Below are 111,313 nucleotides of genomic sequence, written 5' to 3'. Positions count from 1 at the left end.
GCAGTGGGCCTTCTGCAATCAAGACGACATGTTCGCCGAGTGGCCTCCCGCGCAGCGTCCTCGGTCAGGCTTGCGCCACGGCTGGTTCATGGTGCCGGGTGCCGGGTTGCTTTTGCTGCTCGTGTTGCTCACGCGATTGTTGATTGCCGACGCTGAGGCACAGGACACGCCAACGGCGGTGGTAGCGCCCGTCGGGCAAGCGTCCCAGCCCCAGGAGCAAGCCCGGACGCGGCTGGCGCAACTGCTGCGCGAATGGCGCCTGGAGGACACCTTGAGCGTGACCGACCAGGGGCACACCCTGGTGCTGCGCGGAGCGCTGCGCGAGCGCCAGCTCCAGGACTACCAGAACCTGCAGCGACAGTACCGCGAGGCATTCGGCGACCACCCTTCATTGCGCTTGGTCGACGAGGGCAGGGCTCCTGCGCCCTCGAAACTCGATTTCCCTGTTCGAGGCGTCTCGCTGGGGCGGTTGCCCTACGTGACGCTGAGCGACAACCGCCGTTACCCAGTGGGGGCACTGATGCCCTCCGGCATTCGCATCCTGGCGATCGATCGGCAGGCGATCACGCTGAGCAAGGGCGGCCGGAACTACCTGATCAACCTGAAGGAGAGACCGGCAGATGATGGATGAACTCATGCGGGAGGTGCGTGATCCACGTAAGCAGGCGCGAATGTTCTCGGTGCTGGAGCACGCACGGCAGGCTTGTGCCAGGCAGTTGTCGGAGCCGCTGCCACCTTCCGAGTTCCAGGTATTGCACCAACAACTGGCGGCCCTTGTAGCAGCCTTGAAAATACTCGAGAAACTGGAGGAACACTGAAATGACGAACATCAGCAGCGGCTTCTACGACGGCACCAGCAACACCATGGACATGGTCCACGAGGGCATGGTCAAGCAGGCGCAACAAGCCAACAAGGCGGTGCTTGACGCCCTGCAGAAGCTCAACGAGAAAAGTGACGACCCCGCATTGCTGGCCGACATGCGCCACCGTTCGAACATCTGGTCGAACGTGTTCCAGGTCGACGCGACCCTTGGCCAGACCTTCAAGAACACCATCAGCAGCATTTTGCAGAAGTTCTGAGCATGAACCATTCCGTGAACAATCTGCTGGCCCGCCTGGGCCTGCTGGGTGTCGAGCATCGTCATCATGAAGAGGCGCTGGCCATTGCGCACTGGCTTGCCCGGGAAGCGGCGACGATGGAGGCCGCTTGTGCGATACGCATTGCCAGCCTGATGGGGCAGGGGCGGTGCGAGGAGGCGTTGGCGGAGGGCAACCAGGCGCCCTGGCCGTCCCTGGGGCCATGGCTGGCGCTGTGCGAGCGTCAGTTGGGCTTCATGGCCGCGCTGGAACGGCGGCTCGACCGTATGACACAGAGCCAGGACCCCGATCTGGTCAGGTTCGCCGAGGGCGTGCGCGCCCAGGTGGTGGCATGAGTCCGCTGACCTCGGTGCTGGTGTCTGCCATGCAAGATGCACTGACCCCGTTGCCCGCCCACGTCGACCAACACGCCGCCCAATTCCAGGCAAGCCTGGTTGAACATCAGCACCGCGAGCAGGCGTCCTTGGCACTGACGCAACAAATGAACCTGCAGGTACTCGCCATGGCGATGGACCTGCTGAATGACTCCTTCACGGTAGAGGGCGAAGCATGAGTGGCATTGCCGAGGTATCCCTGATGGTCACCGATCTGCAATCCCTGTCGGCACCGGCTGTCGATGCCCGGCAGGTGGCCGAGTTCGAGCAGGCGTTGTCCGGTGCTGCCGATAGCCCGGAGGACGGACTGTTGCATCAGGTCGGGTTGCTCAGACAGCAGCATGCCGAGGCCAGGCAGGGCGCGCACGCCAACCTGGTCTCAGGCACGGGCGATCCTGTGGCGTTGATGGATGCTCATTGGGCGCTGATCCGCAGCAACCTGCAGGTGGAGTTGATCGCCAAGGGTGTGGGGCGCACCACGCAGAACATCGAAACCCTCATGAAAGCCCAGTAGGTGCCCTGTGAAAAGATCATGGCAGTGCATGCTGCTTCTTTCAGTGCTGGCGCTGGGCGGGTGCAGGGTCGAGCTTTACCTCGGTCTCGGCCAGCGCGAAGCCAACGAGATGCTCGCGGTGCTGGACACCGAGGGCATCGCTGCGGTGAAGGCCCAGGACAAGGACGGCAAGGTGAAGATCCTGATCGACGAGGCCGATATCGGCCATGCGGTGGCGGCGCTCAAGCGCCAGGGCTACCCGCGGGAGATGTTCTCCACGGTCAATGACGTGTTCCCCCGGGACAGCCTGATCTCCTCGCCGTTGGAGGAACAGGCGCGGCTGACCTATGTGAAGTCCCAGGAGCTGTCGCGGACCCTGTCGGAGATCGATGGCGTGCTGGTGGCGCGGGTGCATGTGGTGTTGCCGGAGCCCCGTGACGGCCTGCGTCCGCAAGCCGGCGCGGCGTCGGCGTCGATCTTTATCAAGCACGCGGCGGATGCGGCGCTAGACCTTTACATCGGGCAGATGAAGCAGCTGTTGAGCAACAGTATCGAAGGCCTGGACTACGAGCGGATCAGTGTGGTGCTGGTGCCGTCGAACCAGGCGCGTCAACCGCTGGCGGGCCTGCGCCATGTCACGCTGTTGTCGATCCAGGTTTTGGAGGGCTCGCGCTGGCGCCTTGTGACGCTGCTGGGCGTGCTGCTCGGGGTGCTGCTGCTGAGCAACCTGGCGCAGTACCTGTGGTGGCGTCAGAGAGCATGACCGAGTTCCAGTTTCGCTATTGCCCGGCGCATTACCTGCACTCGACCCATTGTCCCGAAGTGCTGGATCAGATGGTTCAGGCCCTACCGTACTGGCGGGAGAGTCGCGAGGTCAACGGCTGGCTGATGTCGGTGCTGGAGCTGTGCGAGCCGTTCGACCTGCCAGAACGAATCGGTAGGCTGGCCCTGTTTTCACAGCCGGCGTTGGAGCGGGTATTGGCCAGTTTGGGTGGCCTGCTGCATGGCCAGGCCATTCGACAAGTACTCGACCGATCAGGTCAGGCGCGGTTGCAAGTGGCACTCGACCCACAGGGCCTGCGCTATTGCCTGGAAAAGTGGCGTCTCGTCATCGGCCCTTGGCCTGTGGGCTGGCAACAGGCGCTGCCAGCCGGTGACCTGGACGCGTACCTGCCCGGATGTGGCCTGGCGTTCTGGCTGCAGGCATGCGGCGAGGTCGATTCGGGGTTCGCTCGGCGTCTGAACCTGCGCCTGCCCGGCGTGATCTTAGTGCCGACTTGGCCGATGGACGATGAACTACGCGACCTGGCCCGCACCCTTTGCCTGAAGGTAGCCCGAGACAGGAGCCCGGAATGTTGCCATTTATTGAATTGAATGAGGCCCGGCCCATGATCGACCCGAGCCTGAACGTAGTGCGCAGCGCTGACTATCAGCAGTACCTCGATGCCAGCGTACTGACCGAGAACGCCCGTCAGCGTGCCCGGGACATCGATGCCCGGGCCGATGCGGTGCTCGAGGAGCATCAGCGGCTAGGGCGGGAGATCGGGTTGGAAATGGTCGCCGTCGAACAGGCGGCGTTGCTGCATGGAGCACGCGTGCGCTGCGACGCCTTCTATCGCCAGGTCGACCGGCAGATGAGCGAGGTGGTGCGCCAGGCCGTGTGCAAGGTGCTGGGGGAATATCCTGATATCGAGCTGACATTGGCCGCGACCCGTCAGGCGCTGGCGCAGGTCCAGCCACGGGAAGCGTTGTTGCTGCACGTAGGGCCCGATCAGTTGCCTGAGGTTCGCCAGCGTTTGCATGAAGTGCTCGCACTGTATCCCGAGGTCGGGCCTGTCGAGGTATGCGCCGATGCCAGGCTGGCGCGAGGCGGCTGTCGCCTGGAGACCGCAGGCTGTGTGATCGATGCCAGTATCGAAGGCCAGTTGGCCGCGTTGCAGCGGGCGCTAGCGCAACGGCACCTTGATGATGAGGCTGATACGCCATGAACGAAGCCGTGTTGGCCGCAGCCAAGCGAGCAATCCGTGATGATCAGGAGCGCGATGCGTTGCTCCAGGTGTTCTGGACACAGCTTCGCCAGCCTGCAGGAAATCCGGCGAGAGATGGCGCAGATACCTTACTTGTGCGCCGACCATTGCCGCAGCGGGGAATTCTGGTCTAGCGATCCCCAATAGTGATTCAAAAAGAACGCGTGGGAGCGGGTGATATTGCAACGCATGCTCCATGCGCGACAGCGCAGCCCTGGGGGCTTGGCAATCTCTTGTAGACCTATGCCATCTCCTCCTGCGCCTGCAACCAGCGAATCACCTCGGCGACGGGCTGAATCAAGTCGCCTGGAATGTACTGCTCCACCAAGCTATCCGCGAACAGCGCCCGGGCCAGGGGAATACGTTCGAGCACCGGTATCCCTTCTTCCTCGGCGATTCGCCGGACCAGCAGGGCCTGCTCGTCGGTGTACTTGAGGGTAACCAGCGGCAGCGGCGTTTCCCCGGCTCTGTAGCGCAGCCCTACGGCGATATGGGTCGGGTTGGCGACAATGACCGAGGAGCGCCTGACATCCGCACGCAGTGTGCCACTCTGCATTTCGCGATGGCGCTTGCGGCGCTCGCGCTTGAGCTCGGGGGCGCCCTCCATCTCCTTGTGTTCACGCTTGACCTCTTCCTTGCTCATGCGCAATTGCTTGAGATGCTGCCAGCGCTCCAGGCCATAGTCGGCCGCCGAGATCGCCAGGAAGCCCACGGCGCAGACCCCGATCAGCTGGCCCATCAGGTTGCCCAGCAACGGCAGGACGCATTCGATGCCACACGACGACACCTGCAGCAGCGTGCGCAGGTGCTCGCTGAGCAGGCCGAGCACCAGCGCGCCGAGCAGCAGCACCTTGAGCGACGACTTGAGGAAATCGAGCAGGTTCCTGACCGAGAGGATCCGCTTCGCGCCCTCCAGTGGGCTGACTTTCTTAAGGTCCGGTGCCAACGACTGGCCGCTGAACACGAAGCCGGTCTGCAGCAGGTTGCCGGCGATGGCGGCGAGTACCGCTGTCAGCAGGAACGGCAGGGTGAGCCATAGCAACTCATGCAGCAGTTGCTCCAGCATCAGCTCCAGCGCCTGGCGAAAAGGCAGGTGGAGCAAGGGCGCGGGCAGCAGCATCAGCTCACCAAGATGCCCGAGAAAGTAGTCGGGAAAAGCCATGGGCAAAGCAACCAGGCTCAGGATCAGCACCGTGGAGACCAGTTCCTTGCTCCTGGCCACCTGACCGTTGTGGCGTGCATCGCGCAGTTTCGCTCGTGTGGGCTGTTCGGTTTTTTCGCTGCTCATGGATGCTCCAGCAACGGGCCGAGCAGACGTACCTTGGCCAGCGCGATGAACACCTGATCCTCGGCCAATGTCATCAGCAGCAACAGGTACGGTACCAACAGCGCGCTGCAGACCAGGCTCTTGATCGGCATGGAGAGTATGAACACGTTCAGCGACGGCGCGAAGCGGCTGACCAGGGCCAGGCCGAATTCGGCGAGGAACATGGCGATCAGCAACGGTGCGGCGAACAGCACGCACAGGGCCAGCAGGTAGTCGAGCTGGGCGAGGAAGAAGGTGTTCCATTGGCTGCCGATGTGTGGGTAAAAGCTTGCCAGCGGCCAGCTGGCATAACTCCCCAGCAGCGCCCCCAGCAGTCCCAGGAAGGCGCCGCCGGTAAAGAACAGGGTAACGAGTGTCTGCGCCAACAAGGCACCAGTGGGGCTGGTCTGGCTGCCCAGCAGCGGGTTGAGGGTGGAGGCCAGGGTGGCGCCGCGCTGGTTGTCGATGAGAAAACCGCAGGCTTCCAGGGCCCAGAACGGGATGACCACCACGAAGCCGAGCAGCACGCCGAGCAGCACTTCCTTGCCGACCAGCAGGCCCAACTGCAACCCGTCCAGTTCGGCGGGCAGGGTGCCGGCCACGCAGGGGTAGATGAACAGCGCTAGCGAACAGGCCACGCCATTGCGCACCAGCGCGCCGCCCAGCACCTGCTTGCCGAGGATCGGCAGCATAAGGAAGCAGCCAAACAGCCGGGGCAGGATCAGGCTGAAGCCCAGCAGCATCTGTTCAAGCGTCTGGACCGTCATCGCACCGAGGGAATCCGGTTGAGCACCAGATCGGTGTAGCGGTACAACTCGCCGCCCATCCAGTCGGCGGTGACGAACAGGGTGACGACCACCGCCACCAGCTTGGCAACGAAACCCAGGGTCTGCTCCTGCACCTGGGTCAACGCCTGCACCAGGGAAACCAGGGTACCCACCAGCGCGGCCATCAGCACCGTCGGCAGCGACAGGACCAGCACCAGCCACAGCGACTGGCTGGCGAAGTGCAGGACTTCGATACTGCCCATGTCAGCCTCCGTAGCTCAGCACCAGGCCATGAGAGAGCCGCCCCCAGCCGTCGAGCAGGACGAACAGCAGCAGTTTGAAGGGCAGCGAGATGGTCACGGGCGAGACCATCATCATGCCCATGGCCAGGAGGATGTTGGAGATGATCAGGTCGATGGCGATGAAGGGCAGGTAGATCAAGAAGCCGATCTCGAAGGCCCGGCTCAGCTCGCTGATGGTGAACGCCGGCAGCAGCACCAGCAGGCTGTTGCCATCGACCCGTTCGGCGTACTGGCTGGGCCATAGCTGGCGGGCGCTATCGAGGAAGAAGGCGCGCTCGCGCTCGTTGACCTGGCCATCTAGGAAGCTGCGAAACGGCGTCATGCCTTCGTCGAGGAAGCGTTCGACCGAGCGGGCGTCGCCGAGGGTGGTCTGATGGGCGCTCAGGTAGTCGTGGGTGGCCATGCCCACCGGGGCCATGACGTAGATACTGAGGATGATCGCCAGGCCATACAGGGCCATGTTCGGCGGGATCTGCTGGACGCCCAGGGCATTGCGCAGCAACGAGAAGACCACGGCCATCTTCAGGAACGAGGTGGCCATGACCGCGATGAAGGGCACCAGCGACAGCAGCGCCAGGCCGAGGATCAGGCTCAGTTCGTCCGGCAGCTGGATCATGTCGGTTGCTGTTCCAGCAGGCGGTCGACCCGTACCCCGAGGCGGCCGTCGATCTGCACCAACAGCCCGGTGCCGACACAGCGCTGGTTGGCGAGGATGCGCACCTGGGCATCCAGCGGGCTGTGCAGTTCGATCAGCGCTCCAGGTTGCAGGGTCGACAGCGTGTGCAGGTCGAGGGTCTGGCGGCCGACTTCGAAGCTGACCGGGATGGGCAGTTGCTCCAGCGCGTCCAGCGGGGTGTCGGTCACAGGGGGGGTATCGTGCATGCGGACTAGCTCCAGATGTGTGGCGTCGAGTTGCAGTTCGGCCCAGGGCTGGCCATCGAGTACGCCCAGCAGTCGCGGGGAGCTTGGCGTACCGGCAGGCAGCAGCAGGATGTCGCCCGTGCCCAGGTCGCGCAGGCCGTGCAACGTCAGTTCGAGGGGGCGCCACTGCAGCGAGAGGTTGAGCTGGATGTTCAGGCGTTCGCGCAGTGGACGCCTTGGCAAGGCCGCCAGTAGGTGCTCGCTGTCGCCTTGTACCCAGCAGGGCAGCAGGCCTTGCGCGCTTCTCAGCGTCACCTGCAGACCGGCTGAGCGCTCGATGGCGCCTGCCGGCTCGATGCCCAGGCATTGCAGGCTGGGTAGGCGAGGGGTATCCCGTTGCAGCACCGCCAGCTGCAGCGCGCAGGGGAGACTGGCGAAGTCGGCTGCCTGCAACTGTGGTGCGAGCCATTGTGCCAGCTGCTGCTGACGACACAGCAGGCGAGCCGGCACGCCGTGCCAATCGATCAGCACGGCCAGATCCAGGTCATCGCTTGGCACGGTGACGCCCAGCAAGACCTGCCCTTCATCGTCGGCATAGTGACATTGGCGATGGCTCAGCAAACGCTGCAGGCTCAGCTCGCAGGGATGAGCCATAGGGAAATCAGGTGAACTCATGGTTCGGCCCACCATTCGTCCTCTACATGGCGCCTGTTGCGCGAGCCTTGCTGGCTATCGCCATTTGCGCCGAAGCCGAGGCTGACCGGCTGCGCGGGATCGAGTCGTTGCAGGCGTTCATGCAGGTCCGTACCGGCCACCTGCAATTGCCGCAGGGTGGCCGGCGCAGCCTGGATCTCTACCTGCAGACCAGCGCTCGCAGGGTTCATGCGTACTTCGACATGGCCCAGCTGAGGTAACTGCACCTGCAACAGGGTCTGTTCGCGGGTGCCAGTCCTGCGGGCGAACAGTTGCAATTGCAGGCGCTCCACAAGCGTCTGCAGATCCTGGGCGGGGGCACCGACAGTTGATGGCAGGACCCTGTCGATCACGGGGCGCTCGCTCGATGGGGCGAGGGGCGCAAGGATTGGGTCGATATCACTGGGTAGCAGGCGATCCGGCACGTTGTCGGTACTGTCGCGGACGGTTTGAGGGCCCGCCTCGGCACGACTTGCCTCGGTCATTGAGATTGGCTCGACTACATCAGGTATCGCTGGCATGGGCTCTGGAAGGGGGCGTTCGATGACATCCTCGATCAGCGCAGGTCGTTCTGCTGCGCAGGCGGGCGGGCACTTTGCGATCAAGGCAGCCATGTTCAGGACTACCGGGGTGATAGGGCGTTCAGGCCTGGCTTCGTCCCGGGCGGGTCGATGGCCAGTATCCTGTGGTGCCCTGCGCTTGAGCCGTGGAACTTCCAGCAGGTGTTCGAACAACAGTCGCTGCTCGTTGCAAGGCCCAAGTCCAGGCGTTTCAGGCAATGGGTTGTCCGGCAACGCAGGGACAGGCTGGGGGTTCAGCATGGAGAACCTCCCTGGCCATGGCGTTCCTCCACTTCGAGCTCCTGGCTGTGCTCTGTGCGCCGAGCGTTTTGCCGGGAAGCTTGCTCGTGCAACTGCTTGACACTGTCCAACTGTTGGCTGGCCTTGGCGAGCTTCGCTTGCGCCTGCTGGCGTGCCGAGTGCTGGCGCATCAGCGCGTCCTCGCAGGCCACCACCTGGCCACGCAGGCTCGCTTCGCGCTCACCGAGCAGACCGACCTGCCGACGCCAGTGTTCCAGGCCATGCAGGTTGGTCAGGCGGCCCACCTGCGCATCGAACAGGCGCTGCTCTTCCTCGAGGGCCCACCGCCGATACGCCAGGTGCGCCTCGACCGATTGCGCCTTGTCCGCCTGTGCCGCCTGCAAGCGTGCCTGCTGAGTGCGCGCTTCGCGCTCGGCCCGTTGCAGCCGGCGTTGCTTGATGGATAACAGGGCGGTCAAGGGCACCGGGCGATCTCCAGCAGTTGTTCGAGGCTCTGTTGCAGCGAACTGTGTTCGTGCGGTGCTTGGCACAGCCATGAGCGAATGGCATCGCGCTTGTCGATGGCCAGGTCCACGGTCGGGTCCTGGCCTCGGGTGTACTCGCCGACCCGCAGCAGCAGCTCGACGTCTTCATAGCGCGCCATCCACTGGCGCAACTGGCTGGCGGCGGCGCGATGGGCAGGGCTGACCACCTGGTGCATGACCCGGCTGACCGAGCGCAGCACGTCGATGGCCGGGTAGTGGTTGGCCGCTCCCAGCGCCTGTGACAGCACGATATGGCCATCGAGGATCGAGCGGGTTTCCTCGGCGATCGGCTCGTTCAGGTCGTCGCCTTCCACCAGCACGGTATAGAGCGCGGTGATCGAGCCCTTGTCCGAGTGCCCGGCGCGTTCGAGCAGGCGCGGCAACTGGGCGAACACCGACGGCGGAAAACCACGCCGGGTCGGCGGCTCGCCGGCGGCCAGGCCGATCTCGCGCTGGGCACGGGCGAAGCGGGTCAGCGAGTCCATCAGCAACAGGACCTTGCGGCCCTGGTCGCGGAAATACTCGGCCAAGGTAGTGGCGACGAAGCCCGCCCGGGCCCGCTCCATCGCCGGACGGTCTGACGTCGCGACCACCAGCACCGCACGGCGCAGGCCTTGTTCGCCGAGTTCATGGTGAATGAACTCGCGCACCTCGCGGCCGCGCTCACCGATCAGGGCGAGGACGATCACGTCGGCCTGCGCGTTGCGCAGCAGCGAGGCCAGCAGCGTGCTCTTGCCGCCACCGGCAGGCGCGAAGATGCCGACGCGTTGCCCTTCGGCGCAGGTGAGCAGGCCATCGATGCAACGGATGCCCAGGCTCAAGGGTGTGTCGACCAGCTTGCGGCTCAAGGGCGCCGGCGCATCCCGGTGTACCGGGTACCAGGCTTGCGGTGTGGCCGGCATGCTGCCGTCGAGCGGGTTGCCGAGGCCGTCGAGCACTGTTCCCAGTAAATGATCCCCCACGCCCACGCGATGCATGCTCCCGGTAGGGCAGACCTCGGTGCGCGTGCAAAGGCCCTGCATGTCGCCCAGAGGGGCGAGCAACGCCTGGTCCTGTTGCAGGCCGATGACCTCGGCCAGCAGCGTCTGCTCATGGTTGGGCCTGCGCAGTTGGCACAGTTCGCCCACCTGCACGCCGGGCGCCAGCGCACGGATCAGGGTACCGGTGACTTGGGAGACCTTGCCGTTGACCTGGACCAGGGTGGAGCCGTTCACGGCAGACTTCAGGGTCTGGGGAATCTGGAGCAGCGATGGCGACATGGGAACGATGTGGGTGCGTGAATGATGGGGAGCATTCTAGGGAGCCTGCCCAGGGACGGATTTCACTGTGAGTCGCATGTTTTTAGTTGCCGGTCGCTACGTGTTGCGCGTGTCGGCAGGCTAAAAAGAAGCGCCTGACGCTGACAGTACGGCTGCTGGCTTGCCTCTAGCATGCCGCTCATTCATTTATTTCGATGTGAGGTGGGGATGAGCGAAGTCATCGGCTTTGCCCGGGTTGACCCGAGGGTGGCCATGGAGGGCGGCTGGGAGACGCAGGCAACCCTTCAGGCGCGGCAAGTGACCCCGATGGGGCAGCAGGCCGAGATGGCGGAGGAGGTGTCGATGGCCTTCTCGTCGTTGGCCAATGCCCGGCTCAGTACCCGCAGCCGCGTCACCGATGCGCGCCAGCATGGGCTGCAGACGGGCCAGGCGGCCGAGGAGATGCTGGCCAAGGTGCCGGATGTCCAGCGCCGCGCCCTGGAGGCGCTGGTGGCCTGGTTGCGTCAGCATCCCAGCCTGACGTCGGGCGAGCTGGAAGCACGCCTGGATGGTTTTTCCGGCGAGGCCTGCCATCGCTACCTGGCCTTGGCCTATGCCCGCGACGCATTGGGCAAGACGGCTGATGGCAGTGGGGCGCTCGACACGTTGGACCAGGTCATGGCAAGCATGGCGCAAACGCAGGGCCAGGCGATCGCGCTGGGGATCGAGATCGGTCCGCTGGCCCAGGCGACCCAGGAGCAGGGTGTCGCCGAGGTGGCCGCGCTGCGCGAGGTTTATCGCGACTTCCTGTGCGGTTATCGCGGGCTCAGGCACGCTTGGGATGACCTGCGGACACGCTTCGGCGATGCGGCCATCGGCGATATCGCCCAGTTCATGCTCAACGGCCTGGCCAGTCATATCAGTGGGCCGTCCTCGTACCTGGACAGCAACCAGCTGCAGCAGGTCATCAGTGACATGAAGCTGGTGCAGGCCCTCAAGAAACTGGAAGGCGATACGGTCGCGCTGTTCCGCCAGCTTGCCGGAGAGCCCAGTGGCGTACGGGCCTTCTGACCTGGTCAGCGACCTGCTGGCGCTGATCGACAAGCGCTGGGTCAGCGAGCAGGACATCCTGCGCCTGCTCGCCGCGCTGCCGCTCGCTCCTGGCGTTCAACGTGTTCACTGCCTGCGGGAACTGCAGCGCATCTTTCGGCTGCTGCCCCTGCAGGTCTTCAGTGATGAGACCCAGCGCGAGCACCTGCTGACAGTCTGTCAGTTGACCATGGACCGCCTCATCGACGATGAGGAAGCGTCGCTGCGTGGCGGGCAGGAGGAGTGAGCATGGACCCTTGTTCCGAGGCCATCGCCCGGTTCTGCCGCGATCAGGGCGTGCTGCTGGCACATCTGCCGGAAACGTTGCTACACCTGGAGTTCCCGGACATCGGTGTTTTGCAGTTCGAGCGACTGGCGGGCCAGTTGACGCTGTGGCTGAGTTTTACCGTGCAGGGAGCATTGTTCGAGCACGCCATGTCGAGTGCGCTCAGGCATGTCCATGACCAGCAGGCACCTGGTCAGTTGCTGCGTTGCGGCATGCTGCCTGACGACCATCTGGTGTTTCTGGTCAGCTTCGATGAATGCCGGGTGACCGAACAGCGACTGCATGAGGCCTATCGGCTGTTGTTGCGAGTGCGCGCCGAAGTGCTCGCGGCATGAGCGTGATCGAGCGAGCCGGGCAGCCCCATGACCTGTGGTTGTCATCATTGGCAGCCGACACAGCACGCCCTCGCTCGGCGGGCGAACCGCTGTCGATGCCGGGACAACCCGTGCAGGCTCATCTGCGGGAACTGTACCCGCAGCAGCAGATGGCACGCCTGCGCCTGTCGTACGCCAGTCCCGAGCATGAGCTGCGCGCCCTGTACGACCCGCAGCGCTTCGCCACGACACTGGATTCCCTGGCGAAGCAGCTTCTCGACACCCAGGCCTGCGAGGAGCGCCAGGCAGCGGTGCTGCTGCAAGATCTGCTGGCCGACCGGCACATGCTGGAGCGCTACGCGAACTTTCTGCTCAAGGTATGAAGAGATGCAATTGACGATTGAACAGCGTGATGTCCTGCAGCTGTTGGCCTGGCTGCATCTGCGATGCGGCCGGCCCGAGGAGGCGCAAACCTTGCTTGAGGTGCTGTTGCGGATTGAGCCCGCTCACCTCGCCGGCAGGCGCGCCTCGGTGGTGGCGGCGCTGGAGCTGGGTGACTGGGCGCGTGCCGAGCAGCAGTGCCTGGCGCTGCGAGACGCCGGCGAGCAGCAGGCACCCCTGTGGCTGTGCCTGAGCCAGGCGCAGCAGATGGCGGGCCGCCTTGAGCAGGCACAGGCCACCTTCGCCGAGTACCTGCGACGCAAGGAACGCCCATGAACACCTTGACCCGGATGCTCGGCCATATTGGCGCGCGCAAGGACCTGATGCTGGCCGTGATGCTGCTGGCGGTGGTGTTCATGATGATCCTGCCGTTGCCACCGCTGTTGCTGGACCTGCTGATCGCCCTGAACATGACCATCGCCGTGGTGTTGATGATGATGTCGGTGTACGTCGTCTCGCCGCTGCATTTCTCGGTGTTCCCTTCGGTGCTGCTGGTCACCACTTTGTTTCGCCTGGCGCTGTCGATCAGCACCACGCGGATGATCCTGCTGGAGGCCGACGCCGGGCAGATCGTGCAGACCTTCGGCGACTTCGTGGTCGGCGGCAACCTGGTGGTGGGCTGCATCCTGTTCCTGATCATCACCATCGTGCAGTTCCTGGTCATCACCAAGGGCGCCGAGCGGGTGGCGGAGGTCAGCGCGCGGTTTTCCCTCGATGCCATGCCGGGCAAGCAGATGAGCATCGATGGCGACCTGCGTGCCGGGGTCATCGACGTCAACGAGGCCCGAGAGCGCCGTGGCGAGGTGGAGAAGGCCAGCCAGATGTACGGGGCCATGGACGGGGCGATGAAGTTCGTCAAGGGCGACGCCATCGCCGGCCTGGTGATCATCGTCGTCAACCTGCTGGCGGGGCTGGCCATCGGCGTAATGCAGAAGGGCATGACGGCGGGGGATGCCTTGCAGCTCTATGCGGTGCTTACCGTGGGCGACGGCATGGTCAGCCAGGTGCCGGCGCTGCTGATCGCCATTACCGCAGGCATCATCGTCACCCGCGACGGCGAAGGGGCGCGCGACCTGGGGGCGAACATCGGCAGCCAGGTGATGGCGCAACCCAAGGCCTTGATGATCGGCGGTGCGCTGCTGGCACTGTTCGGCATTATCCCAGGCTTTCCGACGATTACTTTCTTCACCCTGGCATTGTTGGTCGGCGGCGGTGGCTGGTGGGCGATCCGCCAGCGACGCATCGAGGAGGATGGCCGGCAGCAGAGCGGTGGCCTGCCGGCGTTGCTGGCCAAGGGTGCTGGCGCCCCCACGCTCAAGCCTTCCGGCAAGACGAAGACTGCCGCTGACGCGCAAGCGTTCGCCCTGACGGTGCCCTTGCTCATCGATGTGGACAGCAGCCTGCAAGCCGCGCTGGAGGCCGCTTCGCTGAACGATGAGCTGGCGCGGGTGCGCCAGGCGCTGTACCTGGATCATGGCGTGCCGTTTCCCGGCATCCGCCTGCGTTTCAGCAGCGCGCTCGGTCCCGGCGAGTACCGCATCCTGTTGCAGGAAGTGCCGGTGGCGCGTGGCAGGCTGATGCCGGAACGGCTGCTGGTCCAGGAAAAGCCCAGCCAGTTGGCGCTCATCGGCGTGCCCTACGAGGAAGGTGAAGCCCTGCAGCCAGGGCGTGCGGCGCTATGGGTCGAGCAGGCCCAGCGCGAGCGCCTGGAACGCGCCGGATGCGCCTTCCTGGCGATCGACCAGGTGCTCGCCTGGCACCTGTCCCAGGTGTTGTGCGAGTACGCCGGGGACTTCATCGGCATCCAGGAGACCCGCTACCTGCTGGAGCAGATGGAGCAGGGCTATGCCGAGCTGGTCAAGGAAGTGCAGCGCATCCTGCCGTTGCAGCGCATCACCGAGGTGTTCCAGCGGCTGGTGGGCGAGGGCATTTCGATCCGCAACATGCGCTCGATCCTCGAGGCCCTGGTGGAGTGGGGGCAGAAGGAAAAGGATGTGGTGCAGCTGGCCGAGTACGTGCGCAGCAGCCTCAAGCGCTACATCTGCTACAAGTACGCCAGCGGCCACAACCTGCTGCCGGCCTACCTGCTGGACCCGGCGGCCGAGGAGATGATCCGCAACGGCATCCGCCAGACCAGCGCCGGCAGCTACCTGGCCCTGGAACCGGCGCAGAGCGATGCCTTTCTCGCCCAGGTGAAAGCCGTGGTGGGCGATCTGCACGATGCCCAGGCCAGGCCCGTGCTGGTGGTGTCGATGGATATCCGCCGCTATGTACGCAAGCTGGTCGAGGGCATCTATTTCGACCTGCCGGTGCTGTCGTTCCAGGAGCTCACCACGCAGATCAATATCCAGCCGCTGGGGCGCATCGGCTGACGCCATGCTGGCGTCAGATTCCGTACCCATAAACTACAAAATCGCGGCCGGGCCTGACGGAGCGGCCGCTCGCCTCTCAATAGACTTCATCTGCATGTACCCCGGCCTTGCGCCAAGAAGGGTACCTGGCCAACCGGATACAGATGATGAGCAGTTCTATTGAATCAAGTAGTCGTCCTGTCCCATTGCCGTATGTGGACCGTGTCGCACCACCGGACACCTGGAGAGACATCAAGCGGCTGGAAGTGATTCTGGATCAGCACGGGATCATGGCCGTGGGCGACCAAGGGCAGCCACTGAGCCTGGCGTTTCGGGCGCAGGCCATCGAGCAGTTACTGGGCCCCGAGGGACAGGCGCGCCTGGCGCAGAGCCGTGCTTATTTCGAGGGCCTGCTGGCGCGACCGCTGCCGGAGCAGCATGTCGATGCGCTTTGCCAGTTGCTCGAGGCTTATGCCGGCTGGTTGCCCGGCGCACCCTTGCAGTTGCAGAACCTGGGCGAGCGCCTGCGCATGGACGAGCTGGTGATGGCGGCGATGGGCCTGCGCATGCGCAAGCAGAAAGCCGAACGCACCGAGCTCAGCGAGCAGCTCAAGTGCCTCACGGCGGAGCTGAAGATCTTCAGCGTGATCCAGTCGAAGGTCAACGTGGTGATGGCCGACAAGGGCACCTTCAGGCTGGAAGATCCAAGCTTCAACCTCTTCGACCGGACCTTGTACGACCTTGATGCAGACAGTTGGGAGAAGAGTCCCGAGCATCGACTGCTCGCGAGCCTGGACACGTTCAAGGCCGCCTTCAACGGCTCTGCGGTCGTCACCGTACGGCATTTCCTCGAGGGCATGCAATCCGCAACTTCGCCGAATGAAAGCGGTAGCCGCCTGCAAAAGGTCAGTGGACCGATGACCGACCTGAAAGCGCAGTACACCTGGGACAAGGATAACAACCCGTTGGCCAATTTCTCCCAGGCCCTGAGCGACCGCACCCGCATCGTCAACGACAAGGTGACCGAACAGACCACCCTGCTCAACGACGTAGGCTCGCGCTACACCACCTCCACCGAGGTGATGATGAAGTTCGTCGAGACCTGGTTCTCGATGCTGTCCAAGATTCTGCAGAACTGAGGTAGGTGATGACGGCAGTACAACAGATGGCCGGCGACGATGCCGATGCCAACAACGTCGATGCGATCGAGCGCTTCTTCGGCGATGGCGGTACCTTCGCCATGCTGCGCGGAGTCTGCGTGGCGCAACTGGAAACGCTCTATGCCCAGGCGTTCAACTTCTACCAGGCGGGTCGGCTGGACGATGCGCTGACGCTGTTCAAGGGGCTGGCGGCACTCGACCACTATGACCCCCGGGCGTTTCTGGGCGTGGCAGGTGCGTATCAGGCCCTCGAGCGCTACCAGGATGCATTGCCGGCCTATGCCTATGGCGCGATGCTCGCGCCGCAGGACCCGCGTTTCACCTTCCATGCCGCGCAATGCCACCAGCAGCTGGGCGACCTTGCCTCGGCGCGCAGCGGTTACGAGCAGGCGCAGGTCCTGGCGGTGGGCAGCGAGCATGCCGGTCTGGCAGGTCAGGCACAGGTGCTGCTCGAGGCCCTGCAGCAGAAGGAGGACGCACGTCATGCGAGCTGAACTTCTGTCTGTGGAACAGTCGCTCTTGATGCCGACTGAAATCGAATCGGAAACGCCGCTGCCGGGCATGGCGATCCAGTTGCCCAGCGAGACCGGCACACCGTCTGGAGTCACAACGACCAAGCCAGACATGAGCGTCCGGCTGGATCCTCCAGCGCCACTGGCAACGGGACAGCAGCAGGGGCTGGTACTCGATAAGCTGGTCGATGCTGAAGGCCTCATGCAACCGGTGTTGGTCGCGGTACCTGATATCGGTGCATTGATCCTCGGCCAACTCGCCGGGGATATATCCGACGCCGAACTGGATATCCGCCTCACCGAACTGCTGAGCCAGTTGGGTGCTCGCCAGACCGAGCTGAACCTGCAGCAGGTACGTCAGCTCACCGAACAGAACCGCCAGCAGATGGCGCTCAACGCGCAGAAGATGGAGGAGGTGGCCCAGCGGCACCAGGATGCTGGCACGGCGAGCGTGTTCGCCAAGGTCTTCGGCTGGGCCGCGGCCATCGTGTCCATTGTGGTGGGGACCGTCATGGTCGCGACTGGCCTGGGCGCCGTCGCGGGCGCGCTGATGATCGCTGGTGGCGTCATGGGCGTGGTGTCCATGTCGTTGAACCAGGCGGCCGAGGACGGACACATCTCCAAGGAAGTGATGAAGTACCTCGGGCCGGTGCTGATGGCGGTGGAGGTCGCCCTGGCGTTGGCCTCGGTGGTGCTGACCTGCGGCGGCAGCCTCGCGGTGGTCGCCGCCCGGGTGGCTGGCAAGGTGAGTGGCAAGGTCGCGCAGACGGTCCTGTCGGTGGGCCAGAAGATCCAGAGCGCCGCCTCCACCGGGGTCACCTCGACCGCCAGCGCGGGCACCCAGGCCAAGCTGCAGATGACCCTGACCGGCGCCAGCATGGCCACCACCACGCTGTCCAGCGCCGGGCAGGCGGCCAGTTCGGTCATGCAGGGGCTGGCGCTGCGCAGCGAGGCACAGCTGGCAGAGATGCGCCTGCAACTGGACCAAGGGCACAGTTTTCTCGAGCAGTTGGCCAAGGCGCTTGAACAACTGCTCGCGGGGAAGGAGCAACGCTTCGAGCAATTGCTGGAACTGTTGAACAACCGCAGCAAAGCCTGCGCCGATATCGCTTGCCGAAACGTCATTGCCTGATCAAGGAGTCAATCATGAGTCTGTCCATTTCCACCATCGATCATTCGTTCCACATGGATGCCCACCTGCCGGTCACCGAGGGGCAAAAGGCGGGGCAGCCGCTGTGGACGATGCTGGCCATGTCCTGCGCGGCGACAAGCACGGCACTTGCCGAGAAACAAGGGCGGGTAAGCCTGGATACGCCGCAGGCCACGCCCTGCAGCCAGGACCTGGAGAGCCTGCTGGCCATTCTTCGGGCCGCCATGCAGGTGCGTGATGGTAACGCGCAAGGGCGCAGGACCCAGGCCGAAGTCAGTGTGCTGGCGAGCAAGGAACAGATCGGCTGGATGAGAACCGCCAGCAACGCGCTGTTCGCCTCGGCGGCCGTCAGTGGAGCATTGGGTATGTTCACCCTGGCCAGCGGCACCACCGGCATGCTCAGGAACCTGGGAGATGCGCGGACCATCAAGGGCCTGGAACAAGCCAGCCATGCTGCCGAGTATGCCAAGCCCGGTGAGGTGGCGATGGCTTCGAAACAGCTGATTGCCGAGAACCGTATCGAGGTCAAGCACCTGCAGAACGCCATCGACACCCGCAACACCACGCTGCACACCCTCAATGGCGTGGCCCAGAGTGGCGCCGCCTTCGGCACGGGCATCGCCCATGCCATCAAGTCGTTGCAGGATGTCTGGGCCAAGGAGCAGGAACTCGAGGCGGCAGTTGCCGGCAACCAGAAGGAGTTGTTCCAGCGCTGTACCGATGATTTGGCGAAGATGATCGACCAGGTGCGTCAGCTGATCCAGGAAATCCTGCGCAATGATAACCAGGGGATCAGGGCGGCAGGCATCATGGCCTGAATACACCAGGCTGCTTGAAAGGATGTTGCGAGCCGCAAGGGCGTTGGCCCTTGCGGCTTTTTCATGTCTGCGGATCTACGGAAAGCGTGTCTGGCAGGTGACAGTCGAAAAGTGCAAAAAAGGCGATAAGGGCTGATGGGGCCCGCTGCGCGGCGTCGGTATCGTTCACTCAGCTTCCGTCATGTTGGAGGCAAGAAACTTCGGAGAAGACCTCTGCTCTTGCGGGTGTGAGAGCGGTCTTTTTCTCAAGCCTAACGATGCTGCAAGATGAGGTTTGCACGATGATCGAATCGGTTTCAACCAGTTGGGTATGTGGCGCCGACCTGGACCCCGTCAACGAGAGCAGTGACTGCTCACAGGTGAAAACCAGCGAGTCGGCGCAGCGCCTGGCACGCCACGAGGAACCGCAGAAGTGCGGTATTCTGATGCGCCTGTTCATTGCGATTGCCGAGTTCTTTGGCTTTCGTCCTGGTGTGGCGACGGGTGGAAATCAGGCCGCGGATTTGTCGCAAGGTGATATGCACTCGCACAACCAGCAGTGGGCAAAGGGGTTGCCAGATGTCATGAGGTCGCAGGCAAACGGAATATTGGTCGAGCAGGAGAGTCTGCCAACCGAGCAGTTCATGGCCAGTTATGCGGGACAGCTCACGGGTAGCAATATCATGCGTACGGCTACCTGCCTGTTGTCGAATATCGACCAGCTGGGCCGGCTTGTGCCTGAGCTTAAGGTCGAGACAAGTATCAACAAGGTCGATATAGTCGGCGGATACTCCCTGATTGGAGCCCAGTCTCCGGACAATATCGCGCTTGTGCAGAACGACCCGATGGCTGCCGCCAAGGTGCTCGATGCGGTGATTTTCCTGGCTTCGCGATTTACCGAGTTTCCGGACCCCGAGCAGGTGGGACCTGAAGCGGTGGTGGAGTTTGTCAAAGAGGTCGATGCCGAATTCATCGAACTGTTCGCCCAGAAGCCTGATGCGGTGGCGGCAGTTGTCGTTGTGGATTCAAGCGAGGATGCTCCTGTGCTGATGACTGGCACTTTGGCCGGAGCGAGCACTGCACAGCCTGTGGGGCCTGAAGCGATTTATGACGCGACGATCAGCGGACAGTCTGAGCCGGCAACGTCGTTGAAGGCCGTCAAGCTCGGTTTTGTCAAGATTGACGATGAGGCGGCTTTGCCGACACGCAATGACTTCAACGCAACCATGCATTCGCTGCAGCGGCCGACCAGTCCGCTCTCGCAGTCGTTTGAGCACCTGGAGCATCTGGCCGAACATGGCAGTGCTGCCGAAAAGGCAATCGCTTCAATGGTCCTGGACCATACGGCGATAGGGCAGTCCCACTCCTACGGCGACCTCTTCGGGGAGCGCAAGATGGAGGCCAATCTGTTGCAGGCCCACTCCGCGCTCTCGTTCGTGGACACGTTGCAGAAGAAGCTGGACATGGCAGCACGCCTGCTCGGCAACCTGCAGGCCGCAGACGCGGCTTGAGCGTAACGCTGGCTGGAGCCTGCAGGCTCCAGCCAGCACTTCGAATTCCCGCCTGATCACCCCGTGTGAAACCAGCCCAGGGTGATCATCGCCACCACGATATAGCGCCCGCCCTTGGCCAGGGTGACCAACAGCACGAAGCGCCAGAACGGCTCGCGCATGATCCCGGCGATCAAGGTCAGCGGGTCGCCGATCACCGGCATCCAGCTCAGCAGCAGCGACCACTGGCCCCAGCGCTGGTAGCGGCGCTGGGCGCGTTCCAGCTGGCTGGCGCTGAACGGGAACCAGCGGCGTTCGCGCAGGTGCTCGATGGCCCGGCCCAGCAGCCAGTTGACGATGGAACCGAGCACGTTGCCGAGCGTGGCCACCAGCAGCAGGGTCGCCCAGGCACTCGGTTCGCGAAGCAGCAGCCCGACCAGCACCGCTTCGGACTGCAGCGGCAACAGGGTGGCGGCGCCGAAGGCGCTGAGGAACAGCGCCCCGAGGCTGAGCATCAGTAGTTGGCGACCACGGTGTCCTGGCCATCCCGGGTCACGCCGATGACCTGGTAGGCGTCCTTGTGGTCACCCATCTCCATGCCCGGCGAGCCCATGGGCATGCCCGGCACCGCGATACCCTTGAGGTCGTCGCGCTTGGCCAGCAGGCGCACCTGCTCCGCCGGTACATGGCCTTCGACGAACTTGCCGTCGATCACCCCGGTGTGGCACGACGCCAGGCGCGGCTCGACGCCCAGGCGCTGCTTGACCGCGCTCATGTTTGGCTCGACGTGGTCGTTGACGGTGAAGCCGTTGTCGCTCAGGTGCTTGATCCATTCCTTGCAGCAACCGCAGTTGGGGTCGCGGTAGACATCGATGGTCTCGGCGGCCTGGGCCAGGCCGGTGACGGCCAGCAGGCCGAGGGTGAGCAGGTGTTTGCGCAGCATGGTGGAGCTCCTGTGAAACTAAACACATCGAGTTAATCAGCGCCGGCCCTGTAGGAGCGGCTTTAGCCGCGATCACCCGCAAAGCGGGTGCCACACACCGCGGTGCCTGCATCGCGGCTAAAGCCGCTCCTACAGGGCCGGCGTCAAACATTAGAAACGCAGGCGAACCCCGGCCACCAGCCGGGTCTGGCCGATGTCCTCGCCATCCTCCCGAGCCTGGTCGGCACGGTTGCCGTGCAGGCGGTTGAAGCTGACCCCGACATAGGGCGCGAACGCACGGCTGATCTCGTAGCGCAGGCGCAGGCCCACTTCGCTTTCGGCCAGCCCCGAGCCCTGTTCGCGCCCGGCATCGTTGCGCCCGAAGAAATTGGCTTCGACAGTCGGTTCGAGGATCCAGCGATTGGTCAGCAGCATAGCGTAACCGGCCTCCAGGCGCAGCGCGGTCTGCTGTCGCTCGCCGGCGTAGGCGGTGGCCTCCAGCTCCAGGCCGTAGAGCGGCGTGCCCTGGATGCCGAAGGCGGCCCAGCTCTGGCCGCTGGCGGGCTTGAAGTCCTGGCGCACGCCGCCGACCAGTTCCCACCAGGGGCTGATGGCATGGCCCCAGAGGGCCTGCAGCTCGGCCTTGTGGGTCTTGCCTTGTTCCCGTTCACCCTCGGTGCGCAGCCACAGGCGGTCGATATCGCCGCCGACCCAAGCGGTGGCGTTCCAGTTCAGGGCGCTGCTGTTTTCGAAGTTCTGGTACTCCAGTTGGTCGACGATCACCGCCCAGTTGGTCGCCCGGTCATGCACCTGATGTCCCGGCAACGGCGGGAAGGCGGCGCGGCGATCGGCATCGGTGATCACCGGCAGCGGTGTGCGTGGTTGGCTGGGGGGGGCCGCCGCGTGGTTCATCTGGCTGTGGTCCATGGGCATGCTGCCATGGTTCATCTGGCCGTGGTCCATCGGCATGGCGCCATGGTTCATGTGATCCATGCCCGCGGCGAGGGCCCGTTCACTGGCCAGCAAGGCCATCAGCGCGACACCGGTGACGATGTGGCGGTTGCGGTTCTCATTCATCGACCCGTACCTCGCGGAACATGCCGGTCTCCATGTGGTAAAGCAGGTGGCAGTGATAGGCCCAGCGGCCCAGGGCATCGGCGCTGACACGGTAGCTGCGCCGGCTGCCGGGGGGCATGTCGATGGTGTGCTTGCGCACCAGGAAGCGCCCTTGTTCATCCTCCAGGTCGCTCCACATGCCGTGCAGGTGGATGGGGTGGGTCATCATGGTGTCGTTGACCAGGGTGATGCGCACCCGCTCGCCGTATTTCAGGCGTAGCGGCTCGGCATCGCTGAACTTGATGCCGTCGAACGACCAGGCGAAGCGTTCCATGTGGCCAGTCAGGTGCAGCTCGATGTCCCGCGACGGTTCGCGCCCGTCCGGATCGGGGTAGGGGCTGCGCAGGTCGGCGTAGGTCAGCACTCGGCGGCCGTTGCCGCGCAGGCCAATGCCGGGATCGGCCAGGTTGGCCCGGGGGGCCATGGTCTGCATGTCCACCAGCGGGTTATCGGTCTCGCTGGTAGGGTGGCCTTGCATCATGGCCATGCCGGCCATGTTCGAGTGGTCCATGCCCGCCATGTTGCCGTGGTCCATCGCCGGCATGTTCGAATGGTCCATCCCGCCCATGCCGCCGTGCCCCATGTCGTCCATGGTCAGCACCGGACGCGGGTCCGGCTCGGGTACGGGGGCTTGCAGACCCGCCGCGCGGGCCAGGGTGCCACGGGCGAAGCCGGTGCGGTCCATGCTCTGGGCGTACAGCGTGTAGGCGGGCAGGTCGCCCACGGTGACCAGCACGTCGTAGGTTTCGGCCACGGCGATGCGCAGTTCGTCCACGGTTACCGGCGTCACCGGCAGGCCGTCGGCGGCGATCACCGTGAGCTTCAGGCCCGGAATGCGGAAGTCGAAGTAGGTCATCGCCGAGGCGTTGATCAGGCGCAGGCGCACGGTCTCGCCGGGCTGGAACAGGCAGGTGAAGTTGCCGTCCGGGGGCTGGCCGTTGAGCAGGTAGGTGTAGCTGGCGGCGCTGATGTCGGCCAGGTCGGTCGGGCTCATGCGCATCTTCGCCCAGGCCCAGCGGTTGTCGACGGCCTTGCCCCAGCCATTTTCCGCGACATCGTCGACGAAGTCGCCGACCGTGCGCTTGTGGTAGTTGAAGGCATCGGACTGCTTCTTCAGGGTGGCCATCAGCGCTTCCGGCGCCTGGTCCGACCAGTCGCTGAACAGCAGCACATGGTCGCGCTGGTACTGGTGCGGCTCGGGTTCGCGGGGCTCGATGACGATGGCGCCGTACACGCCGGCCTGCTCCTGCAACCCGGAGTGGCTGTGGTACCAGTAGGTGCCGCTCTGGCGCAGGGTGAACTGGTAGAGGTAGTCGCCGCCGGGTTCGATGCCGGCGAAGCTCAGGCCCGGCACGCCGTCCATGTTGGCCGGCAGGATGATGCCGTGCCAGTGGATCGAGGTGGGCTGCTCCAGGCGGTTGCGCACCCGCAGGGTCACGGTGTCGCCCTCGCGCCAGCGCAGCTGCGGGCCGGGCAGGCTGGCGTTGATGGTCTGCGCGGTGCGTGGGCGGCCGGTGATGTTGACCGGGGTCTGGCCGATGAACAGGTCGAACTGCTGGCCGCTCAGGTCGTGCAGCGGCAGGCGGCCTTCGGCGGCCTGGGCCAGCGGGCGCCAGAGGCCGAGGCCGGCCAGGGCGCTGGCGGCACCCAGGCCCTTGACGAAGGTGCGGCGGGTTGGAGTCGGTGGCATGGCGTGCTCTCGGTGCTGGCAAGGTCCATCCAATCGCGGGGCAAGCCCGCTCCCACGGTGGGAGCTTGCCCCGTGATCGGGAATGACACCGATGGTCGTCGCCAGCGCCTGTCAGCCACCTGAGGCGCGGATTACAGATTTGTCAGGCAGCGGCCTCGCTACCCTCCAGGTCGCGCATCAGCAGGCCGAACTCCAGCGAGACCTGCTCGGGAATCGGCAGGTACACCACATGGCCGTCGCCCGGCGCCACCTCGATGCCCTGCTGCTGGCGGTCGCACAGGCGGTGCAGGTCGAAGTGGTAGTTGCCACGCGGGGTCATCAGCTCCAGGTGGTCACCCACGGCGAAGCGGTTCTTCACCTTCACTTCGGCCAGGCCGTCCACGCGCACTCCGGTCAGCTCGCCGACGAACTGCTGGCGCTCGGATACCGAGTTACCGCGCTGGTAGTTCTGGTACTCGTCGTGCACGTGGCGGCGCAGGAAGCCTTCGGTGTAGCCGCGCTGGGCGAGGGACTCGAGGTTGCTCATCAGGCTGCGGTCAAACGGCCGCCCGGCTACCGCGTCGTCGATGGCCTGGCGGTAGGACTGCACGGCGCGGGCGCAGTAGAAGTGCGACTTGGTGCGGCCCTCGATCTTCAGCGAGTGCACGCCCATCCGGGCCAGGCGCTCGACGTGCTGGATGGCGCGCAGGTCCTTGGCGTTCATGATGTAGGTGCCGTGCTCGTCCTCGAAGGCCGGCATCTCTTCGCCGGGGCGGTTGGACTCCTGGAGCAGGAACACCTGCTCGGTCGGCGCGCCAAGGCCCAGGGTCGGCTCGCATTCACGGACGATATCGCCGGTGGCGTTCTCGCTGGCCGGGGTGGCCTGGTATTTCCAGCGGCAGGCGTTGGTGCAGGTGCCCTGGTTGGCGTCGCGCTTGTTCATGTAGCCCGACAGCAGGCAGCGCCCGGAATAGGCCATGCACAACGCGCCGTGCACGAAGACTTCCAGCTCCATCTCCGGCACCTGCTGGCGGATCTCCTCGATCTCTTCCAGCGACAGCTCCCGCGACAGGATCACCCGGGTCAGCCCCAGGCCTTGCCAGAATTGCACGCTGGCCCAGTTCACCGTGTTGGCCTGCACCGACAGGTGGATGGGCATCTGTGGGAAGTGCTGGCGCACCAGCATGATCAATCCCGGGTCGGACATGATCAGCGCATCCGGGCCCATCTCGATCACCGGCGCCAGGTCCTTGAGGAAGGTCTTGAGCTTGGCGTTGTGCGGGGCGATGTTGACCACCACGTAGAAGCGCTTGCCCTGGGCTTGGGCCTCCTGGATGCCGAGAGCCAGGTTGGCGTGGTCGAATTCGTTGTTGCGCACCCGCAGGCTGTAGCGCGGCTGGCCGGCATAGACCGCGTCGGCGCCGTAGGCGAAAGCGTAGCGCATGGTCTTGAGGGTGCCGGCGGGGGCGAGCAGTTCGGGCTTGGTGGGAGAGGTCATGGTGCGCACCGGGGGCAAAAGGCGCGGATGCTAAGACGGCGGCACCGCGCAGGTATTGATCTGGATCAACGGCACTTTTGCCGATGCGCGGGGCACTAAATTGTTGAGCCCTCGAGGAATGCCCATGAACGAAGCCGTCTTGCAGAACAAAGCCCTGACCGTGCTGCTGGCACTGGTGACCATCGCCTTCATCTGGATCCTGCTGCCGTACTCCGGCGCGATCTTCTGGGCGGTGATCCTCGGGATACTCTTCGCGCCCCTGCAGCGCCACCTGTTGCTGCGCTTTGGCGGGCGGCGCAACCTGGCCACGGCGACGGCGCTGCTCACCTGCCTGCTGATCGCCGTGCTGCCGGTGATCGTCATCGGCGCCCTGCTGGTACAGGAGGGCGCCGCGCTGTACCAGCGCATCGAGAGCGGCCAGCTGGATATCGCCGGCTATATCGAACACGGCAAGGACATGCTGCCGACCTATGCCCAGCATTTCCTCGACCGCATGGGCATGGGCAACCTCGACGGCCTGCGCGACAAGATCAGCAAGTGGGCGACCCAGGGCAGCCAGTTTCTGGCCGGGCAGGCGTTCAGCTTCGGCCAGGGCACCTTCGAGTTCCTGGTGAGCTTCGGCATCATGCTCTATTTGCTGTTCTTCTTCCTGCGCGAGGGCGCGGAGGTGGCGCGCAAGGTGCGCCAGGCGGTGCCGTTGCCCGAGCAGCAGAAGCGCCGCCTGCAGTTGAAGTTCAAGCGCGTGGTGCGGGCCACGGTCAAGGGCAACCTGCTGGTGGCGATCACCCAGGGTGCGCTGGGCGGGCTGATCTTCTGGGTGCTGGGCATTCCCAGCGTGCTGGTGTGGGCGGTGCTGATGGCGTTTTTGTCGTTGCTGCCGGCGGTGGGCGCGGGGATTGTCTGGGGGCCGGTGGCGCTGTACTTCCTGCTGGCCGGGGCGATCTGGCAGGGGATCGTGCTGACCGCGTTCGGCGTGTTGGTGATCGGGTTGGTGGACAACCTGCTGCGGCCGATCCTGGTGGGCAAGGATACGCGGATGCCGGATTACCTGGTGCTGGTGTCGACCCTGGGCGGGCTGGCGGTGTTCGGGCTCAACGGGTTCGTGATCGGGCCGTTGATCGCGGCGTTGTTCATTTCCAGCTGGGCGATCTTTGCCTCGACCAAGCCGCAGGTGCAGTTGCCATCCTAAAAGGGCTGCTGCGCAGCCCATCGCCGGCAAGCCGGCTCCCACAAGGAAACCGCATGTCCCTGTGGGAGCCGGCTTGAACTGGCCTAATGATCCCGGACACCTCTTAAGGGCGATATGATTCGCCCATTCAGGAGGTTCCATGCAAGAGCGAAAGACCTATACCCGCGAGTTCAAGCAACGTGCTGCAAGCATGGTTCTTGACGACAACTGTTCGGTTCCCGACGTCTGCGCATCGATGGACGTCGGTCCAACGGCTCTGCGCCGGTGGGTGGATCAGGTTCGTAAAGAACGCCAGAAAGGACAGCCAGTGCCAGGCACCAAGGCGATTAGTGACGAACAGCGGGAGCTCCAGCAGTTACGCGCCAAGATCAAACGCTTGGAGACCGAGGCCGAAATATTAAAAAAGGCTACCGCTCTCTTGATGTCGGATCCCGGTCGTTTTTCCTGATCGAGGAGCTGAGAGAGTCAGGCTCGTATCCGACCAGCCAGCTTTGCAGTGTTCTGGGCGTTTCCCGTAGCGCGTTTTACGACTGGCTCCATCGCCGCTCAGTACCGGATACCGAGCGCGATGCGCTCAGGGAAAAGGTTGTGCAACTGCATGCTGAAAGCAGAGAAAGTGCCGGTGCAAGAATGATCTCTCAGTACTTGAAGGCCCAGCAACTCAAAGTGGGAAGGTATCTGGCTGGAAGACTTATGGCGGAGGCAAACCTGACCAGCAGGCAGCGCCGTCGCCACCAATATCGCTCTAAAGGTGTTGAGGCATTTGTGGCCAAGAATGTCCTTGAACGTAATTTCCGGCCAGCAGCAGTCAATCAGGTTTGGTGCGGCGACGTTACCAGCCTGATGGTCGGAAAGCGCTGGTATCACTTGGCTGTGGTCATTGACCTGTTCGCCCGCCGGGTCGTTGGCTGGGCATTTTCTCTGATCAATGACGCCAACCTGGTCGCCAAAGCACTGAGAATGGCTGTGGAAGTACGAGGCAAGCATACGGGCTTGATGTTTCATTCGGATCAAGGTTGCCAATACACGAGCCAGCGCTTCCAATCCGAACTGCTTGAGCATGGCATAACCCAAAGCATGAGTCGTAGAGGCCAATGCTGGGACAACGCACCGACAGAGCGCTTGTTCGGCACGCTCAAGTCAGAGTGGGTGCCCACTAAGGGCTACACAGAGATCGAAGAAGCCAGACAGGATATGACCAGCTTCTTCATGCGTTACAACCGAGTCAGGCTCCACAGCTACAACAACTACCTGTCGCCAATAGCCATGGAGCAGCAGGCGGCTTGATCACCGTAATCGGTGTCCGGAAAAACTTGACCAGAACAGCTTGCCGGCGAATGGGGCGCAAGGCGCCCCCGGGGTCAGCGGAAGCTGTAGGAAACCCCCGCATACACCCCGAACCCTTCCCCGGGCGTCGAGCGGGCGATGTCCTGCCCGGCGTCGTTGTACCCCGGCGTCACCGTCGCCGCGTAACGCTTGTTGGTCAGGTTGCGCAGGTCGAGCCAGGTCTGCCAGTCCCGTTTCGGCGAATCCCAGCCCAGCCGCGCGCCGAGCAGGGCGTAGGCGTCGGCGTGGTAGCTGTTGGCGTAGTCCACCTGCACCTTGGAGGCCATCTGCGTGTTAACCCCGGCGTAGAAACCGCTCGGCCAGTCGTAGCGCAGTTCGGCCTGGTAGTAGTGCATGGGAATGCCGGGCAGGCGGTTGTCGCCGAACTTGTCGTCGTCGCGGTAGTGGAAGTCGCTGAAGGTGTAGGCCTGGCGCAGGCTGAGCTTGCCGGTGCCCGGTTGTTCCCAGAGAAGGCTGTCCAGGCCGGCCTCGACACCCTGGTGCACGGTGGGGCTGGCGTTGAACTCCTTGAACGGCAAGCCTTGCACCACTTCCACGTTCAACAGTTCGTGGCGTACCTGGGCGTAGTACCAGGCCAGGTCCCAGCGCCCCAGTGCCGAGTCGCCGCGGGCACCCAGCTCGAGGGTGGTGGCGGTCTGGTTTTGCATCTTCATGGGCTGGTTGGCGACTGGCGCACTCCAGACCAGCGACCACGGGTGCGGCGGTTCCACCGAGCGGCTGAGGTTGCCGTAGACCTGCAGGTCCGGGCGGATGTCGTAGCGCAGGCCCAGGCGTGGGGCATAGTCCCAGTCATGCTGGCTGACCTTGCCGCCACTGCTTGGGTAGGTGACGTCGCTTTCGCGGCGGGTGTAGATCATCGCCAGGCCCGTGGTCAGCCACAGGTTCGGAATCAGCTCCAAGTCGTTGCCTGCATGCAGCACAGTGTCCGAACCCTGGTAGCTGAAATCTCGGCTGCGGGCGCCGAAGTTGTCGCCGCCGGGTCGGGCGAACTGCGAGGCGCCGCTGTTGGGCAGGTGCTTGGTGGCGCGCCAGCCGAGGGTGGTCTTGCTCTCGTGGCCGAACAGGGTGTCGCGCCGCATGTAGTTCAGCGTGCCGCTGACATCGGTGTAGGCGACCTTCAGGCGCATCGGGCCTTCGCGCAGGTCCATGGGATAGTCGTGATAGACCAGCCCCGCCTCGAGGCGCGAATCGTCATCCAGGAAGAAGGTGGTCTTGTTGCCCACCCAGGTGCTGCCCGGTTGCGGGCGGCTGTCGTCACGGGCCAGGTACGCCGGGTTGGCGGCACGGGGATGGTGCTTGATCTGGTCCTTGGTCAGGCGCCCAGCCAGGTCGTTCTCGGTTTCCCGGTAGCGCAGGTAGAAGCGCGTCTCCAGGTTCGGGTTGAAACGATAGCCGACGTTGGCGGCGATGCCCTTGGCGCTGCCGCTGCTGTGGTCCTGGTAGCCGTCGTACTCGGCATCGGTCAGGGCCACGTAGTAGTCGAGATTGCCCAGCACCTGCCCGGAGCTGATGTGCCGGCGCTGGTAGCCACGGCTGCCGACCTCGTAGCGCACCTGCAAGGGCGCGGCATCGTGGCCGGTGCGGGTCACGTAGTTGATCGCGCCACCCAGGGCCAGCGAGCCCTGGTCGAAGCCATTGGCGCCGCGCAGCACTTCGGCGCGGCTCAGCCACAGCGGTTCGAACAGTTCATAGGGCGTGCCGCCCGGGCCGGTCAGCGGCAGGCCGTCGAACATCGTGTACACGCCCGAGCCGTGGGCGCCCGGCGCGCGGTTGATGCCCGAACCACGGATCGACAGCTTGATGCCATCGTTGCCCGCCGACTGGGCGAACACCCCCGGCTGATAGGCCAGCACGTCCTGGTTGCTGGCCACCCGGCCCTGGCCCACCTTGTCCATGTCCACCAGGTTGCTGGCGCCGGGTATCTCGCGCAGCTGGTCGGCGGCGGCTTCCAGTTCGGATTGCTGCCGGTCCTGGATCAGCACCTGGTCGAGTTCGACGCGGTCGGCGGCCTGGGCGGTGCCGGCGACGAACAGGGCCAGCAGGGAGTAGGGGAGGGTGGGGCGCATGGGGACGGGGTTCCAGATCGAGTGCGGGAGTCTGACGCTGCAAAGGGCAGACGAAGCACAGTGGTCGATCTGTAATACCGCAGTGGTTTCTTCAGGCAAAAAGAAACCCCGCCGAGGCGGGGTTTCTTTCACATCGCGCAGCCGATCAACCGATCAGTTGCAGGCCCGCCTGCTGCACCATCTCCAGCAGCGGCTGCGGGTACACGCCCAGTACGAAGGCGAGAATGGCGATGGCCAGCAGCATCACGCCGCCGGTGCGCTGTTCCCACTTCAGCGGGGCGTCGTGGCGACGCAGGTTCGGCTCGACCAGGTACAGGGTGACCATGACGCGCAGGTAGTAGTACACGCCGATGGCGCTGCCGATCACCAGGGCGCCGACCAGCCACCACAGGTGCGACTCGACGCCGGTGGCGATGATGTAGAACTTGCCGATGAAGCCCGCGGTCAGCGGGATACCGGCCAGCGACAGCATCATCACGGTCAGTACTGCGGTCAGGTACGGGCGGCGCCAGAACAGGCCACGGTACTCGTACAGGGCGTCGGCGTCGCGGCCGGCGTACGGCGAGGACATCAGGGTGATCACGCCGAAGGCGCCGAGGCTGGTGATCACGTAGGTGACCAGGTACACGCCCATGGCCTCCAGGGCCAGGCCCTTGCTGGCGACCAGGGCGATGACCAGGTAGCCGAAGTGGGCGATGGACGAGTAACCGAGCAGACGCTTGAGGTTGCTCTGGGTCAGCGCCAGCAGGTTGCCGATGATGATCGAGGCAACCGCGATCACCGCCAGCACGGTGCTCAGCACGCCGCTGCTGGCGGCGGGGGAGAGCATGAACAGGCGCACGACCACGGCGAACACCGCGACCTTGCTGGCGGTGGCCAGGAACGCGGCGACCGGCGCTGGAGCACCCTCGTACACGTCCGGGGTCCACAGGTGGAAAGGCACCAGCGACAGCTTGAAGGCCAGGCCGACCAGCATCATGCCCAGGCCCAGCTGCGCCAGCAGGCTTGGCATGCTGGTGGCGGCCAGGGCCTTGCCCAGCTGGTCGAAGGTCAGGCTGCCTGCGTCAGCGTACAGCAGCGCCATGCCGAACAGCAGGAAGGCGGAGCCGGCGGCCGACAGCACCATGTACTTGATGCCGGCTTCCAGCGAGCGCTTGTTGAAGAAGGCGTATGCCACCAGGCCGTAGACCGGCACCGACAGCAGCTCCAGGCCGATGAACAGGCCGGCCAGGTGGTTGGCGCTGACCAGCACCAGACCGCCCAGTGCCGACATCAGCAGCAGCAGGTACAGCTCTTCACGGTTGCCCGGGAAGCCCTTGGAGCCTTCGCCCAGATAGGCGTGGGCGAGGGTGACGCAGGCCAGCGTCGCCACCAGGATGATCGCCATGTACAGGCAGGCGAACTTGTCGATGGTCACCAGCGAGGTGACCGCTAGCGGCGCGACTTTGAGCGCCGGCAGGATCGACAGCAGGGCCAGGTTCAGGCCCACGGTGGACAGCAGGAAGGTCTGCGAGTGGTTGCGCTTCCAGGCGATCGCCAGCATCACCACCACCGTGGTGATGGTGGTGATCAGCATCGGCGCCAATGCGATGAAGTGTTGAGTGGTGAATTCCATAGCGCTCTTACCGGGCCGAAGCGAGTTGAGTGAAAGCGGAACCGAGCCACTGCTGCACACCGCTCATGGTGGCGGCAGAGGTGTCCAGGAACGGCTGCGGATACACGCCCAGCAGGATCAGCAGGCCCGCCAGGCCCAGCACCATGATCAGCTCGCGACCGTCCATGCCGGCCAGCACGGTGTCGGCCTTGGCCGGGCCGAAGTAGGCGCGGTGGATCATGATCAGCGAGTACACTGAACCGAAGACCAGACCGGTGGTGGCGATCACGGTGATCCATGGGACGTGGGCGAAGCTGCCGATCAGGATCAGGAACTCGCCGACGAAGTTGCCGGTACCTGGCAGCCCCAGCGATGCGGCGGCGAAGAACAGGCTGATGGCCGGCAGGTAAGCGATGCGGTGCCACAGGCCACCCATCTCGCGCATGTCGCGGGTGTGCAGGCGCTCGTACAGCTGGCCGGCCAGGATGAACAGCGCGGCGGCCGACAGGCCGTGGGCCAGCATCTGGATCACCGCGCCCTGCAGGGCCTGCTGGCTGCCGGAGTAGATGCCGATCAGCACGAAGCCCATGTGCGAGACGCTGGAGAAGGCCACCAGGCGTTTGATGTCGGTTTGCGCGAAGGCCAGGAAGGCACCGTAGAAGATACCGATCAGGCCCAGGGTCATGGCGATCGGCGCGAACTCGGCCGAGGCGTTCGGGAACAGCGGCAGGGCGAAGCGCAGCAGGCCGTAGGCCGCGGTCTTCAGCAGGATGCCCGCCAGGTCCACGGAACCTGCGGTCGGTGCCTGGGCGTGAGCGTCAGGCAGCCAGGAGTGGAACGGCACCACCGGCAGCTTCACCGCGAAGGCGATGAAGAAGCCCAGCATCAGGATGTACTCGACGCCGGCCGGCAGCTGGGCCTTGAGCAGGTCACTGTAGTTGAAGGTGATCACGCCGGTGCTGTTGTAGTTGACCAGCACCAGGCCGAGGATCGCCACCAGCATGATCAGGCCGCTGGCCTGGGTGAAGATGAAGAACTTGGTCGCCGCGTAGATCCGGGTCTTTTTGCCGTCGGAGGAGCTGTGACCCCAGAGCGCGATGAGGAAGTACATCGGCACCAGCATCATTTCCCAGAAGAAGAAGAACAGGAACAGGTCCAGGGCCAGGAACACGCCGACCACGCCGCCGAGGATCCACATCAGGTTGAGGTGGAAGAAGCCGACGTGGCGCTGGATCTCTTTCCACGAGCACAGCACCGACAGCACGCCGAGCAGGCCGGTGAGCAGGATCATCAGCAGCGACAGGCCGTCGAGGGCCAGGTGGATGCTGATGCCGAAGCGCTTGATCCACTCGACCTTGTATTCGAGGGCCCAGGCGGGTTCGGCGCCCGGCGCGGGGGCTAGGGTGTAGTTGCCGTTCGCCCACAGCCACAGGCCGATGCCAAGCAGCAGGGACATGGTCAGCAGCGCGATCCAGCGCGGCAGGGTGGCGCCGAAGCGCTCACCCAGCCAGCACAGGAAGCCGCCGATGAAGGGGATCAGGATCAGCCAAGGCAAAATCATGACGGGTTGGTTTCCTTTGGCAAAGTCGCAAGATTCATAGTCATACCGCGGCCACTACCACGGCACCGAGCACCAGCACGGCGCCCACGGCGATCGAGGCGGTGTACCAGCGCAGCTGGCCGGTCTCGGTCTTGCTCATGGCGACGTGGCCGCCACGGGCCATCCGAGGGATGAGGCCGATGCTGCGGTCAACCGGGTCCTTGCGCAGGATGTGGCTGATCAGCAGGTAAGGTTTGACGAAGAGCTTGTCGTAGATCCAGTCGAAGCCCCAGGCGGCGAACCACCAGGCCGACAGGACGCGACCGATACCGCTGTTGGCGACCGCAGTGACGAAGCGGCGCTTGCCCAGGAACAGCAGGGCCGACAGCAGGATACCGGCGATGGCGATGGCGCCCGAGGCGATCTCCAGCGAGTGCTTGGCTTCGCCACCGGCGTGGCCGGCGCTTTCAGGCAGCACGCCTGCCAGCGGCGGATGGATCCAGGCGCCGATGAAGGTCGACAGCACGATCAGCACGCCCAGCGGCAGCCAGTGGCTGATGCCGTGGCCGGCGTGGGCTTCGGTCTTGGCTTCGCCGTGGAAGGCGATGAAGATCAGGCGGAAGGTGTACAGCGAGGTCATGAACGCGCCCACCAGACCTGCGTACAGCAGGCCGGTGTTGCCGCTGGCGAAGGCTTCCCAGAGGATCTCGTCCTTGGAGTAGAAGCCCACGGTCAGGATCGGCAGGGCGGCCAGGGCGGCGCCACCGACCACGAAGCTGGCGTAGGCCAGCGGCAGTTTCTTCCACAGGCCGCCCATCTTGAAGATGTTCTGCTCATGGTGGCAGGCGACGATCACCGCACCGGAGGCAAGGAACAGCAGGGCCTTGAAGAAGGCGTGGGTCATCAGGTGGAAGATCGCCGCGTCCCAGGCGCCGACGCCCAAGGCCAGGAACATGTAGCCGATCTGGCTCATGGTCGAGTAGGCGAGGATACGCTTGATGTCGGTCTGTACCAGGGCGGCGAAGCCGGCCAGGACCAGGGTCACGCCACCCACGACGCCGACCAGGTGCAGGACGTCCGGCGCCAGCAGGAACAGGCCGTTGGTACGGGCGATCAGGTACACGCCCGCGGTCACCATGGTGGCCGCGTGGATCAGTGCCGAAACCGGGGTCGGACCGGCCATCGCGTCGGCCAGCCAGGTCTGCAGCGGCAGCTGGGCCGATTTACCGACCGCGCCACCCAGAAGCATCAGGGTCGCCAGGACCATCCAGGTGTCGCCGGCCTGGAACTTCTGCGGTGCCAGCACCAGCAGTTCCTGCACGTTCAGGGTACCCAGCTGGACGAACAGGATGAACAGGCCGATGGCCATGAACACGTCGCCGATGCGGGTGACGATGAACGCCTTGAGTGCCGCGTTACCGTTGTTGCGGTTGCTGTAGTAGAAACCGATCAACAGGTACGAGCACAGGCCCACGCCTTCCCAGCCGAAGTAGATGAACAGCAGGTTGTCGCCCAGCACCAGGAACAGCATGCTGGCGATGAACAGGTTGGTGTACGAGAAGAAGCGCGAGTAGCCGGCTTCGCCACGCATGTACCAGGAAGCGAACAGGTGGATCAGGAAGCCGACACCGGTGACCACGCCCAGCATGGTGACCGACAGGCCATCCACGTACAGGGTGAAGTTCGGCGCGAAGCCGTCCACCGACATCCACTGCCACAGCAGCTGGCTGTACGCGCCGCCTTCAGGCGGGGCGACGTTGAACTGCCAGATCACGTAGGCGGCGGTGGCCGCCGACAGACCGACCGAGCCGACACCGACCAGCGCCGACAGGTTCTCGGACCAGCGGCCGCGCGAGAACGACAGCAGCAGGAAGCCGATCAGGGGGAATACGAACGTCAGGAAGATAAGGTTCATCCGCGCATCTCACTGGCAGCATCGATGTCGAGAGTGTGGAAGCGGCGATACAGCTGCAGCAGGATCGCCAGGCCAATGCTGGCCTCGGCGGCTGCCAGGCTGATCACCAGAATGAACATCACCTGGCCGTCGGGCTGGACCCAACGGGCACCGGCGACGATGAACGCCAGGGCAGAGGCGTTCATCATGACTTCCAGGCTCATGAGCACGAAGAGGATGTTGCGGCGGACCATCAGGCCAACCAGACCTAAGCAGAACAGGATGCCGGCGACCGCCAGACCATGCTCGAGAGGGATAGCACCCATGATTTACTCCTTCGCCTCGTTGCGGCCCAGGTGGAAGGCGGTGACGGCTGCCGCGAGCAGCAGCATCGAGGCCAGTTCGACCACCAGCAGGTACGGCCCGAACAGGCTGATGCCGACTTCCTTGGCGCTGACGGTGGTACCGCTGATGGCGGCGCCCGACGGGGTGACGAACAGCACGTACAGCAGCTCCAGCAGCAGCAGGGCGGCGAGGATCACCGGCCCCGCCCAGATGCCGGGCTTGAGCCAGCCGCGCTCCTGGGCGACCGAGGCCGGCCCGAGGTTGAGCATCATCACCACGAACACGAACAGCACCATGATGGCGCCGGCGTAGGCGATCACTTCCAGGGCGCCGGCGAACGGCGCACCGAGGGAGAAGAAGATCATCGCCACGGAGATCAGCGAAATGATCAGGTAGAGCAGGGCGTGCACCGGGTTGGTGCCGGTCACCACGCGGAGCGTGGAGACGACGGCGACACCGGATGCGAAGTAGAAAGCGAATTCCATCTTTCTGTCCTTATGGGAGCAAGCTCTTCACGTTGATCGGCTCGGCTTCGTTCTGCGCGGAGCCTTTCGGCTTGCCAGCGATGGCCATACCGGCAACACGGTAGAAGTTGTAGTCAGGGTTCTTGCCGGGGCCGGAGATCAGCAGATCTTCTTTCTCGTACACCAGGTCCTGACGCTTGAACTCGGCCATTTCGAAATCCGGAGTCAGCTGGATCGCGGTGGTCGGGCACGCCTCTTCGCACAGGCCGCAGAAGATGCAGCGCGAGAAGTTGATGCGGAAGAACTCGGGGTACCAACGGCCGTCCTCGGTCTCGGCCTTCTGCAGCGAGATGCAGCCGACCGGGCAGGCCACCGCGCAGAGGTTGCACGCCACGCAGCGCTCCTCGCCATCGGGGTCGCGGGTGAGGACGATGCGGCCACGGTAGCGTGGCGGCAGGTACACGGGTTCTTCGGGGTACTGCAGGGTGTCGCGCTTGCGGAACCCGTGGGAGAACACCATGGCCAGGCTGCGCAGCTGTGTGCCGGTGCCCTTAACGATGTCGCCGATATACTTGAACATGGGTCAAATCCTCACTGGGCCGCGACGGCTGGCGTGTTGTAGAGCACGATCGCAGCGGTCACCAGCAAATTGATCAGGGTCAGCGGCAGGCAGAACTTCCAGCTGAAGTCCATCACCTGGTCATAGCGTGGGCGCGGGATCGAGGCGCGCAGCAGGATGAACAGCATGATGAAGAACGCGGTCTTCAGGGCGAACCACAGGAACGGTACTTGCGGCAGGATGCCGAACGGACCGTGCCAGCCACCGAAGAACAGGGTTACCAGCAGCGCCGAGATCAGGATGATGCCGATGTACTCACCGACGAAGAACATGCCCCATTTCATGCCGGCATATTCGATGTGGTAGCCGTCGGCCAGTTCCTGTTCCGCTTCCGGCTGGTCGAACGGGTGACGGTGAGTCACGGCGACGCCAGCGATGAAGAAGGTGCAGAAGCCGAAGAACTGCGGAATGATGAACCACAGGTTGTTGGCCTGGTACTCAACGATGTCGCGCATGTTGAACGAGCCCACCTGCACCACCACGCCCATCAGCGCCAGGCCCAGGAACACTTCGTACGACACGGTCTGCGCCGAGGCCCGCAGGCTGCCCAGCAGGGCGTACTTGTTGTTCGACGACCAGCCGGCGAACAGCACGGCGTAGACCGAAAGACCGGCCATGGCGAAGAAGAACAGCAGGCCGATGTTCAGGTCGGCGACGCCCCAGCCCGGGGTGATCGGGATGATCGAGAAGCCGATCAGCAGGGCGCTCATGGCCACGACCGGCGCCAGGGTGAAGATCATCTTGTCGACGAAGGGCGGGTTCCAGTCTTCCTTGAAGAACATCTTCAGCATGTCGGCGGCGATCTGGAACATGCCGAACGGGCCGACACGGTTCGGACCGTAGCGGTCCTGCCACCAGCCCAGCAGGCGACGTTCGACGAAGCTGAGCAGCGCGCCGCAGACCACTACGGCCAGCAGCACCACGATGGCCTTGACGACCTGAATGATCACATCGATCACTTCGGGGGTGAACCAGCTCATTGTGCTGCCTCCTGCAGGCCTTCGACGGCTGCACCGAAGATGGCGGGCGGAATGCCGGCCAGGCCTTTGGGCAACGCAACCAGGCCAGCGCCCAGTTCTTCATTGATACGCAGCGGCAGACGCAGCGACACGCCGGCCACGTTCAGGCTCAGCATTGCGCCGTCGTTGACGCCCAGGCGGTCGGCCTCGGACTTGGCCAGGCCCACGTAGGCGGCTGGAATACGCTCTTGTACCGGTGCGGCGCGCGAGGAGCTCTCTTCGCTGCCGAACAGGTGGAAGAACGGTACGGCGGTCCAGGTGCCACGGGCCGGGTTGAACGCGCCCGGAATGGCGGTGAACCAGTTGAGCTTGTCGCCTTGCGACTCGATCAGGCGCACGCCCGGGTCACCGGCACGCAGGTGGCCACCCACTTCGTCCTGGAACTTGTTCCAGGCCTGTGGCGAGTTCCAGCCCGGCGACCAGGCGAACGGCACCTGCTGACGCGGTTCGGCCGAGCCCGAGTAGCCTTCCATGGAGAAGGCGAACGCGGTGTCCTTGTCCTGCGGGGTACGCGGCTCGTGCACGCTGATGTTGGCGCGCATGGCGGTACGGCCCGAGTAGCGCAGCGGCTCGCGGGCCAGCTTCATGCCCTTGATGCGGAACGCGGCGCTTGGCGCTGCGTTGACGATGCCGGCCAGTTGCGGGGCGGCTTCGGCGCAGGCGCTGGTGACGTGGTCCAGCTGGGTCCAGTCCACCGGCTTGTTGAGCAGGGTGGCACGCAGGGCGTGCATCCAGCGCCAGCCTTCGTGGATCTGGATGCTGCTGTCCAGGTACTGCGGGTCGAACACCTGGAAGAAGCGCTGGGCACGGCCTTCCTGGCTGACCAGGGTGCCATCGCCTTCGGCGAACGAGGCGGCCGGCAGCACCAGGTGGGCGCGGTCAAGGGTCGGGGTCTTGGAGTGGTCGGCGACGATCACCACCTTGGCCGCAGCCAGGGCAGCATCGACCTTGGCGGCCGGTACGCGGGCGTACAGGTCGTTCTCCAGCACGACGATGGCGTCGGCCTTGCCGCTGATGACCGCGTCCAGCGCGGCGTCGACGGACTCGCCGCCCATCATCGCCATGCCGAGGCTGTTGGCCTCAGGCACGACCAGGCTCAGCGAACCGTTCTTCTCGCGCAGCTTGAGGGCCTTGGCGATGTTGGCGGCGGCCTCGATCAGCGCAGGGTCCGCCAGGGAAGTGCCGGCGACCACCAGTGGGCGGTTGGCGGCGACCAGGGCGTCGGCGATGCGCTGGGCCAGGGCCTTGGCTTCGTCGTCCAGGCCGGCGACGGCAGGCGCGCTCGGGTCGATGGCGTGGGCCACGGCGAAACCGATGCGGGCCAGGTCGGCGGGGGCGGCGTGTACACACTCTTCGGCGACGTCGTCCAGCTTGGTTTCAGCCAAGGATGCGATGAACAGCGGGTACAGCGCGTGCTGGCCGATGTTCTTCACCGCGGCGTCCAGCCAAGGCTGTACGCGCATGGCGTCGGCCATGGCCTCGGCCTTGCCCTTGGTGGCCTGGCGCACGGCCAGGGCGACGCGGGCGGCGGTCTGGGTCAGGTCTTCGCCGAGCACGAACACGGCGTCGTGGTCTTCGATGTCGCGCAGGGTCGGGACCGGCAGCGGGCTGTCGTTCAGCACGTTCAGCGCCAGGCGCACGCGGGCCAGTTCGCCAGCTTCCATACCGGAGTAGAAGTACTCGGCGCCGACCAGCTCACGCAGGCCGTAGTTGCTCTCGAGGCTGGCGCGTGGCGAGCCGATGCCGACGATGGTGCGGCCGCGCAGCAGGTCGGCGGCCTTGTCCAGGGCGGCGTCCAGGCTCAGCTTGCTGCCATCGGCGAGGAACGGCTGGCGCGGACGGTCCTTGCGGTTGACGTAGCCATAGCCGAAGCGGCCACGGTCGCACAGGAAGTACTGGTTCACCGAGCCGTTGAAGCGGTTCTCGATGCGGCGCAGTTCGCCGTAGCGCTCGCCGGGGCTGATGTTGCAGCCGCTGGAGCAGCCATGGCAGATGCTCGGGGCGAACTGCATGTCCCACTTGCGGTTGTAGCGCTCGGAATGGGTCTTGTCGGTGAACACACCGGTCGGGCAGACCTCGGTGAGGTTGCCGGAGAACTCGCTTTCCAGCACGCCGTCTTCGACGCGACCGAAGTACACGTTGTCGTGGGCGCCGTATACGCCCAGGTCGGTGCCGCCGGCGTAGTCCTTGTAGTAGCGAACGCAGCGGTAGCAGGCGATGCAGCGGTTCATCTCATGGGCGATGAACGGGCCGAGGTCCTGGTTCTGGTGGGTACGCTTGGTGAAACGGTAGCGGCGCTCGTTGTGGCCGGTCATTACCGTCATGTCCTGCAGGTGGCAGTGACCGCCTTCCTCGCACACCGGGCAGTCGTGCGGGTGGTTGGTCATCAGCCATTCGACGACGCTGGCGCGGAACGCCTTGGACTCTTCGTCTTCGATGGAGATCCAGGTGCCGTCGGAGGCAGGGGTCATGCAGGACATGACGATACGACCACGGGTGTCGTTCTCGTCGGTGTACTGCTTGACCGCGCACTGCCGGCAGGCGCCGACGCTACCGAGCGCCGGGTGCCAGCAGAAATAGGGGATGTCGAGGCCGAGCGACAGACAGGCCTGTAACAGGTTGTCCGCACCGTTGACTTCGAGCGCTTTGCCGTCTACGTGGATAGTGGCCATTGTTCAAAGTTCTTCGTTGGCCCGCGTGGGCGGGCGTGGCTAATGGAAATCGGTGAGCCCGCGGCCAGCCACGAATCGTTCGGGCCGGCCGGCGGGCTGGCGGATGGCACGGACCATCCGCTACTTCATCTTTTTATGCGCCGACCACGATCGGCTTCGCCAGGTTCGGGCGCAGGGCTTCGCTGCCAGCACTGGCTGGGGCTACACCGGCCTCGAACTCCGAGCGGAAATACTTGATGGCACTGCCCAATGGCTCGACGGCACCTGGTGCGTGAGCACAGAAGGTGCGGCCTGGGCCGAGGAAGTTGACCAGACCCAGCAGGGTCTCGATGTCTTCGGCGCGGCCCTGGCCTTTCTCCAGGGCGCGCAGCATCTTCACGCTCCACGGCAGGCCGTCGCGGCATGGCGTGCACCACCCGCAGGATTCGCGGGCGAAGAACTCTTCCATGTTGCGCAGCAGCGAGACCATGTTGATGCTGTCGTCGACCGCCATGGCCAGGCCCGTACCCATGCGGGTGCCGACCTTGGCGATGCCACCGGCGTACATCTGCGCATCGAGGTGCTCGGGCAGCAGGAAGCCGGTACCGGCGCCGCCTGGCTGCCAGCACTTGAGCTTGAAGCCGTCGCGCATGCCGCCGGCGTAGTCCTCGAACAGTTCGCGGGCGGTAACGCCGAACGGCAGTTCCCACAGGCCAGGGTTCTTCACCTTGCCGGAGAAGCCCATCAGCTTGGTGCCGTGGTCCTCGCTGCCTTCGCGGGCCAGCGACTTGTACCAGTCGTTGCCGTTGGCGACGATGGCCGGCACGTTGCACAGGGTCTCGACGTTGTTCACGCAGGTCGGCTTGCCCCACACGCCGACGGCGGCAGGGAAGGGCGGCTTGGAGCGCGGGTTGGCGCGGCGGCCTTCGAGCGAGTTGATCAGCGCGGTCTCTTCACCGCAGATGTAGCGGCCGGCGCCGGTGTGCACGAACAGCTCGAAATCGAAGCCCGAACCGAGGATGTTCTTGCCCAGCAGGCCTGCGGCCTTGGCTTCATCGATGGCGCGGTTGAGGTTCTTCGCCGCGGTGGTGTATTCGCCACGCAGGAAGATGTAGCCACGGTAGGCCTTCAGGGCGCGGGCGCTGATCAGCATGCCCTCGACCAGCAGATGGGGCTGTTGCTCCATCAGCATGCGGTCCTTCCAGGTGTTCGGCTCCATTTCATCCGCGTTGCACAGCAGGTAGCGGATGTTCATGGATTCGTCTTTGGGCATCAGGCCCCACTTCACGCCAGTGGGGAAGCCCGCGCCGCCACGGCCCTTGAGGCCGGAGTCCTTGACGCTCTGGACGATGTCGTCGGCGGACATCTCGGCCAGTGCCTTGCGGGCAGCGGCGTAGCCGTTCTTCGACTCGTACTCGGTCAGCCACACCGGCTCGCCGTCGTCGCGCAGGCGCCAGGTCAGCGGGTGGGTTTCGGCCGAACGCGCGATGCGGTTGGCCGGGCCGAAGGAAGTGATGGTCATACGTAACCCTCCAGCAGCTTGGAGACGCCGGCAGGCTGCACGTCGCCAAAGGTGTCGTCGTCGATCATCAGCGCCGGGGCCTTGTCGCAGTTGCCCAGGCAGCACACTGGCAGCAGGGTGAAACGCCCGTCCGCGGTGGTCTGGCCGAGGCCGATGCCCAGCTCGCTCTGGATCTGGCTGACCACCGATTCATGGCCGCCGATGTAGCAGACCATGCTGTCGCACACGCGGATGATGTGGCGGCCGACCGGCTGGCGGAAGATCTGGCTGTAGAAAGTGGCCACGCCCTCGACGTCGCTGGCGGGGATGCCCAGCACTTCGCCGATGGCGTAGATGGCGCCGTCCGGCACCCAGCCGCGTTCCTTCTGGACGATCTTCAGGGCTTCGATGGACGCCGCGCGCGGGTCCTCGTAGTGGTGCATCTCGTGCTCGATGGCCGAGCGCTCGGTTTCGCTCAGGGCGAAACGGTCGGTTTGGATAAGCGTGCTGTTCATGCTTAGCGGTCCACGTCAGCCATAACGAAGTCGATACTGCCCAGGTACGCGATGAGGTCCGCGACCATGCTGCCTTTGATCACCGAAGGGATCTGCTGCAGGTGCGGGTAGCTCGGGGTACGGATCCGGGTGCGGTAGCTCATGGTGCCGCCGTCGCTCGTCAGGTAGTAACTGTTGATGCCCTTGGTCGCCTCGATCATCTGGAACGACTCGTTGGCCGGCATGACCGGGCCCCACGAGACTTGCAGGAAGTGGGTGATCAGGGTCTCGATGTGCTGCAGGGTGCGCTCTTTCGGTGGCGGCGTAGTCAGCGGATGGTCCGCCTTGTACGGGCCTTCCGGCATGTTGCGCAGGCACTGGTCGATGATGCGGATACTCTGGCGCATCTCCTCGACGCGGACCATGCAGCGATCGTAGGCATCGCCGTTGTGGGCCAGCGGTACTTCGAACTCGAAGTTCTCGTAGCCGGAGTAGGGGCGCGCCTTACGCAGGTCGAAGTCGCAACCGGTGGAACGCAGGCCGGCTCCGGTGGTGCCCCATTCCAGGGCTTCCTTGGTGTTGTAGGCGGCAACGCCGATGGTACGACCCTTGAGGATGCTGTTCTGCAGGGCGGCCTTGGTGTATTCGTCAAGGCGCTTGGGCAGCCATTCGACGAAGTCCTTGACCAGCTTGTCCCAGCCGCGCGGCAGGTCGTGGGCGACACCACCGATGCGGTACCAGGCCGGGTGCAGGCGGAAACCGGTGATCGCCTCGATCACGGTGTAGGCGCGCTGGCGGTCGGTGAAGGTGAAGAACACCGGGGTCATGGCGCCGACGTCCTGGATATAGGTACCCAGGAACAGCAGGTGGCTGGTGATGCGGAAGAACTCGGCGAGCATGATGCGAATCACGTCGACTTTCTGCGGCACCTTGATGCCGGCGAGCTTTTCCACCGCCAGGACGTACGGCAGGTTGTTCATCACCCCGCCGAGGTAGTCGATACGGTCGGTGTAGGGGATGAAGCTATGCCAGGACTGACGCTCGGCCATCTTCTCGGCACCACGGTGGTGGTAGCCGATGTCCGGTACGCAGTCGACGATCTCTTCGCCGTCCAGCTGCAGGACGATACGGAAGGCACCGTGGGCCGAAGGGTGGTTCGGGCCGAGGTTGAGGAACATGTAGTCCTCGTTGGCGCCGTGACGCTTCATGCCCCAGGCTTCCGGGTTGAAGCGCGCCGATTCCTCTTCAAGCTGCTGCTTGGCCAGGGTCAGGCTGTAGGGGTCGAACTCGGTGGCGCGGGCCGGGTAGTCCTTGCGCAGCGGGTGACCTTCCCAGGTCGGCGGCATCATGATGCGGCTCAGGTGCGGGTGGCCGGCAAAGTCGATGCCGAACATGTCCCAGACTTCGCGCTCGTACCAGTTGGCGTTCGGCCAGATGCCGGTCACGGTCGGCAGGTTCAGGTCGCCTTCGCTGAGCGACACCTTGATCATCACGTCGCTGTTACGCTCGACCGACAGCAGGTGGTAGAACACGCTGAAATCGGCGGCGGGCAGGCCACGGCGCTGGGTGCGCAGGCGCTCGTCGACGCCGTGCAGGTCGTACAGCATGCTGTACGGTTTGGCGACGCCGCGCAGGAAGCTCAGCACTTCCTTGAGCTGGGCACGTTTTACCCACAGTACCGGCATGCCGGTGCGGGTTTCCTGGGCGACGAATGCGTCGGCGCCAAAACGGTTGTGCAGTTCGACGACCACATCCTGGTCGTCAGCCTTGTAGGGCGGAATATAAATAGCGTTGTCCGCTGTCATGGTCTCGGTCGCTTTGGGTCAGCGTTAAGAATGAAGCCAGGCCGCCGGCTCCTTCGGGAGCGGGCGGCAGGTCGCTGGATCAGACTTCGTCGGGGCTGCGCAGGTTGGTTACCGCAATGCGCTGTTCACGACGCAGGTCTTTCTGGGCGGGCATCTCGGCACGGTAGATGCCTTGATCACCAACCACCCAGGAAAGCGGGCGTCGTTCTTGGCCGATCGACTCCTGCAGCAGCATCAAGCCTTGCAGGAATGCCTCGGGGCGCGGCGGGCAGCCAGGCACATAGACGTCCACGGGGAGGAACTTGTCGACCCCCTGAACGACCGAGTAGATGTCGTACATGCCGCCGGAGTTGGCGCACGAACCCATGGAGATGACCCACTTGGGCTCGAGCATCTGCTCGTACAGGCGCTGGATGATCGGCGCCATTTTGACGAAGCAGGTACCGGCGATGACCATGAAGTCGGCCTGACGCGGCGAGGCCCGGATGACTTCGGCGCCGAAGCGGGCGATGTCGTGGGGTGCCGTGAAGGCCGTGGTCATTTCCACGTAGCAGCAGGAAAGGCCGAAGTTGTACGGCCAGAGGGAGTTCTTGCGACCCCAGTTGACCGCGCCACGCAGCACATCTTCGAGTTTCCCCATGTAGATGTTCTTGTGGACCTGGTCTTCCAGCAGTTGATCGGTGACGGTTTCCCGCTCACCGACCGGATACTGCTCGTTGGGTGCGTCCGGATCGATTCTGGTGAGATTGTATTGCATGCCAAAGCCTCATTGTTTCAGCTTCGCTTGCCGCTTGCGGCGACCTTCGGGAGCCCAATCGAGCGCCCCGACGCGCCATAGGTAGACAAGACCTGCCAACAGAATTGCTATGAAAATGAGAGCTTCGACGAATCCGGTCCAGCCGCTTTCGCGGACGGACACAGACCATGCATAGAGGAAGAGGGCTTCGATATCGAAGATCACGAACAGCATCGCGACCAGATAGAATTTGGCGGACAGGCGCAGGCGGGCGCTGCCGACGGGCAGCATGCCGGATTCGAAGGGTTCGTTCTTGGCGCGACCCCAGGCCTTGCTACCGAGCAGGCTGGACAGGCCGAGCATGAAGGCACACAGGCCGACGACACCCAGGAGGAAGATGGCAAAGCCCCAGTTGTGGGCGATGAGTCCTGCCGAATCGGACATGCTAGAAATCCTTATACAGAGACCCAGCTCTGCAGTCTGAAATAAAGTAGAGCGGCGACGTGGTGTCGCAGACGCAGTGACCAAATGTCGCAGCTGAATCAATCGCGCTGATTTTATGGGTAAACCCAGTGCAAGTAAAATTTCCGTTGCAAATTTATTCGTAGGTTTAAGAACAAAAATCTTTCGTAACTGGCTGAAACCCTTGAGTTTCGGGCATTGCGCGCGGATTTGTTAATTATGTTTCTTACCTCGCGTAATGACGGGCTAGTTGCGTAATGATAATTAATATCATTTAACCTGAGCTGTAATGTTTTAGCTGTTCTGGCCCTTGCAAAGTTCATCTGTCGAGCGCCCCCTCTTGCAAATGCGAAAAACTCTCGTTCTAGCAGCTTCCGGCACTGTGCGTACCGCTCTGGATCAATACTTTGTCGCTTGCGTCGCGGCTGACCGACGCGGCGATCAGCCACTGGCCGAGCCAGTAGAAGAGGATGATCAGGTACTCGGCGGCGGCGAACGGGCTGACGAAGCGGTCGATGCCGATCAGGCTGTCGGAGAATACGAATGCACAGGCGCCCAGCGCGGCCAGGCCGCCACAGGCCAGGGCGCGCCAGAGCATGGCGCCGATGGTCAGGGCGTACAGGGCCACCGGGATCAGCAGTGGGCCCAGGCCATGGCCGGCGAGCACGCCGAACAGCGAACCGCCTATCAGCACGGCGAAGGCCAGGGCCGGGTAGGTCGGGCGTCGCGTGAGGCTGCAATAGCCGCGCAGGTAGGCCAGGTGCGCGCAGAGAAACGCCCCAAGGCCGAACACGAACAAGTCGCGGGGGACCGCCAGGAGAATGTCGCCGAGCACCGAGAAGGCCAGGCCGAGGATGATCCAGCGGCGATAGGGTGTGGCGGGGAGGGTGGTCAGCCAGGCAATCAGGGCGAGCACCGGAATGGGTTTGACCAGCAGGCCGAGCAGGGCATTGTCGCTGGCCAGCGCATATAGATAGAAGGCGGCGGCTGCGACGGCGACGATGAGCAGGTGGCCAGGGCGGGGCATGGGCAGTCCTTGCTGTTGGGTAGCCACAAGCTTAGACCTGATCAGCAACTTTGCCTGTGCCGGCCCTATCGCGGGGCAAGCCCGCTCCCACGCCTGTAAGCGCTGCGTGGGAGCGGGCTTGCCCCGCGATAGGGTCTGCCAGAAGAAAGAAAGCCCAGGAACCTTGCGGAACCTGGGCTTCCTGTTCAGCTCACCGAACTCAGTGGAACTGCTCTTCCTCGGTCGAACCGGTCAGAGCGGTCACCGACGAAGCGCCGCCCTGGATCACGGTGGTCATGTCGTCGAAGTAGCCGGTACCGACTTCCTGCTGGTGCGCCACGAAGGTGTAGCCTTTGCTCGCGTCGGCGAATTCCTGCTCCTGCAGCTTCACGTAGGCGGTCATGTCGTTGCGGGCGTAGTCGTGCGCCAGGTTGAACATGCCGTGCCACATGTTGTGGATGCCGGCCAGGGTGATGAACTGGTGCTTGTAGCCCATGGCCGACAGCTCGCGCTGGAACTTGGCGATGGTGGCGTCGTCCAGGTTCTTCTTCCAGTTGAAGGAAGGCGAGCAGTTGTACGACAGGATCTGGTCCGGGTATTCCTTCTTGATCGCCTCGGCGAAGCGGCGGGCTTCTTCCAGGTCCGGCTTGGCGGTTTCGCACCAGATCAGGTCGGCGTACGGGGCGTAGGCCAGGCCGCGGGCGATGGCCTGGTCGAGGCCGGCGCGCACCTTGTAGAAGCCTTCACGGGTACGTTCGCCGATCACGAACGGCTGGTCGTACGGGTCGCAGTCGCTGGTCAGCAGGTCGGCGGCGTTGGCGTCGGTACGGGCCAGGATGATGGTCGGCACACCCGAGACGTCGGCGGCCAGACGCGCGGCCACCAGCTTCTGCACGGCTTCCTGGGTCGGGACCAGGACCTTGCCGCCCATGTGGCCGCATTTTTTTACCGAGGCCAGCTGGTCTTCGAAGTGCACGCCGGCGGCGCCCGCTTCGATCATGTTCTTCATCAGCTCGTAGGCGTTCAGCACGCCGCCGAAACCGGCTTCGGCGTCAGCCACGATCGGTGCGAAGTAGTCGATGTAGCCATCGTCGCCCGGGTTCTTGCCGGCTTTCCACTGGATCTGGTCGGCGCGGCGGAAGGCGTTGTTGATGCGCTTGACCACGGTCGGTACCGAGTCGACCGGGTACAGCGACTGGTCGGGGTACATCGACTCGGCCGAGTTGTTGTCGGCGGCAACCTGCCAGCCGGACAGGTAGATGGCCTGGATGCCGGCTTTTACCTGCTGCACTGCCTGGCCGCCGGTCAGGGCGCCCATGCAGTTGACGAAATCTTTTTCTGGGCGGAAGGACGGGTGGGCACCTTCGGTGACCAGCTTCCACAGTTTTTCTGCGCCTTGGCGAGCAAAGGTGTGCTCTGGCTGCAGCGAGCCACGCAGGCGAACGACATCAGCGGCGGTGTAGGTACGGGTCACGCCTTTCCAGCGCGGGTTTTCGGCCCAGTCTTTCTCGAGGGCTGCAATTTGCTGTTCGCGTGTCAGTGCCATGGAAATAAACCTCGTCGCATCGATCTTGAGTGTAATTGTGCTGATGCTCGGATACGCGGATCAGAAGCCAGGCGGCTGTCCTGTCCGGGGGAGTGCGGCGGCGAACGCAGGAGGCTCGAAGGGGAAGGGTTGTGCAGGCCAGGCGAAGGTGTGCCCTGCAGGTCGGCTCGTGGTTGCCTTGCTGCGGTGCGACGCGATTGCCAGAACTGCGGTGATGCGCTTCCGTCCCTCGGGACAACTTCTTCGTTGCAGTCGCAATCCCGTCGAACCGCCTTGTGGGCCGTATGGACACGAGGAGCCTCCACGGTGGGAGGAGCGCACCTCGAAGACCCTTGCCAGGGCCTCTGATTAGCGGGAGCGAGGCCATCATGCCCTTGCCGAAAAGAGCCTGTCAAATGTTTTGTAGTGCATTTTTCGGCTTACTACATCTTTGGTCTAATGCGACTTGGCGGTCAGTTTCAAGGCCTTTGGTCGAGGCCTTGAATTGCCTGGGTTCAGTCGAGAAGGTCGACTTTGACCCGCAAAGTCATGTTTTCACCGCGCTGGGTGCTGTAACTGAGGCTTGACGCGCTGCGTTCGGATTGACTCTGCTGGTTGAACCCGGCCAGGGTGATCCACTCGCCGAGCTTGCCGGTGACGGTCGTGTCGGTGCTTTGCACTTTCACTACATCGGCACGTTCCTGGCTCATTCGATCATTATTGGTGCTGATTTGCAGACGAACCGTGTCGCCGCTCAGGCGTGGCGTGACGTAGAAACCCTGGGTGACATTGCGGTATTCGGTGTTGCTCTGGATGCGCCCGTAACCGTCGGTGGCGGTGCTGGTGACGGGGATGCTCTGGCCCACCTGGATCAGTGCCGGCTGACCGTCGCTGGCCTGCACCTGCTGCATGCCGCCTTCGCGGTTGGCGGTGCCGTAGCGGATCACGCGGGCGTTGCCGCGGTTGTCCTGGAAGTTGCTGTCGTTGTTGTCGACGCTGATCAGCAGGCGTTTGGGCGCGGTGTCGAGCTGTTGCAGCAGGGCGCGCAGGTCGTCGATGCGTTCCTGGCTGGCGTTGACGATCAGCTTGTCCTCGAAGGTGCTGACGCTGCCGTCCTTGCCCAGGAACGACTGGGCGGCAGGCAGCAGTTCGGCGCTGCTGCGGTGTTGCAGGGGAATGACCTCGGTGGCGGCCTGGGCGGTGAGGCTGGCGGCCAGCAGCAGGGAGGCGAGCAGGGGGCGTAGCGGCATGTCCATGATCTCCGCGGGTGGAATGGACATGATGGCAAATTTGCGTGCAACTTGCCGTGCGGATTGACGGTGGCTGCTGTCAGACAAATTCCGTACCATCGCGCCCTCGATTTTCAGGCTCATTACCCAAGTCTCCACAGCGTGGGAGCTTGAGGTTGTTTACAGGACCTCCATGAAACCCGCCCGACTTCGCGCCGACCTGCTCGCCGGTCTCACCACTTCCTTCGCCCTGGTGCCGGAGTGCATCGCCTTCGCCCTGGTGGCGCACCTCAACCCGCTGATGGGGCTGTACGGCGCCTTCATCATCTGCACCCTGACTGCCTTGTTCGGCGGCCGTCCCGGCATGATTTCCGGCGCCGCCGGCTCCATGGCGGTGGTGATCGTCGCCCTGGTGGTGCAGCACGGCGCCCAGTACCTGCTGGCCACGGTGCTGCTCGGCGGGGTGGTGATGATCCTGTTCGGCGCGTTGCGCCTGGGCAAGCTGGTGCGCCTGGTGCCTTACCCGGTGATGCTCGGCTTCGTCAACGGCCTGGCCATCGTCATCGCCCTGGCCCAGCTGGAGCACTTCAAGGATGGCGAGCACTGGCTTGGCGGGACGCCCCTGTACCTGATGATCGGCCTGGTGGCGCTGACCATGCTGGTGGTCTACGTACTGCCGAAGCTGACCCGGGCCGTGCCGCCGGCGCTGGTGGCGATCCTCGGTGTCGGCCTGCTGGTCTACCTGCTCGGCCTGCCGACCCGCACCCTCGGCGACATGGCCCATATCGCCGGCGGCCTGCCGCACCTGGCCCTGCCGGAGGTGCCCTGGAACCTCGAGACCCTGAAGATCATCGCGCCTTATGCATTCCTGATGGCCATGGTCGGCCTGCTGGAAACCCTGCTGACCCTCAACCTCACAGACGAGATCACCGAGAGCCGGGGTTATCCGGACCGCGAGTGCGTGGCCCTGGGCGCGGCCAACATGGTCTCGGGGCTGTGTGGCGGCATGGGCGGTTGCGCGATGATCGGCCAGACCGTGATCAACCTCAGTTCCAATGGCCGTGGACGCCTGTCGGGCGTGGTGGCCGGGGTGATGATCCTGTTGTTCATCCTGTTCCTGTCGCCGTTGATCGAGCGCATTCCGCTGGCCGCGCTGGTGGGGGTGATGTTCGTGGTGGCGCAGCAGACCTTCGCCTGGGCCTCGCTACGGGTGCTGCACAAGGTTCCGGTGAGCGATGTGCTGGCGATCATCGCGGTGACCGTGGTCACGGTGTTCACCGACCTGGCCACGGCGGTGCTGTTCGGCATCGTCATCGCCGCGGTCAACTTCGCCTGGCAGCATGCGCGGGAGCTGTACGCCGACAGCCATGTGGACGCCGAGGGGACCAAGCAGTACCAGGTGCATGGCACGCTGTTCTTTGCCTCGACCACGCCGTTTCTCAACCAGTTCGATCCGGCCAATGATCCGGCCAAGGTGACCTTGGATTGTCAGCATTTGAGCTTTGTCGATTATTCGGCGATAGCTGCGTTGCAGACCTTGCGCGAGCGGTATGCCAAGGCCGGCAAGCAGTTGCGGGTGGTGCACCTGTCGGAGCGCTGCAAGAAGCTGCTCAAGCGGGCGGGTGAGCAGCACTGAATGCCGGCCGCGGGCGCAGTCTTTGTGGGAGCGGCCTTGCGTCGCGAAAGGGCTGCAACGCAGCCCCAGGTTTTCGGTGGTGATGCATGAATTGCAGGGGCCGCTTTGCGGCCCTTTCGCGACGCAAGGCCGCTCCCACAGGGGCCGCTGAACTCAGGCTTCCCCGCGATTCTTCTTCACGATGGCATCGGCAATGCTCGCCGGTGCTTCGGCATAGCGGGTGAACTCCATCGAGAAACTGGCCCGCCCCTGGGTCATCGAGCGCATCGAGGTGGCGTAGCCGAACATCTCGCCCAGTGGCACCTCGGCGCGGATTACCTTGCCGGCCGGGGTCTCGTCGCCATCCTGGATCATCCCCCGGCGCCGGCTCAGGTCGCCGAGGATATCGCCCTGGTACTCCTCGGGGGTCACCACCTCGACCTTCATCACCGGCTCCAGCAGCACCGCGCCGCCTTTCTGCGACAATTGCTTGGTGGCCATCGAAGCGGCGATCTTGTAGGCCATCTCGTTGGAGTCGACGTCGTGGTACGAGCCGTCATACACCGCCGCCTTGAGGTTGATCAGCGGATAGCCGGCGAGCACGCCGTTCTTCATCTGCTCCTCGATGCCTTTCTGGATCGCCGGGATATATTCCCGTGGCACCACGCCGCCGACGACTTCGTTGATGAACTCCAGGCCTTCCTTGCCTTCGTCGCCCGGGGCGAAGCGGATCCAGCAATGCCCGTACTGGCCACGCCCGCCGGACTGGCGGACGAAGCGGCCTTCGATCTCGCAGGTGTTGCGGATCTTCTCGCGGTAGGCCACCTGCGGCTTGCCGATGTTGGCCTCGACGTTGAACTCGCGGCGCATGCGGTCGACGATGATGTCCAGGTGCAGCTCGCCCATGCCGGAGATGATGGTCTGGCCGGTCTCCTCGTCGGTCTTGACCCGGAACGACGGGTCCTCCTGGGCCAGCTTGCCCAGGGCGATGCCCATCTTCTCCTGGTCGCCCTTGGTCCTGGGCTCCACCGCCACCGAGATCACCGGGTCGGGGAAGTCCATGCGCTCGAGGATGATCGGCTTGTCCATGTCGCACAGGGTGTCGCCGGTGGTGACGTCCTTCATGCCGATCAGCGCGGCGATGTCGCCGGCGCATACGTCCTTGATCTCGGCGCGCTGGTTGGCGTGCATCTGCACCATGCGGCCGATGCGTTCTTTCTTGCCCTTGACCGAGTTGAGCACGGCGTTGCCTGAGCTGAGCACGCCGGAATACACCCGGGCGAAGGTCAGGGTGCCGACGAACGGGTCGGTGGCGATCTTGAAGGCCAGGGCCGAGAACGGTTCCTTGTCGTCGGCGTGGCGCTCCAGGTGTTTTTCCTCGTCGTCCGGGTCGGTGCCCTTGATCGCCGGGATCTCGCTGGGGGCGGGCAAGTAGTCGATCACCGCGTCGAGCATCAGCGGCACGCCCTTGTTCTTGAACGACGAGCCGAGGATGGTCGGCACGATCTCGTTGGCGATGGTGCGCTGGCGCAGGGCGGCCTTGATTTCCTCGGTGGTGAATTCCTCGCCTTCGAGGAACTTCAGGGTCAGCGCTTCACTGGCATCCGCCGCCGCCTCGATCATGTGGGCGCGCCATTCGTCGGCCAGGGCCTGCAGATCGGCGGGGATCGCTTCTTCGCGATAGCTGGTGCCCTGGTCGGCGTCGTTCCAGTAGATGGCCTTCATCTTCACCAGGTCGATCTGGCCGATGAAGTTTTCCTCGCTGCCGATGGCCAGCTGGATCGGCACCGGATGGTGGCCCAGGCGCTGGTCGATCTGTTTCACCACCCGCAGGAAGTCGGCGCCCTGGCGGTCCATCTTGTTGATGTAGGCCAGGCGCGGCACATGGTACTTGTTGGCCTGGCGCCATACGGTCTCGGACTGCGGCTCGACGCCGTCGGCGCCGCTGAACACCACCACCGCGCCATCGAGCACGCGCAGCGAGCGCTCGACCTCGATGGTGAAGTCGACGTGGCCGGGGGTGTCGATGATGTTGAAGCGGTACTTGTGCTCGAACTGCTTGGTCGAGCCTTGCCAGAAGGCCGTGGTGGCCGCCGAGGTGATGGTGATGCCGCGCTCCTGCTCCTGGGCCATCCAGTCCATGGTCGCGGCGCCGTCGTGCACCTCGCCCATCTTGTGGTTGACCCCGGTGTAGAACAGGATCCGCTCGGTGGTGGTGGTCTTGCCGGCATCCACGTGGGCAACGATACCGATGTTGCGGTACAGCTCGATGGGGGTCGTGCGGGCCATGGTCGGATCACCTGTGGGTGAGGATTCTCCCAAGGTAGCAGAGCGGGAGAATCCTGCCGGGGCGACCGTCAGTCGGCGAGTACCTGCAGTTGCCATTGGCCTTCGCTTTCGCGGGCCAGGCCGCTAGCCGGCAGCAGGGCCAGCAGACGCTCGTGCAGGGCGGTATCGGTGAACGACTTTAGGGTGGTCATGTCCAGGGCGCCGACGGTGATCAGCTCGGCCTTGGTGTAGGACAGCCAGGCCTTCTTCAGCGCCATCAGCACATCGCTGCCGGCGGTGCTGGCGAAGCGCCGGTGCAGGGTGCGGCCTTCCAGTTCGAAGCTGTGACGGTGCTCGTAGCCGTTCTCGTCGCCATTGCCCTCGACGCAGCGGTGGCAGCGGCATGGGCCGTCGCCGAAGGCGTTGCGCAGGTAGGCGTTGAAGTCCACGACGGGCTTGAGGGTCAGGCGTTTGTCGACCTCGAACAGGTCGGCGATCAGGGGTTGTTCGGCGCTCACTCGGTATCCTCGCGTGGTGTGGCGTGCATCGCCGGGCACCCTAACAGATCGGGGCAGGGGAGGCCATGCTCGATGGCGGGCGTGGCAGCGGGCTTGCCCCGCGATGAGGGCGATAGAGACAACCGGGAACGCCTGCCGTACTCTACACGCCAGCAATCCAACCCTTCAAAACCGAGGTAACCCCGCTTGAGCACCAAGTACCCCTACACCGCCACCGTGACCATCAGCGCCGAAGACCGTGGGGGCGACACCGAGGCCTCGGAGAACACCAACATGCGCGTGGGCCTCGAGGCGGTGACCGAGGTGCTGAAGAAAGTGCATTTCGTCGGTACGCTCGGGGCACCGGAAAAAGGCGCCACGCACATCTGCGTCACCTTGGAGAACGGCCTGAGCTACTACGGCCCGATCGTCAACGGCCACGCCGAGCTCGAAGGCGGCTGGATCGCCTTCGAATGCGACATGCCCACCCCTGAAGAACTGGGCCTGTAACCCTCAGCCCAGCTCCATGAGGCACTGCTCGAGGATATCCAGGCCTTTCTCGAGCACTTCGGGCTCGATGGTCAGCGGTGCCAGCAGGCGGATGATATGCCGCGCCTTGCCGCTGGGCATCAGCAGCAGGCCTCTGCCGCGCGCCGCCTCCAGCACCTTGGCCAGTTGCGCCGGTGCAGGGCTGCCGTCCGGGTTGACCAACTCCAGCCCGCGCATGGCCCCGGTGCCGGTCAGGCGACCGAGCGCGGCGCACCTTCCCGACGCTTTCCAGCGTGCATGGCGCGCCACGATGGCCTGTTCCTGCCGTTCGCCCCAGGTGGCGATATTGGCGTCGGTCATCTGCGCCAGGCTCGCCAGTGCCGCCGCGCAGGCGATCGGATTGCCCGAGTAGGTCCCGCCCAGCCCGCCCTTGGGCAGCGCGTCCATGATCGCCCGCCGCCCGACCACCGCGCCCAGCGGCATGCCGCCAGCGATGCTCTTGGCCAGCAGCAACAGGTCCGGCTCGATGCCCAGCCGGGGGAAGGCGAAGCGCTGGCCGGTGCGGCCGAAGCCGGACTGGATCTCGTCGATGATGATCAGGATCCCGTGCTCGTCGCAGAACCGGCGCAGGGCCTGGGCGAAGGCCGGGTCTAGGGCGAGGAAGCCGCCTTCGCCCTGCACCGGCTCGAAGATGAACGCGGCCACGTCCTCCACCGCCAGTTCCACGCTGAACAGGCGCTCCATGGCCTTGAGCGCCTGCTCGCAGCTCACGCCGGTGTCCGCGCTGGGGTAGGGCAGGTGATAGACCGGGCCGGGCAGCTCGCCCACGCGCTGCTTGTACGGGGCGACCTTGCCGTTGAGGTTGAGGGTGGCCAGGGTGCGGCCGTGGAAGCCGCCGTCGAAGGCGACAATGGCCCGTTTGCCGGTGGCGCCGCGGGCGACCTTGAGGGCGTTCTCCGCCGCTTCCGCGCCGCTGTTGGTCAGCATGCCCGCCAGCGGGTAGCTGACCGGGACGAACTGGCGCAGGCGCTCCATCAGTTCCAGGTAGGGGCCGTGGGGCGCGGCGTTGAAGGCGTAGTGGGTCAGACGCGCGGCCTGCTGCTGGATGGCCTCGACCACCGCCGGGTTGCAATGGCCCAGGTTGAGCACGCCGATACCACCGACGAAGTCGATGTAGCGCTTGCCGGCGGTGTCCCAGACTTCGGCGTTGCGGCCGTGGGAAAGGGTGATCGGGTGAACGATGGCGATGGACTGGCTGATACTTTCCTGATTCATCTGCACGCGGCCTGTTGTTCGAGTCAGGTCGTATCCAAGCGTGGCGGGAGTCGGCTGTGCAAACGAATTATTCGATTGCTGTCATTCGTTTAATTCCTGATGTTGGAAGGCTCTCTCTGCAAGTTCCATGGCAGGTGATTCTGAGTGCAATATTCAGTGCATTGATTCCTGCTCGGAATGATGTTTTGCGAAAAGGTCGTTTGTTGTGACCTGCCTGGAGATGAATACTGGCCTGGCTGGACCCCTGGCAACCGACAGGCTCATCAGTACAAAAACACGCCGGTAGCCAATTCGCACAACAAGTCCGAGACGTGTGGGAGACGCTTGCCGATGCCCTTGCCGGCACGCCCGCTCCCACAGGAACTCTGCCGCCACTTTCAGCCGCCTTCGTCGCGGCCGACCCACTCGAGGGTTCTCCATGGCATCGCCAGACAACAAGAAACAGCGGTCCTTGCAGCATGGCCTGACTTCGCGCCAGGTATCGATGATCTCCATCGCCGGCATCATCGGCGCCGGTCTGTTCATCGGCTCGTCCAACGCCATCGCCACCGCCGGCCCGGCCATTCTCATCTCCTACGCCATGACCGGCCTGCTGGTGCTGCTGGTGATGCGCATGCTCGGCGAAATGGCCATCGCCAACCCCAACAGCGGCTCGTTCTCCACCTACGCCAGCGAGGCCATCGGCCCCTGGGCCGGCTTCACCATCGGCTGGCTGTACTGGTGGTTCTGGGTGCTGATCATCCCGGTCGAGGCCATCGCCGGCGCGGATATCCTCCATGCCTACTTCCCGGATGTGCCTTCCTGGCTGTTCGCCTTCCTGATCATGATCGTGCTGTCGGGCACCAACCTGGTCAGCGTGAAGAACTTCGGCGCGTTCGAGTACTGGTTCGCCCTGGTCAAGGTACTGGCCATCGTCGCCTTCATCGTGGTCTGCAGCCTGGCGGTGTTCGGTGCCTGGCCACTGGCCGACGTCTCCGGCGTCAGTCGCCTGTGGGACAGCGGCGGCTTCATGCCCAATGGCTTCGGTACCGTGCTGGGCGGCGTGCTGATCACCATCTTCTCGTTTTTCGGCGCCGAGATCGTCACCATCGCCGCCGACGAGACCGCCAACCCCAAGGACAAGATCCGCCGCGCCACCAACCTGGTGGTGTACCGCATCGCCATCTTCTACCTGGCGTCGATCTTCCTGGTGGTGTCGCTGGTGGCCTGGAACGATCCGGGGCTCAAGGCGGTGGGCTCGTTCCAGCGGGTGCTGGAAGTGCTCAACGTGCCCGGCGCCAAGCTGCTGGTCGACATCGTCGTGCTGGTGGCGGTGACCAGTTGCATGAACTCGGGGCTGTACACCGCCTCGCGCATGCTCTACTCGCTGGGTGCCCGTGGCCAGGCGCTGCGCATGACCAGGCGCATCTCCGGCGCGGGCGTGCCCACCGTGGCGGTCATTCTCTCGACCCTGGCGGGTTTTGCCGGCTGCCTGGTCAACTATGTGTTCCCCGGCAAGGTGTTCGGGTTCCTGCTGTCGACCACCGGCGCCATCGCCTTGCTGGTGTACCTGGTGATCGCCGTGTCGCAACTGCGCATGCGGGCCCGCGCCGAGCGCGAAGGGCGCACGCCGGAGCTGAAGATGTGGCTGTTCCCGTGGCTAACCTGGCTGGTGATCGGCACCATCGTCATGGTGCTGGGCTACATGCTGTTCAGCGATGCCTACCGTTATGAGACGCTGATGACTGCGGGGGTGACCCTGTTCATCCTGCTGGTTTCGCTGACCCAGCGGCGCAAGCGGGGCTCGGCGTTGCAGGCGGCCTGATCCGCTCAGGGGGCACATGGCGGCCCCCGCCATTGGCGGCCGGGAAGCATGGCGCTACCATCGGCAGTCAGCCTCCTTCCCAATTCCAACAAGCCAAGGACGCGTATGACCGAGCAAGCCCTCTCCCTGCAGCAACTCGCCGCCCCTGATGGTACCTGCTACGGCTGCGGGTGCTCGCACCCCAGCGGCCTGCACGTGCAGAGTCACTGGGATGACGACGGCGTCCACCTGCTGTGCCGTCATTCCCCCGACCCGACCTTCATCGGCTGGCCCGGTCTGGTCTACGGCGGCCTGCTGGCCATGCTGGTCGATTGCCACTCCAACTGGACCGCCATGGCCCACCACTACCGCGCCGAAGGCCGCGAGCCCGGTAGCCTGCCGCGTATCGACTGCGTTACCGGCCAGCTCAGCCTGACCTACCTCAAGCCCACCCCGATGGGCGTCGAGCTGCTGCTGAAGGCGCGGGTCGAGGGTGAGGTGGGGCGCAAGAGCCGGGTGATCTGCGAGGTCTGGGCCGGGGATGTGCTGACCGTTACCGCCGATTCAGTGTTCGTACGAGTAGATACCGAGAAGCTCAAGCGCCAGGCCCACGGCGACGCCTGAGCCTTGCGCCGGTTGGGAGGGGCTGGCATTGTCGAGGGTGATCCGGATGCCCGACAGGATGTTGCCATGCCCTATCAGATCCGCCCGGCCCGCAGCGACGATTGTAAAGTCCTGAGCCACATCGGCCAGGCCACCTTCGCCCTGGCCAGCCCGCCCGACAGTACTCCGGCGGCGCAGCAGCACTATATCGCCCACAACCTGCAGCCCGAGCATTTCCAGGCGCACCTGTGCCACCCGCACAAGCGCCTGCTGGTGGTCGAGCAGGGCGGCCAGGTGCTGGGCTACAGCATGCTCGACCTGGCGCCCGGTGAGCTGGGGATCGCCGCGGCCGATCATCTGGTGGAAATCTCCCGCTGCTATGTGCTGCCCGCCGCCCACGGTACGGGGGCCGCGCAGTCACTGCTCGAGGCTACCCTGGCCCAAACCCGTGGCCCGGTTCGCCTGACCGTCAACGAGCTCAACGCCAGGGCCATCCGTTTCTATGGGCGCAATGGTTTTCGCAAGGTGGGCGAGGCGATCTTTCCCTGCGGTGACGAGCGGCACCGAGACTGGGTGATGGTCAGGACGCCCGGCAGTCTTTAAATTGAGTCCCTCAACCTTCAGGGCGCGAACATGACCGATCTTTCCGTATTCCCCATCACCCGCAAATGGCCGGCCCGGCATCCCGAGCGCCTGCAGCTGTATTCGCTGGCCACGCCCAACGGCGTCAAGGTCTCGATCATGCTCGAGGAGATCGGCCTGCCTTATGAGGTGCACAAGGTCAGCTTCGACAACGACGACCAGCTGAGCCCCGAGTTCATCTCCCTGAGCGCCAACAACAAGATTCCGGCAATCCTCGACCCCGATGGCCCTGGTGGCCAGCCGCTGCCGTTGTTCGAGTCGGGGGCGATCCTGCAGTACCTGGCCGAGAAGAGCGGGCAGTTGCTCAGCCAGGACCCTGCCCAGCGCTACCAGACGCTGCAGTGGCTGATGTTCCAGATGGGCGGCATCGGGCCGATGTTCGGCCAGGTGGGGTTCTTCCACTTCTTTGCCGGCAAGGAGTACGAGGACAAGCGGCCCCGGGATCGCTACGTCAATGAGTCCAAGCGCCTGCTGGGCGTGCTCGACCGCCATCTGCAGGGACGGGAGTGGATGGTCGATGCATACAGCATCGCCGATATCGCCATCTTCCCCTGGGTGCGCAATCTGGTGGAGCGCTACAACGCGCGCGAGTTGGTGGGGTTCGATGAATTCAATGAAGTGCAGCGAGTGCTGGCCAAGTTCCTCGAGCGCCCGGCAGTGCAGCGCGGCTTGAAGATCCCGGCCTGACAGGGGATCTGTGGGAGCGGGCTTGCCCCGCGATAGCGTCGGAAAATTCAGTATCGCTATCGCGGGTCAAGCCCGCTCCCACGCTGGTGATGTTTGCAACTTTGCTTTCTGCGCGATCGTCTGCAGATGTCAGCGACATTCAGAGAATCTGGTTCAGCAACCAGTACAAGCACCCCGCCAGCAACATCGCCGCCGGCAAGGTCAGCACCCAGGCCATCAGCAGGTTGACCAGCGTCTTGCGTTGAATTCCCGAGCCATTGGCCACCATGGTCCCGGCCACGCCCGAACTCAGCACGTGAGTGGTCGACACCGGTAGGCCGAACATGTCCGCCGCGCCGATGGTGCACATCGCCACCACCTCGGCCGACGCGCCCTGGGCATAGCTCAGGTGGGTCTTGCCGATCTTCTCGCCCACCGTCACCACGATGCGCCGCCAGCCGACCATGGTGCCCAGGCCCAGGGCGATGGCCACCGCCACCTTGACCCACAGCGGGATATAGCGGGTGGCGTCGTCCAGTTGGCGCTTGAACAGTTGCACATGGCGGCTGGTGTCGGCGTCGTAGCGGGCCAGTTGGTGCTTGTCGATCAGGCGGATGGCCTCGCTGGTCAGGTACATGTCGTTGCGCACGTTGGCCATGGCCTCGGCCGGCACACGCTTGAGCGAGCCGTAGCCTTTGACTTCCTCGCCGATCATGCCGGTCAGCGCGGCCAGCGCCGGGACCAGCTCGGCGCTGGCCCTGGGCTCGGAGATGAACGCGGTCAGCACCTGGCGCGGATCGGCGGGCGCGGGTGCCGGCGCTGCGCGTACCAGGGCCTGGCGGGTGACCTCGGCGACCGCCGAGAACTGCAGGGCCTGCTCGTTGGGCATGGTCTTGTTCAGCGCATAGGCCATCGGCAGGGTGCCGACCAGGATCAGCATGATCAGGCCCATGCCTTTCTGGCCATCGTTGGAACCGTGGGCGAACGACACGCCGGTGCAGGTGAGGATCAGCACGCCGCGGATCCACCAGGGCGGCGGTGTCTGGCCTTCTGGCGCCTGGTACAGCTCGCGGCGCTTGACCAGCGCGCGCAGGGCGAGCAGCAGTAGGGCGGCGCAGGCGAAGCCGATCAGCGGCGAGAACAGCAGGGCGTAGCCGACCTTGCTGGCCTGGGTCCAGTCCACGCCGCTGGTGCCGTCGCGCCCGTGCATCAGCGCGTTGGCCACGCCGACGCCGATGATCGAGCCGATCAGGGTGTGCGAGGATGACGCAGGCAGGCCCAGCCACCAGGTGCCGAGGTTCCAGATGATCGCCGCCAGCAGCAGGGCGAAGACCATGGCGAAGCCGGTCGACGAGCCGACCTGCAGGATCAGCTCCACCGGCAGCAGGGCGATGATGCCGAAGGCCACCGCGCCGCTGGAGAGCAGCACGCCGAGGAAATTGCACAACCCCGACCAGACCACCGCCACCGGCGCCGGCAACGAATGGGTGTAGATTACCGTGGCCACGGCATTGGCGGTGTCGTGGAAGCCGTTGACGAACTCGAAGCCGAGGGCGATCAGCAGGGCCAGGCCCAGCAGCAGGAAGGGGGTGACGGTGGTGACCACGGTGCCGCTGGCGCTGACATCCTGCTTGAGGCTCCAGAAGGTGTAGGCCAGGCCGGCCAGCAGCAGGCCGAAGAACAGGGTGAGGGTGGCGCGTCCGGGTTTGTGGGCAAGGTGAGGGCGCGGGCTGGGCAGGGTCAGGTCGGACTGGCTGGCCAGGGACGGGGTTGCCATGAGGGCTCCGGTTGGCGTCGGGCGGTGGTGCCGAAGGTATTCAGCATAGAAACAATTCGTTACGAGGGCGTGACCTCGATCAATGAAGGCCCTAGGCTGTCTGGGGAACGATGTCGCAGGAGTGCCGCATGATTCGCTGTAAACGCGTCTACGAGGCGGCCGGGGACGAGGATGGCCAGCGCGTGCTGGTCGATCGCCTTTGGCCGCGTAACAAGCGCAAGGAAGACCTGCAGGGGCAATGGCTGCGCGAAGTGGCGCCGTCCGACGCACTGCGCAAGGCGTTTCACGCCGGCGAATTCGACTTTGCCGGTTTTACCCGGCGCTACCAGCAGGAACTGGCCGCCCACCCCGAGCACTGGTACCCGTTGCTGGACCTGGCCGGCAAAGGCGACCTGACCTTGCTGTACGCCGGCAAGGACACCGAGCACAACAACGCCCAGGTCCTGGCCCGGTGGCTCGAGGACGAACTGGAGCGCCGTGGCCCGGCCAGTTCGCCGGTGTGCTATGCCCCTTGAACTGATTTCCGCCAGCGACGAACACCTTACGTTTGCCCGTGACCTCACGCGCCGCGCCATGCTGCCGTATTACCGTGAATTCGATCTGTTGTGGATCGAGGAGGCCTTCGACGAAGCCTGGGGCTGGCGCGAACAGTGGCTGGTGGTCGAGGACAACCGGGTGCTGGGCTTTTGCAGCCTCAGCCAGGACCGCCAGGCGCTGTATATCCGCGAGCTGCACTTGCTGCCCGAGCAGCGCGGCCGGGGTGTGGGCGGCTGGGTGCTGGAGCAGTTGGCTGGCTGGACCGTGCAGCGTGGGTTGCCCTGGCTGCGGTTGATGGTGTTCAGCAGCAATCCGGCGCGGCGCCTGTACCAGCGCCGAGGGTTCGTCGAGGTCGGTATGGACGAGTGCTTTGTGCGGATGCAGCGTCCAGTGCCCTGACGCGATCCTGTGTAGGAGCGGCCTTGCGTCGCGAAAGGGCCGCAACGCGGCCCCGGCGATCTTTGCTTTTACGCTGAAATCCTGGGGCCGCTCCGCGCCCCTTTCGCGACGCAAGGCCGCTCCTACAAGGGCGGTGTATTTCAGTTCTGGCGCACTCTGACCATCTGTCCCTGAACCAGCATCGCCTCCAGCACTGGCCCCTGCAACGCCAGCAGGTCGCCGGCCAGCAGGTTTTGCAACAGCGCCTTGCCATCGAAGCGATTGCCCCCCAGTTCGACCCCGCGCATCCCCTCCACCCGCACCACGGCCTTGCCCACCTGCCCCAGGCGGTTGTCGCTGATTACCAGCGGCCCCGGCTGCGGCGTGGCGTTGCGCAGGCTGACGGCGTACTCCGGGGTATTGCCGATACGGTTGCCCACCAGGGTCAGCGCCGTGACCTCGCTGGCGTCCACGGCACTGCCCTGGCTGCTGGCCAGCAGGTTGTCGTCGATCAGCAACGGAGCTTCGGCCGTGGGCGCGAGGTTGCGCAGCTGGATGCCATGGCCACGGCTGTCGCCGATGCGGTTGCTGGCCAGCAGCACGGCGCCGCGCTGGTCGCTGATCTCGATGGCGGCCTTGGCGGCGCCGAGGATCAGGTTGTTTTCGATCGATGCCCGGGTCTGGCCACGCAGGCGCACGCCGCTGTTGTTGTCGACGCCGCGCAACTGGTTGCCACGCAGGTTCAGTTGGCTGTCACGGGTGTCGATGGCGTACTGCTGCGAGCCTTCGAAACGGCTGTCGATGACGGTCGCCTGGCTGTGCTGCAGCTCCAGCGCGCTGGACAGCTCGCTGAAATGGCTGGCCTCCACCAGCAGCGTGGCGGGGCGCGCACTGGCCGGCTGCTGGGTGCTGAGCGCGGTGCTCAGGCCGCGGGACAGGTTGGCGTTGTAGCCCAGACGTTTGAGCGTCGAGCCGATCACTTCGGTATGGCTGCCAGCCCAGGCCACCACGAAGGGCCGCCAGGCGCGGTCGGTGTTGCCGGGCTTGTCACCGGCCACGCTCTCCAGCGTCGACCGGTTTAGCCCCAGCCAGCCCTGGTTGATCAGCGCGGTGCCGGAGAAGCTGTACAGGTAGAGGCTCGTGCCCTCCAGCCGCAGGCCGGCATCGGCGCCGATCATCAACGGGTAGCTGAGCAGGTAGCCGTCCTTGTAGCGCTTGAGGACCCGTGGGTCGTGCAGCGCATCGTGCAGCTGCGCCAGGGTGATGCTGCCACCGCGCAGCACCACGACCTGGGGGTGATGCGCCTGGTAGCCGGCGATGGCGCGGAACAGGCCGTTGTTGACGAACGGCTCGAACGGCCAGCTGCCGGCCTGGGACGAGAACATCGGTTGCAGGCTGACGCTGGCGCGGCCCGCGGGTGGTGGGCGGCGCGCCTGCTCGAAGGTCACCGCCTGGCGGGCCTGGTGGCGCAGTTGCTCCAGCTGCTGCTGGTGCTGCGCCTGGGGCAATGTGTCCATCACCGGCGCGGCCCGGGCGGTGGTCGCCAGCAGCAGGGCGGCCAGGCAGGTGAGGGAAAAGCGGCTGAACGGTGCCATGGGAGCGTCCTTGATCAAGGCAGGTTGGGGTAGGCCGGCTTGAGCGGGCCGCCGATCTGGCTGTAGTTGTCCACTTCGCCGTCCTCGCTGTCGTAGAGCTGGCGGGCGAGGGCATGCCCGGGCCGGCGGGCCAGGAACGGGATCAGCCAGGCCAGCTTGTAGGGCGCGACGTCGGCCTGGGGCTGACCCTTGAGCTGGGGCAGGGAGTCCGGGGCGAGCACGCTGCGGGCAGCGAAGGTGGCCAGCTGGTCGAGGGTGCGCTGGTCGTCCTCGCTCCAGGCCAGGCCGTTGGCCCGGGCCGATTCGCCGAGCAGCACCAGCGGCACCAGGGCGTACTGGCTGTAGTTGGCGGCCAGCTTGCTGCGTGCCACCTCCAGCGGCAGGTAGGCCTGGTCGCCATGGCGCACGGCCTGGGCCAGGCCCCGGCGCAGGTTGCCGTCGGCCCAGCGGATGAAGTCGTCGCGGTCCACCAGCATGCCGGTGGCGGCCACCGCCCAGGCGGCCCAGTAGTCGTGGTTGTTGAAGTAGACCGTGGTGGACTGGCGGCGCGGGTCGTATTCGCGGATCACCTGCTCGCCGAGCTGGGTGAACCAGCGTCGTTGCACGGGGCTGAGCGGCGCCTTGCCGTCGGCCGCCGCCTGGGTCAGCAGCACCGCGCCGGCCATGGCCGCCAGGGCCCACTTGCGCGCGGCCATGCCGGTGTTGTTGGCGTCCGGGTCGAGCAGGGCACCCGCTTGCGCCCAGTGCTCCAGCCACTGGTCCTGGCAGGCCAGGGCCATGTTGGCCTGCTGCGGCTTGCTGGCGCTCTGGAAGCGCTTGCCGGCCTGGATCAGGCCGCCGACGAACTGCTTGAGCTGCCGTGCGACCCGCTCGCTGTCGGCGTCGGGGCTGGCGCGCAGGGTGGACTTGCTGGCGTCGCGCGGGTCGTACTTGCTTTGCAGGTGCAGGCTGGCGGTGTAGGGCGCTGGCGGCGCCTTGCTGCAGGTCAGGGTGCGGTAGTCGGCGATCATGGCCGATTGCGCGGTGGCGCGGGCGGGCCAGATGGTTTGCGCGGCGTGGGCCGTGGGGGTGAGCAAGACCAGGGCTGTCAGGGTGAGCGTGAACCTGTGGGGGCGCTTTGCGCCCCTTTCGCGGCGCAAGGCCGCTCCTACAGGGGTTGCGTGGGTGCAATTCACAGGCACAGGCGGGTCTCCACATCGGTGGCGGCGGTACCGGCCTTGGTCGGTTCGAGGAATACCGAGAGCAGGTTGGCGCCGGCGAACTCGGGGGCCTTGCTCAGTTCCAGGTAGTACTGGCCGCCGCTTACGGCCGCCTCGCGGCGGAACCACACCTTGTCGCGGGCGCCATTGTCGTAATAGACGATGATGTAGAAGTCCTTGACGCTCCTGTCGCTCAGGCGGATATCGAGAAAGCCCTTGGACACGGCCTGCCGGGCGCCGCCGGCATTGCTCAGCAGTTCGATGCGCTCGCCGACCTTGAGTGGCGGACGCTGCAATTTCGTGCCAAGGATTTCCCTGGACGCCTTGCAGCCGCCGTGTATCGCCGGCACCAACTGGCGGTACATCAACGGCGAATCCAGGCGGTAGTTGGCCGGCAGTTCCCAGACGATCAGCTTGGGCGGCGCCTCGGGCTTGTAGTCGGCGGACAGCAGGTACTCCAGCAGCGAGCCGTCCTCGCCGACGCCGGGCAGGGCGTAGTTGAGGACATCCGCCTCCAGGTATTGCTTCAGGTAGCCATCGAAGTTGAACTGCTTGCTCTCGTCCTCGCGAGCCGCGGCGTTGCTGTCGCCAACCAGGATCACCTCGGGGTCGGGCGCCTCGTCGAACAGGGCGTCGCTGCTGTCGGCCACCGGCACGGTCTGGTAGCCGCGTACGTACTGGAAACCGTAGTTGTTGCCGCAGATGTAGCTCAGGGCGAGGTTCAGGGTGCCATCCTTGGGCACCATCACGCCGGGCTCGGTGCTGTAGCGCTTCCTGGTCAGGCCTTCGTAGAACGGCTGGCGGCGGATCTCTTCGGCCATCAGTTTGGCTGTCGCCTCGGCGCCGCTCGGGGTCCAGTGGTGGTCGCGGCGGAAGAAGTATTCAGCCTGGGGCGGCTGGCGCACCAGCTGCATCATCGGCGCCACCACCGCGCCGGCCTGGCGCAGCTGCCCCAGGTAGCTGTCGAGGTTGCGGCTGGCGCGCTCGTAGTCGAACCCGTGCAGTTGCTCGGCATAGAGCTTGTCGCGGTGCATCAGGCCGCGGGTCGGCTGGATCGCCATGGCCACCTGGATACCCTGGCGGTGGAACGCGTCCATCAGCCGGGCGAACTCCGGGCGCATGGGCGCGGGAATGCCAAAGTCATTGGTCAGGTCGACCATCGAGCGGAACAGCCAGCGCTCCTTGCCGGGGACGATCTGGCGCATCAGCTTCATGCGCCCTTCGGCATAGTGCTGCGGTTCGGCCAGGGCCGGGCAGACCATGCACTGCAGGTTTTCGCAGCCGGGCCGGGCGGGCTCGGCGGCCTTTGCCTGCACGCCGAGCAGGGCCAGGGTGGCCGCGAGGCCGAGGGGGAGGAGGGTGTTCATGGGCCTGTCATCCTTGCGTGCGGCACGGCGTCACTCGGTCGGGTCGATGCTGTTGGCCAGGCTCAGGCTGCGGTTGCCTGGCAGCAGCACATAGCTGTACGAGCGGCCCTTCTTGAGGAACAACTCGTCGAAGCTGGCCACTTCCTGGCCGCCGACATAGGCGGCGAAGTCGATCTTGATCTCGTTGACCATGCGCGCGCCGGTCTGGCCGCTGGCCAGGGCCTTGACCACCTCGTGCTTGCCGTCTGCGGTGCGCAGCGTGGCCTGGGCCGGGGTCAGGTTGTAGAAGGCCACCTGGGCCTTCTTCGGCTCGTTGACGTACTGGTCGGCGATCAACTGCAGCTGCTTGCCGTCGTAGACCACGGTGCTGGCGGCGTTGGCCGCCAGGGTCGGTTCGATGGCCTTGGCGCCGATGCCGATCCTGTGCACGCCGGCCGGCACGAAGCGGTAGCCGCTGAGCTGGCCGGGGGCGACCTTCTGCGGGTTGAGCTTGCCGCTGAGGGCCACATCAACGTTGTTGTCGGACAGGTTGAGCACGCGCACGAACGCAGAATCGGCCGGGGCCACGGCGTCGTACAGGTCGGCATTGCCTTCGGCGGCCAGGGCGGCTTGGCTGGTGGCAGCCAGGGCCAGGGCGGTGAACAGGGGCGAAAGCTTCATCAGGTTCTCCTAGGGACGTCAGAAATGCCCGGGCTGGGCGCTGCGGGCCAGCGCGCCGGGACGGTGGGCCAACAGGGTGCGCAGGGGGAACTCCCAGACCACGGTGTCGATCTGCGGGTTCTGCAACTGGTCGCCGGCGAGGAACTGGTTCATCGCCTCGAACGGCCCGCGGGCCTCCACGGCGATGGATAGCAGGTCGCGGTTGAGCGCCTCCTTGAGGAAGCCGACGAAGTTCCAGTCGTCGATCTTGCTGTAGCTGGTGCCCACCAGCAGCAGGCTCTGCGTCTGCTCGGCGAACAGCGCGTCGCTGTCCTGGTCGGCCTGGAGGGTCTCGTACAGCTCGATCGGGTTGGCGCCGAACTGCGGCGCCAGGCGGGCGTGGTCGAACTGCAGGTAGTTCATCAGGTCGCCCTTGACCGTCTTGTCGCCGGCCTTGCGCGACACGTACACCTGGTCGCCGAGCAGCTGCGGGCGCTGGCGGGCCAGCTCATAGGCCGACAGGCGCGCGCCGTCCGGGCTCCAGTGGGTGTCGGACTTGAGGAACAGCCGTGGGCCGGCCAGGTTGCGCAGGTAGGCGTCGCGCAGCGGCACCACGTCCAGCCGGCGTAGCTGCAGGTCGGCGACGAAGCGGTCGTAGAGGCTGTGCACCCGCGGGTCGAAGGCGTGCGCGGCGTGGCTGGCGTAGATATCCAGTTTCATCGGCAACGGCAGCAGCACCAGGTGCTTGCCGTGCTCGGCCAGTTGCCTTTGGACCTTGACGATCTGCTCCAGCTGGCTCGCCAGGCTGGCGTCCAGGTCGTTGGGCACGCGGTATTCCTGGTTAGTGTAGAGCCAGCCGTCCTTGCCCAGCACCACGCCCTTGGTGCCCTCGCCGAACAGCTGGAACTGGGCGTCGGCCCACAGTCGCTGCGAAGGCTCGCGCAGGAACAGGCGCTTGTCGTAGACCTGTTCGAACTTGCGCAGCAGCTTGCCGTCGACGAACAGGTTCCAGCTGTCGGTCTGGGCGCGGGCGAAGCTCAGCACCGGCGGCAGCGAGTAGACGAACATCGCCGCCAGCGCCAGGGCGAAGACCACACCGTTGGCCTTGCCGGCCGAATTCATCACCGGGTACATGGCACTCTCCTAGAACTGGAAATACAGGAACGGCGAGAACGAACTGGCCGCCAGGCTGCTCAACGCCAGCAGGAAGCCGCCCCACAGCAGCAGGCTGTGCAGCACGCCGACGTGACGCATGAAGTAGCCTTCCTTGTTGCCGGCGTAGAAGCGCACGTTGTTGATCCCGGCCAGGATCAGCCAGGCGACCGCCACCAGGGCGAAGGCCATGGCCATCTTCGAGGCGCCGAGCACGTAGAGCTCCAGCGAACCGAAACCGTTGAAGCCCAGCAGCGCCTGGTAGATCTGCAGGCTGTGGCGCAGGTCCATGGTGAAGAACAGCGGCATGCTCAGGATGATCAGCAGCGCGGTGCGCAGGTTGCGACCCAGGTGGTAGGGCGTGGTGACCTTGGTCGCGAGGTTGAACCTGCGCTCCAGCACCATGCCGATGCCGAAGAACAGCCCCCAGCAGATGAAGGCGAAACTGGCGCCGTGCCACAGGCCCGACAGCAGCATGGTCCACACCAGCGCCGGCAGGGCGCCGGCCACGCGCTTGCGCACCAGCGGCAGGTACACGTAGTCGCGCAGAAAATGCGCCAGGGTCATGTGCCAGCGCGACCAGAACTCGGTGATGCTCTGCGACACATAGGGCTGGTTGAAGTTTTCCGGGAAGCGGAAACCCATCATCAGCGCCAGGCCCAGGGCCATGTGGCTGTAGCCGGCGAAGTCGAAGTACAGCTGCAGGGTCGAGACCACCAGGCCGAACCAGGCATCGCTGAACTGCAGGGTGCCTTCGCCGACGAACAGCACGTTGATCGGCGCCAGGCGGTCGGCGATCAGCACCTTCATGATGAAGCCGAGCATGAAGCGGCACACGCCCAGCGAGAACAGCTCCAGCGAGTGGCTGCGCTGGCGCAGCTGCGGCGCGAGCTGGCTGTAGCGCAGGATCGGCCCCGCCACCAGGTGCGGGAACAGCGCGACGAAGGCGGCGAAGTCGATGAAGCTGCGGGTGGGCGTGGCGTCCTTGCGGTAGATGTCGACGATGTAGCTCAGGGCATGGAACACGTAGAACGAGATGCCCAGCGGCAGGAAGATGTTCTCCAGGGTCCAGGTATTGATGCCCAGCGGCGCCAGCAGCAGGGCCAGCACCTCGGCGCCGAAGTTGGCGTACTTGAAGTAGCCCAGTGTTGCCAGGTTGCCGGCCACGCCGAGCCACAGCAGGCGCAGGGCGCGGCGTTTGTCGCCGGCGTCCAGGCGCGCCTTGATGAACAGGCCGAAGCCGTAGTTCCAGGCGGTGATGGCGACGAACAGCAGCAGGAAGTCCGGGCGCCACCAGGCGTAGAACACGTAGCTGGCGGCGACGATCACCAGCGAGCGCCACTGCGGCCGAGCCAGGTAGTAGATGGCCAGGAACAGCGGCAGGTAGAGGAACAGGAAGACGTTGGAGGCGAAGATCATGCTGGCCGGTCCTTAGTAGCTGATCACCACGCCGACACTCAGCTGGTAGTCGTCGCCGCTGTCCAGCGCGCTGCCTGCGTTGAGGTAGCTGGCGCTGACCAGGGTGTTGACGTCCAGGTGCTTGCCGTCGAGGGCTACCGGGAACATCTTCCAGTAGTAGTTGAGGTCGATCATCTGGCCGACGTTGTCGCCCTTGCCGTGCCGGCCGGCGTTCAGTTCGCTCTGGCGCCGGGCGCGGGTATCGGCGGCCATGCGGATCGGCAGGGCGCCGGCTTCATCGCGCAGGTTGAGCTGGGTCACCCGCAGATCCAGGGCGCTGCGCGCCGTGGGCCGGGTCTCCAGGGCGAAGCCGTAGTAGCTCAGGTTGCGCAGGTCGAGGGCGACGAACGAGCTGGTCAGGCGCGTGCTGTACGAGCCCTGGCGGGTGATGCGGTCGGACTGGATCGGGTTGAGCCGGAAGCCGTCGTTGTCGTCGTCCGGCTTGTCGGTCAGGCCGCCGCGCAGGGCCACGCGCGGGGTCCAGGGCAAGGTCTCGAAACGCTTGCCGACCTCGCCCAGCGCCGCCCAGCCGCGGCTGCCGAGGCCGGTGCTGGTGACGCCGTTGCCGGCGGTGTTGTCCATCGTGCCGTCCAGCGCCGCCAGTTCCAGGTGGTAGTCGCTGGCCAGTGGCAGGTTGTCGCCCTTGAAGAACAACCCGTAGCGCCAACCCTTGAAGTCGTAGCGGTCGTCGACGTCGTGGCCGCTGCGGTCGTTCTCCTGCATCAGGCGCACGCCGACCTGGTTGTTCGGGCTCCAGCGATAGGCGTACTGGGCCATCAGGTACAGCGTGCGCGCTTCGCTGGCGGCCAGCGAGTTGACGTCGGTGTTGTAGTTGCGAAATTTCTGCCCGACCGCGACGAAGGCATCGCTGAAGGTATCCTGGTAGTTGAAGCGCAGCGACTCCAGGCTGTCGTCCCACCAGATGCCGTAGTCGTCGTAGAACCGTTGGCGACCGAACGACAGCGAAAAGCGCGGGTCGTCGCCGATCAGGTTGCGCTTGACGTACAGCTCGCGCAGCTCGGCGTACCAGCCCTCGGGTTGCTCGCGTTCATTGTTGTTGGTCGACTCGTTGGCCAGGTTGCTCGACTGGCTGGAGTCGTAGTTCAGCCACAGGCGACCATAGACCATCCATCTGGCCCAGCGTTTTTCCGGCGAGTACCAGGCGAACGACGGCTCGTAGCGCAGGCTGTAGAAGCTTTCGCGGTCGCGGCCGACCTGGGAGTCTGCCGGCCCGTAGCCGGTCTGCACGGTGAGCTTGTTGAAGAACTCCGAGGTGATCACCGGCTCGCTGCCGTCAACGGTCGCGATGCGCACCGGCGCGCTGCTGTCGGCCTCGGGGCCGGTGACTTCCTCGCCCGCCAGCGCCGCCAGGGGCGCCAGGGCGAGCAGGGCGCCGAGCAGGGATGGGTGGGCTTTCACAGGGTGGCCTCCTTCAACAGATCGTTGCGCGCCGCCAGGGCGCGCTCGATGTCATCCTTGGGCAAGGTCTTGTCCAGCCGTTTGATCAGGCCGCGGGCGCGGGTCTCGCCCAGGTCGAGGGCGATGCGCGCATAGGTGTAGGCCTTGACCGGGTCGTGGCAGATGGCCCGGCCGCGCAGGTGCACGGTGGCCATGCGGTACCAGGCTGCGGTCGAGCCCTGTTCGGCCTGCCGCTGCCAGATGGCCAGGGCGCGTTCCTGGTCGGGCTGGTCGAGGCCGCCCTTGCTGTACAGGTCGCCCAGCAGCAGCTGCGCGTCGGGGTAATGGGCGGCGATCAGTTCGTCGATCAGCGCCTGGGACTTTTGCGGATCCAGGGTCAGCCAGTTGTTGACCATGTAGAACGCCGCGTCCAGCGCCTTGGCCCGGGTCGGGTCCTTGGCCCGCACCTGGGCGATCAGCGCCTGGGTCTGCTCGGCGTTGTGCTCGGTGGGGTTGGAAATCATGAAGTTGGCCTTGGACACCTGTGCCGGCAGGTAGCCACGGGCGACGGCGTTGTCCAGCCAGCGCTGGGCCTCGGCGATGCCGTCGGCGCGCAGCTGGTCGTTGGCCTTGTCGCGGGCCAGTTGCTCGGCCGTTGGCTCGACCTTGGGGCCCATGGCGCGGTTCTGGCGCTGCTCGCGCTCGGCGTCCAGCTCGGCGCGGGTGGTGCCATGGATGCTGTCCAGCAGCGCGCCGATGCGCTGCACCACCTCCACCGGCAGGCTGGCCATCTCCGGCTCCAGGCTGCGGGCGAAGGCGAGGAAGGCCGGGTCCTGGCGCTCGCCGAGGAAGCGGTAGTAGCGCTCGATGCCGCGCGGGTCGATGCGTGCCGCCTGCCGGTACCAGCGCTCGGCGGCGGCGCGGTCGCCCTGGCGCTCGGCGACCACGGCGCGGTACAGCTCAGGACGGCAGTTGAGCAGGCAGCTCTGTTCGTACAACGCCAGCAGTTCGGCGGCGCGCTCGCCGGGGAACAGCTGCGGATAGACCAGGAACACCTCCAGGCTGGTGCTGGTGCTGCGCGGATCACGGTCGTTGGGGTAGCGGGCCAGGGCCTGGCGCACCCACGCCTCGTGACTGCGCTGCAGGCGCGGGGTGCGGTCGAGCAGGCGCGCCAGCGAGGCCAGCGCCGGGATCTGGCCGTGGCCGTCGGCGAAGGCCTCCTGGTACAGGCTCACGATATCCTGGCGGTTGGCACTGTCGCTGTTGGCCAGCACATCGCCGAGCAGCTGCTTGGAGGCCAGGTCGCCGCGCTCGGCGAGGGCGCGCAGGTCGCTCGTGACGTCGGCGCTCGGGTCCTTGTACAGCGCGTAGCGGATCTGCTCCAGGCTCTGCCCGGCCCAGCCGCTGCCGGCCCAGGCCAGGCCGAGGCTGGCCAGCAACAGGCGCGGGGCGTTCTTGGCGATCATGAGCGGCCCTCAGTTGCCGCTGCCGAACGGCAGGCCCAGGTACAGGTCGACCGCCACGGCCTTCTGGTAGGCCGCCGCCGGCAGCGGGCTGTCCGGCTGGATGGTCAGCGCCAGGTTGTGGTTCAGCTCGTCGGAGCGGGCGTCGACCACCGTGCCGCTGAAGTGCTGGTCGAGGCCGAACACCTGCATGTCCACCGAGCGCACGCGGCCGACATCGGCGAGCTTGTCGAACGGCACGTTGGCGCGCACGAACAAACCCTCGTTCTTCGGCAGCAGGTGCATCATCGGTGCGGCCTTGTAGCCATAGCCGTCCAGCGGCGGCGCCGGGTACCAGACCTGGCAGTCGCACGGGCTGTTGATCACCGTCTCGACGCTGGCGCGGCCCAGCAGCGCCTGCAGGTCGCCCGGGGCGAGGTCGGCCAGGGCCTTCATGTCCGCCGGGCTGGTGAAACTGGTGGCCAGCTGGGTGGAGATGTTCGCCAGCGGCTGGCCGGCCTGCACCTCGCTGGCGCCGGCCGGCAGCAGGTACTTCACGTAGCCGTTGTCCGGCATGCTGATGACCTGGGCATTGCCGGCCACCGTGGCCTGCAGCGCCGGAACACGGAAGAACAGCAGGTAGCCCTTGTAGCCGACGAAGCCCAGGGCGGCCAGGCCCGCGGCGGCGTACAGCGCGGTGCCGGCCACGGCCTTGAGGCGCTCGCCCGGGGTGCGGGCGCTGGCCTGCTGGTGCTTGCGCGCCTTGATGTAGTTCTCGCGCTGCATCACGTTGAACAGGCCGTTGATGTCGGCGACTTCGCCCGACAGGTAGGCGCTGATCAGGTAGCGCAGGATGTCGCGCTTCTGCGCGTCGAGGTCGACGAACTGCGCGCCGACCTCCTTGCCGCGCTGGGAGACGATGCGCACCTTGCCATCGATCGACAGGTCCACCTGGTTCAGGCGCAGCTGGATCGAGGCGTCGTACAGCGCGCCGACGGTCAGCGGCGCCTCGTGCAGCAGGCCGATGCCGCCCAGCGAGATATCGGCAAGGTCGGCCTCGAACGGTTCGCGTCCGGCGCCGGACAGGCGCACCCGGGCGTGCATGCGGGTACGCACGTACTGACGCTCGTCGATGGCCTCGTGGACGATGTTGGCCGCGGTCTTGCCCGGGGCCGCCGGGGTATTCGAAGTACTCATGTGCAGGCGCCTTTCCTTAACGTTGCGTGAGTTCCAGGAGAACGGTGATGACCCCGAAGAAGATGGCGATCGAGGAGCACAGCATCGCCTTCGAGGACCAGCGGTTGAGGCTGGCGTCGAAGTCGACGCTGCCGGTGGCCAGGGTGGTCTTCTGCCGCGTCCAGCGTTGCTGGTCCATGTGGAACATCGCGTAGACCTTCATCAGCGAACCGACGATCTGGTTGTAATAGAGAACGAACGGGTACACCGGGCTGACCGGGTGCCCGGCGAAGACGAACAGCACCGTTACCAGGCTGCGCGAGACCAGCACCCAGAACAGGTACACCAGCAGGTACTGGATGCCGAACACCAGGCCGGCCAGCACCGAGGCGGTCAGGCCCATCAGGCAGGTCCACATCGACACCCGCTGGTCGAGCAGCACGTACAGGGTGAACAGCCCCAGGCGCGCACGGCCGAGCAGGGCGGTGGCGCGAAAGTTCTGCCGCAGCGAGTTGCCGTACCAGCGGAACATCAGCTGGCGGGTGGCCACCCAGAAACTGTCGCTGGGTGGGTGCTCGACGGTCAGGGTATGGCTGTCGGGCACGTAGAAGGTGTCCCAGCCGGCGCGCATCAGGCTCAGCCAGCTCGACTTGTCGTCGCCGGTGAGGAACTGGAAGCGGCCCAGGCGCCAGTGTTCGAGAAAATCCGCCTCGACGTCACGGATGAAGTCCGGGTCGGTCATCACCCCGGCGCGGAAGAACGACAGCCGCCCGGTGAGGGTCAGCACCCGGTGCGACAGGGCCATCGAGCACATGTTGATGTGCCGCTGGACGAAACGCATCGAGTGCCACTGGCGCATCCAGCGGCTGCCCTCGACCTCGCAGAACTCGTTGGTGGTCAGCCCGCCGACGTCGGGCAGCACGGCGAACAGCTTGACCGCCCGTTCGACGCAGCCGGGCAGCATCATGGTGTCGCCGTCGACCACGCCGACCACCGCGTCGTCCAGCGGCATCTGCCGCGACAGCGCGCGGAAGGCGTGGGCCAGGCCATCGCGCTTGCCGGTGCCGCGGGCGCGGACGATCACCAGGCCGATATCGTCGCGGCCCTGCACCTCGTCGCGCATGATGTCCTTGATGAACTGCTCGTCGCCTTTCTCGACGATCGAGGCGATCACCGTGCACGGCACCTTCAGCCGCTGCACCTCCTGGAACACCGACTGGTACACCTTGAAGGTAGTGTGGGTGGGGATGCGAAAGCTGGTCACCACCATGAACATGTGCGACGGCAAGGCCGCGTCACCCAGGCGTTCGACCCGGCGGCGCAGGCGCGGGAAGCGCCAGTGCAGGAAGTACATGCCGCGCAGGTAGTGGACGATGGCGTTGCCGTAGCGCCACATGCCCAGGGTGCCGATGATGAAGATGAACTGGTGGTGGCTCGGGTCCAGGTACTGTGGCGCGACCATCTGCGCGGCCAGGGCGATCAGCCCGGCGAGCAGCGCCCAGGCGCAGAAGCCGGCCGCCGCGCGCATGTACGCCGGGGCCGCGAAAGGCCGCTGTTGCTGTCGTTCCATGGCGTTGTAGCTCCTTGGGTCGGGGCCCGCCGTGACGGCGGGCGGCGGCGTGCCTTACCAGCAGATGCCGTGGCGTTGGGCGTCGCTGCTGCCGGCCATGAAGCCGACCAGGTCGATCACCTGCTTGCCGTTGCCGACGTCCAGGGCCTGGACGAAGCGCTCGTCGTTGTTGCCCAGCACGATCACCTCGGCCTCGTCGATCACCTGCTGCAGGTCGCTGCGCAGCAGGGCGCTGACGTGGGGGATCTGTTGCTCGATGTACTGGCGGTTGGCGCCGAACTGACGGGCGTGGTCGACGTTGGCGTCGAAGATGCGCAGGTCGTAGCCCTTGCCGATCAGCTGCTCGGCCAGGGTCACCAGCGGGCTTTCGCGCAGGTCGTCGCTGTTGGCCTTGAAGGCCAGCCCGAGCAGGGCGATGCGGCGCTTGCCGGCCCGGGTCACCAGGTCGAAGGCGTTCTGTACCTGGTTGCGGTTGCTGTCCATGATCGAGGCCAGCAGCGGGTGCGCCACGTCCAGCTGGCTGGCGCGGTAGGTGAGGGCGCGCACGTCCTTGGGCAGGCACGATCCGCCGAAGGCGAAGCCCGGGCGCAGGTAGTAGCGCGACAGGTTGAGCTTGTAGTCCTGGCAGACCACGTCCATCACTTCGCGGCCATCGACCCCGGAGGCCTTGGCGATGTTGCCGATCTCGTTGGCGAAGCTGACCTTGGTAGCGTGCCAGACGTTGCAGGTGTACTTGATCAGCTCGGCGACCTCGATCGACTTGCGGATCACCGGGGCGTCGAGGCCTTCGTACAGCGCGGCGAGCAGGTCGCCCGAGCGGCTGTCGAGTTCGCCGATCACGGTCATGGCCGGGAAGTCGTAGTCCTGGATCGCCGTGCTCTCGCGCAGGAACTCCGGGTTGACCGCCACGCCGAAATCACGCCCGGCCTGCTTGCCCGAAGCCTGCTCGAGGAGCGGGATGACCACGTTCTTCACCGTGCCCGGCAGCACCGTGCTGCGCACCACCACGGTATGGCGGCTGGCCTTGTCGCGCAGGGCCGCGCCGATCTCCCGGCACACCGCTTCCATGTACACCAGGTCGAGGTCGCCGTTGGCCTTGCTCGGCGTGCCGACGCACAGCAACGACAGCTCAGTGGCCAGGATCGCCGCCTGGACATCGGTGGTGCCGCGCAGGCGGCCTTGGCGTACGCCGTCGAGCAGCAGCTGTTCCAGGCCCGGCTCGACGATGGGCGAGCGGCCCTGGTTGATCATGTCGATCTTCGCCTGGGCGACGTCGACCCCCAGTACCTGGTGTCCGCGTGCCGACAGGCAGCCGGCGCAGACCGCCCCCACATAGCCAAGTCCGAAGATACTGATGTTCATAGATCCCTCTCCCCAGGCGCGGTGCAAGGCCGGCCGAGATACTCAGTTCAGAAGTTTTGAAAATGCCAGACGCGCAGGATCAGGCCGCGCTAGATATATAGCGATGCAGGCTGTTTCTTGATGGTCTTTTTACATCCTAAGGAGTTTTCTGATAGTTCGGCAAGCTTTGTTGTGTTGTTGTTTTGATAAATTACAAATTCTCTGTGAGAAAGTTAAAAATCACTTGAAAAACAACAAGTTAAAGTTGGTTAAAAGTTAGGCGTCAAAAAATCGATATGCTTGTTTGTGCCGATAAAATGGCGCCAAAATGGCGCTTCTCGCCACGTTTTCCGCCATTTCAGTCGCGCTTAGATATGCGATTTTTTACTGACTTGGGTGATTTTTCTGATTCTTGGAAGTGCTATTTTCGTCTGTCGTCGGGCGCTTCCATGTCCCCCAGTCGTCCGACCGTGGCGCAATGATGGCTTGCAAGGATTGGATCCAATTGGCATAGTGCCGGACGACTGCGCAAGCATTCACTCGGGTGCGGGATGCACCCTTCTTCCATTCATGCAAAGGAGGCAAGCAGATGAACGGATTCGGTCCGCGACTCAGAGAAGAGCGCGAACGCCTGGGGTTGACCCAGCGTATCTTTGGCGACATTGGCGGTGTCGAGCCCAACGCCCAGGGCAAGTACGAGAGCGGCGAACGCACGCCGCGCATGGATTACCTCGCGGCCGTCGCCAGCAAGGGCGTCGATGCGCTCTATGTGCTGAGCGGCGTGCACACCCCAGCGCCGCTGGACAGCCTCACGTCTGACGAAAACCGTCTGCTCGACGCGTTCCGCCGCCTGCCCTCGGCCGACCAGGCTGCGGTCTGGCACTTGCTCAACCGCCTGGCAGGCGAGGAGGGCGGGGCGCAAGTGCTGCGTATTCGGCGGCCTGACCGGCAGGCATATTTCCATGACGCTTTGCGCTAGGTTCGTTGTGAAAAATTTTGTTAAGGTGGCGGGATCCAATCGCCCCACTGACGAGGTGTCTGCTTGATTAGGGTCCTGGTGGTCGACGATCACGATCTGGTGCGTACCGGCATCACACGCATGCTGGCCGACATCGACGGGCTGCAGGTGGTGGGGGAGGCGGACTCTGGCGAGTCCGCCCTCAAGCTGGCCCGCGAGCTCAAGCCGGACGTGGTCCTGATGGACGTGAAGATGCCAGGGATCGGTGGTCTGGAAGCCACGCGCAAGCTGTTGCGCAGCCATCCGGACATCAAGGTGGTCGCGGTGACCGTGTGCGAGGAAGACCCGTTCCCCACCCGCCTGTTGCAGGCGGGTGCCGCGGGCTACCTCACCAAGGGCGCCGGGCTCGACGAAATGGTCCAGGCGATCCGCCTGGCCTTCGCCGGCCAGCGCTACATCAGCCCGCAGATCGCCCAGCAGCTGGCGCTCAAGTCGTTCCAGCCCCAGGGCTCGCCGTTCGACGCGCTGTCCGAGCGGGAAATCCAGATTGCGCTGATGATCGTAGGCTGCCAGAAGGTGCAGATCATCTCTGACAAGTTGTGTCTGTCCCCCAAGACCGTCAATACTTACCGTTATCGAATCTTCGAAAAACTCTCGGTCACCAGCGACGTCGAACTGACCTTGCTGGCCGTCCGCCACGGTATGGTCGACGCAAGTCTGTAAGCACACCTCATGTCACAACCTTTTGATGCAAGCGCGTTCCTGGCGACCTGCAGCGGTCGCCCGGGCGTGTACCGGATGTTCGACGCCGAGGCCCGGCTGCTGTACGTGGGCAAGGCCAAGAACCTCAAGAAGCGCCTGGCCAGCTATTTCCGCAAGACCGGGCTGGCGCCGAAGACGGCTGCCCTGGTGGGGCGCATCGCTCAGGTCGAAACCACCATCACCGCCAACGAGACCGAGGCGCTGCTGCTCGAGCAGACGCTGATCAAGGAATGGCGGCCGCCCTACAACATCCTGCTGCGCGACGATAAGTCCTACCCGTACGTGTTCCTGTCCGACGGTGAGTTCCCGCGCCTGGGCATCCACCGCGGCGCGAAGAAGGCCAAGGGCCGCTATTTCGGCCCGTACCCCAGCGCCGGTGCCATCCGCGAGAGCCTGAGCCTGTTGCAGAAGGCGTTCTCGGTGCGCCAGTGCGAGGACAGCTACTACGCCAACCGCACCCGCCCGTGCCTGCAGTACCAGATCAAGCGCTGCAAGGGGCCGTGCGTGGGGCTGGTCGCCGCCGAGGAGTACGCCGAGGACGTGCGCCACTCGGTGATGTTCCTCGAAGGCCGCAGCCAGCAGCTGGGCAACGAGCTCAGCGCCGAGATGGAAAAGGCCGCCATGGCCCTGAACTTCGAGAAGGCCGCCGAGTTGCGCGACCAGATCGCCCTGCTGCGCCGGGTCCAGGACCAGCAGTACATGGAGGGCGGCTCCGGCGACGTCGACGTGGTGGCGGCCTTCGTCAACCCGGGCGGTGCCTGCGTGCACCTGATCAGCGTGCGTGGCGGCCGGGTGCTGGGCAGCAAGAACTTCTTCCCCCAGGTGGGCATCGAGGAGGAGGTGGCCGAGGTCATGGCCGCGTTCCTGTCCCAGTACTACCTGGGCAACGCCGAGCGCGAGCTGCCGGGCGAGCTGATCGTCAACGTGGTGCACGACGACTTCGCCGCCATCAGCGAGGCGCTGCAGACCCTGCGCGGACGCGAGATCAGCATCAGCCACCGGGTGCGCGGCACCCGCGCGCGCTGGCAGCAGTTGGCGGTGACCAACGCCGAGCAGGCCCTCAACGCCCGCCTGGCCAACCGCCAGCACATGGCCGCGCGCTTCGAGGCGCTGGCCCAGGTGCTCGACCTGGACGAGGTGCCGCAGCGCCTGGAGTGCTACGACATCAGCCACTCCAGCGGCGAAGCCACCGTGGCCAGCTGCGTGGTGTTCGGCCCCGAAGGCCCGCTCAAGTCCGACTACCGCCGCTTCAATATCGAGGGCGTCACCGCTGGCGACGACTACGCGGCCATGCACCAGGCCTTGCAGCGCCGCTATGGGCGGATCAAGGACGGCGAGGGCAAGCTGCCTGACGTGCTGCTGGTGGACGGCGGCAAGGGCCAGCTGAACATGGCCCGCGACGTGATGCAGGAACTGGGCTTTACTGACCTGACGCTGCTGGGCGTGGCCAAGGGCGTGACCCGCAAGGCCGGTTTCGAGACCCTGTACCTGAACGACGTGGCCCACGAGTTCACCCTCAAGGGCGACTCGCCGGCCCTGCACCTGATCCAGCAGATCCGCGACGAAGCCCACCGCTTCGCCATCACCGGCCACCGTGCTCGGCGCGGCAAGGCCCGGCGCACCTCGAGCCTGGAGGACGTCGCCGGGGTCGGCCCCAAGCGCCGTCGCGACCTGCTGAAACATTTCGGCGGCCTGCAGGAGCTCAACCGCGCCAGTATCGATGAGATCGCCAAAGCCCCCGGCATCAGTAAAAAGCTTGCCGAGTCGATTTATGCCAGCCTGCATAGCGAGTAGAATGCCGGGTTCAACTCGCAGCCAGTCGTACCGATGAATATTCCAAACCTGCTCACCGTTCTACGCGTCCTGCTCATCCCGATCTTCATCCTGCTGTTCTATGTGCCCTATCACTGGAGCTACATGGCCGCCAGCACGGTGTTCGCCATCGCCGCCGCCACCGACTGGCTCGACGGCTACCTGGCGCGTCGGTTGCAGCAGAGCACCCCGTTCGGCGCCTTCCTCGACCCGGTGGCCGACAAGCTGATGGTCGCCGTGGCCCTGGTCCTGCTGGTGCAGGTGCACGCCAACTTCTGGCTGACGCTGCCGGCGGCGGTGATCATCGGCCGCGAGATCGTCGTCTCGGCGCTGCGCGAGTGGATGGCCGAGCTCGGCGCCCGCGCTCATGTGGCGGTGTCGAACCTGGGCAAGTGGAAGACCGCCGCGCAGATGCTGGCGCTGGTGATCCTGCTGGCCAACCCGCCGCTGCTGACCTTTTGGGTGGTGCTGGGCTATGGGCTGCTGCTGGTGGCGGCGGGCCTGACCCTGATCTCGATGGTGCACTACCTGCTGGCCGCCTGGCCGCACCTGCGCGAAGGTTCGGAGCAGAAGTAAAAGTTTTTTTGAATCAAGGGGTTGACGCCGTTCTGGAAATCGCTAGAATGGCACCCATCACGACGCGGGAATAGCTCAGTTGGTAGAGCACGACCTTGCCAAGGTCGGGGTCGCGAGTTCGAGTCTCGTTTCCCGCTCCAAATTAGATCCGCAGTGCGTCGCTGGGATCACAAAGAAGAGGCCGAAAGGCCTCTTTTTTTGTGCCTGGGATTTGGTGGTTGCAGGCGCATGGCGTCTCTTGCCCCAAGGCACAAGCACCTGTCAGTCGAGAAGCCACCCCGAGTCCCCCTCGACAAGCGTGCCACCATGACTGGTGCGATCGCCCTGGCGTGCAACGCACTTGCCATCGATGAGAAAGTGCGTGGCCCCCGTTTCGATTAGCGCCCCACAGCTGATACGGTCCCCGACGCGGGCAACGGGTTTGCCATTGAACTGATAGGTTTCACAGCCGGTTTCCACCACACCCGCGCCATGCAGCGGGCACTCGTGCAGGTGGCCTACAAGGACGACCGGTTTCATGTGGGTTCTCCTGCGGCAGGGCCAGTACGGGACTCACGGTCTATCGCTTCCGGCCATTGCACCCTGGGGGCCAATCGGCGAATGGGGGTGAGTTCGAAGTCATTGTCCCAATCGCGGGGCGGGCGAACAAAGGTGGGAAGGGCGTCTGGGCCCTGTTGCATGAACAGTCTGATGATCTCCCAGTATCGCGTTCCAACCTCGATATTATGGGTGAGGAAGAGACGGTCGATAATTTCGTCGGTACCTGGTTTGCGGACTGCGAAAAGAACTTTTTCGACGACTCCACCATTACCCATGGGGGCGTAGACACTACAGACTTCGGCGGTAAGATCTTTCCAGTCGTAGGCCACAGGGTGGATCCCCCATTTTTTTCGGCTGAACACGCTGATGCGATCAAATCTATATTGATAGAAGTAGACTTTCTGGCGTGAACGGTTGAAGCGTATTGGCTCGTCGCGCGGTAGTTCTAGGTCTATACGGATGTAAGGTATTATCGCCCAGCATGAAATAATTATAAATAGGTATCCTAGGAGAATGAAGCCTATATTCATATCGCTGCTATTTGTGATTGAGTCATAGATAAATGGTAAGTTTACTAGAAGGCTGAGTAGTAATGTTATGATTCCGCCGATGCTGCCAAGGCCTCTGGTGCTCAAAGTTGCTCTGGATACTTCCATGTAAGTGTTATTTATTTGGTTTGGCGTGGGCGGTAGCAGAGCCGGGTTGAATGATACGGGTGGTTCTTCGGTGGGAAGAGGTAGGTCATATTTCCAGCCAATGGGGTGACGAGGTAGATATTCATTGATTTTAGTCATTCGTTGATCGCCTGAATTTCTAAGTGTGCATAGGCCTCAGGGGAGTTTCGGTCTGGCCAGTAAGTGACGTTTAACGTTGCGGCCATGATGCTGTGCTTACCAAGGCCTGGGGTGAGTGCCGGCGGACGCCACCACTGGGCGAGCAGCCGCGCCCGGGAGGACACGCCCTCCATACCGACCAACAACCCGGCTTTACGGCTGATCGATACTGTCGACCTCATGGGGCGCATCCTTCTCGATATTGGGTTGGCTCTTGGGTCGACGTTTAGAGACGCGGGGTTTTCTCTCCGGGCGTTTGCCTGGACGTATGGCCCAGAGGTAGGCGTTTTCCCGTAGCCTCTCCTGGATATGGGGTGGGTAATCGTCAACTGTGGTTAGTGCCGGGACGGGTTTTCCCGGCAGGCCGGCTTCACGGATGATCTTGGGCCAGCGAGGTTTCCAGCACAGCAGGAGACTCACCCAGTGGCCTGTTCCGATGATCAGGAAGGCAGGAGACAGCAAGAGCAGGCCGCATTTCAGGACGCGTGGGGAACTGCGGAAGTAGTGCGTCAGACCTTCGAACTGAGGCGTGAAGGCTTGCCAGGGCCAGGGGAAATGCGAGGTGATGTGGGGGGGCGGTAGTCCCTCTGGGCCTTCATCCATGAAACGACGGATAAACTCCCATTCGGCTTGAAGCTCCGCGAAATTGTTCGCGGATTTGCCTACCCAGATCAGTTCAGGACGCAGTGTGCCAGTGAAAACGGGCGACCATGTGAGTTCCAGCGGCATGCCCATGCCACCTGGCGGAGCATACTTTTTATCAGAGCCGCTGGACGATACGCCGTTCCACGGGAGCGTGACGATCCCTCCGCAGTATGGCGGGCGGTGGAGGTAGACTTGTTGGGTGGTGCGGTTGAAGCGTATCAACAAGTGGCGTGACGTGAACATTTCAAAGCGTGTGAAACGGAAAACATATTTCAGGTAAAACCACAAGATGCAGAGGGTTGTGCTGAGAAAGAAAACTGCTAGATATAGCCTCTCACCATACGGCTCTCCCTGATAATTAGAAGCAAGATCGATCAATATCATTATCGAGTGGGAAGCAATTTCTAGTCCGCTGATTATCAGCATTATTATGGTGAGAGATAATATACTGATCAGCCCGCGCTTGTCCTCCCACATGCCGCAGCGCATTTCGAGCACATGCTCGTTGTACACGTAGACTGGGCCACGGCTTTTTGGGGTTTTGCATACTGATTTTTTTGCGGCTGCAACGTATTCTTCGTCTTCGCTTTCGTACACCCCTCTGTTCTTAATTGTTCTGTTCTGCTTTTTAAAGGCTTCGCGTTTTTCTTTGGGGTCAATGGCGGCCAGCCATGCAAGCCATTCAACAAAATACATTATATGACCTCACTCATGGCGCTGAATAAGGCTTCGAGTTCTTCGGTGTCCTTTATGTATCCTTTGTTGGATGATTTAAGGCGGAAGCAACATTTGCTGCACCACTTCTCCAGTGCGTCATCATCGATGATGAGTAAGGTTATAGTGGTGCCGAGTACAATTGCGCCGCCTATCCAGCTCAAGCGACTCAGAAACATCATTGCTGCTCGGTTCGCGGCTAGCCGTGCGGAAAGAGTGGAAAGGGTAGCGTATAAGCTGCTTCTCCATGTTTGGTTGGCACTCATTGATAGCCATTGGAAAAACGCACTCGCTTGTGAAAACGCTATTCCTCCCTGCCCCAAAAGTAGGGCGGTCGTAGATCCAGCTCGCAGCCAATAAGTCGTCGCCAGCAATGATTTAGATCGAACGTCGGCTTCTCTCGCATCTGAAACGTCCCACGCAATACTGACAACGCCACCCACCGTCGCCAATCCCGCCCCCCATAGCCGATAACGCCCCAGGCTGATGTCCGCTCCCCGCGCAATCGCGCTGTTCCGCCCGACGCCCAGCAGGGTCTGTTCGGTCCCCACCGCCAGTAGCTCGAACCCCGCCGCCGCACTGGCCAATCCTGCGGCCACCACCTCGCTCCAGAAGCGCCGGTCCTTGTCATCCCGCTGCCCCTGCAACAGGAGCAGTCCCGCCTCCAGAAGGAGCAGCCCACTGGCCAGCCGGAGCCGATAGAACGAATGAGCATGAGCGCCCTGCAACGTCTCCACATAGGCGCGATCAAGGCGCCGGACCATGGGGGCCGCCACCCGTCCTCGCGAGGGGGTGTCACCCTCGAGTGCGTGTTCACTCAGGCGCAGGTTGATGGCTTGCTCGCCCAGCGAGGCAATGAGGTAAGTGCCCAGGCGCCGGTACAGCAGGCGATCCATGTTGCCGGGGGCGCCGGCCTGCAGGCTCTGGCGCCCCAGTTGACCCAGCCAGGCCAAGGCGCCGGCGGTGTTGAGGGCGCTGTGCTGGGCCAGCTGGTCGAGGTGGCCGTCCACCCGGCTGAACTGCGAGGCGAGTTCCTTGGCGTACTTGAGTGAAGTGTCCACCTGCTGCCAGTGATCGTATTCCGGTGGCAGCGCTTGCAACGCCTGGCGTGTCTGCTCCAGCACCTCGGCAATGGCGCGCTGGTTGAAGACGAAGGAACGCAGGGCCAGGTTATCGGGCGTCAGCGTGTCGGCATGCCACCACTGGGCGAGCAGCCGCGCCCCGGCCGACACGCCCTCCATGCCGACCACGCTGAGCCCGGTTTGGTGGGCAAAGCACAGGCCGCTGCGCAGGTCGTTCTCGTCGTAGTAGGCCAGGGCCGCGAGCAGTTGCTCAGATTGCAGCCAGACGAGATGGTCGTCGGCCCGCACGTCGGCCAGGCGCTGCGCCTCGAGGCCGTGGGATTCGAACCAGGCAAGCTGGTCGTGCATGGCCTTGAGGTCGACGTGTGGCAGGTAGCGCGTTTCGAACTGCCGGGCGAACTCGCCGTTGTTCGCCCGGGCCTCAAGGTCCTGGCGCCTGAGTGCGCCTGCGGTATCGAGAATGCCCTCCTTGGCCTGCGCCCACCAGGCGGCCATCTGCGGGTTGGCGCCCTGATCGGCACCGGCGAGGTGGGCGCGCATGGCCTCTTTGTGACGGTCGACCAGCGCGGCGACCTTGCGCTCACTGAATTGCTGATGCAGTTCGGTGAAGGCCTGGGCGACCAGCACCTTGCGCTCGTTGCTGGGGCCGGGTTTTCCCGCGACCGCCTCCGAGGCTTGCAGCCAGTCCTTCAGGTGCTCCATGCCCGCGTTGCGCCAGGCATTGAGTTGCTGAGTGATGCCGATGGCATCCTCCACCACCACCGCGATACCACGGGCCTCGGGTTTGTCGGCACCCGGGCCCAGCATGTACCGGGCCGCCGTTAGCGAGTGGACGCTGGTTTCACTGAACAGCTGGTTGTCCAGCAGCTTGCGCAATGAGCTGTCGGTTTCCGCAGCGAAATCGGCGACCAGGTCCAGCTGGTCATGGCGCAGCACATAAGGCCTGGGCGTCGGGCAGCCAAGGCCGGTGAAGGCGGCGACATCCACGGGTGGCAGCCTGTCGCGTCGACGCAGCAGTTGCTGCTGGGCCGCTTCGGTCAACGGGTCGGGGCTGTAGAACAGGCGCAGCTCAGCCAGGTCTTCGAGGTCATGGACGTTGAACGCCAAGGCCGTGTTGCGAATCATGTCGCGCAGGGTGTGGGCGTCTGTGGCGTCCGGCTCGGACTGCCCGGGGGTAACCAGCGACAATGAACCGTTCGCCGCAATGCGATAGGGCGGGTGCAGGCTGTGCTGCCCGCTGCGCTTGCGTTTCTCCATGACGTACAGGAAGCCTTGGCGCAGTGGCCGAATGGCATAGTCGGCATGCTGGAGCGTGGCAACACTGTAGGGATGGCGCAGGTGTTCGGGCAGGGTGGGCAAGCGCAGGCGTTGGCCGGTAGTGCCGCCAACGGCCGCATAGCGCAGGGGCAGGATAGTGAAGGTGCGCGTGCAATGGACGGCGGGCCCGCTGGCGAAGGGGGCCTCCAGGGCCTCGCAGGCTTGCCGATTGATTTCGAGCAATTTGTTGAAGTCGAACATCCGATGTCCTCAGCGAAGCTGTTCATGCAGGTGGGTTTTTACCGACTCGACAAGCGACGTTTGCTTGTCGAGGGCGTCATTTATGGCGGCTTGCCAGACGGGATCGCTCGTCAGGCCCTCACCCAGCAGCGCCATGAAAATCACATAGGTAATCTGGTCTTCCTGCCGTACGAGGCCTGATTCACGTGCAAAGGCCAGGAGCTTCTGCGCGAGGCCCAGGCGTATTTGCTTGTGGCCGGGTTATCAGTCCCTTCTTCATGCACAGGGGGCATAGCGTGGCGCCCGTCATGATGATCATGCTCGACGACGCCAGCCTGCCGCACAGCACTAGCCCTATTCGATCAGCCAGGTGGGGTCACCTTCTATCAGTGTGCCGCCATGGCTTGACTTGTCTCCCAGGCGCGCCGCGGGGCTGCCCTCAATTAGCGTATGCGCGGCACCAGTCTCGATGACCGCACCGCAACTGAGCTCATCCCCCATGCGTGCGATTGCACGACCATTCACTGTGGCACTGCCCGCGCCACTGATGACGGTACCTTCCCCGTGGAGAGGGCAAAGGTGGCGATGGCCGACGAGGACGACAGGCTTCATGGCGACTCCACCTGTGCAAGTGGAGCGGTTTGTGGGGCCGTTCGCGATTCATGGTCTATCGCTTCTGGCCACTTGACCTCTGGTGCCAGACGCTTGGCGAACTGATACCAGAGGAGAAGGTTGTGATCTTCATTGTGTGGGGCAGGTGAAACAGCATCGAGACCGTGTTGCATGTAAGTGCAGATGTAGGCCCAGATGGACTCTTCCCCATACGTATTACTCAAAGAGAACCGGTCGATGACCTTGTTGGTGCCCGGTTCGACGACGGACAACATGATCCCTGTCTTCACGAGGTGCGAGCCTTGGTGGGTGACAGCCTGTTTTCTCCAGCGTTCGGCGCGTACATCCTTCCAGTCGTAGCTGACGATTTTTATTGGCCATGGAATGAAAGGGTTCCACCAACAGAACGTAAAGTTGTAAGCGTAGATTTTTTGACGAGCCCGGTTGAATCGTATGGGTTCGTCGCGAGGGGTGGCGCGGATTAGGCGAGCAAATGATGTTGCTTGCCAGGTTACTAATGATAGCGCTGCAAATCCAATAGGTAAGAAATTGTAATCACTGTCTTGGATGCTGTCTATTATTACTCCTATAGCTATAAATACTGAGAATATGCTGGGCGGTAGGCATAGGAGTAACAGTCCTCCCGTGCTGACCGAGTTTCGAGGTATCTCTAGATATATATCATCTTGGTGATTGGAGGTTATTAGGTTGGGGGAAGGCTCGACTCTACGAGGTGACCCCGGAGGATTGAAATCTTCTTTCCAGCCAGAGCACGGGGGGGTTAGGATAGGTCGTTTCATTTTTATCCCCTTGTATCTAATTTGTCTTGTTTTTTTACGAGCCTCGCGAGATTTGTGGTGTCGTCCTTGTCGGGCCAATAGCTGACTGTTAACTCAAAGGCGTCGATGGTTTTGAAGTTCGCAGTTGATGTGCTTCCTTCTATTCTTAGAGTCTTTCCTTGGCGAGAACTATCCTCTGGGCTGCCAGTGTTCTCATATAACTCGGTTTTTTCCTTGTCGCTGTCTCCTGAGTACACGGTCGGTACAGTTTTTCTACCCGGTGAATAAACTACCAGCGTCCATTCGTATTTTGCCTGTCTGTGAACAAAGTTAGGAATGGTGATTGTGTAGTTCAGGCGTGTTTCGAGTGGGACCGAGAAGCTGTCCCTGAGCGTGACGAACGGCTCTATCGTTGTCGGAGGGTGTGTTTCTTTGAATGTTATATCTATTGAGGCGTGAGCAGTGATACCCAACAGGGCAGCATTGAGAGCACCTATAGCGTTGTCGTTGTCTTCTGCGACCTGCCATTCACGATGCGACGCCGGCAACCCCCACCTGGACTGGCGCGCCCAGATTTCCAGTGGAGACGATTCGTTTTTCTTAGCGATCGTAGCAAGCGCGTAGGCTGAAAGTGCAAATATTAGTGCTATCCCTACAGGTCCCAGGAATCCGCTACCAAAGAGAAGTGTGCTAACCCCTGCGACTCCCGAGCCTATTGAAAGTAGTCCGGCTGTGATGTATAGGCGTCTAGATGCTGAGTCGCCTTGTAAGTCTGTTCGTTGAGCAGCTAATGCATAATTAGCTCCATCAGCAAAGCCGGCCACGGCAGCAATGGCACCACCGTACCTCACCAGTTGCGTCCCCTGCATCAATGTCGAGCCCGCCGTCACGGCGGCCCGGGCAGGTCGCAATACCTCGATCGCTTTCCCTGTCGCCTCAATACTCAAGCCCAAAACCCCAATCGACGACGACCACACCGCTGCCAGTGCTTCGGCTTCCGCATTGCCCGGGATCGCGTTCAGCGCGTCATGATTCCTGCGCAGGCTGTCCTGCTGGAACCACAACCCACCCAGGCTCAACATCAGGTCCGCGCGGCCTGGCCCCAGGCCAGACAAGCCACTGCGCAGATTGCCCATGGCTTCACGGGCCAGGGCGCGGGTCTGCTCCGCGCTCAGGCTGAGCAGGCGCAGGCTGTGGGCGACCTGGTATTGCAGGCTGTCTGCCCCTATGCGCACGCTGCGCAACGCCTCGCCAGCGCCGGTACCCGCGCTGGCCTGCAGGTGCTGCAACCGGGCCTGCAGGTCCTCGGCGCTCTCCATGGTCCAGAGCACCAGTTCCACGACCTTGCCGTGCTTGCCGGACACCGCCGCAGTGATGGCGCCGCTGAGCAGCATGGCGTTGACCTTGTGCGCGGCGGGTTTGCGAAAGGCCTGGTCCAGCTGCCCCAGCAGCGCATCGGTGCGCGCCTGCAGGCCTTCGTTGAGCAGCTTCAGGTATTCGCCCGCCCTGAGCGGCACGACGAGCTGCGTCATGTGCTGCCCGGCAAAACGCAGCAGCGCCGCGCTGTGCACGTAGCCGATCATCTGCCGGGCGCCGGCGGACAGGTGTTTGTGGAGGGTGTTGCCGGCATTGGCGGTGGCGGCGAGCAGTTGGCCGATGGCGTCGCGCACCGGCTTGACCATCAGCTGCTGGCCCTCGTAGCTGGTGGTAAGGCCCTTGACCGTGTCGTAGACCTTGCTCAGGTCCTGGCTGGTCAAGGCCTCCAGCAGTTGCCGGAGCAGCCCTTGGTGCTTGGCGACCAGGGCCTGGTACAGCAGGCTGTCGGGGTTTTCCAGTTCCTGTTGCCACAGCCGTTGGCTCGCGCCGAGCGCGGCGCCGTCCTGCGGCTGGGTTTCGCTGGGGCCGCCGTACAGGCAGGAACCCATCATGCTCACGAAGTACTCCACCGAGCGCCAGTCGGTGGCGCTGTAGTCGTTGTAGGCGATGCGTTGAAACGCTGGGGCGGCGTAGAGCTCGGCATACAAGGTGGCCAGCTGGTCGATCAGCTGTTGGCGGTTGTGCAGTTCGGTCTCGTAGGCGCTGGCGAAGGCGCTGCGTGCGCCCTCGTCGTAGCGTTCCTCGAAGCGCTCCCGTGCTTCCTGCTGCTTGCGCTCGATCCTACGCGGCAACTGGGCCTCGACATCCACGGCGGGGAGGGGAGCCTTGGCGGCGAGCAGGGGGCTGCTGTTCCAGCGCTCGACCTCGCGTGCTTCTCGCTCGACTTCGGCGGCAGCCTCGTCGGCGGCCAGCGTGGCGTTCAGCTCGCGAATGCCGAGCAGGGCCAGGGAGGTGAAATGCTCGAAGTGCCGTTGCGGCTCGGCGCGCCAGGCCTGCAGGGCCTGGACCCAGGCGAGGCGTTGCGCGTTGCACTCCTGAACCATGCCGACGGGGTCTGGCACCGTTAGCGCGAGCACGCCATCGGCGAGCTCTTCGCGTTGTATCAGGGCACCGATGTACGTGCGCGTGGCCGCCAGGCGCTCGAGGCGAGGGTAGAAGCCATGGACGCTGGTGAAGGGGCCGGTGCTTGGCACGGCGTATTCCAGGACCTCGTCGAGTTGCAGGCGGTCTGCGTGCATGGCCCGTCCCACGCTGCCGGGCGCTTCGCGGGCCGCTTTCAGGTCGAGAGCCTGGAAGCGGCTGGTGAGCTCGGGGTCGTTGTTCGCGATGGCGTGCTTGTACTGGTCCAGCACGGGCTTGGGCCAGGGATCGTTGGCGAAGGCGATCCAGGCGGTCGAGTACAGCAGGGTGTTGATGTTGATGAACGACGCGATGACATCGTGATGTTCTTGCCGGCAGGCCGTGGACAAGGGTTTGCCGGCTTGCGGGGGTGGCTGGAAGGCCGGGAACTGGCGCAGTGCCCCTTCGGGGGTGACCTGGTAGGCGTGCCAGACCCGTTGGTCGAGCAGCACGTAGACATAGCCCTGGCGCAGGATGCGCAACTGTTCGTTGTGCATGGGGATGCCGGCGATACCGTTGTAGTTGGGCAGGTTGCGCGTGCTCAGGGTCTTGGGGCTGGGGGCGTAGGCGGTCCGCAGCAGGAGGATGGGCAGGCCGATACGCTGGCAGGCGGAGCAGCGGGGCTTGGGGACGGGAATGGCTTGACGTTGTGCGTCCAGGATGGACTGACTGAGGCTGAGGGTCATGGATAGCTCCGAGACTGGGGCAGCGCGGCGACGACTTTGGACCAGTCGTAGTCGCTGTAGGTGGCGAAGCGCGAGACCAGGCGGCACTCGCCCGCTACGGCTTGGTTGAAGTCGTGCTGGATGGTGGGGTGTTCGAGCAGGCGTGGATGGATCATGATCTGGTGCAGGACCAGGCATGAAGCGTCATCGAGGTCCACAAGCCCACGCGCCCAGGCCGCGACGATCAGTTGGTACACATGGAAGGGCGCCTGGGGCGGAAGGCTCGAGGGGCCCTTCCACGCCAAGGGCGAGTAGCTCGGGGGCGATTGGTTCAGCAAACGCCAGGCACCCAGCAGACACCTGACTTGAGGGGCCATGTACTGCAGTTCGCGGACGGCGTGCGGTATGACCAGGTCCCTGGCGAACGCGCGGCCTTGCACGCAGGCGAAGGTGCCGCAGGCGGTTGGGTACAACCATGCGCTCAAGGGCCATAGCACATCGCTGATATCGAGCATCGTGGCGTGCAGCAACTCCAGGCGCAAAGGCTCGAACCAGGGAGCCGTTGCCGGACCGGCCACCGGGGGCATGGTCAAGCAACGGGCAGCGAGGTGCCGGGCGATGACCGGCAATGGCTGTTCGCTCAATAGCCAACCGCAGACATGGCGTCTGTCGAAGTCCACTTCTGACAGGGCATGGACGGCAGTGAGCTGAAGCAGTGTGTCAGCGGGCTGGCCGGGCGCCGCCAGCTCGACCAGAGTCGGACACTCCGCTGTCAGGTGCGCCAGGTCGTCGCGCATCACACATTCGACTGCCTCTACTCCCAGTTGCCGGGTCAGCGCTGCAATGCTCAAGGGATGTTCGGGACCGCAGTTGGCAAGCGGGTCGAGCAGCAGGTAGAGGAAATCGTCGGGTTTACGCGCCTGTGCCACCAGGTCGAGCAGATATTCAGGTTTCATCGCTGGTGCTCCACGCATTCTTCAAGCCCCTGCAACACCTGGCTGGTGATCGACAGTTCGTTGCCGCTACCGCTGGCGTTCTGGCTCAGCGGCGCTTTCAGGATCAGCGCTACGCCATCGAGCGTGATCCCGTCGCCGTCGATGCGCAGCGTGCCGCCTGGCGCTTTGAGGGTGATGCTCTGCGAGGCATGGATTTCGTAGCACCGGGTGTGCTGCCGAATGGCCTGGCCGGCCTTCAGTTCAAGGTGGCCCTCGATGGTCTGCTGCATATGGCCACCCACGCTGACGCTGTGGTTGGCCGCCGTGCTGTCAAAGCGATGATTGCCCACCCGCACCGTGTGGTCCTGGGCAATCGTGATGGTCTGGCTATGGCCGATGTCCAGCAGCGCGTCATGGCCAATCGTCACCTGGTCGTCGTTGCCGATGGTTTCGCGACGGTTGTTGGCGACGTCGAGCACTTCGTCATGGCCAACCTCCTCACGTCGATCATTGCCAACCTGCGTGGTTTCATCATGCTTGACCACATTGTTCTGATCCCGCTGCGCATGAATGAACACCTCTTCCTGCCCCAGCTCATCCTCGAAGCGCAGCTCGTTGAAGCCTTGCCCCTTGTGGGTCTTGCTCTTGATGGTCATGCGCGTGCGGTGCTTGGGCAGTTCGTAGGGCGGACGCTGGTTGCCGCAGTAGGTACGGCCGGTGATCATCGGCTGGTCGGGATCGGCGTTGACGTACTGGATGACCACGTCCTGGCCGATTCGCGGGATGGCCATGGCGCCCCAGCCGCCGCCGGCCCAGCCCTGGGAGACCCGGACCCAGCAGGAGCTGTACTCGTTGTCGCGGCTCTCGCGGTCCCAGGGGAAGCTGACCTTGACCCGGCCCCACTCGTCGCAAAAGATTTCTTCGCCCTCGGGGCCGACCACGGTGGCCATGTGCGGGCCGTCGATGCGCGGCTTGGGCGGCGCCTCGGGGCGCCATTCGATGCGTCCAGGTACCAGCAGGGCCTTTTGCGTGTAGCGCGTGCCTTGCTCGGCGCCGGCGGCTTCCTCCTGCAGGCTGGTGAACTGCGCGCCCTCGTGGCGCACGCTGGCCACCCGCCAATGCATGTTGAGGTCTGCGCGGGGGTGTTCGACCAGATCGAAGCTCAGGCCCGGCTGCAGGCGCACGTCGTCGCCCTCGACCTCGGCGATGCGCGCATCGTGGCGCAGGGCGGTGAGACGGGTGCGGGTGAAGGGGATGCCGACTTCGTCGCGCTTGTAGCGGCCGGGGTAGTCGAAGCGCTCGTAGTCGTCGGCCTGGTGCTGCAGGTCGCTGGCGTTGAACTCCTGCTGCAGGTGGTAGGCCGGGTGGGTGAAGGAGTAGTCGCGCTGCACCTGGCGGGCCGTGCGCACCTGTTCGCGGTAGTGCAGGCGGCGCAGGCAGGGGCGGGCCTGGTCGCCGCCGCTGTTGGCGTGGTAGAGCACGGCCAGTGGATCGGGGTAGTCGTCGTCGATGAAGCCTTCGTCGTCGTCATCGTCCTCGGGCTTGACCAGGCTGGAGCTGATCATGCCCAGGGTCAGCACGCGGTCGCTGACGAGCAGGCGGTGGCCCTTGGCGCTGTGGACGAAGCGGTAGATGAAGCCTTCCTCGGCGGCCAGGCGGGTGATGAAGGCGAGGTCGGTTTCGCCGGCCTGGACGCAGAACTCGCGGGGCGCGTGGGGGAAGCTGTGGCCCAGTTCGAAGTCGGTGATGCGCTGGGCCTTGAACAGGGTTTCGAGGATCTGCGGCACGCTCTGCTGCTGGAAGATGCGCCAGTTCGAACGCAGCCCGGCGCGGGCCAGCTTGGGCTCGATCACGGCCTGGTAGCGGGTGCGGCAGTTGCCGGTGTCGCCCTGGCTGAAGGCGCTGATCAGGCCGTGGACGTGGCGCATCGGGCGCTGGCCGCGCAGGATGGTGAACAGCGCGGGCTTGTCGAGCAGGTGGCCGAAGTCGACGTTGTCTTCGTAGCTGACCAGTTCGAGCACCAGCCGGAACGGGGTGCTGAGGGCTTCGTCGAGGGTGAAGGAGACCACCTCGAACGGGTCCTGGCTGGCCAGGGGCTCGAAGCGGTAGCTCAGGTCGGATTGATTAGGCATGGAAAGTCCCTGTCCGCCTTCTGACGGTGGCTGAAGCCCGGGCAGGCGTGCCTGCCCGGAACCCTGCGGTCGGGTCAGACGACGGGCGCGCGCCAGTCGTCGGCGCCCGCGGTGCCCGCGACGGTGTGATCCCAGGTGATCTTGCGGTAGGCCAGGGACACCTCGATCAACTGCGTGAAGTCGGCGTTCTCCTTGTCCTGGGCATGGGGCATGACGGTGTTGATGTCGACGATGGTGGCGTCGGTGAGCTCGGTGGTGAAGAAGTGCTCCTGCTTGCCCTCCACCGAGGTGCGGTACCAGTTGACCGTGACCTTGGGCAGCATTTCACCGGACGCCAGGGCGTTGTACATCAGCGGGGTCGCCTTGTTCAGCGCACTGGTGAAGATGAACGGCTTGTGTACCCGCTGCCCGGTCGGCTGGCCGCTTTGCGGGTCGGTGGGCACGGTCACCTTGTGCTTGATTTCCTGCACCAGGATCTCGTCTTCATGGCCTTCGACAAACACGTTGCCGACGGAGTCGGAGGTGAAGGCGCCTGCGGTGAGCAGGCCTTGGGTCTTGCCTTCGATCTTGATGTAAGCGGGTGTTGGCATGGCAGATATCTCCTGCATCCATGTGGGTAAGCACGCACACGGGAAGTGGCGTGGCCATCGGGCTCGATGGGCTTGTCAACGGGGCGCAGGCCCCGAAAATCCATTGCTTCGGGCGCGCCGCTCACGGCTGCAGCAGGGTGTTCAGTGCCTCGATCGCCTCGCGGGTGAGCAGGTCCAGGCGGTAGCGGTAGTAGCCGTACAGCCCGGCCAGGGCGATCGCCGAAACCACCAGCGGGCTCCACCAGGGCCATTCGCGGCGCAGGCGCACGTCTCGCGGGGCAACGTTGGCCAGCGGGTCGCCGAACAGGTCCGGGGGCGGGCCGCGCAGTTCGAGGATGATTTCGCGCAGTTTGAGAATGAGGGCCTGCAGCGCCTCGTCGCCCTTGGGGTCGATGCCGTACTTGCCGCGCAGGCCCAGGCACAGGCACAGGTAGATGAACTCCAGGACGTCCTGGTAGCGCTTGGGCTCCTGCATCATGCGCGACAGCACGGTGAAGATTTTCTCGCCGCCCCAGGTCTCGTGGTGGAAGACGCTGAGCAGGGGCTTCTGGCTCCACTGCGAGCTCTTGCCCCATGGCGTGGACATCACGGCCTCGTCGATATACAGGCACAGCGCGTAGGAGTGGGCCTGCAGCTGGGCCGGCTCGTAGTCGTACCGGCGCATCTCCTCGACGATGGCGTTGACCTGGTTGTAGACGGCGTTGTAGAGGAACGGGATATCCCGGTGGCTTTCCTGCTTGCGCAGACGCATCACCAGGCCGAACAGGGGCATCGCCGCATCGATCATCTGGTTGCTGAAGGCTCCACGGAGCTGGAAGTCCGGGTCGGGTACGTAGTCCGGGTGGTCCATCGCGCTGGCGGGGGCCGGTATGGGTTGCTGTGCCTGGCTCCTATCGGCGAGCTCGGTTCGCATGTTGTCGCCTGATACAAGGTGTCGGTTGTTCGCAGCTTCGGTCATTTCATTCGCTCCGTATCGCCCAGAACTGCAACTGGAGCCCCGGGAACTCCCCCGCGACATGCAGGCCAAAGCCGTTGCTGTCCTTCATCGCGGCCCAGTTCGGGCTGCGCCGGTCGAGTTCGAAGTAGCTGAAGCCGGCATGGAACGGCAGCTCCCGCGGCGCCACGGGCATCGGTCGCAGCGTAATGCCGGGCAGTTGCAGTGGCACCAGGTCAGCCAGTGCCTCGAGGGAGGTGATCTTGGTTTTCTGCAGGAACGACTGCTGGAACGTCTCGGCGGGCAGGTCGGCATGCACCGCGAGGATGAAGGTTGCCTCGTCGATCAGGCGGCGATCGTCCAGGGTCACGGTCAGCACGCCGAATGGCTGCGCCACCAATGGCAGGGAAACGGCCCGCGGTTGCCGGACGATGCTCAGGGTACGGCGCAGTGCATCCTCCAGCGGCTTGAACGACTGGCGCAGGGCGTTGTGCCGGTAGGCTGGCGGCTCCGGCGGCAGGCGCTCGTCGTCGGTGAAGGTCAGCAGCTCGCCGCACGCCTGGCTCAGGCTCAGGTACAGCTGCTCAGGGTGGGTATGGGGCTGACGGGCCAGGTGCTGGAAGCACGGCCACCAACGGTTCATGGCTTGCAGCAGATTGAAGTCGCGGATGTCGGCCACCCCCGACTGGCCGGGCGAGCCGATACGCGCCGCGAGGTTGCGTGCGCGCTCGCGCAAGGTGTTGCTGACCTCGTCGAGAAAGCGCTTGAGTGCCGGGGCCGCCTGAATTGAGACACAGGTGGGGTAGAAATCGTCGTCCAGCAGCAGGCTGCCGTCGGGCCGGCGCTCGAGGATCCAGGCAAGGGGCAGCCGGGAGTAGGCGCTGTTGTCCTCGGTCTCGCGCATGAGTTGAAGGTTGGGGACCGCCAGGTCTACCTGCACCAGGTCGCCGTCGGCGCTGTGGGTGTCCTTGATTTCCAGGGGCTGGGCGCCGTAGCGGTAGTTGCCGCCGCTCTCGGGCCAGCTGACTTCGCGTCCCCCTTCGGTGCGCAATGGCAGGCACAGGAACACCTCGTTGCGTTGCGTGCCGTCGTCGGTGATTTCCAGGGCGGGCGGCGGCGGCAGGTCGCCGGGAATATCGAATACCGTGCCGTCCGGCATGATGCCGCGGGCCCGGGTGATGGCCACCTTGCCAAGGCTCAGGTACTCCTGGTTCAGCTGCAGTTCGCTGAACCCGTAGAACGCCGCATTCAGGCTGCTGACGCGCTGCTGGACCGCGGCGTCGCTGGCCCTGGCCTGTTGCTGGAAATGCTGTGGCTTGACGAACATGCCTTCGGGCCAGAGAACTGGATTGCGTGAGCTCATGGGCGCTCCAAATAATGGGAGAGGGTGGATACCTGCAGGCGGGGCATCAGCTTTCCTCCTGCAGCAGGATCTGCGTGCCATCGAGGGTCACGGCGAGCACGACCTGACGGCCGCGTGGCGCGATGCGTATCACCTGCCGCCAGTCGGCGTTGGTGATGTCGTTGAACTTGGCGATCACGGCGATGAAGCGCGTGTCGGCGGCGATGGGCTCGAAGCGCACGAACTTGAACTGCCCCGGTGCCAGCAGGTAGTCGTCGTCGCGGATGTAGGTGCTGCGCAGGGCCTTGGCGGGGTCCTGGTCGGGTTGCGCATAGGGGCTGTTGCGCAGCAGCGAGTCGTCACGCAGTTGCAGGATCTTGATCGCGACGGGTGTGGCGATCGAAGGCGTCGCTTTCTGGCTGGGGGCGGCCACGTCGAACCGGACGTCCTTGGCGTCATAGCTGCCTGGGCCTTCATGCTCCGTGGGTGAATGGGCCGGTGCCTGTTGGTCGTTCGGCTCCACGGGGGACATGGCTGGAAACAGCGCTTGAAGATGCGCCAGCAGACCGGCGACCTGCTCAGTCAACGCAAGCGGATCGCCTGCACGGAGGCTGACCGCATAAGGCGTGGGCTCCAGCGTTTCACCGGGTACCGTCGCATCGAGGCTGTGGGGGTTGGTATTGATGGTTGGGCTGGCGTGCAGGCTGAAGGCGACCTCGGTGGGCTGGTCCGACAGCGCGCCCACCGGAATGGAAGGGTCCATCACCACCTGGCCGATCTTGCCGAGGGCCGTGCAGCCTGTGGCCGACCCGAGGGCAAGCAGAAGCGTGGCCACCCTCAGTGGATGAGACGTCATGGCTTCCCTCCGACGATGAGTCGCTGCAGGGCGCTTGCCCCAGGCTGGGCCGGTTGCTGCGGTGCAGTCAGTGCGGCCAGGGGATCCGGGGCCTGCAGTCGATCGAACAGCGTGCAGATATCGACCGGGAGACTCGCTGTACGGGGCGCGGGATGCCAGGGGCTGGCCAACGAGTTGTCCAGCAGCGCTTCGAGCGCCTGCCGGCCAGGCTTGAGCAGGTCATCCAGGTCGCTGCGGATAAAGCTTTTATCGCTTGGCCCGGCTTGATAGCGGGCGTGCAACTGATAGGGGCCGACCTGCAGGCAGTCGCCTTCGCCCACGCGCACCGGCTTGCCAGGGCCGGGCGGCAGCGGGCTGTCGTTGAGCAGGGTCTGGCCACAGAGGTCGATCACGCAGAAGCCGCCTTCCAGCCAGCGGATCGCGCAATGGGCGGGGTGAATCCGCCGCTCGCGATCCAGCAGCAACCAGTCGGCTTTGCGGCTGCCGATGATGCCGCCGTCGCGGTCGAACAGATGGCACGCGACGACGCCGTGGTGCAGGCGATCGAGATTGTCGATGCTGAGGGCGAGTCTGGTCATGCGCGCCCCCGTATCCGCACGACCGGGCTGACTTCACCCTTGCGGTCTTCGATGAAGCTGGTCCAGCCCAGGTGCGCACCCTGCTCGCGGTGCAGGCGGAACGGTGGCAGTTCACGGGGTTTCAGGCGCAGCTCGAGGTCATAGGCCAGGCCGTCGCGGAGCAGGAAGTCGATCAGTGCACGCAGTCGCTCGAAGTCGACGCCGCCGGGCAGCAGGCTGCGCAGGCGTGCCAGGTCGAGGTCGCCGATCAGCAAGGTGAACTTGCTGCTGCGGGTTCGCGTGCGGTCGCCGAGCATGAAGCTCTCGCCCAGTTGCCCGTTGCAGCGGCCCAGGCGCACCACCTGGCGGTGTGAGATGGTCACCGTGCGGGTCTCGAACTCGCGGATCTGCACCGACGGCAGATCGAAGCAGTGGGCAATGATCCCGGCGACCACACCGGGTGCCCGGCTGCGGCTGGCAATGACGCCGACGAAACTCAGCAGGCGGCTCCAGGGCAACGGTGTTTCGCCACGCAGGCGTTCGTCGCCGAGGCCGATCAGGGCGAAGGCGTAGCGCGAGAAGTCATCGCTTGCCCCGGTCTGGAAACGCACGTAGTAGCGGTATTTGCGCCAGATGCGGTGCAGCAGGCTGAGCAGGCAGTGGTTGAAGAAATCGAACAGCGCGGGGCGCACGCCAATGCCCTGGGCGTATTCGTAGGCCAGTTCGTCGAGGTAGTAGCTGGGCAGGGGCGAGTCGGTGCCGTGCAGCCCCAGGAAGGTGGTGCGCACGCGATAGCGTGACGGCGCCTCGGCGATCCGCTCGGCGGCCAGCACATCGGCCACCGGAAAGCTCAACCGCGGATCGCTGGCAAGGTGCACGCGCTGGCGCGTGGCAGTGTCTGGCCAGCGCGGCTCGAGGTTGTCACCGTGCAAGCCATGCAGCCGCTCCAGCAGTTGGAAGAAGCTGTGCCGGTGGGCCTCGGCGAGCAGCGTTGCGGCTAGATCAGCGGTTGTCTGCCGGTCAGCAGTGGCCATGTGTAGTGCTCGTTGTTGGTGGTATTGATCACTTCCAGTTGGTGGAAGGAGTTGGTGCTCGCGTAGAGGGCGAAGAAGTGGGACAGCACGCAGCCGAACAGGTACAGGTCGCCTTCGCAGAGGAAGGCCTGCTGGTCGAGCCGCAGGCGGGTACGCAGGCCGCGAATGGGCAGGCCCTTGATCAACCAGTCCAGTGGTTCGGTGTGCGCCTCGCCGATGCCGTCCAGGCGTTTGCGCGTGGCCCTGGCCTGCTGGATGTCGTGCAGGGCGGCGAAATCGTAGGCGCCGATCACCGCCTTGAGCGGGGCGGCCGAGAGCAGCGACAGGTAGTTGAGCGAGAGGTTGGAGATGAGCGTCCACTGCAACTGGCCATCCAGCACCGGACGGTACGGGCGGGTCGGCAGGCAGATGTTGCGGTAGCGGATCAACGGCGCGGTGGCCTGGTTGATGACATCGATATCGCCCAGGCCCAGCGCCATCGGCAGGTCCCGATTGGTGCAGGTCAGCTCGATCGAGGCGGTTTCCATGTGACCGATGAACTGGCTTTCGTCGCCCCGCACGAAGGCGATCTGGTGATCCAGCCCGTCACCGAGCAGCGATTGCTCGACCCGGCAGCGGTAGTACAGCGCGGTGCGTCCCTGCACATGTTCGATCTCGTGGGCGAACGACTCGAAAGGCTGGAACACCCGCAGTTGCTCGCCAGGGCTGCCATCGGCGCTGGTGCGGGTGCTGATCACCCGGTCGACGCTGAAGATCTCGTGGCTGTCGCGGCGCAGGCCATGGGGTACCAGGCGATGCTGGTCAGCCGTTCCGGACAGGTCGATGGGCTCGGCGCCGTGCTCGAACAGATTGACGGCAGGGGCGCAGAACAGCCTGAAGTCATCGGGGCCGATCCGCGTAGAGCCGGGCAGTGGGCGCGCGAGGTGGAACTCGATGCGGATCGTGGCGCTGGCGTGCGCCGGCCAGACCCTGCCCAGGCCGGTCAGGTTGAAGAAGTGGAAGCGTTGCGGGAAGACCAGGTACTCCTGGAGGATCCGGTAGCCATCGAACACATTGCGCGGGTAGGGAAGCAACGCCTCGTCGGGGCTGAAGCCGGAGAAGCTCAGGTGGTTGGCCGGCAGGCGACGCACCTGGCCGTCGATGGTCACGCTGATGTGCTCGAGGTATTGCGCCAGCCACAGGTAAAGGGTCTGGGCGTTGCTGCGCTCGCCACCGAGGTGGAACTCCAGGCTGTCGCAGCCCAGGGTGTTCAGCGGGCGTTGTACCTGGGTCTCGAGCTGGAGGTGAATGACCGAGCTGTCGGGCGTCAGGGTCGCGCTCACCTCACCGAGCGTGAAGGGATAGAGCTTGACCTCGGTGCAGGTGCGGAACTCGCAATCCACGCCTTCGACCGGCCGGGAAAACAGACGTGAGCCTCTGGGAACGATCTGGGCCTGGCTGAGCGAAGCGTCCAGGGGCGAGAACTGAATGATCGTCGCGCTGGGCAGGGGGCGCAGGTAATTCGGCCAGAGCAGTTGCAGCATGCCATGGGTCAGTTCCGGCACTTCATCCTCGAGTTTCAGGCGCAGCTTGGCGGTCAGGAAAGCGAGGCCTTCCAGCAGGCGCTCGACGCCGGGATCGCCACTGTCCTTGCCCAGATAGCGGCTGAGCTGGGGGTTGTCCCGCGCAAAGTCCTCCCCCAGTTCGCGCAGGTAGCGCAGTTCTTCGCCGAAGCGGTCCTTCAACGACATGGCCTACCTCACCTGGGTGTTGCGGTTGTGGCCGTTGACCAGCAGTTCGATCTGCAGCTGTTCGGCATGGTTTTCCACCCGCACCTGGCAATCCAGGCGAAAGTGCAGTTCCAGCGGGTTGTCCGCGTCCGGCTGCCCCTGCAGGTTCAACACCTGGATTCTCGGCTCGTAGCGCCGGATCGTGCGCTGGATGTCCGAGCTCACCTGGCGCAGCAGATCGCCGTTGCCCTGGTCATGGCCGTTGAAGTCGCGCAAGCCGAGGTCGGGGCAGCTCTGCGAGCAGCCCCGACGGGCGTTGAGCAGCGTCTCGAGGTGGCGCTTGATCCGCTCGACGGTGCGCCCGGTGCTTTCTCGGCGGCCAGCGGGAGCGTCGCTGGCCAGGCGGTCGAAGAGGCTGCTCATTGGGTGTCGAGCCGGCCGACCAGGGAGATCTCGAAGTTCGCCCCCATGTACTTGAAGTGCGGGCGCACCGCGAGCGAGACCTGGTACCAGCCCGGATCGCCCGCGACGTCGGTGACTTCGATCTGCGCGGCACGCAGGGGGCGGCGACTGCGGATGTCGGCCGAGGGGTTTTCCTGGTCGGCGATGTACTGCTTGAGCCAGCGGTTGAGCTCGCCCTCAAGGTCGTTGCGCTCCTTCCAGCTGCCGATCTGCTCGCGTTGCAGCACCTTGATGTAGTGGGCGAGCCGGTTGACGATGAACAGATAGGGCAGCTGGGTGCCGAGCTTGTAGTTGGTCTGTGCCTGCAAGCCTTCGGTTGTCTTGGGGAACTGCTTGGGTTTCTGCACCGAGTTGGCCGAGAAGAACGCGGCGTTGTCGCTGTCCTTGCGCATGGTCAGGGCGATGAAGCCCTCTTCGGCCAGCTCGAACTCCTTGCGATCGGAGACCAGCACCTCGGTCGGGATCTTTGCCTGCAACTGCCCAAGAGCCTCGTACAGGTGCACCGGCAGGTCGTCCACGGCGCCACCGGATTGTGGGCCGATGATGTTCGGGCACCAGCGATAACGGGCAAAGCTGTCGTTGATGCAGCTGGCCATCAGAAAGGCGGCGTTGCCCCACAGGTAGTTCTGGTGTCGAGCGTCGATGTTTTCGTCGTAGCTGAAGCTGCTGATGGGGTGTTCCTGGCGGTCATAGACCGAGCGCAACATGAAGCGCGGCAGCACCAGGCCGATATGGCGGGCATCTTCGCTGTCGCGCAACGACCGCCACTTGGCGAAGCGTGGTCCTTCGAAGATGTCCTTGACCTCCTTGAGGTCGGGCAGGTCCTCGAAGCTGCTCAGGTTGAAAAACTCGGGAGCGGGGGCGGTGATGAAGGGGGCATGGGACATCGCGCCCACCGAGGCGACATAGCTCAGCAGCTTGATGTCAGGCGAAGAGGGGCCAAAGTTGTAGTTGCCGATCATGGCCGCCACGGGCTCACCGCCAAACTGTCCGTAACCGGCGGTGTAGACATGTTTGTAAAGCCCGCTGCAAGTGATGTCCGCGGCATTGTCGAAGTCATCGAGCAAGTCGCTCTTGCTGACATGCAGGACTTCCAGCTTGATGTTCTCGCGAAAGTCGGTACGGTCGACCAGAAGTTTCAATCCGCGCCACGCGGACTCCAGCGCCTGGAATTCGGATTGATGAAGAATGGCATCCATTTGTTTGCCGAGAAGTCGGTCGACCTCGGCAATCATCTGGTCGACCCGATGTTTGTTGACCAGTTGGTCCGGGTCATCGGTTTTCAGCATTTCCGATATGAAGGCCGCCACGCCTTGCCTGGCGATCTGGTATCCCTCCTGGCTGGGTACCAGCATGGTTTCGACCATGATCTGGTCGAGCAGGGTCGAATTGCCGATGGTTTCAGCCGTGGTATCGGCAGTGACTGTGGTGTTGTTGGTGGTGGACATCCGAGACGCTCCGTTGTCTATGTCATATGCCATCTGTCAGAAGTGCGTTTTCATTCCGCTGGCGGGGCTTCGAGTACCAGGTCCAGCTCCTGCGCGAGTTGCTTGCGTGCCTGCTGGTCCGTCAGCAGGTGCTGCAGGTGCCGGCGAAATGCCGGGACATTGCCCAGCGGGCCTTTCAGGGCGACCAGGGCCTCGCGCAGTGCCAGCAGCTTGTTCAGCTCCGGCACCTGGCGGGCAATCTGGTCGGGGCCGAAGTCGTTGATCGTCCTGAACTGCAGCTCGACCGCCAGCTCGGCGTCGGCGACAGGATTGAGTGCCGAAGGGACCGAGAGGCTCAGCTTGACGTCGGCATCCTTGAGCACGCTGTCGAAGCTGTGCTTGTCGATGCGCATGGGCGTGCGGTCCTCCAGGTTGCGGTTGTCGACCAGGCCAAAGTCACCCAGCACCAGCATCTTGTGGGGCAGTTCAACCTCGGCCTGTTGATCCCCCGTGGCGGGTACATACTTGATGTTGATGCGCTCTTTTGGCGCAACGGAACTTGAGTTTCTGGACATGATGTAAGTTTATTCCTGATGCTGAAGTTTGTGGGGGTTTATGCTTGTGGGAAGTTTTTTGTAATCTTGTAGGAGTGGTCCTACATATTTATTTTTTTATATACGCGTTAATGCTTCGGTGCTGTAAATTGCCTTTAGACGATGCTGAAATGAAGTAATCAAAGTCGAGTCTAAAAATGTAAGAAAATATTTGATTGTTTGTGGTGGCGAGGTTGTTCTAGGCTTGCGTCAAGTCTGTTTTTTAGCGATGGCTAATTGGCTTTTTTCTATTGCTTCGCATGTTCCCAATAAGAAGTTACATCGAGCCGTGAGGTCTAATTCTGGTGTGCAATCCATATAGTTGCGTGCTTGGTCTGGCATTGTTCGCGCTGCTGGAACCGACCTTTGCAGCCCCTGTGCGGGACTGCACGGGGATTGTTTCCAATGTCGAGCGCCTGGCGTGTTTCGATGAGGCGGCGGGGACGCCGGCGCGCGTGCCGGCGATCGGCAGGGGATGGTCGGCCCCGGAGCTCGATGCCCCGAGCGTGGCCCGAGTGATGGCCAACGAGGTCCGACGAGCGCCCGACAATCTGGCATTCATCCTGGGGTCCGAGGACGACAAGCGGACAGGGCGGCGGCAGGTGGTGATCTCCGCACCGGCTATCGCGACCTCCGAGCCGCGCCCCTATCTTGCCGTCAGCTGTGTACAGAACATCTCCAGGCTGCAGTTGCTCACCGCCGAACCCGTCCAGGGCAACCGGGTGACCCTGCAACTGCGCACGGAGCACCGGTCGACCCGCTCGCTTGCCTGGCAGGTGCTGGAAAACGGCCAGGTGCTGGATGCCGGGCGCGGTTTGCCCGCCATCGAGCAGATCAAGATACTGCAGGGGGCCCAGCGCATCCTTGTGGTCAGTGATCATCCGGCCCTGAATGGCTTGCGTTTCGATGCGCAGGGGTTGGACCCGTTGATCGACCAGGCGCGCACAGCATGTCGCTGGTAGCACCGGTGTCGACCGAGGAGGTCGCCAGGTTGCTGGCGCCCGTCGACTCGCTTGCGCCAGCGGGTTATTTCGATATCGAGGACGAAACCTACCAGGCGATCGATCAGGAGATGGTCAAGCTGGGAGGGCTGCATGAAGCCGCCATCGATTGGCCCTACATCGAGGAGGCCTCTCGCCAGTACCTGAGCGGCCAGTGCAAGCACTTGCGCATCGTCGGGCACCTCAGTGTCGCCTGGCTGCGCACGGGATGCTGGGAGCGCTGGTGTTGCACGCTGGCGCTGCTGGCAGGCATGGTCGAGCACTATTGGGAAAGCGCCCATCCCAAGCCAGGCCCCAAGGGCTTCCTGGGCAAGCGCAAGCTGGTCGGTCTGCTGCTTGGGCGCCTGTCGGCGGCGCTGCCCGGGCTGGATCGCTTCAGTTACACCCCGGCCTGCAAGCAGGCTGCCCAGCAGGCATTGGCCTGCCTGCAACAGCAGGCGCCCCTGGCGCAGCTCGATCCTGCCGCGCTGAGCGAACTGGAGCGTGCACTGCTCAAGCAGGCCGAGCAGGCGATGGGGACGGCGCAAACCAGTCGCAAGGAATCTTCACCACCGCAGACGCCCGTCGCACCACTGACCGATGTGTTTCGACCTTCCAGTACCAGTATTTCCCTGGGTAATGAACGTGAGACTCGCCGTGCGGTACTGGGTATGGCCGAGTTCATCAACCAGCAGGATATCTACGATCCGACGGGCTACCAGCTGAGACGCTTCGGCCTGTGGGCGCATATCCAGACGCTGCCCTCCACGCGTCAGGGGCTTCGCACCGAGTTGATGGCGGTGCCTGCCGACATTGTCGGCGGGTACGAGGACGCGCTGTCCGCTTCGGCGCTCGACCCGACCCTGTTGATGAAAGTCGAGCGAAGTGTCGCGGCCGCTCCTTACTGGATTCGCGGCAGCTATCTGGCGGCGGGCATCGCCACGCGCCTGGCAATGAACGAAGTCGCCGAGGCCATTCGCTGTGCCACCGCCAGGTTCGTACGGCGCCTGCCGGCGCTTGAGCAATTGTGCTTCAGCGATGGCACCGCGTTTGTCGATGACCAGTGCCTGGCCTGGCTCAGGGGCAGCCAGGCAACGCTGGCAGGGGATGGCGCTACCCAGGCGTTCATCGGCCTGCGCGAGGAGCTGGCCAGCCAGCTCGAGGTCGAGGGCGTGGAACCGGTGCTGTTGAAGCTGCAAGGGCTGCAAGCGGACTACCGCTCACCACGCGAACGTTGCCACAGCACGGTGATCGCCGCCGACCTGCTGGCCTCACGGGGCGTGTCCTGGCTCGCCCAGGAGCTGTGCGCGAATGTCGCCCGCACCATGCGTGGCATGACTGCCGAGGCGTGGGAGCCCGAGGTCTACCAGCAGTTGCAGCAGTTCGCCGCGACATCAGGATTGAAGGATCTGAACAGGGAGTCTTGAACCGCCATGAGCAAACTCTGGGCGCTTTTCAAACGTTGGGGCCTGCCGCTGGCGTCCCGAATCAATCTGGCCATGCCGCTGTTGCTGGGGCTTGGGGCGGTGTTGCTGCTGGTGCTGATCTGGTGGCTCGGGCCGCAATGGCAGTGGCACGGGCAGCAGCCGTTGGCCAGCCTGGCGCATCGCAGCGTTGCCACACTGCTGCTGGTGTTGTTGCCATTGCTGATCTGGCTGTTCGTGCTGCGTGCGCGCTTTCGCCGGCTGCAGGCCGAACGCCAGCGGGATATCGAGGCGAGCGCCGACCCGATATTGCCTGTGCTCCTGGCTCAGCAGCGCGCCCTCGATGCGGGGTTGGCAAGCTACCTGGAGCATGCCGGCGGGTATGGTGCGTTGTATCGGTTGCCCTGGTATCTGCTGCTGGGCGACGAGGGCGCGGGCAAGACCAGCCTGATGGAGCGCTCGGACCAGCGCTTTTCCCTGACGCGGATCGGCAAGGTCCAGGCACACGGGCGCCAGGACGAGGCGTTGGCCTATCCCGTGGACTGGTGGATCAGCGACGATGCGGTGGTCATCGATCCGCCGGGGGCGCTCATGACCCGGCAGGCCCCGGATGGCAACCTGCCCGACACGCTTGACAAGGCCAGGCCGGTACTGCCGGCTGGCACCCAGGCGCGGTTATGGATGCACCTGCTGGGTTGGCTGGCCCGCACGCGCAGTCGCAACGCCCTCAATGGCGTCGTGCTGGTCGTCGATCTTGCCGCCTTGCAGCTGGCCACGCCGCAGCAGCGCATGGCCTTGGCGCAGGTGTTGCGGGCTCGCCTGCATGAAGTGAGCAACCAGTTGGGCGCACGTTTGCCCGTGTATGTCGTGCTGAGCAAGTTCGATTTGCTGGATGGGTTCGAGCAGTTGTTTGCGCGCCTGACGCAAGCCGAGCGTGAGCGGCTGCTCGGGTTCACCTTCAGGCTGGATGCTGTCAGCGCGTTCGATGCCTGGCTGGGTGAGCTGGCCGAGCAATACGACTGGCTGGTCAGGCGGACCGAGGAGCAGGTGCTCAATGACCTGGGCGTGCTGGGCAAGACCGACCTGCGTGAACGGCTGGTGTCATTGCAGGGCCAGCTGCTTGGCCTGCGTCCGATACTGCTGGCGTTCCTGCGCGAGATGCTGGTGAGTGATCGCTTCACCACGCCGGCACTGGTGCGGGGCCTGTATCTGTCCTCGATGCTTCAGCAGGGCCAGGTGCTCAACGCCTTCCAACGCAATGTGGCCCATCCTTTCAAGGCCGATGCGCCGGTCAGCGAGGGCAAGCCCCAGGGCAGGCAACAGGCGTACTTTGCCCAACGCCTGTTCCAGCAGGTGGTGTATCCGGAGGCCGGGCTGGCTGGCGACAACATCAGGGTGGCACTAGGCAAGCGACGCCTGCTATGGGTCGGCTCGGGGGTCGGGGCATTGGCGCTGGTCGTCATGGGCAGTGCCTGGCAGCGTTACTTCGAGGCCAACAGCGACAAGGTGGCCAGCGTCCTGGACATGAGTCGGGCATTCGGCAGCCATGAACTGGATCAGCGGCTGGACCCCACTGGGCGCAACCTGCTGGCGCCACTGGAGCAGATTCGCGAGGCAGTGGCCGTGTTCGGCGACTATCGATCAGCCTGGCCGGTGGTGGCGGACCTGGGGCTCTACCAGGGGCGCCTGCTGGGGCCGCGGGTCGATGCGGCTTACCTTAACCTGTTGTCCAGGCGCTTCCTGCCGGCCATCGCCAGCGGGGTGATCGATGCCATGGAGGCCGCGCCTGCGGGCAGCGAGCAGCAGATGGCCGCGCTCAGGGTGTACCGGATGATCGAGGACCGCCACAACCGGCGGCCGCAATGGGTCGAGCAGTGGATGGCCCGGCAATGGCAGGCGGCCTTCCCTGGCCAGGGGCAACTGCAGCAGGCCCTGATGCGTCACCTGCAATATGCCCTGGCCTATGCCGATACCGAGCTGCCACAGTTCCGCCAGCGGCTTGGCCAAGCCCAGCAAGGCCTGCGTGAGGTGCCACTGGCGCAGCGGGTGTATGTCAGCCTGAAACAACAGGCCCAGGAGCAGTTGCACAATGGCCTGGACCTGCGCCACGAGGTCGGGCCTGCCTTCGACTCGGTGTTCCAGCTCCGGTCCGGCGACGCCCAGGTGCCCGTTGACCTGTTCCTGGCGCCCATGCTGACGGCCAAGGGCTTCAGCGAGTACTTCATGCCCCGTAGCGCGCAGGTCACCGATCTGGCAATGGTCGATCAGTGGGCGTTGGGCGAGCGCCGCCAGCTGGATTATTCACCGGCTGATCGCGAAGTACTGATCGAGGGGATCCGCAACCTCTACAGCGCGGACTATATCGACAGCTGGCGGCGAGCCCTGAACGCACTGGCGATTGCCCATTTCCGCGACCTGGAGCATGGGGTCTCGGTGCTGGGGCAGTTGACAGGTCCGGCGGAGCCCTTGCGTCGACTGCTGGAGAGCGTGCGCGCCAATACGGCGATGTCCACGCTGGCGGACAACGCAGAGGCCCCGAATCTGGCGGGGCCGGCTGTCGATCAGCATCTGGTCGGTATTCGCCGGGCCTTCTCGGGCTTGAACGACATGCTGCAGGCCAAAGGGGAGAGGCCCACCTATTACGATGAAACCTTGAGTGCGATTGCCGCCGTCCACGACCAGGCCAGAGGGGTACAGGACAGCCCCGACAGGGGCAAGGCCGCTCTGCAGGCAGTGCTGCAGCGTTTTTCGATGAGCGGCGCGGATCCGATTGCCACCTTGCAGCGGGTGGCGACAGGGCTGCCCGAGCCGGTCGCCCAGCAGGTGAGGGCCGTGGCGGACCAGACGGCGCAAGTGCTGGTCGTCGAGGCGCTGCGTGAGCTCGAGCGGCGCTGGGATGCCGACGTCTACAACTTCTTCCAGCAGCGGCTGGCAGGACGATATCCCTTTGTGGTCGGGGGGGCTGATGCCGCCCTCGATGATTTCGAGGCGTTCTTCGGACCCAAGGGGCGTCTGCAGCAGTTCCAGGAGCGGTACCTGAACGCATTCATCAAGGACAACCTCGACGCGCTGTACGCCGACAACCAGGATGGCTACCTGATCCGCAACGAAGTCATCGAGCAACTCGCCCTGGCAGACCGCATCCGCGAAACCTTCTTCGACCCGCGCGGCAACCTCGGCGTGCAGTTCAGCATCGAGCCCCTGGGGCTCAGCGCCAATCAGCGCACCAGCCTGCTGGACCTCGATGGTCAACTGGTCTCCTACACCCATGGGCCCAGCCAGATCACCGGGGTGATCTGGCCCAACACGCTCGGCCAGCAGGTACGCAGCAACCTCACCCTGCTCAGGCTCAATGGCAACAGCAGCAGCCTGGAATACCGGGGCCCCTGGTCGATGTTCCGCCTGCTCAGCCGTGGCGCCCTGAATGGCCGCAGCGCCACCGCGGTGGACCTGAGCTTCAAGACCGGTGACGGCGTGATGCGCTATCGGCTCAGTTCGGAGAAAGCCTTCAACCCGATCACCCAGCAGCCGTTCAAGGGCTTCAAGCTGCCGCGCACCTTGCTGCAGCAACCCGTCGTCGACGCAGCGCAGGCCATATGAACAAAGGTTGATAGTTCACAAGAAACGGAGAGCTTCCCGGCACCATGCCACCCGATAGTACCCCGCGCACCCTGCACCCACCTTCAGGACGAGGTACTCATCATGCAACTGGCAGGCAAAGTGGCAATCATCACCGGCGCCAGCTCCGGTATCGGCCGAGCCGCGGCAACATTGTTCGCCCGGCACGGCGCCAACCTTGTGCTCACGGCCCGGCGCCAGGCCGAACTCGAGCAACTGACGGCGGACATCGCGGCGGCCGGGCAGGGTCGGGCTATTACCGTGGCTGGTGACATCACCGATGCGGCGTTGGTCAGGGAGCTGGTGGACGTGGCGGTGGCGCGCTTCGGTGGCCTGGACATCGCCTTCAACAATGCCGGTACCCTCGGTGAACTGGGCGCCGTCCCCGAGCTGTCCCTGGAGGGCTGGCAACACACCCTGCACACCAACCTCACCAGCGCCTTCCTCTGCGCCCAGGCGCAGATTCCAGCGTTGCTGGCTCGTGGCGGCGGCTCGCTGATTTTCACCTCGACCTTTGTCGGCCACAGCGTGGGCATGCCGGGCATGGCCGCCTATGCGGCGAGCAAGGCCGGGCTGGTCGGCCTGGTCCAGGTCATTGCGGCGGAGCAGGGCAGCCGTGGCATACGCGCCAACGCGCTGCTGCCCGGCGGTACCGATACGCCCATGGGCCGCAGTGCGATGAACAGCCCCGAGGCCCGGGCCCATGTCGAAGGGTTGCATGCCCTCAAACGCCTGGCCCGGCCGCAGGAGATCGCCGAGGCGGCGTTGTTCTTGGCGTCGGAGGCATCGAGTTTCATGACCGGGGCGGCCATGGTGGTGGATGGCGGGGTGTCGGTGGTGCGGGGGTGAGGTGGGCTGCAGGTTCCGCGTGGTGCTGTAGAAACGATCGCGGGGCAAGCCCGCTCCCACGCAAGCCCAGTTACTACACGCAAGTTCGGTTACTAGCCGATTGAACGGGGCTGCCAGGCAGCCCCGAGCGCTTGCATCAATCCGCCGGCTTGGGTGCAAAACGCAGGATCAGGCAGGCGATCACCGCCGACAGCAGCGAGCCCAGCAGGATGCCGATCTTGGCCGCGTCGATCTTATCGGCCTGGCCGGGGAAGGCCAGCTCGCCGATGAACAGGCTCATGGTGAAGCCGATGCCGCACAGCATCGCCACGCCGTAGATCTGCAGCCAGCTGGCGCCATGGGGCTTGCTGGCCAGGCCGGTCTTGACCGCCAGCAGCACGCCGCCGAACACGCCGAGCTGCTTGCCCAGCAGCAGGCCCAGGGCAATGGCCAGCGGCAGCGGAGCGAAGATGTCGCTCAGGCCCAGGTCGCCGAACGAGACACCGGCGTTGGCGAAGCCGAAGGCCGGCACGATGAGGAAGCCGACCCAGGGCGCCAGGCCATGCTCCAGCTTGAGCAGCGGGCTGGCTTCGCGGGCCTCGCTGTCGCCGGTGCTGTAGGGGATCAGCAGGGCGCCGACCACGCCGGCAATGGTGGCGTGTACGCCCGACAGCAGGGTCACGTACCACAGCGCGGCCACGCCGATCAGGTAGGGCCACAGGCTGACCACGCGCAGGCGGTTGCAGGCCAGCAGCACGGCGACGATGCCGGCGGCGCCGGCCAGGGCCAGCAGGTTCAGCGACGAGGTGTAGAACACGGCGATGATTGCCACCGCGCCCATGTCGTCGATGATCGCTACCGAGACCAGCATCACCTTGAGCGACAGCGGCGCATGCCGGCCGAGCAGGGCCAGGGCGCCGACGGCGAAGGCGATGTCGGTGGCGGCCGGGATCGCCCAGCCGTCGGCCAGGCCCGGCTCGCCACGGGATACCGCCAGGTAGATGAGCGCCGGCACGGCCATCCCCATCAGTGCCGGCAGGGCTGGCAGGCGGCGCTGCTCCCAACTGGCCAGGCGGCCGTCGACCAGCTCGCGCTTGATCTCCAGGCCCACCAGCAGGAAGAAGATCGCCATCAGGCCATCGTTGATCCACATGTGCACGGTCATCGGGCCAAGCTTGTCGGTCAGCACCGGGCCGACGGGCAGGTGCAGCAGGTGCTGGTAGGCACTGGCCCAGGGGCTGTTGGCGATGACGATGGCCAGCGCGGCGGTGAACATCAGCAAGACGCCGCCGGCTGCCTCGGTGGCCAGCAGGTGCCGCAGCATCGAGCGCGGCTTGACGGGTGGAAGGGGTGCGGTCATGTAACGCTCCTCGTTCATGGCATCACCCTCGCGGTGGCAGTGGCGCGGCGGGCAACGGGCACGGCGGGACGCTGGCTCCGAACAGGACGGGCCACTGCGGCGAAGGGCGAGAAGAAGGATGGGGAATGCGGCGCAACAACCCACGCCGTGAAGACACGGGGCAGGAAGGGCCATGGGGAATGGAGGCATGCGTGCAACATGGACAAATCTCACGGAAAACAAATGAATGTTCTCCGTATTCGGGAAGGCTCCCGGGCGCACGCAGCACACGCCAGGCGGCCATTCTAACGGTGCGGGCGAAGGTGTGTGTTGCATTTTTGCATCGAAATGTTGCCAAGCGAAGGTGTCGCCCCGTAGCATCGTCCCTCAGGAGATGGCATTCCTCCTTGAACCGCCTCAGCGCTGATGATGCCTACGCAACCCCCTTGGAGGGTGCGTAGGCCTGTGCCTGTCTCTCTCCATGGGGGTCTTTCGGACCTTTCCTGGAGTTTGTCGATGTACCTCTCGTTCATTTCCGTTGTCGTCGGTGGCAGTGCCGGTTGCGTATTGCGCTGGATCCTTGGCCTGCGCCTGAATTCGCTGTTTCCCGGCATGCCGTTGGGCACCTTGCTGGTCAACCTCGTCGGTGGTTTCGTTATCGGCGGCGCAATGGCCTTCTTCCTGCGCTTCCCCAACCTCGATCCGGCCTGGCGCTTGCTGATCACCACGGGTTTCTGCGGCGGGCTGACCACCTTCTCGACGTTCTCCGCCGAAGTGCTGTCGATGCTCATGCACGGCCGCGCCGGCTGGGCGATGGCCACGGTGCTGGCCCATGTGCTCGGCTCGCTGTTGATGACCTTCACCGGCTTTGCCCTGGTGCGCTGGCTGGGGTGAGTCAATGCCCGACGAGTTGCGCCAGCAGGCGCTGCT

At 64.5% G+C, this 111,313-nt stretch carries 108 protein-coding genes, 1 tRNA gene and 1 riboswitch (2 of these 110 running past the window's edge); of the genes, 43 read left to right on the top strand and 66 right to left on the bottom strand.

The features are described from left to right. The 10 genes in view from sctD to HU751_RS24100 are tightly spaced (at most 28 nt apart) and all read left to right on the top strand, a layout consistent with a single transcriptional unit that may run on beyond the window. Positions 1-631, top strand: partial view of a type III secretion system inner membrane ring subunit SctD gene (gene sctD / locus HU751_RS27090; RefSeq protein ID WP_186735025.1) — the 3' portion only. The gene continues 272 nt to the left of window position 1, outside the view; 631 of the gene's 903 nt are visible here — the last part of the coding sequence; its start codon lies beyond the left edge, outside the window; the stop codon is at positions 629-631. After that, positions 621-818: an EscE/YscE/SsaE family type III secretion system needle protein co-chaperone gene (locus tag HU751_RS24140; protein ID WP_186735023.1), complete on the top strand. Its 198-nt coding sequence runs from the start codon at positions 621-623 to the stop codon at positions 816-818. Before sctD ends, HU751_RS24140 begins: the two co-directional genes overlap by 11 nt. Before the next feature lies 1 nt (position 819). Further along, positions 820-1,080: an EscF/YscF/HrpA family type III secretion system needle major subunit gene (locus HU751_RS24135; protein WP_050704906.1), complete on the top strand. Its 261-nt coding sequence runs from the start codon at positions 820-822 to the stop codon at positions 1,078-1,080. A 2-nt stretch (positions 1,081-1,082) separates the two neighbouring features. Continuing rightward, positions 1,083-1,433, top strand: coding sequence for a YscG family type III secretion system chaperone (locus HU751_RS24130; RefSeq protein ID WP_186735021.1), 351 nt, complete (start codon positions 1,083-1,085; stop codon positions 1,431-1,433). Then, entirely contained in the window at positions 1,430-1,651 is a 222-nt protein-coding gene (locus HU751_RS24125) for a hypothetical protein (protein ID WP_186735019.1), read from the top strand. Before HU751_RS24130 ends, HU751_RS24125 begins: the two co-directional genes overlap by 4 nt. Further along, positions 1,648-1,986, top strand: coding sequence for a type III secretion system inner rod subunit SctI (gene sctI / locus HU751_RS24120; protein WP_186735017.1), 339 nt, complete (start codon positions 1,648-1,650; stop codon positions 1,984-1,986). The genes HU751_RS24125 and sctI overlap by 4 nt, the downstream gene beginning before the upstream one ends. A 28-nt stretch (positions 1,987-2,014) precedes the next feature. Further along, on the top strand, positions 2,015-2,728 hold the full coding sequence (gene sctJ / locus HU751_RS24115) for a type III secretion system inner membrane ring lipoprotein SctJ (RefSeq protein ID WP_186735015.1): 714 nt from the start codon (positions 2,015-2,017) through the stop codon (positions 2,726-2,728). Then, positions 2,725-3,339, top strand: a complete 615-nt coding sequence (locus HU751_RS24110) for a SctK family type III secretion system sorting platform protein (protein ID WP_186735013.1) — start codon at positions 2,725-2,727, stop codon at positions 3,337-3,339. Before sctJ ends, HU751_RS24110 begins: the two co-directional genes overlap by 4 nt. Then, complete coding sequence (locus HU751_RS24105; protein ID WP_186735011.1) at positions 3,318-3,953, top strand: HrpE/YscL family type III secretion apparatus protein; 636 nt, start codon at positions 3,318-3,320, stop codon at positions 3,951-3,953. Before HU751_RS24110 ends, HU751_RS24105 begins: the two co-directional genes overlap by 22 nt. Next, the gene (locus HU751_RS24100) at positions 3,950-4,126 is read left to right on the top strand and encodes a hypothetical protein (RefSeq protein WP_186735009.1); all 177 of its coding nucleotides are present in this window, start codon (positions 3,950-3,952) and stop codon (positions 4,124-4,126) included. The genes HU751_RS24105 and HU751_RS24100 overlap by 4 nt, the downstream gene beginning before the upstream one ends. 107 nt (positions 4,127-4,233) lie before the next feature. Here the strand turns inward: HU751_RS24100 and sctU are convergent, their stop codons facing one another. Genes sctU through sctN form a run of 8 tightly spaced genes read right to left on the bottom strand, consistent with a single transcriptional unit; the run spans position 4,234 to position 10,525 of the window. Next, entirely contained in the window at positions 4,234-5,280 is a 1,047-nt protein-coding gene (sctU, locus tag HU751_RS24095) for a type III secretion system export apparatus subunit SctU (protein WP_186735007.1), read from the bottom strand. Further along, positions 5,277-6,065, bottom strand: a complete 789-nt coding sequence (sctT, locus tag HU751_RS24090; RefSeq protein WP_186735005.1) for a type III secretion system export apparatus subunit SctT — start codon at positions 6,063-6,065, stop codon at positions 5,277-5,279. The genes sctU and sctT overlap by 4 nt, the downstream gene beginning before the upstream one ends. After that, the gene (gene sctS, locus HU751_RS24085; RefSeq protein ID WP_186735002.1) at positions 6,062-6,328 is read right to left on the bottom strand and encodes a type III secretion system export apparatus subunit SctS; all 267 of its coding nucleotides are present in this window, start codon (positions 6,326-6,328) and stop codon (positions 6,062-6,064) included. Before sctS ends, sctT begins: the two co-directional genes overlap by 4 nt. Before the next feature lies 1 nt (position 6,329). Beyond that, positions 6,330-6,983: a type III secretion system export apparatus subunit SctR gene (gene sctR, locus HU751_RS24080; protein WP_186735000.1), complete on the bottom strand. Its 654-nt coding sequence runs from the start codon at positions 6,981-6,983 to the stop codon at positions 6,330-6,332. Continuing rightward, complete coding sequence (sctQ, locus tag HU751_RS24075; protein ID WP_186734998.1) at positions 6,980-7,903, bottom strand: type III secretion system cytoplasmic ring protein SctQ; 924 nt, start codon at positions 7,901-7,903, stop codon at positions 6,980-6,982. Before sctQ ends, sctR begins: the two co-directional genes overlap by 4 nt. After that, on the bottom strand, positions 7,900-8,742 hold the full coding sequence (locus HU751_RS24070; protein WP_186734996.1) for a type III secretion system needle length determinant: 843 nt from the start codon (positions 8,740-8,742) through the stop codon (positions 7,900-7,902). The genes sctQ and HU751_RS24070 overlap by 4 nt, the downstream gene beginning before the upstream one ends. After that, positions 8,736-9,206: a type III secretion system stalk subunit SctO gene (sctO, locus tag HU751_RS24065; RefSeq protein WP_186734994.1), complete on the bottom strand. Its 471-nt coding sequence runs from the start codon at positions 9,204-9,206 to the stop codon at positions 8,736-8,738. The genes HU751_RS24070 and sctO overlap by 7 nt, the downstream gene beginning before the upstream one ends. Further along, the gene (gene sctN / locus HU751_RS24060; RefSeq protein ID WP_186734992.1) at positions 9,197-10,525 is read right to left on the bottom strand and encodes a type III secretion system ATPase SctN; all 1,329 of its coding nucleotides are present in this window, start codon (positions 10,523-10,525) and stop codon (positions 9,197-9,199) included. The genes sctO and sctN overlap by 10 nt, the downstream gene beginning before the upstream one ends. A 207-nt stretch (positions 10,526-10,732) precedes the next feature. On the opposite strand from sctN, the gene HU751_RS24055 reads away from it, so the two are divergent. From HU751_RS24055 to HU751_RS24005, 11 genes are all read left to right on the top strand, one after another. Next, positions 10,733-11,575, top strand: a complete 843-nt coding sequence (locus tag HU751_RS24055; RefSeq protein WP_186734990.1) for an HrpJ domain-containing protein — start codon at positions 10,733-10,735, stop codon at positions 11,573-11,575. Beyond that, on the top strand, positions 11,556-11,840 hold the full coding sequence (locus HU751_RS24050) for a TyeA family type III secretion system gatekeeper subunit (RefSeq protein WP_186734988.1): 285 nt from the start codon (positions 11,556-11,558) through the stop codon (positions 11,838-11,840). Before HU751_RS24055 ends, HU751_RS24050 begins: the two co-directional genes overlap by 20 nt. Positions 11,841-11,842: 2 nt before the next feature. Continuing rightward, entirely contained in the window at positions 11,843-12,214 is a 372-nt protein-coding gene (locus HU751_RS24045; RefSeq protein ID WP_186734986.1) for a type III secretion system chaperone family protein, read from the top strand. Next, entirely contained in the window at positions 12,211-12,576 is a 366-nt protein-coding gene (sctX, locus tag HU751_RS24040) for a type III secretion apparatus assembly protein SctX (protein ID WP_186734984.1), read from the top strand. The genes HU751_RS24045 and sctX overlap by 4 nt, the downstream gene beginning before the upstream one ends. Positions 12,577-12,580: 4 nt before the next feature. Next, positions 12,581-12,910: a type III secretion apparatus assembly chaperone SctY gene (sctY, locus tag HU751_RS24035; protein ID WP_186734982.1), complete on the top strand. Its 330-nt coding sequence runs from the start codon at positions 12,581-12,583 to the stop codon at positions 12,908-12,910. Beyond that, a complete protein-coding gene (gene sctV, locus HU751_RS24030; protein ID WP_186734980.1) occupies positions 12,907-15,006 on the top strand; it encodes a type III secretion system export apparatus subunit SctV in 2,100 nt (699 codons plus the stop codon). The genes sctY and sctV overlap by 4 nt, the downstream gene beginning before the upstream one ends. 245 nt (positions 15,007-15,251) lie before the next feature. Beyond that, positions 15,252-16,124: a virulence-associated V antigen gene (locus HU751_RS24025; protein WP_186734978.1), complete on the top strand. Its 873-nt coding sequence runs from the start codon at positions 15,252-15,254 to the stop codon at positions 16,122-16,124. An 8-nt stretch (positions 16,125-16,132) separates the two neighbouring features. Then, on the top strand, positions 16,133-16,639 hold the full coding sequence (locus HU751_RS24020) for a SycD/LcrH family type III secretion system chaperone (RefSeq protein WP_225933381.1): 507 nt from the start codon (positions 16,133-16,135) through the stop codon (positions 16,637-16,639). Further along, positions 16,629-17,789: a type III secretion system translocon subunit SseC family protein gene (gene sctE / locus HU751_RS24015; RefSeq protein ID WP_186734976.1), complete on the top strand. Its 1,161-nt coding sequence runs from the start codon at positions 16,629-16,631 to the stop codon at positions 17,787-17,789. Before HU751_RS24020 ends, sctE begins: the two co-directional genes overlap by 11 nt. A gap of 14 nt (positions 17,790-17,803) precedes the next feature. Further along, complete coding sequence (locus tag HU751_RS24010; RefSeq protein WP_186734974.1) at positions 17,804-18,625, top strand: hypothetical protein; 822 nt, start codon at positions 17,804-17,806, stop codon at positions 18,623-18,625. Positions 18,626-18,906: 281 nt separating this feature from the next. After that, a complete protein-coding gene (locus tag HU751_RS24005; protein ID WP_186734972.1) occupies positions 18,907-20,115 on the top strand; it encodes a hypothetical protein in 1,209 nt (402 codons plus the stop codon). Between the two features lie 56 nt (positions 20,116-20,171). On the opposite strand, the gene HU751_RS24000 is transcribed toward HU751_RS24005, so the two are convergent. The 5 genes from HU751_RS24000 to trhP all read right to left on the bottom strand — a co-directional run bounded on the left by HU751_RS24000 (position 20,172) and on the right by trhP (position 25,299). Then, a complete protein-coding gene (locus HU751_RS24000) occupies positions 20,172-20,609 on the bottom strand; it encodes a YqaA family protein (RefSeq protein ID WP_186734970.1) in 438 nt (145 codons plus the stop codon). Continuing rightward, the gene (locus HU751_RS23995) at positions 20,609-21,037 is read right to left on the bottom strand and encodes a DUF411 domain-containing protein (RefSeq protein ID WP_186734968.1); all 429 of its coding nucleotides are present in this window, start codon (positions 21,035-21,037) and stop codon (positions 20,609-20,611) included. Before HU751_RS23995 ends, HU751_RS24000 begins: the two co-directional genes overlap by 1 nt. A gap of 150 nt (positions 21,038-21,187) precedes the next feature. After that, positions 21,188-22,093 carry a copper resistance protein B gene (locus tag HU751_RS23990; protein ID WP_186734966.1) on the bottom strand — a complete coding sequence of 302 codons (906 nt, stop codon included), beginning with the start codon at positions 22,091-22,093 and terminating at the stop codon, positions 21,188-21,190. Continuing rightward, complete coding sequence (locus HU751_RS23985; protein WP_186734964.1) at positions 22,086-23,822, bottom strand: copper resistance system multicopper oxidase; 1,737 nt, start codon at positions 23,820-23,822, stop codon at positions 22,086-22,088. Before HU751_RS23985 ends, HU751_RS23990 begins: the two co-directional genes overlap by 8 nt. 142 nt (positions 23,823-23,964) lie before the next feature. Continuing rightward, entirely contained in the window at positions 23,965-25,299 is a 1,335-nt protein-coding gene (trhP, locus tag HU751_RS23980; RefSeq protein ID WP_186734962.1) for a prephenate-dependent tRNA uridine(34) hydroxylase TrhP, read from the bottom strand. A 124-nt stretch (positions 25,300-25,423) separates the two neighbouring features. Here trhP and HU751_RS23975 point away from each other — a divergent pair, with 124 nt between their 5' ends. The 3 genes from HU751_RS23975 (at position 25,424) to HU751_RS23970 (ending at position 27,775) form a co-directional block, all read left to right on the top strand. Continuing rightward, complete coding sequence (locus HU751_RS23975) at positions 25,424-26,488, top strand: AI-2E family transporter (RefSeq protein ID WP_186734960.1); 1,065 nt, start codon at positions 25,424-25,426, stop codon at positions 26,486-26,488. 139 nt (positions 26,489-26,627) lie between these two features. Beyond that, a complete protein-coding gene (locus tag HU751_RS26940) occupies positions 26,628-26,936 on the top strand; it encodes a transposase (protein ID WP_062574409.1) in 309 nt (102 codons plus the stop codon). Continuing rightward, the gene (locus HU751_RS23970) at positions 26,885-27,775 is read left to right on the top strand and encodes an IS3 family transposase (RefSeq protein WP_367616959.1); all 891 of its coding nucleotides are present in this window, start codon (positions 26,885-26,887) and stop codon (positions 27,773-27,775) included. Before HU751_RS26940 ends, HU751_RS23970 begins: the two co-directional genes overlap by 52 nt. A 74-nt stretch (positions 27,776-27,849) precedes the next feature. Here the strand turns inward: HU751_RS23970 and HU751_RS23965 are convergent, their stop codons facing one another. From HU751_RS23965 to HU751_RS23885, 17 genes are all read right to left on the bottom strand, one after another. Further along, the gene (locus HU751_RS23965; RefSeq protein ID WP_186734684.1) at positions 27,850-29,901 is read right to left on the bottom strand and encodes a TonB-dependent receptor family protein; all 2,052 of its coding nucleotides are present in this window, start codon (positions 29,899-29,901) and stop codon (positions 27,850-27,852) included. A gap of 145 nt (positions 29,902-30,046) precedes the next feature. After that, a complete protein-coding gene (nuoN, locus tag HU751_RS23960) occupies positions 30,047-31,516 on the bottom strand; it encodes an NADH-quinone oxidoreductase subunit NuoN (RefSeq protein WP_038706426.1) in 1,470 nt (489 codons plus the stop codon). A 7-nt stretch (positions 31,517-31,523) separates the two neighbouring features. Beyond that, positions 31,524-33,056, bottom strand: coding sequence for an NADH-quinone oxidoreductase subunit M (gene nuoM / locus HU751_RS23955; RefSeq protein WP_186734685.1), 1,533 nt, complete (start codon positions 33,054-33,056; stop codon positions 31,524-31,526). A gap of 40 nt (positions 33,057-33,096) precedes the next feature. Further along, entirely contained in the window at positions 33,097-34,950 is a 1,854-nt protein-coding gene (gene nuoL, locus HU751_RS23950; RefSeq protein ID WP_050706495.1) for an NADH-quinone oxidoreductase subunit L, read from the bottom strand. Then, on the bottom strand, positions 34,947-35,255 hold the full coding sequence (gene nuoK, locus HU751_RS23945) for an NADH-quinone oxidoreductase subunit NuoK (RefSeq protein WP_008096201.1): 309 nt from the start codon (positions 35,253-35,255) through the stop codon (positions 34,947-34,949). Before nuoK ends, nuoL begins: the two co-directional genes overlap by 4 nt. 3 nt (positions 35,256-35,258) lie before the next feature. Next, entirely contained in the window at positions 35,259-35,759 is a 501-nt protein-coding gene (gene nuoJ, locus HU751_RS23940) for an NADH-quinone oxidoreductase subunit J (protein ID WP_023631348.1), read from the bottom strand. Positions 35,760-35,769: 10 nt separating this feature from the next. Then, complete coding sequence (gene nuoI / locus HU751_RS23935; protein WP_003251442.1) at positions 35,770-36,318, bottom strand: NADH-quinone oxidoreductase subunit NuoI; 549 nt, start codon at positions 36,316-36,318, stop codon at positions 35,770-35,772. 11 nt (positions 36,319-36,329) lie between these two features. Next, a complete protein-coding gene (nuoH, locus tag HU751_RS23930) occupies positions 36,330-37,337 on the bottom strand; it encodes an NADH-quinone oxidoreductase subunit NuoH (RefSeq protein WP_050706494.1) in 1,008 nt (335 codons plus the stop codon). Then, positions 37,334-40,048 (bottom strand): NADH-quinone oxidoreductase subunit NuoG, encoded by a 2,715-nt coding sequence (gene nuoG, locus HU751_RS23925; protein WP_186734686.1) that lies wholly within the window; start codon positions 40,046-40,048, stop codon positions 37,334-37,336. Before nuoG ends, nuoH begins: the two co-directional genes overlap by 4 nt. 133 nt (positions 40,049-40,181) lie before the next feature. Further along, on the bottom strand, positions 40,182-41,549 hold the full coding sequence (gene nuoF / locus HU751_RS23920; RefSeq protein ID WP_186734687.1) for an NADH-quinone oxidoreductase subunit NuoF: 1,368 nt from the start codon (positions 41,547-41,549) through the stop codon (positions 40,182-40,184). Then, positions 41,546-42,043, bottom strand: a complete 498-nt coding sequence (nuoE, locus tag HU751_RS23915; protein ID WP_012313767.1) for an NADH-quinone oxidoreductase subunit NuoE — start codon at positions 42,041-42,043, stop codon at positions 41,546-41,548. The genes nuoF and nuoE overlap by 4 nt, the downstream gene beginning before the upstream one ends. 2 nt (positions 42,044-42,045) lie before the next feature. Then, positions 42,046-43,827 (bottom strand): NADH-quinone oxidoreductase subunit C/D, encoded by a 1,782-nt coding sequence (nuoC, locus tag HU751_RS23910; RefSeq protein ID WP_186734688.1) that lies wholly within the window; start codon positions 43,825-43,827, stop codon positions 42,046-42,048. Between the two features lie 79 nt (positions 43,828-43,906). Further along, positions 43,907-44,584: a NuoB/complex I 20 kDa subunit family protein gene (locus HU751_RS23905; RefSeq protein WP_008096180.1), complete on the bottom strand. Its 678-nt coding sequence runs from the start codon at positions 44,582-44,584 to the stop codon at positions 43,907-43,909. A 9-nt stretch (positions 44,585-44,593) separates the two neighbouring features. Beyond that, a complete protein-coding gene (locus HU751_RS23900; protein WP_028692461.1) occupies positions 44,594-45,007 on the bottom strand; it encodes an NADH-quinone oxidoreductase subunit A in 414 nt (137 codons plus the stop codon). A 382-nt stretch (positions 45,008-45,389) separates the two neighbouring features. Further along, positions 45,390-46,052 (bottom strand): lysoplasmalogenase, encoded by a 663-nt coding sequence (locus HU751_RS23895; RefSeq protein ID WP_186734689.1) that lies wholly within the window; start codon positions 46,050-46,052, stop codon positions 45,390-45,392. 199 nt (positions 46,053-46,251) lie between these two features. Then, positions 46,252-47,577, bottom strand: coding sequence for an isocitrate lyase (aceA, locus tag HU751_RS23890; protein WP_050706488.1), 1,326 nt, complete (start codon positions 47,575-47,577; stop codon positions 46,252-46,254). A 494-nt stretch (positions 47,578-48,071) separates the two neighbouring features. Then, positions 48,072-48,836 (bottom strand): secretin GspD/PilQ domain-containing protein, encoded by a 765-nt coding sequence (locus tag HU751_RS23885; RefSeq protein ID WP_177330852.1) that lies wholly within the window; start codon positions 48,834-48,836, stop codon positions 48,072-48,074. 142 nt (positions 48,837-48,978) lie between these two features. On the opposite strand from HU751_RS23885, the gene HU751_RS23880 reads away from it, so the two are divergent. Beyond that, the gene (locus HU751_RS23880) at positions 48,979-50,421 is read left to right on the top strand and encodes a SulP family inorganic anion transporter (protein WP_186734690.1); all 1,443 of its coding nucleotides are present in this window, start codon (positions 48,979-48,981) and stop codon (positions 50,419-50,421) included. Between the two features lie 153 nt (positions 50,422-50,574). On the opposite strand, the gene fusA is transcribed toward HU751_RS23880, so the two are convergent. Further along, the gene (fusA, locus tag HU751_RS23875; RefSeq protein WP_186734691.1) at positions 50,575-52,689 is read right to left on the bottom strand and encodes an elongation factor G; all 2,115 of its coding nucleotides are present in this window, start codon (positions 52,687-52,689) and stop codon (positions 50,575-50,577) included. Positions 52,690-52,757: 68 nt separating this feature from the next. Next, positions 52,758-53,186 (bottom strand): hypothetical protein, encoded by a 429-nt coding sequence (locus HU751_RS23870; RefSeq protein ID WP_186734692.1) that lies wholly within the window; start codon positions 53,184-53,186, stop codon positions 52,758-52,760. Between the two features lie 186 nt (positions 53,187-53,372). On the opposite strand from HU751_RS23870, the gene HU751_RS23865 reads away from it, so the two are divergent. Next, positions 53,373-53,675, top strand: a complete 303-nt coding sequence (locus HU751_RS23865) for a hypothetical protein (RefSeq protein ID WP_062359438.1) — start codon at positions 53,373-53,375, stop codon at positions 53,673-53,675. 3 nt (positions 53,676-53,678) lie between these two features. On the opposite strand, the gene HU751_RS23860 is transcribed toward HU751_RS23865, so the two are convergent. Further along, positions 53,679-54,929 (bottom strand): 2-aminoadipate transaminase, encoded by a 1,251-nt coding sequence (locus tag HU751_RS23860; RefSeq protein WP_186734693.1) that lies wholly within the window; start codon positions 54,927-54,929, stop codon positions 53,679-53,681. A 418-nt stretch (positions 54,930-55,347) separates the two neighbouring features. Between HU751_RS23860 and HU751_RS23855 the strand changes: the two genes are divergently transcribed. From HU751_RS23855 to HU751_RS23840, 4 genes are all read left to right on the top strand, one after another. Next, positions 55,348-56,733 carry an amino acid permease gene (locus HU751_RS23855; RefSeq protein ID WP_186734694.1) on the top strand — a complete coding sequence of 462 codons (1,386 nt, stop codon included), beginning with the start codon at positions 55,348-55,350 and terminating at the stop codon, positions 56,731-56,733. Positions 56,734-56,838: 105 nt separating this feature from the next. Further along, positions 56,839-57,336, top strand: coding sequence for a PaaI family thioesterase (locus HU751_RS23850; protein WP_186734695.1), 498 nt, complete (start codon positions 56,839-56,841; stop codon positions 57,334-57,336). 66 nt (positions 57,337-57,402) lie between these two features. Further along, the gene (locus HU751_RS23845) at positions 57,403-57,918 is read left to right on the top strand and encodes a GNAT family N-acetyltransferase (protein WP_186734696.1); all 516 of its coding nucleotides are present in this window, start codon (positions 57,403-57,405) and stop codon (positions 57,916-57,918) included. 30 nt (positions 57,919-57,948) lie between these two features. Beyond that, positions 57,949-58,644 (top strand): glutathione S-transferase N-terminal domain-containing protein, encoded by a 696-nt coding sequence (locus HU751_RS23840; protein WP_186734697.1) that lies wholly within the window; start codon positions 57,949-57,951, stop codon positions 58,642-58,644. Positions 58,645-58,783: 139 nt separating this feature from the next. On the opposite strand, the gene HU751_RS23835 is transcribed toward HU751_RS23840, so the two are convergent. Further along, positions 58,784-60,400 carry an inorganic phosphate transporter gene (locus tag HU751_RS23835; RefSeq protein WP_186734698.1) on the bottom strand — a complete coding sequence of 539 codons (1,617 nt, stop codon included), beginning with the start codon at positions 60,398-60,400 and terminating at the stop codon, positions 58,784-58,786. Positions 60,401-60,528: 128 nt separating this feature from the next. Between HU751_RS23835 and HU751_RS23830 the strand changes: the two genes are divergently transcribed. Both HU751_RS23830 and HU751_RS23825 read left to right on the top strand, forming a co-directional pair. Continuing rightward, the gene (locus HU751_RS23830; RefSeq protein ID WP_186734699.1) at positions 60,529-60,915 is read left to right on the top strand and encodes a DUF488 domain-containing protein; all 387 of its coding nucleotides are present in this window, start codon (positions 60,529-60,531) and stop codon (positions 60,913-60,915) included. Then, complete coding sequence (locus tag HU751_RS23825; RefSeq protein WP_186734700.1) at positions 60,905-61,336, top strand: GNAT family N-acetyltransferase; 432 nt, start codon at positions 60,905-60,907, stop codon at positions 61,334-61,336. The genes HU751_RS23830 and HU751_RS23825 overlap by 11 nt, the downstream gene beginning before the upstream one ends. Before the next feature lie 140 nt (positions 61,337-61,476). On the opposite strand, the gene HU751_RS23820 is transcribed toward HU751_RS23825, so the two are convergent. The 11 genes from HU751_RS23820 to HU751_RS23770 all read right to left on the bottom strand — a co-directional run bounded on the left by HU751_RS23820 (position 61,477) and on the right by HU751_RS23770 (position 75,673). Then, positions 61,477-62,910: a right-handed parallel beta-helix repeat-containing protein gene (locus HU751_RS23820; protein ID WP_186734701.1), complete on the bottom strand. Its 1,434-nt coding sequence runs from the start codon at positions 62,908-62,910 to the stop codon at positions 61,477-61,479. A gap of 14 nt (positions 62,911-62,924) precedes the next feature. After that, complete coding sequence (locus tag HU751_RS23815; protein WP_225933380.1) at positions 62,925-63,986, bottom strand: polysaccharide lyase; 1,062 nt, start codon at positions 63,984-63,986, stop codon at positions 62,925-62,927. Positions 63,987-64,081: 95 nt separating this feature from the next. Next, on the bottom strand, positions 64,082-65,476 hold the full coding sequence (locus HU751_RS23810; protein WP_186734703.1) for an alginate O-acetyltransferase AlgX-related protein: 1,395 nt from the start codon (positions 65,474-65,476) through the stop codon (positions 64,082-64,084). 30 nt (positions 65,477-65,506) lie between these two features. After that, the gene (locus HU751_RS23805) at positions 65,507-66,136 is read right to left on the bottom strand and encodes an alginate O-acetyltransferase AlgF (protein WP_186734704.1); all 630 of its coding nucleotides are present in this window, start codon (positions 66,134-66,136) and stop codon (positions 65,507-65,509) included. Between the two features lie 18 nt (positions 66,137-66,154). Continuing rightward, on the bottom strand, positions 66,155-67,249 hold the full coding sequence (locus HU751_RS23800; RefSeq protein ID WP_186734705.1) for an alginate O-acetyltransferase: 1,095 nt from the start codon (positions 67,247-67,249) through the stop codon (positions 66,155-66,157). 9 nt (positions 67,250-67,258) lie between these two features. Continuing rightward, the gene (locus HU751_RS23795; protein WP_186734706.1) at positions 67,259-68,686 is read right to left on the bottom strand and encodes an MBOAT family O-acyltransferase; all 1,428 of its coding nucleotides are present in this window, start codon (positions 68,684-68,686) and stop codon (positions 67,259-67,261) included. A gap of 12 nt (positions 68,687-68,698) precedes the next feature. Next, positions 68,699-70,144, bottom strand: a complete 1,446-nt coding sequence (locus HU751_RS23790; protein ID WP_186734707.1) for an alginate export family protein — start codon at positions 70,142-70,144, stop codon at positions 68,699-68,701. Next, a complete protein-coding gene (locus tag HU751_RS23785) occupies positions 70,141-71,589 on the bottom strand; it encodes a tetratricopeptide repeat protein (protein ID WP_186734708.1) in 1,449 nt (482 codons plus the stop codon). Before HU751_RS23785 ends, HU751_RS23790 begins: the two co-directional genes overlap by 4 nt. A 9-nt stretch (positions 71,590-71,598) precedes the next feature. Then, complete coding sequence (locus HU751_RS23780; RefSeq protein ID WP_186734709.1) at positions 71,599-72,762, bottom strand: PilZ domain-containing protein; 1,164 nt, start codon at positions 72,760-72,762, stop codon at positions 71,599-71,601. 16 nt (positions 72,763-72,778) lie between these two features. Next, on the bottom strand, positions 72,779-74,311 hold the full coding sequence (locus tag HU751_RS23775; RefSeq protein WP_186734710.1) for a glycosyltransferase: 1,533 nt from the start codon (positions 74,309-74,311) through the stop codon (positions 72,779-72,781). A gap of 54 nt (positions 74,312-74,365) precedes the next feature. Further along, positions 74,366-75,673 (bottom strand): nucleotide sugar dehydrogenase, encoded by a 1,308-nt coding sequence (locus HU751_RS23770; RefSeq protein WP_096049868.1) that lies wholly within the window; start codon positions 75,671-75,673, stop codon positions 74,366-74,368. Positions 75,674-76,241: 568 nt separating this feature from the next. Between HU751_RS23770 and HU751_RS23765 the strand changes: the two genes are divergently transcribed. From HU751_RS23765 to HU751_RS23745, 5 genes are all read left to right on the top strand, one after another. Next, the gene (locus HU751_RS23765; protein ID WP_028692527.1) at positions 76,242-76,631 is read left to right on the top strand and encodes a helix-turn-helix domain-containing protein; all 390 of its coding nucleotides are present in this window, start codon (positions 76,242-76,244) and stop codon (positions 76,629-76,631) included. Positions 76,632-76,694: 63 nt separating this feature from the next. After that, complete coding sequence (gene gacA / locus HU751_RS23760) at positions 76,695-77,333, top strand: response regulator transcription factor GacA (RefSeq protein ID WP_028692526.1); 639 nt, start codon at positions 76,695-76,697, stop codon at positions 77,331-77,333. 9 nt (positions 77,334-77,342) lie between these two features. Beyond that, positions 77,343-79,166 carry an excinuclease ABC subunit UvrC gene (gene uvrC / locus HU751_RS23755; RefSeq protein ID WP_186734711.1) on the top strand — a complete coding sequence of 608 codons (1,824 nt, stop codon included), beginning with the start codon at positions 77,343-77,345 and terminating at the stop codon, positions 79,164-79,166. Between the two features lie 33 nt (positions 79,167-79,199). After that, positions 79,200-79,760, top strand: a complete 561-nt coding sequence (pgsA, locus tag HU751_RS23750) for a CDP-diacylglycerol--glycerol-3-phosphate 3-phosphatidyltransferase (RefSeq protein WP_028692524.1) — start codon at positions 79,200-79,202, stop codon at positions 79,758-79,760. Between the two features lie 64 nt (positions 79,761-79,824). Next, positions 79,825-79,900, top strand: a tRNA-Gly gene (locus tag HU751_RS23745). A 121-nt stretch (positions 79,901-80,021) separates the two neighbouring features. On the opposite strand, the gene HU751_RS23740 is transcribed toward HU751_RS23745, so the two are convergent. The 4 genes from HU751_RS23740 to HU751_RS23725 all read right to left on the bottom strand — a co-directional run bounded on the left by HU751_RS23740 (position 80,022) and on the right by HU751_RS23725 (position 85,092). Beyond that, complete coding sequence (locus HU751_RS23740; protein ID WP_186734712.1) at positions 80,022-80,279, bottom strand: PAAR domain-containing protein; 258 nt, start codon at positions 80,277-80,279, stop codon at positions 80,022-80,024. Then, positions 80,276-81,094, bottom strand: coding sequence for a DUF6708 domain-containing protein (locus HU751_RS26935; RefSeq protein WP_225933379.1), 819 nt, complete (start codon positions 81,092-81,094; stop codon positions 80,276-80,278). The genes HU751_RS23740 and HU751_RS26935 overlap by 4 nt, the downstream gene beginning before the upstream one ends. A gap of 192 nt (positions 81,095-81,286) precedes the next feature. After that, complete coding sequence (locus HU751_RS23730; protein ID WP_186734713.1) at positions 81,287-82,474, bottom strand: DUF6708 domain-containing protein; 1,188 nt, start codon at positions 82,472-82,474, stop codon at positions 81,287-81,289. Further along, positions 82,474-85,092, bottom strand: coding sequence for a T6SS effector BTH_I2691 family protein (locus HU751_RS23725; protein ID WP_217862550.1), 2,619 nt, complete (start codon positions 85,090-85,092; stop codon positions 82,474-82,476). Before HU751_RS23725 ends, HU751_RS23730 begins: the two co-directional genes overlap by 1 nt. 3 nt (positions 85,093-85,095) lie before the next feature. Here HU751_RS23725 and HU751_RS23720 point away from each other — a divergent pair, with 3 nt between their 5' ends. Next, a complete protein-coding gene (locus HU751_RS23720; RefSeq protein ID WP_217862549.1) occupies positions 85,096-85,272 on the top strand; it encodes a hypothetical protein in 177 nt (58 codons plus the stop codon). Positions 85,273-85,425: 153 nt separating this feature from the next. On the opposite strand, the gene HU751_RS23715 is transcribed toward HU751_RS23720, so the two are convergent. From HU751_RS23715 to tssB, 15 genes are all read right to left on the bottom strand, one after another. Continuing rightward, positions 85,426-85,683, bottom strand: coding sequence for a PAAR domain-containing protein (locus HU751_RS23715; RefSeq protein WP_186735956.1), 258 nt, complete (start codon positions 85,681-85,683; stop codon positions 85,426-85,428). Beyond that, positions 85,680-86,483 (bottom strand): DUF6708 domain-containing protein, encoded by an 804-nt coding sequence (locus tag HU751_RS27140; protein ID WP_367616988.1) that lies wholly within the window; start codon positions 86,481-86,483, stop codon positions 85,680-85,682. Before HU751_RS27140 ends, HU751_RS23715 begins: the two co-directional genes overlap by 4 nt. Positions 86,484-86,485: 2 nt before the next feature. Beyond that, on the bottom strand, positions 86,486-89,644 hold the full coding sequence (locus HU751_RS23705; protein ID WP_217862548.1) for a T6SS effector BTH_I2691 family protein: 3,159 nt from the start codon (positions 89,642-89,644) through the stop codon (positions 86,486-86,488). Beyond that, positions 89,641-90,579, bottom strand: a complete 939-nt coding sequence (locus HU751_RS23700; protein ID WP_186735970.1) for a DUF4123 domain-containing protein — start codon at positions 90,577-90,579, stop codon at positions 89,641-89,643. Before HU751_RS23700 ends, HU751_RS23705 begins: the two co-directional genes overlap by 4 nt. Continuing rightward, positions 90,576-92,690, bottom strand: coding sequence for a type VI secretion system Vgr family protein (locus HU751_RS23695; protein ID WP_217862547.1), 2,115 nt, complete (start codon positions 92,688-92,690; stop codon positions 90,576-90,578). The genes HU751_RS23700 and HU751_RS23695 overlap by 4 nt, the downstream gene beginning before the upstream one ends. A gap of 74 nt (positions 92,691-92,764) precedes the next feature. After that, a complete protein-coding gene (locus HU751_RS23690; RefSeq protein ID WP_028691395.1) occupies positions 92,765-93,280 on the bottom strand; it encodes an Hcp family type VI secretion system effector in 516 nt (171 codons plus the stop codon). A 121-nt stretch (positions 93,281-93,401) separates the two neighbouring features. Beyond that, a complete protein-coding gene (gene icmH, locus HU751_RS23685) occupies positions 93,402-94,193 on the bottom strand; it encodes a type IVB secretion system protein IcmH/DotU (protein ID WP_225933378.1) in 792 nt (263 codons plus the stop codon). A 46-nt stretch (positions 94,194-94,239) separates the two neighbouring features. Further along, entirely contained in the window at positions 94,240-95,577 is a 1,338-nt protein-coding gene (gene tssK / locus HU751_RS23680; protein ID WP_186734567.1) for a type VI secretion system baseplate subunit TssK, read from the bottom strand. Positions 95,578-95,623: 46 nt separating this feature from the next. After that, positions 95,624-96,412 carry a type VI secretion system lipoprotein TssJ gene (tssJ, locus tag HU751_RS23675; RefSeq protein ID WP_186734566.1) on the bottom strand — a complete coding sequence of 263 codons (789 nt, stop codon included), beginning with the start codon at positions 96,410-96,412 and terminating at the stop codon, positions 95,624-95,626. Beyond that, positions 96,409-96,990: an FHA domain-containing protein gene (locus tag HU751_RS23670; RefSeq protein WP_186734565.1), complete on the bottom strand. Its 582-nt coding sequence runs from the start codon at positions 96,988-96,990 to the stop codon at positions 96,409-96,411. The genes tssJ and HU751_RS23670 overlap by 4 nt, the downstream gene beginning before the upstream one ends. Next, positions 96,987-98,003 (bottom strand): type VI secretion system baseplate subunit TssG, encoded by a 1,017-nt coding sequence (gene tssG, locus HU751_RS23665; protein ID WP_186734564.1) that lies wholly within the window; start codon positions 98,001-98,003, stop codon positions 96,987-96,989. Before tssG ends, HU751_RS23670 begins: the two co-directional genes overlap by 4 nt. Further along, positions 97,967-99,733: a type VI secretion system baseplate subunit TssF gene (gene tssF, locus HU751_RS23660; protein ID WP_186734563.1), complete on the bottom strand. Its 1,767-nt coding sequence runs from the start codon at positions 99,731-99,733 to the stop codon at positions 97,967-97,969. The genes tssG and tssF overlap by 37 nt, the downstream gene beginning before the upstream one ends. A gap of 3 nt (positions 99,734-99,736) precedes the next feature. Then, positions 99,737-100,135 (bottom strand): type VI secretion system baseplate subunit TssE, encoded by a 399-nt coding sequence (gene tssE / locus HU751_RS23655; protein WP_186715062.1) that lies wholly within the window; start codon positions 100,133-100,135, stop codon positions 99,737-99,739. Further along, the gene (gene tssC / locus HU751_RS23650; protein WP_186734562.1) at positions 100,132-101,622 is read right to left on the bottom strand and encodes a type VI secretion system contractile sheath large subunit; all 1,491 of its coding nucleotides are present in this window, start codon (positions 101,620-101,622) and stop codon (positions 100,132-100,134) included. The genes tssE and tssC overlap by 4 nt, the downstream gene beginning before the upstream one ends. Before the next feature lie 50 nt (positions 101,623-101,672). Continuing rightward, positions 101,673-102,176 (bottom strand): type VI secretion system contractile sheath small subunit, encoded by a 504-nt coding sequence (gene tssB, locus HU751_RS23645; RefSeq protein ID WP_186734561.1) that lies wholly within the window; start codon positions 102,174-102,176, stop codon positions 101,673-101,675. A gap of 359 nt (positions 102,177-102,535) precedes the next feature. Here tssB and vasI point away from each other — a divergent pair, with 359 nt between their 5' ends. The 4 genes from vasI to HU751_RS23625 all read left to right on the top strand — a co-directional run bounded on the left by vasI (position 102,536) and on the right by HU751_RS23625 (position 109,065). Then, positions 102,536-103,156 (top strand): type VI secretion system-associated protein VasI, encoded by a 621-nt coding sequence (gene vasI / locus HU751_RS23640; RefSeq protein WP_225933377.1) that lies wholly within the window; start codon positions 102,536-102,538, stop codon positions 103,154-103,156. Beyond that, positions 103,144-104,601 carry a type VI secretion system protein TssA gene (gene tssA, locus HU751_RS23635; RefSeq protein WP_186734559.1) on the top strand — a complete coding sequence of 486 codons (1,458 nt, stop codon included), beginning with the start codon at positions 103,144-103,146 and terminating at the stop codon, positions 104,599-104,601. The genes vasI and tssA overlap by 13 nt, the downstream gene beginning before the upstream one ends. A gap of 6 nt (positions 104,602-104,607) precedes the next feature. Beyond that, a complete protein-coding gene (gene tssM, locus HU751_RS23630; RefSeq protein ID WP_186734558.1) occupies positions 104,608-108,198 on the top strand; it encodes a type VI secretion system membrane subunit TssM in 3,591 nt (1,196 codons plus the stop codon). Between the two features lie 102 nt (positions 108,199-108,300). After that, on the top strand, positions 108,301-109,065 hold the full coding sequence (locus HU751_RS23625; protein WP_189657434.1) for an SDR family oxidoreductase: 765 nt from the start codon (positions 108,301-108,303) through the stop codon (positions 109,063-109,065). Between the two features lie 136 nt (positions 109,066-109,201). Here the strand turns inward: HU751_RS23625 and nhaA are convergent, their stop codons facing one another. Continuing rightward, positions 109,202-110,404 (bottom strand): Na+/H+ antiporter NhaA, encoded by a 1,203-nt coding sequence (gene nhaA, locus HU751_RS23620; protein WP_050706371.1) that lies wholly within the window; start codon positions 110,402-110,404, stop codon positions 109,202-109,204. Between the two features lie 360 nt (positions 110,405-110,764). After that, positions 110,765-110,826, top strand: a riboswitch (Fluoride riboswitch). 73 nt (positions 110,827-110,899) lie between these two features. On the opposite strand from nhaA, the gene crcB reads away from it, so the two are divergent. After that, complete coding sequence (gene crcB / locus HU751_RS23615) at positions 110,900-111,277, top strand: fluoride efflux transporter CrcB (protein WP_186734557.1); 378 nt, start codon at positions 110,900-110,902, stop codon at positions 111,275-111,277. A gap of 1 nt (position 111,278) precedes the next feature. On the opposite strand, the gene HU751_RS23610 is transcribed toward crcB, so the two are convergent. Then, positions 111,279-111,313: the end of an ABC transporter ATP-binding protein gene (locus tag HU751_RS23610; protein WP_186715068.1), read on the bottom strand. It continues 751 nt past the right edge of the window; 35 of the gene's 786 nt are visible here — the last part of the coding sequence; the start codon falls outside the window, past its right edge; it ends in the stop codon at positions 111,279-111,281.

It is taken from the genome of Pseudomonas peradeniyensis (genome assembly GCF_014268935.2).
Lineage (GTDB): Bacteria > Pseudomonadota > Gammaproteobacteria > Pseudomonadales > Pseudomonadaceae > Aquipseudomonas > Aquipseudomonas peradeniyensis.
The sequence above is the reverse complement of the archived record's forward strand: the minus strand, read 5'-3'. Positions and strand labels throughout refer to the sequence as shown.

Bases quoted from the DNA above. Each gene is read 5' to 3' on its own strand.
- nuoE (WP_012313767.1), bottom strand. From the start codon at position 42,043: ATGAACAGCACGCTTATCCAAACCGACCGTTTCGCCCTGAGCGAAACC.
- HU751_RS23985 (WP_186734964.1), bottom strand. From the start codon at position 23,822: ATGCCACCGACTCCAACCCGCCGCACCTTCGTCAAGGGCCTGGGTGCC.
- HU751_RS23780 (WP_186734709.1), bottom strand. From the start codon at position 72,762: ATGAGTACTTCGAATACCCCGGCGGCCCCGGGCAAGACCGCGGCCAAC.
- pgsA (WP_028692524.1), top strand. From the start codon at position 79,200: ATGAATATTCCAAACCTGCTCACCGTTCTACGCGTCCTGCTCATCCCG.
- HU751_RS23690 (WP_028691395.1), bottom strand. From the start codon at position 93,280: ATGCCAACACCCGCTTACATCAAGATCGAAGGCAAGACCCAAGGCCTG.
- HU751_RS23785 (WP_186734708.1), bottom strand. From the start codon at position 71,589: ATGATCGCCAAGAACGCCCCGCGCCTGTTGCTGGCCAGCCTCGGCCTG.
- HU751_RS23725 (WP_217862550.1), bottom strand. From the start codon at position 85,092: ATGTTCGACTTCAACAAATTGCTCGAAATCAATCGGCAAGCCTGCGAG.
- nuoM (WP_186734685.1), bottom strand. From the start codon at position 33,056: ATGATTTTGCCTTGGCTGATCCTGATCCCCTTCATCGGCGGCTTCCTG.
- tssE (WP_186715062.1), bottom strand. From the start codon at position 100,135: ATGAGCAGCCTCTTCGACCGCCTGGCCAGCGACGCTCCCGCTGGCCGC.
- HU751_RS23720 (WP_217862549.1), top strand. From the start codon at position 85,096: ATGTCCTCAGCGAAGCTGTTCATGCAGGTGGGTTTTTACCGACTCGAC.
- HU751_RS23715 (WP_186735956.1), bottom strand. From the start codon at position 85,683: ATGAAGCCTGTCGTCCTCGTCGGCCATCGCCACCTTTGCCCTCTCCAC.
- HU751_RS24005 (WP_186734972.1), top strand. From the start codon at position 18,907: ATGATCGAATCGGTTTCAACCAGTTGGGTATGTGGCGCCGACCTGGAC.
- HU751_RS23835 (WP_186734698.1), bottom strand. From the start codon at position 60,400: ATGGCAACCCCGTCCCTGGCCAGCCAGTCCGACCTGACCCTGCCCAGC.
- HU751_RS23765 (WP_028692527.1), top strand. From the start codon at position 76,242: ATGAACGGATTCGGTCCGCGACTCAGAGAAGAGCGCGAACGCCTGGGG.
- HU751_RS23820 (WP_186734701.1), bottom strand. From the start codon at position 62,910: ATGGCACCGTTCAGCCGCTTTTCCCTCACCTGCCTGGCCGCCCTGCTG.
- sctX (WP_186734984.1), top strand. From the start codon at position 12,211: ATGAGCGTGATCGAGCGAGCCGGGCAGCCCCATGACCTGTGGTTGTCA.
- HU751_RS23705 (WP_217862548.1), bottom strand. From the start codon at position 89,644: ATGACCCTCAGCCTCAGTCAGTCCATCCTGGACGCACAACGTCAAGCC.
- sctJ (WP_186735015.1), top strand. From the start codon at position 2,015: ATGCTGCTTCTTTCAGTGCTGGCGCTGGGCGGGTGCAGGGTCGAGCTT.
- HU751_RS23700 (WP_186735970.1), bottom strand. From the start codon at position 90,579: ATGAAACCTGAATATCTGCTCGACCTGGTGGCACAGGCGCGTAAACCC.
- HU751_RS23800 (WP_186734705.1), bottom strand. From the start codon at position 67,249: ATGTACCCGGTGATGAATTCGGCCGGCAAGGCCAACGGTGTGGTCTTC.
- HU751_RS23810 (WP_186734703.1), bottom strand. From the start codon at position 65,476: ATGAACACCCTCCTCCCCCTCGGCCTCGCGGCCACCCTGGCCCTGCTC.
- HU751_RS23975 (WP_186734960.1), top strand. From the start codon at position 25,424: ATGAACGAAGCCGTCTTGCAGAACAAAGCCCTGACCGTGCTGCTGGCA.
- HU751_RS24045 (WP_186734986.1), top strand. From the start codon at position 11,843: ATGGACCCTTGTTCCGAGGCCATCGCCCGGTTCTGCCGCGATCAGGGC.
- HU751_RS24020 (WP_225933381.1), top strand. From the start codon at position 16,133: ATGACGGCAGTACAACAGATGGCCGGCGACGATGCCGATGCCAACAAC.
- HU751_RS24130 (WP_186735021.1), top strand. From the start codon at position 1,083: ATGAACCATTCCGTGAACAATCTGCTGGCCCGCCTGGGCCTGCTGGGT.
- sctI (WP_186735017.1), top strand. From the start codon at position 1,648: ATGAGTGGCATTGCCGAGGTATCCCTGATGGTCACCGATCTGCAATCC.
- trhP (WP_186734962.1), bottom strand. From the start codon at position 25,299: ATGACCTCTCCCACCAAGCCCGAACTGCTCGCCCCCGCCGGCACCCTC.
- crcB (WP_186734557.1), top strand. From the start codon at position 110,900: ATGTACCTCTCGTTCATTTCCGTTGTCGTCGGTGGCAGTGCCGGTTGC.
- HU751_RS24105 (WP_186735011.1), top strand. From the start codon at position 3,318: ATGTTGCCATTTATTGAATTGAATGAGGCCCGGCCCATGATCGACCCG.
- nuoL (WP_050706495.1), bottom strand. From the start codon at position 34,950: ATGAACCTTATCTTCCTGACGTTCGTATTCCCCCTGATCGGCTTCCTG.
- tssG (WP_186734564.1), bottom strand. From the start codon at position 98,003: ATGGCCACTGCTGACCGGCAGACAACCGCTGATCTAGCCGCAACGCTG.
- tssM (WP_186734558.1), top strand. From the start codon at position 104,608: ATGAGCAAACTCTGGGCGCTTTTCAAACGTTGGGGCCTGCCGCTGGCG.
- HU751_RS23965 (WP_186734684.1), bottom strand. From the start codon at position 29,901: ATGCGCCCCACCCTCCCCTACTCCCTGCTGGCCCTGTTCGTCGCCGGC.
- HU751_RS23995 (WP_186734968.1), bottom strand. From the start codon at position 21,037: ATGCTGCGCAAACACCTGCTCACCCTCGGCCTGCTGGCCGTCACCGGC.
- nuoF (WP_186734687.1), bottom strand. From the start codon at position 41,549: ATGACCATCACTTCCTTCGGCCCGGCCAACCGCATCGCGCGTTCGGCC.
- HU751_RS23695 (WP_217862547.1), bottom strand. From the start codon at position 92,690: ATGCCTAATCAATCCGACCTGAGCTACCGCTTCGAGCCCCTGGCCAGC.
- HU751_RS23740 (WP_186734712.1), bottom strand. From the start codon at position 80,279: ATGAAACCGGTCGTCCTTGTAGGCCACCTGCACGAGTGCCCGCTGCAT.
- sctQ (WP_186734998.1), bottom strand. From the start codon at position 7,903: ATGAGTTCACCTGATTTCCCTATGGCTCATCCCTGCGAGCTGAGCCTG.
- HU751_RS23840 (WP_186734697.1), top strand. From the start codon at position 57,949: ATGACCGATCTTTCCGTATTCCCCATCACCCGCAAATGGCCGGCCCGG.
- nhaA (WP_050706371.1), bottom strand. From the start codon at position 110,404: ATGACCGCACCCCTTCCACCCGTCAAGCCGCGCTCGATGCTGCGGCAC.
- HU751_RS24140 (WP_186735023.1), top strand. From the start codon at position 621: ATGATGGATGAACTCATGCGGGAGGTGCGTGATCCACGTAAGCAGGCG.
- nuoC (WP_186734688.1), bottom strand. From the start codon at position 43,827: ATGACAGCGGACAACGCTATTTATATTCCGCCCTACAAGGCTGACGAC.
- tssK (WP_186734567.1), bottom strand. From the start codon at position 95,577: ATGAGCTCACGCAATCCAGTTCTCTGGCCCGAAGGCATGTTCGTCAAG.
- nuoK (WP_008096201.1), bottom strand. From the start codon at position 35,255: ATGGGTGCTATCCCTCTCGAGCATGGTCTGGCGGTCGCCGGCATCCTG.
- icmH (WP_225933378.1), bottom strand. From the start codon at position 94,193: ATGCGAACCGAGCTCGCCGATAGGAGCCAGGCACAGCAACCCATACCG.
- tssB (WP_186734561.1), bottom strand. From the start codon at position 102,176: ATGTCCAGAAACTCAAGTTCCGTTGCGCCAAAAGAGCGCATCAACATC.
- nuoI (WP_003251442.1), bottom strand. From the start codon at position 36,318: ATGTTCAAGTATATCGGCGACATCGTTAAGGGCACCGGCACACAGCTG.
- nuoJ (WP_023631348.1), bottom strand. From the start codon at position 35,759: ATGGAATTCGCTTTCTACTTCGCATCCGGTGTCGCCGTCGTCTCCACG.
- HU751_RS23830 (WP_186734699.1), top strand. From the start codon at position 60,529: ATGATTCGCTGTAAACGCGTCTACGAGGCGGCCGGGGACGAGGATGGC.
- fusA (WP_186734691.1), bottom strand. From the start codon at position 52,689: ATGGCCCGCACGACCCCCATCGAGCTGTACCGCAACATCGGTATCGTT.
- HU751_RS23670 (WP_186734565.1), bottom strand. From the start codon at position 96,990: ATGACCAGACTCGCCCTCAGCATCGACAATCTCGATCGCCTGCACCAC.
- HU751_RS23850 (WP_186734695.1), top strand. From the start codon at position 56,839: ATGACCGAGCAAGCCCTCTCCCTGCAGCAACTCGCCGCCCCTGATGGT.
- HU751_RS23795 (WP_186734706.1), bottom strand. From the start codon at position 68,686: ATGATCTTCGCCTCCAACGTCTTCCTGTTCCTCTACCTGCCGCTGTTC.
- HU751_RS23880 (WP_186734690.1), top strand. From the start codon at position 48,979: ATGAAACCCGCCCGACTTCGCGCCGACCTGCTCGCCGGTCTCACCACT.
- HU751_RS24110 (WP_186735013.1), top strand. From the start codon at position 2,725: ATGACCGAGTTCCAGTTTCGCTATTGCCCGGCGCATTACCTGCACTCG.
- HU751_RS26940 (WP_062574409.1), top strand. From the start codon at position 26,628: ATGCAAGAGCGAAAGACCTATACCCGCGAGTTCAAGCAACGTGCTGCA.
- tssC (WP_186734562.1), bottom strand. From the start codon at position 101,622: ATGTCCACCACCAACAACACCACAGTCACTGCCGATACCACGGCTGAA.
- HU751_RS24070 (WP_186734996.1), bottom strand. From the start codon at position 8,742: ATGCTGAACCCCCAGCCTGTCCCTGCGTTGCCGGACAACCCATTGCCT.
- HU751_RS23860 (WP_186734693.1), bottom strand. From the start codon at position 54,929: ATGAATCAGGAAAGTATCAGCCAGTCCATCGCCATCGTTCACCCGATC.
- HU751_RS23825 (WP_186734700.1), top strand. From the start codon at position 60,905: ATGCCCCTTGAACTGATTTCCGCCAGCGACGAACACCTTACGTTTGCC.
- HU751_RS27140 (WP_367616988.1), bottom strand. From the start codon at position 86,483: ATGAAACGACCTATCCTAACCCCCCCGTGCTCTGGCTGGAAAGAAGAT.
- sctY (WP_186734982.1), top strand. From the start codon at position 12,581: ATGCAATTGACGATTGAACAGCGTGATGTCCTGCAGCTGTTGGCCTGG.
- HU751_RS23905 (WP_008096180.1), bottom strand. From the start codon at position 44,584: ATGCAATACAATCTCACCAGAATCGATCCGGACGCACCCAACGAGCAG.
- uvrC (WP_186734711.1), top strand. From the start codon at position 77,343: ATGTCACAACCTTTTGATGCAAGCGCGTTCCTGGCGACCTGCAGCGGT.
- sctS (WP_186735002.1), bottom strand. From the start codon at position 6,328: ATGGGCAGTATCGAAGTCCTGCACTTCGCCAGCCAGTCGCTGTGGCTG.
- aceA (WP_050706488.1), bottom strand. From the start codon at position 47,577: ATGGCACTGACACGCGAACAGCAAATTGCAGCCCTCGAGAAAGACTGG.
- tssA (WP_186734559.1), top strand. From the start codon at position 103,144: ATGTCGCTGGTAGCACCGGTGTCGACCGAGGAGGTCGCCAGGTTGCTG.
- nuoN (WP_038706426.1), bottom strand. From the start codon at position 31,516: ATGGAATTCACCACTCAACACTTCATCGCATTGGCGCCGATGCTGATC.
- HU751_RS23885 (WP_177330852.1), bottom strand. From the start codon at position 48,836: ATGTCCATTCCACCCGCGGAGATCATGGACATGCCGCTACGCCCCCTG.
- HU751_RS23990 (WP_186734966.1), bottom strand. From the start codon at position 22,093: ATGAATGAGAACCGCAACCGCCACATCGTCACCGGTGTCGCGCTGATG.
- sctV (WP_186734980.1), top strand. From the start codon at position 12,907: ATGAACACCTTGACCCGGATGCTCGGCCATATTGGCGCGCGCAAGGAC.
- nuoG (WP_186734686.1), bottom strand. From the start codon at position 40,048: ATGGCCACTATCCACGTAGACGGCAAAGCGCTCGAAGTCAACGGTGCG.
- HU751_RS24000 (WP_186734970.1), bottom strand. From the start codon at position 20,609: ATGCTCAGCCTCGGGGCGCTGTTCCTCAGCGCCTTCGGCGCCGCCACC.
- HU751_RS24125 (WP_186735019.1), top strand. From the start codon at position 1,430: ATGAGTCCGCTGACCTCGGTGCTGGTGTCTGCCATGCAAGATGCACTG.
- tssJ (WP_186734566.1), bottom strand. From the start codon at position 96,412: ATGACGTCTCATCCACTGAGGGTGGCCACGCTTCTGCTTGCCCTCGGG.
- HU751_RS24010 (WP_186734974.1), top strand. From the start codon at position 17,804: ATGAGTCTGTCCATTTCCACCATCGATCATTCGTTCCACATGGATGCC.
- sctN (WP_186734992.1), bottom strand. From the start codon at position 10,525: ATGTCGCCATCGCTGCTCCAGATTCCCCAGACCCTGAAGTCTGCCGTG.
- HU751_RS23895 (WP_186734689.1), bottom strand. From the start codon at position 46,052: ATGCCCCGCCCTGGCCACCTGCTCATCGTCGCCGTCGCAGCCGCCGCC.
- HU751_RS23770 (WP_096049868.1), bottom strand. From the start codon at position 75,673: ATGAACATCAGTATCTTCGGACTTGGCTATGTGGGGGCGGTCTGCGCC.
- HU751_RS23730 (WP_186734713.1), bottom strand. From the start codon at position 82,474: ATGTATTTTGTTGAATGGCTTGCATGGCTGGCCGCCATTGACCCCAAA.
- HU751_RS23900 (WP_028692461.1), bottom strand. From the start codon at position 45,007: ATGTCCGATTCGGCAGGACTCATCGCCCACAACTGGGGCTTTGCCATC.
- HU751_RS26935 (WP_225933379.1), bottom strand. From the start codon at position 81,094: ATGACTAAAATCAATGAATATCTACCTCGTCACCCCATTGGCTGGAAA.
- tssF (WP_186734563.1), bottom strand. From the start codon at position 99,733: ATGTCGTTGAAGGACCGCTTCGGCGAAGAACTGCGCTACCTGCGCGAA.
- HU751_RS24100 (WP_186735009.1), top strand. From the start codon at position 3,950: ATGAACGAAGCCGTGTTGGCCGCAGCCAAGCGAGCAATCCGTGATGAT.
- HU751_RS24135 (WP_050704906.1), top strand. From the start codon at position 820: ATGACGAACATCAGCAGCGGCTTCTACGACGGCACCAGCAACACCATG.
- HU751_RS24055 (WP_186734990.1), top strand. From the start codon at position 10,733: ATGAGCGAAGTCATCGGCTTTGCCCGGGTTGACCCGAGGGTGGCCATG.
- sctE (WP_186734976.1), top strand. From the start codon at position 16,629: ATGCGAGCTGAACTTCTGTCTGTGGAACAGTCGCTCTTGATGCCGACT.
- HU751_RS23845 (WP_186734696.1), top strand. From the start codon at position 57,403: ATGCCCTATCAGATCCGCCCGGCCCGCAGCGACGATTGTAAAGTCCTG.
- HU751_RS23625 (WP_189657434.1), top strand. From the start codon at position 108,301: ATGCAACTGGCAGGCAAAGTGGCAATCATCACCGGCGCCAGCTCCGGT.
- HU751_RS23805 (WP_186734704.1), bottom strand. From the start codon at position 66,136: ATGAAGCTTTCGCCCCTGTTCACCGCCCTGGCCCTGGCTGCCACCAGC.
- HU751_RS23775 (WP_186734710.1), bottom strand. From the start codon at position 74,311: ATGGAACGACAGCAACAGCGGCCTTTCGCGGCCCCGGCGTACATGCGC.
- sctU (WP_186735007.1), bottom strand. From the start codon at position 5,280: ATGAGCAGCGAAAAAACCGAACAGCCCACACGAGCGAAACTGCGCGAT.
- sctR (WP_186735000.1), bottom strand. From the start codon at position 6,983: ATGATCCAGCTGCCGGACGAACTGAGCCTGATCCTCGGCCTGGCGCTG.
- HU751_RS23855 (WP_186734694.1), top strand. From the start codon at position 55,348: ATGGCATCGCCAGACAACAAGAAACAGCGGTCCTTGCAGCATGGCCTG.
- sctT (WP_186735005.1), bottom strand. From the start codon at position 6,065: ATGACGGTCCAGACGCTTGAACAGATGCTGCTGGGCTTCAGCCTGATC.
- nuoH (WP_050706494.1), bottom strand. From the start codon at position 37,337: ATGAGCTGGTTCACCCCCGAAGTGATCGATGTGATCATTCAGGTCGTC.